The following is a 111,345-nucleotide window of genomic DNA, read 5'->3' as shown; positions in this document are numbered from 1 at the left end:
GAGGACCACCGGTCCCCCATCGTCACCGTCCAACTCTGGATCAAGGTCGGCTCAAGCTACGAACCGCCCGGCCAGTCGGGCCTGTCCCACGCCCTCGAACACATGGTGTACAAGGGCAGCAGCAAAGCCTGCGCCGGAGAGTTCGCGGCGATTCTGGATAAACTTGGCGCCCGTGAAAACGCTTTGACGGACACTGACTACACAACCTTTTACCAGACTCTGCCTTCCGCCCGGACAGGCGTCGCTTTCGAAATACTGGCCGACCTGATGAGCACCGCCGAGCTGGATGCACAGGACTTCGCACCGGAACTCAAGGTCATTCAGGAAGAGCGGAGGATGCACGTTGATGATGAAATCACCGCGTCAGCTCACGAACGACTGAACAGCATCGCCTACCCGACCAGCGGCTACCGCACCTCGACGATTGGCTGGATGCACGACCTGCAACGAATGAACGCCGTTCAATTGCAGCAGTGGTATCAGGCCTGGTATGCGCCGGGGAATGCCACGCTGGTGGTCGTTGGCGATGTTGCGCCTGAGCGGATCAAGGCGCTGGCACAGCAGTACTTCGGCCACCTGCAGCGGCGTGCGACACCCATGACTCCCGCCCCCATTGAGTTGGCTAATGCCGGCGAGCGGTCATTGACCCTGCATGCACCGATATCGTCCCCGCGCCTCATCATGAGTTTCAACACACCCAGCCTGGCCACAGCTGAAAATCGCCGGAGCGCTCATGCCTTGCGCCTGCTCAATACGTTACTGGCCGGGTCCAACAGCGCGCGGATCAAACAGCAACTGCAACTGAGCGAGGCGATGTTTACCGAAGTCCAGGCAGAGTACGACGCCTTCAATCGTGGCGATTCGTTGCTCACCATCAGCACACAGCTCAACCCGGACAAGCTCAACGACCCTGACGAAGCCCTCGCCCGTGTCTGGCAAGTGATCGATTCACTGAAAAGCAAGGCACCGGAACCGGCAGAACTGGAGCGCGCGAAAAACATCCTGATCGCCGACACGGTCTATGCACAGGACGACCTGGAAGCGCAGGCCAGTGCCCTTGGCTTGCTGGAAAGCATCGGCCTCGACTGGCGGTTGGCCGATCAGGATACGGATGAGCTGAGCCAGGTCACCCCCAAGGACATTCAACACGCCGCAATCACTTACCTGACGCGTGAGCGCCTGAGTACCGCGAAGATTTTGCCGGAGAAAAACAATGGATAAGCTCAAAGGCCTCATCAACGGATTGATCATGGCGGGCATGCTGTTGAGTACTCAGGCCCATGCCGCTGCAACCACGGCACCCCAGAAGCCAGGGCTGCAATCACTCAATGAACCACAGACTCCGGCTATCCACCGCACGCTGTCGATCAAGGGCTACAAAACTCTCGGTGAAACGAAGATCCTGTTCATCCGCACCCCTGGCCTGCCGATGTTTGATGCCTTGGTGAGCTTTGCTGCCGGCAGTGCCCACACCCCCCATCAACCCGGCCTGGCAGCGGTGACCTTAAGCCTTTTGAATGAGGGCGTGGCTGGCAAGGACGTCAATGCCATACAGGCGACGTTCGATAATCTGGGTGCAAGGATGGACATGGGTATCGGTAAGGACCGGACCTGGTTTTCCCTGCGCAGCCTGAGTGACGAAACACGGCGCACTCCAGCCCTGGAACTGTTTGCCCAGGTACTCGGCAAGCCGCTGTTGCCGGAGGCATCCCTGCCTGCGGTGAAATCCCAACTGCAGTACTTTCTGGACCTCGAGGATCAGTCCCATGCCGCTCAAGCCCGAGAAGCCAATCTCGGCCAGATGTTCCTCGACCACGGCTACGCTCAGTCCCTCTACGGAACCCGGGCCGGGCTTGCCTCCATCACCCGCACTCAGGCGCAAGACTTTCATCGCGAGGCTTATGCCGCAGGCAATGCCCAGATCACACTGGTCGGCGACCTCACCGAGGAAGAAGCCCAGCGCATCGGTGCGCAGATATCCGCAGCCTTGCCCCTGGGGCCGGCCACTGCCGCTATCCAGCCAGTGACAAGTCCAACGGCCCCGGGTCTACTGCGCGTTGAGCGACCATCGGCCCAGGCTTACCTGCGCCTTGCCCAGCCAAGTGTCCTGCGCAGCAGTCCGGACTACGACGCGCTGCAGATGGCCATGCGGGTTTTCACCAACCGACTGAGCAATGAACTCCGTCAACGCCGAGGCCTGACCTACCACGTTGAAGCCGATCTCTCAGCCCTTCAGGCACAAGGGTTGCTGACCATTAAATTGCAGACCCCACCGGAGCAGGTCGATGCCGTGCTGGCCCATATCAAGACGATGTTCAGCGACTTCCTCGCCCAAGGGCCGACCCAAGAGGAGCTTGACGACAGCCAGCAGCAACTGGCCGGTAGCGCACCGTTGAAAAGCGCTACCAATGCGCAGATTCTGAGCCAGTTGTACGCCATCAGTGCCAACAATCTGCCGCTGGACCTCGACTTCTCCACGCAAGCCGCCTTGAAGCTGAGCCTCGCATCCATCAAAACCGCGCTCAACCGGCATTACCACGCCGACCAATGGCGCGTTGTCATTCTGGGGCCGAAGGCAGATCAACAACCGCTACCCGCTCCAACCGAAAGCGCAACCAACGCCATGTGTCGCGCACCTGACGAGATTGTGGCAAGTTAGTTACCCCCCGAGGACGCGGTCGCGGCACTGTCCCGCCGCGCCTTCGGGCAGCCCCATGAGCACTTTCTCCGAGAATCGCTGTGCACCCGCACCCCGCAATGGCCCAATCACCGTTCACCCCAGCCTTCGGCCTCGGCAATCCGCACTTGCAAACCTTGTGGGGGCCGCTGTGGCGTAAAACCGTGCACATCGGCCGCGAACGCGAACGCCTGTGGCTTGAAGATGGCGACTTTCTCGATCTGGACTGGCACGGTCCGCACAGCGCCGACGCGCCTTTGGTGCTGGTACTGCACGGGCTTACCGGGTCCTCGAATTCACCTTATGTCGCTGGCCTGCAAAAAGCCCTGGGTCACCGGGGCTGGGCCAGCGTCGCGCTGAACTGGCGCGGTTGCTCGGGCGAACCCAATCTGCTGCCACGCAGTTACCATTCCGGTGCCAGTGAAGACCTGGCCGAAGCGATCAAACACTTGCGGGCCAAACGACCTCTCGCCCCCCTGTATGCGGTGGGTTACTCCCTGGGGGGCAATGTCCTGCTCAAGCACCTGGGCGAAACCGGCAGCGACAGCGGCGTGACGGCTGCCGTGGCGGTATCGGTGCCGTTCCGCCTGGACCAGTGCGCCGACCGCATCGGCCAGGGTTTCTCCAAGGTTTACCAGGCACATTTCATGCGCGAGATGGTCGCCTACATCAAGAACAAACAGCGACAGTTCCAGCACGACGGGCGCGAGGATGGACTGGCCGCATTGGCTGCGCTCGGCTCGCTGGAAAACATGCGTACGTTCTGGGATTTCGATGGCCGGGTTACCGCACCGCTGAACGGTTTTGTCGATGCCGAGGACTATTATCGCCGCGCCTCGAGCCGCTACTTCCTCGGCGAGATTCGTACACCGACCTTGATGATTCAGGCCGCCGACGATCCCTTCGTGTTTCCCCACAGCCTGCCGCACGCCGATGAGTTGTCCGCATCCACGCAATTCGAGCTGCAAGCCAAGGGCGGGCATGTCGGCTTCGTCGACGGCACGCTCAGGCAACCGGGTTACTACCTTGAACGGCGCATCCCCGCGTGGCTGGCCGCCGCAGGGCGCGCTTGAATCATGGACGCTGAACAGGGCGAGTCAATCCACTTCTGGCAAACCCCGCCCCTGGCCGGGGTCGAGTTATTGTCCGCCCGCTACATCGATCATCGTTTCGCCCCGCATGTGCATGACGGCTATGTGATCGGCATGATCATGGCCGGCGCCCAGCGTTATCGCTATCGCGGTGCCGAACACCTCGCGGGCAGCGGCACGCTGGTGCTGATCAACCCCGATGAATTGCACACCGGCCACAAAGGCACCGAGGATGGCTGGCTTTACCGGGCGTTTTATCCGGACAGCGGGCAGATAACCTCGCTGCTGGCCGAACTCGAACTGCCGACCCACCACCTGCCGTCCTTCGGCGCCACACTGTATCGCGACCAGGATCTGGTGAACGGCTTCTGCCAACTCCATCGCTTGCTGGAAAGCCCTGCCACCGCCTTGCAGCAACAAACAGTCTGGCGCGAACTGGTGCTGTCGCTGTTGCAGCGTCACGCGGCGGTGCCCGAGGCCGGTAAACCCGGCAAGGAACACCGGGCCGTGAGCCTGGCCAAGGAATTGCTGCACGCGCAACTGGCAGCGCCGCCCTCACTGGAGACGCTGGCGGCGGCGGTCAACCTCTCGCCCTTCCATTTCGCCCGGGTATTCCGCCGGGCCACCGGCATGCCGCCGCACACCTGGCTGATGCAACAGCGCATCGCCCGGGCGCGGACATTGCTGCAGAGTGGCTGTCTGCCGCTGGAAGTCGCCATGCAACTGGGGTTTGCCGACCAGAGCCACCTGAGTCGGCAGTTCAAGCAGGTGTATGGGGTTGGACCGGGGGCGTATCGCACAGCTCGGCTTTAAAACAAAAAGATCGCAGCCTTCGGCAGCTCCTACATGGTACGAGTACATCTGTAGGAGCTGCCGAAGGCTGCGATCTTTTGATCTTGCTTTTGCCTCACTCGCCCGTGGCAATTCCCCGCGCAGGCTCGTTGATCCACTCACTCCACGACCCGGCATACAACGAACCCAACGGATAACCGGCCAGACACAACGCAAACAGGTTGTGGCACGCCGTCACGCCGGAACCGCAGTACGCCACCAGATCCTTCGGCGAACGATCGCCCAGTTTTGCGGCAAAGCGCTGCTTGAGCTGATCGGCTGGCAGAAAACGCCCGTCACTGCCCAGGTTGTCGGTAAACGCCGCACATTGAGCGCCAGGAATGTGCCCGGCAATCGGATCGATCGGCTCCACTTCACCCTTGAAACGCGGCAGTGCGCGGGCATCGAGCAGGGTCAGTTCCGGCCGGGAGAGGCGCTTTTGCAATTGCTCGGCACTGATCAGCAACGCCGTGTCAGGACTGCCCGTGAAGGAACCACGAGTGATCGCCGGCGCATCCAGGCTCAGCGGCAAACCGGCCGCGTGCCAGGCCTTGAGACCACCATCGAGGACAAATACACCGTCGCGTTTGCCCAACCACGCCAGCAACCACCAGGCCCGCGCCGCATAGGCCCCCGGACCGTCGTCGTACAGAACCACTTCACTATCGGCGTTGATGCCCCAGGCCTGCAGGCGCTCGATCAGCTGCGCCGGCTCGGGCAGCGGATGGCGCCCGGTCACGCCCTTGACCACCGCGCCGCTCAGATCTCGCTCGAGGTCGGCGTAGCTCGAACCGGCGATGTGCCCTTCGGCATAGCTGCGCTGACCGTAATCCGGGTCTTCAAGGGCAAAACGACAATCCAGAATCACCAGCCCCGGCTGGTTCTTTTTCAGGTCCAGTACTTGCGGGCTGATCAGTTGCGCAATGGGCATAACGGGCTCCTGTGATTTTTATCAGACGTCGATCCTACGACACTTCCTCGAGCGCCTGGGCCAGGGGCACGTAAAACTCTTCGAACAAGGCCTTGACCGCATCGCGGGACTGATCCGTGACGAACCCGGCTTCCAGCACCAGCACCTGATAAACCCCGCGTTTAATGGCCTGTTCGCTCAAGTGGCTGGAGTTCTCCCGCGTGGTGCACAGGAAGCGCACCCAGGACGTGAGGATGATCCAGGCATTGAGGGTCAGGGATTCGATCTGCACCTTGTCCATTTGCAAAATGCCAGCGGCGACAAAACCTTCATAGATCGCCCCACCCTGGATCAGACAGCGCTGGGAAAAACGTCGATAGCGGTCGGCCAGCTCGGGGTCGCTGTCGAGCAAATGTTCGAGATCGCGATGCAGAAAACGGTAGCGCCACATCGCCGACAGCAGCTCCTTGAGGTAGAAGCGTTTGTCTTCCACCGTGGCGGCACGGCCCTGGGGCGGGCGCAGGAAGCTGTCCACCAGGCTTTCGTACTCGCTGAACAGCACGGCGATGATCGCCTGCTTGTTAGGGAAGTGGTAGTACAGGTTGCCCGGGGAAATTTCCATATGGGCAGCAATGTGGTTGGTACTGATGCTGCGCTCGCCCTGCTGGTTGAACAGCTCCAGGCTGTTCTGCACGATGCGCTCGCTGGTTTTGATCCGTGGGGCCATGGCTTGAGCTTTAATTCAGAGTGCGTTGACGGGCATCTTAGATCTATCCGCGAGCGGATAAAACAAAGCTGTTCCAGGATGTCATTTGACTTTTTAGAGCATAGACTCTAAAAAGTGCCTTATTAAAACAAATCTGGAGCCGACCATGACTGCTGATATTTCCTACCTGCAAAACCTACAGCAGCCGCTGGAAGAGCTTCAGGCCCTGTTCGACGCTCAGCGTGCCGCCTACGCCGCCAACCCGATGCCGCCCGCCGCGCAGCGCCAGCAATGGCTCAAGGCCCTGAAGGATTTATTGAACAGCGAACGCCAGGCCTTGATCGATGCGATCAGCCAGGACTTCAGCCATCGCAGCGCCGATGAAACCCTGGTCGCCGAACTGATGCCCAGCCTGCACGGCATCCATTACGCCAGCAAACACCTCAAGGGCTGGATGCGAGCTTCGCGGCGCAAGGTCGGTGTTGCTTTCCAGCCCGCCTCTGCCAAAGTCGTTTACCAACCGCTGGGCGTGGTCGGGGTCATCGTGCCGTGGAACTACCCGCTGTACCTGGCCGTCGGTCCGTTGGTCGGCGCGCTGTCGGCGGGCAACCGGGTGATGCTCAAGCTCAGTGAGTCGACCCCCGCGACCGGTCTGCTGATGAAACAACTGCTGGCGCGCATCTTCCCCGAAGACCTTGTGTGCGTGGTCCTTGGCGAGGCAGACATTGGCGTGGCGTTTTCACGTCTGCCGTTCGATCACCTGCTGTTCACCGGCGCCACCAGCATCGGTAAACACGTGATGCGCGCCGCTGCGGAAAACCTGACCCCGGTGACCCTTGAGCTGGGCGGCAAGTCCCCGGCCATCGTTTCCCACGATGTCCCGCTCAAGGACGCCGCCGAGCGCATCGCCTTCGGTAAAACCCTGAACGCCGGCCAGACCTGCGTGGCCCCGGACTATGTGCTGGTTCCGGAGGATCGCGTGGGAGGTTTCGTCGAAGCCTATCGTTCTGCCGTCCGCGGGTTTTATCCGACGCTGGCCGACAACCCGGACTACACCGCGATCATCAATGAGCGACAACTGGCGCGCCTCAACGGCTATATCAGCGACGCCACCAGCAAGGGTGCGCTGCTGATGCCGCTGTTCGACCAGGGCCAGGGCCGCCGCATGAGCCATAGCCTGCTGCTCAATGTCACCGACGAGATGACGGTGATGCAGGACGAAATCTTCGGGCCGCTGCTGCCGATCGTGCCGTACAAGGATCTGGACCAGGCGTTTGCCTACATCAATCAACGCCCGCGCCCACTGGCGCTGTACTACTTCGGCTACGACAAGCGCGAACAACAGCGCGTGCTGCACGAAACCCACTCCGGCGGCGTGTGCCTGAACGACACGCTGCTGCACGTCGCCCAGGACGACATGCCGTTCGGCGGCATCGGTGCCTCGGGCATGGGTCACTACCATGGCCATGAAGGCTTCCTGACCTTCAGCAAGGCCAAGGGTGTCTTGATCAAACAGCGGTTCAACGCGGCGAAACTGATTTACCCGCCGTATGGCAAATCGATCCAGAAGCTGATCCAGAAGCTGTTCATCCGCTAACGATCATCACCGCCGGGAAATAACAAGAATGAATCCCAGTCTGTCCGATACACCCGCGCTGTCACGGCGCGGGTTGCTTAAATTCAGTCTCGGCGCCAGCGCCTTTCTCGCCACTGCCGGGTTGGGCGCCAGCCTCAGCGGCTGTTCGGCGAGCGTCCCTGCCAGTGGCTTCGTCACGCTGCGCAGCGGCGACCTCCTGTTCTTGCGAGCGTTGATTCCGGTCATGCTCGATGGCGCCGTGACCTCCGAACGGATGCCCGAGGCTGTCGAAGGCACGCTTAAAAGCCTGGATTACAACCTCGCGCATCTGTCGCCGGAAATGCTCAAACTGACCCGGCAACTGTTCGATGTGCTGGGCATGGCCGTCACCCGCGGACCGTTGACCGGAATCTGGGGCAGCTGGGAAAACGCCAGCGCCGACGATATCCGGCACTTCCTCGATCGTTGGGAAAACAGCTCGTTGAGCCTGTTGCGCATGGGCCACAGCTCTTTGCTGCAACTGGTGATGATGGCCTGGTACGGCCGCAAGGAATCGTGGGCGCATTGCGGGTATCCCGGGCCGCCCACTGTCTGAGACCGAGTCGCCCCCTTCGCGGGCAAGCCCGCTCCCACATTGACCGCGTGCCCCTGTGGGAGCGGGCTTGCTCGCGAAGGCGTCAGTCCTTATCACCACAGCACCTGAACCACAATAAAAAGAGAACCCGAAGATGCCCGTACCCGATCCGTTTCGCGAAGGCATGGCCCGAGGCTGGAAAACCTACAACGGCTCACAACTGACCCAGGACCTGACACTCGAAGCAGACGTGGCGATCATCGGCAGCGGTGCCGGCGGCGGCACCACCGCCGAAATCCTCAGCGCGGCCGGTTACAAAGTGCTGCTGATCGAGGAAGGCCCGCTCAAGACCAGCAGCGACTTCAAGCTGCTTGAAGACCAGGCCTACAGCAGCCTCTATCAGGAAGGCATCGGCCGCATGAGCAAGGATGGCGCAATCACCATCCTCCAGGGCCGGGCGGTGGGCGGCACCACGCTGATCAACTGGACCTCCAGTTTCCGCACCCCGGAGCCGACCCTGGAACACTGGGCCAAAGAGCACAACGTCAAGGGTCACAGCCCGGCGGACATGGCGCCGTGGTTCGAGAAAATGGAGCAGCGCCTGGGCGTCGCGCCGTGGATGGTGCCACCCAACGCCAACAACGATGTGATCCGCAAGGGCTGCCAGGAACTGGGTTACAGCTGGCATGTCATCCCGCGTAACGTTCGCGGCTGCTGGAACCTCGGCTACTGCGGCATGGGCTGCCCGACCAATGCCAAGCAATCGATGATGGTCACCACCATTCCGGCGACCCTGGAAAAAGGCGGCGAACTGCTTTACCTGGCCCGCGCCGAAAAACTCATGATCAGCGGCGACAAGATCACCGGCCTGCACTGTTCGGCGATGGATGAACGCTGCGTCGCACCGACCGGGCGCACCATCACGGTCAAGGCGCGGCATTTCGTGCTGGCCGGTGGCGGCATCAACAGCCCGGCCTTGCTGATGCGTTCCGGGGCACCCGACCCGCACAAGCGCCTGGGCAAACGTACGTTCCTGCACCCGGTGAACATGTCCGCCGCGTTGTTCGACGAAGTCGTCAACCCGTTCTACGGCGCGCCGCAGTCGATCTATTCCGACCATTTCCAGTGGCAGGACGGCACCACGGGCAAGATGTCCTTCAAACTGGAGGTTCCGCCATTGCATCCGGCGCTGGCCGCCACCTTGCTGGGCGGTTTCGGTCAGGAGAATTCGCAACACATGGCCAATCTGCCCCATACCCACGCCATGCTGGCGTTGCTGCGGGACGGCTTTCACCCGGACAGCCCCGGTGGCAGCGTCGAATTGCGCAGCGACGACACGCCGGTGCTGGATTACCAGCTTTCACCGTACGCCTGGGATGGCTTGCGCCGGGCATTCCACAGCATGGCCGAGATCCAGTTTGCCGGTGGCGCCAGGGCCGTGATGCCGATGCACGCCGACGCCCGTTACGTGAAGACCCTTGCCGAAGCCCGTACGCTGATCGATGGCCTGAGCCTGGAGTTGTACCGCACGCGCCTGGGCAGTGCCCATGTGATGGGCGGCTGCGCCATGGGTGAAGACCCGACAAACGCAGTGACCGACAGCCTTGGCCGGCACCATCAGTTGGCCAATCTGTCGATCCACGACGGCTCGCTGTTCCCCACCAGCATTGGCGCCAATCCGCAATTGTCGGTCTACGGACTGACGGCACAACTGGCGACTTCCCTGGCCGAGCGTTTAAAAAACCCATGAAAATGACGATTATTCCCATCGTCTATAGTGCTTTCTTACCCAACAGGCGACTTGGCCGACCGAGAAGGCTGCGATACCATCCGACTCCCCAACGGATTCCCGCCAGGACGACGCGATGAACCGAGTGTTGTACCCAGGTACCTTCGACCCTATTACCAAGGGCCATGGCGATCTGGTCGAACGCGCCTCGCGCCTGTTCGATCACGTGATCATCGCCGTCGCCGCCAGCCCGAAGAAAAACCCGCTGTTTCCACTGGAACAACGGGTGGAACTGGCGCGCGAGGTCACTAAACATCTGCCGAACGTAGAAGTCGTCGGTTTCTCGACGCTGCTGGCGCATTTCGCCAAAGAGCAGAATGCCAACGTGTTCCTGCGTGGTTTGCGCGCGGTGTCGGACTTCGAATACGAATTCCAGCTGGCCAACATGAACCGCCAACTGGCGCCGGATGTGGAAAGCCTGTTCCTGACCCCGTCCGAGCGGTATTCGTTCATCTCCTCGACGCTGGTCCGTGAAATTGCGGCCTTGGGTGGCGATATCACCAAGTTCGTACACCCTGCGGTGGCGGACGCCCTGACCGAGCGCTTCAAGAAATAACCCCGCAATACTGTAGGAGCGAGCCTGCTCGCGATGGACGTAAACGTTGACGCGTAAAACCGGATAGACCGCGGTGTCAGATGGTTTTTCGCGAGCGGGCTCGCTCCCACAGCGCCAATGCGGCACAATTGTACGCATTGGTTTATTGCGCCCGGGCCTGCCGCCCCGGCTGGAGTTAGCATGTCCCTGATCATCACCGACGATTGCATCAACTGCGACGTCTGCGAACCCGAGTGCCCGAACGCCGCCATTTCCCAGGGCGAAGAGATCTACGTGATCGACCCGAACCTGTGCACCCAGTGTGTCGGCCACTACGACGAACCGCAGTGCCAGCAGGTCTGCCCGGTGGATTGCATTCCACTGGACGAAGCCCATCCGGAGACTGAAGAACAGTTGATGGAGAAGTACCGCAAGATTACCGGCAAGGCTTGACGCCCCAAAAGATCGCAGCCTTCGGCAGCTCCTACATGCCCCTGTAGGAGCTGCCGAAGGCTGCGATCTTTTGACTTTCAGCTCTGACAGCGCGGGCAAAAAACGCTGGCACGCTGCCCCAGCTTCACTTCCCGCAGCCCCGTGCCACAGACCTTGCAGTGTTCGCCGCCACGGCCGTACACGAACAGTTCCTGCTGGAAATAACCAGGCTGACCGTCACCACCGATAAAGTCCCGCAGCGTAGTACCGCCGCGCTCAATGGCAGCCGCCAGGATGCGCTTGATCTCGATGGCCAGTTTCAAATACCGCGCACGGGAAATGCTCTTGGCTTCGCGGCGCGGGTCGATTCCAGCGGCGAACAACGCTTCGGTCGCATAGATATTGCCGACGCCCACCACCACCGCGTTATCCATGATGAACGGCTTGACCGCCATCGAACGGCCACGGGACTGCTGGAACAGGCGTTCGCCGTCGAACAGGTCGGTCAGCGGTTCCGGCCCCAGGCGAATCAGCAATTCGTGATTGAACGGATCGAGGCTCCAGAGCATGGCGCCAAAGCGCCGCGGATCGGTGTAACGCAGGGCCAGGCCCGACTCCAGTTCGATGTCCACATGCTCATGCTTGGCCGCCGGCAACCCGGCCTCCACCAGACGCAAGTTGCCTGACATGCCCAAATGGCTGATCAAGGTGCCGACTTCGGCGTTGATCAGCAGGTACTTGGCGCGCCGCTCCACCAATACGATACGCTGGCCGGACAGGCGCACATCGAGGTCCTCCGGGATCGGCCAGCGCAGACGGCGATCACGCACGATCACCCGGCTGACGCGCTGGCCTTCCAGGTACGGCGCGATGCCGCGACGGGTGGTTTCGACTTCTGGCAATTCAGGCATGGTGCTCTCGGATCAGGCGCATGGCCTGGAAAGGTCCGACACTCAGCGATGAGTGCCGAGGTCGCGGATTGTCTGCTTGAGGGTCTCGAAGTCGTAGTCCGAGAGACCGACATAATCGAGCACCAGCGGCGCGATGCTGTTCCACTCGTGATCTTCGGCCTGATTGCCCAGCACCCGATGCGACGCGCAAATGTGCTCGGCCATTTTCAGGATCGCCAACAGGTTCTTCAACGAACTGTTGCGCGAAGTCTCATCGCTGAACACTGCCAACGCATTGTGGTGATTGGCGATCGCCGCGCTCACGTGTTCCGGCAGACGCCAGGACTTGGCGGTGTAATAACCGACCACCGAGTGATTGGTATTGAACACCTGATTCTCCGTGTCCACCACCCGGCATTCGGCGCTGGCGTTGGCATAGGCCTGCTCCAGAACCCCCATGTAGTCGGGGAAACGCTGGAGCATCAAGGGCACGCCGCAGTCGTGGAACAGGCCCAGGGCATAGGCTTCGTCGCCATTTTCAACGCCGATGCGCTTGGCCAGGGTCAGGCAGGTCATGGCCACGTCCTGAGCGGTGTCCCAGAAACGGTTCAGGGTGACAATGGTGTCGTCATTCATCTCGCCCTTGATCGACTGCGCATTGATCAGGTTGATGACCGAGCGGCTGCCCAGCAGATTGACCGCGCGCTGGATCGAGGCAATCTTGTTGCTCAGCCCGTAGTACGGCGAATTGACGATCTTCAGCAGGGAACCGGAAAGACCCGGATCCTGGGATATCAGCTTGGCAATGACTTCCAGATCCGGGTCGGGCATGTACTGCTCCATCTGCAAATCCACCATGATCTGCGGCTGGGCCGGTACGCTGATGCCCTGCAGGGCGTGTTGGATCTGTTCGGAAGTCAGCTCTTGGGACATAGGTACACACTCTGGGTCAGACGGCGATTCTAACCTTTATGAAGTTGGATCCGACATACCAAATCGCACTCTGTGGCGAGGGGGCTTGCCCCCGTTCGGTTGCGCAGCAGCCGCCAAGCAGGCGAATGGGATGTGTCTGATATACCGTAGTTGCAGATTTCAGGGCCGCTTCGCGACCCAACGGGGGCAAGCCCCCTCGCCACATGTCCACTTGCAGGCCAATCCGGGGGCTCAACACGCTATACTCCCGCTCTTTTTTCCGGAGCGACGACATGTCCCTGCCTAGCCTGCGCCTCAAAGCCAACGCCGACCGTCGTCTGCGCAACGGTCACTTGTGGGTCTACAGCAACGAAATCGATGTAGCCGCTACGCCTTTGCACGGTTTCAAGGCCGGCGACCAGGCGATCCTCGAAGCCGCCGGCGGCAAGCCGCTGGGCATCGTTGCCATGAGCCCGAACAACCTGATCTGCGCCCGTGTGCTGTCGCGCGACATCAAGCTGCCGCTGGACAAATCGCTGCTGGTGCACCGCCTGAACGTGGCCCTGTCCCTGCGCGAGCGCCTGTTCGACAAGCCGTTCTATCGCCTGGTCTACGGCGACTCCGACCTGCTGCCAGGCCTGGTGGTTGACCGTTTCGGCGACATCCTGGTGGTGCAGATCGCCTCGGCGACCATGGAAGCCCATAAAGACGACGTGATCGCGGCACTGACCCAAGTGCTCAAGCCGAGCGGCATCCTGTTCAAGAACGACTCCGCCGCCCGTGACGCCGAAGGCCTCACCCGCTACGTCGAAACCGTGTTCGGCCTGGTGCCGGAGTGGGTCGCACTGGAAGAGAACGGCGTGAAATTCGAAGCGCCGGTCATCCAGGGCCAGAAAACCGGCTGGTTCTACGACCACCGCATGAACCGCGCCCGCCTGGCGCCGTACGCCAAAGGCAAACGCGTGCTGGACCTGTACAGCTACATCGGCGGCTGGGGCGTGCAGGCTGCCGCGTTCGGCGCCAGCGAAGTGTTCTGCGTCGACGCTTCGGCCTTCGCCCTCGACGGCGTTGAGCGCAACGCCGCGCTGAACGGCTTCGCCGACAAGATGACCTGCATCGAAGGCGACGTGTTCGAAGCCCTCAAAGAACTGAAGGCCAGCGAAGAACGCTTCGACGTGATCGTGGCCGACCCGCCGGCGTTCATCAAACGCAAGAAAGACATGAAAAACGGCGAAGGCGCCTACCGTCGCCTGAACGAGCAAGCCATGCGCCTGCTCACCAAGGACGGCATCCTGGTCAGCGCATCGTGCTCGATGCACCTGCCGGAAGACGACCTGCAGAACATCCTGCTCACCAGCGCCCGCCACCTGGACCGCAATATCCAGATGCTGGAACGCGGCGGCCAGGGGCCAGATCATCCGGTGCACCCGGCGATTGCGGAAACCCGTTACATCAAGAGCATTACCTGCCGGTTGCTGCCAAACAGCTAAAACGCAAACCAATGTAGGAGCGAGCTTGCTCGCGATGGTCGTCAACGATAACGAGGGGAACCTGATACCCCGCGGCGTCTTTGAATTCATCGCGAGCAGGCTCGCTCCTACAGGTGCAGGACACATCCTGATCCACTGCCGACGCGACAACTTCCCACACCACGCCTACCGTTTTCTCTTCCCATCACCGAAGAGGACAACGGAATGTCCAACACGCCGAAAGCCCATCGATTACGCACAGGTCGGCACTCGCAATCCGGTCGCATCTATCACCTGACCGCTGTCACCCATGAACGACAACCATTCTTCCAGGATTGGCGCACTGGCCGCTTTTTGGTGCATGAGTTCAGAAGGGCTCAGGAAGCCGGCCATGCCACGTCTATAGCCTGGGTAGTCATGCCGGATCACTTCCACTGGCTGATTGAATTGCACAACGGTGATTTACCGAAACTGGTGCAAGCCACCAAATCTCGCTGCACACGCCTCATCAATCAGCAACGGGATCTACATGCTCCTGTATGGCAAAAGGGCTACTTCGACCGAGCCCTGCGTCGCGAGGAAGATCTGAAAGCCATCGCCCGATACATCATCGCCAACCCCCTACGCGCAGGCCTCGTCGACCATATCGGCGGCTACCCACTCTGGGACGCCATCTGGCTCTGACGCACAAATACTGTAGGAGCGAGCCTGCTCGCGATGGTCGTCAACGATAACGCGGGGAACCTGGTACCCCGCGGCGTCCTCAGGTTTATCGCGAGCAGGCTCGCTCCTACAGGAAATGGGAGTGCCCGCACGTCTTGTGAATGCTACCTCCAGGTTTGCAGGCATTCCCTCCAGCCGCCAGCCGTGTAGAATCGCGAACATTCATCGCCAGTCATCCCCGGCGGGTTTATGAGCTCAAGCTGAAGCGCGCGGCGATCCCGCAAAGTTATCGGCAACTTCCGGACACGCGGCCATTTCTGAGTGTTCCAGACGTCAATAGAAGCTCACTTCCCTTTTGATACCTGATTAGCCGCCCGGAGTGCTTCATGCCTGATTACCGCTCGAAAACATCCACCCACGGCCGCAACATGGCCGGCGCCCGCGCACTGTGGCGCGCCACGGGGATGAAAGATGACGACTTCAAGAAGCCGATCATCGCCATTGCCAACTCGTTCACCCAGTTCGTACCGGGCCACGTGCACCTCAAGGACCTGGGGCAACTGGTCGCCCGCGAAATCGAACGCGCTGGTGGCGTGGCAAAAGAATTCAACACCATCGCGGTCGATGACGGCATCGCCATGGGCCACGACGGCATGCTGTATTCGCTGCCGAGCCGCGAGATCATCGCCGACTCCGTCGAGTACATGGTCAACGCCCACTGCGCCGACGCGATCGTGTGCATTTCCAACTGCGACAAGATCACCCCCGGCATGCTGATGGCGTCCCTGCGCCTGAACATCCCGGTGATCTTCGTCTCCGGCGGTCCGATGGAAGCCGGCAAGACCAAACTCGCCTCCCACGGCCTCGACCTGGTCGACGCCATGGTGATCGCCGCCGACTCCAGCGCTTCTGACGAGAAAGTCGCTGAGTACGAGCGCAGCGCCTGCCCGACCTGCGGTTCGTGCTCCGGCATGTTCACCGCCAACTCGATGAACTGCCTGGTTGAAGCACTGGGCCTGGCCTTGCCGGGCAACGGTTCGACCCTGGCCACCCACAGCGACCGCGAGCAGCTGTTCCTGCAGGCTGGCCGCACCATCGTCGAGCTGTGCAAGCGTTACTACGGCGAGAACGACGAGTCGGTGTTGCCGCGCAACATCGCCAACTTCCAGGCCTTCGAAAACGCCATGACCCTGGACATCGCCATGGGCGGTTCCACCAACACCATCCTGCACTTGCTGGCCGCTGCCCAGGAAGCCGAGATCGATTTCGACCTGCGCGACATCGACCGCCTGTCCCGTCACGTGCCGCAACTGTGCAAGGTCGCGCCGAACATCCAGAAGTACCACATGGAAGACGTGCACCGCGCCGGTGGCATCTTCAGCATCCTCGGCTCGCTGGCCCGTGGCGGCCTGCTGCACACCCAGCTGCCGACCGTGCACAGCCGCAGCATGGAAGAAGCCATCGCCAAGTGGGATATCACCCAGACCGACGACGAAGCGGTGCACCACTTCTTCAAGGCCGGTCCGGCGGGCATCCCGACGCAAACCGCGTTCAGCCAGTCGACCCGTTGGGAAACCCTGGACGACGACCGTGAAAACGGCTGCATCCGCAGTGTCGAGCACGCTTACTCGAAAGAAGGCGGCCTGGCCGTGCTCTACGGCAACATCGCCCTGGACGGCTGCGTGGTGAAAACCGCTGGCGTCGACGAGTCGATCCACGTCTTCGAAGGCAACGCGAAGATCTTCGAAAGCCAGGACAGCGCCGTGCGTGGCATCCTCGCCGACGAAGTGAAGGAAGGTGACATCGTCATCATTCGCTACGAAGGTCCGAAAGGCGGCCCGGGCATGCAGGAAATGCTCTACCCGACCTCGTACCTGAAATCCAAAGGCCTTGGCAAAGCCTGCGCCCTGCTCACCGACGGCCGTTTCTCCGGCGGCACCTCGGGCCTGTCCATCGGCCACGCTTCGCCTGAAGCGGCTGCCGGCGGCGCGATCGGCCTGGTGCAGGACGGCGACAAGGTGCTGATCGACATTCCGAACCGCTCGATCAACCTGTTGGTCAGCGACTCCGAGTTGACCGCGCGCCGGGTCGAGCAGGACAAGAAAGGCTGGAAACCGGTGGAAGTGCGTCCACGTAAAGTAACCACTGCCCTGAAGGCCTACGCCCTGCTGGCCACCAGTGCCGACAAGGGTGCTGTGCGTAACAAGGCGATGCTTGACGGGCTTTGATACTTAATCGCTGAACAAAAAATACCCCGCCAAGTGCGGGGTATTTTGTTTCCACCAATCCCCTGTAGGAGCTGCCGAAGGCTGCGATCTTTTGATCCTGTTTTTTACAATCAACGTCAAAAGATCGCAGCCTTCGGCAGCTCCTACAAAAGGGGCCGGCGTTAATCCTGCGGGTCGAGGTTATCCAGCGCCTGGTTCACCGCCAGTTCGCCCAGCATGATGACCTGCGCAATCCCCAGCATCGTGCTGCGTTGAGAGCCTTCCAGCAGTCCAGCGAAGTCGCTGGCCATGACATTGGCCGAGGCGAGGGATTCGCAGGCGTGGGCCAACAGGGTTTCGGTGTCGAGGCCCGGTACGATGACGAATGTTTGGCTGGGTTTGCGCGGGGTGGCGTTGATGCGGGTGGACAGGTTGTCGGAGTTTGGTGGATCGGGAGTAATTTTTAGCATTGATGAATCTCCTGGAGGCAGAGAGCCATCACCTTCGCTACCAAACGAAAGGTGGCAGCCATACGCAGGTTGGTAGACCGGTCCAGGGAGCCGGCGCGCTCGAAAGCGCCCTACGCATGACCACCATAAAAGCAGAGACGAAAAAACCTGCCAAAGGTGTTGTCATGCGCCTGGAAAATCCGGGCTACCAAACCCGATCGCTGATGGGCAGCGACGCGCAGAAGATAGAACCCGCCAATCAGGCGCACAAGCCGGCGGATTCTGGCGTAGTCGTAGTCCCTTACGCAAGAATGCGTAGGTTGCGACTGTCAGGAGATGTCGATCAGACAAAGGCTTTCATTGCACCGACTGGCCTCATCGCGAGCAAGCTCGCTCCCACAGGGGATCTTCGGTGTTCACACAGTCTGTGTTTCACCCGAGATCTTTGTGGGAGCGAGCTTGCTCGCGATGGAGGCGACTCGGTCTTATTGAATCTCTTCAGGCTTCACGACCACCCAGTTCTTGTCGGCAGTCACCGTCAACCCTTCCTTGGCCTGGGCCGCGGCGTTCTTGGCCATCATGCCCTGGATCTGGGTCATGTACTTGTCCTTGCGGTTGACCCACAGGTGGATGCCGCCCTTGGCCACGTCAACACTGTGGAACAGCATGTAGCCGTCGCTGCTCGGGGTATCGCCGCCCACCAGTACCGGTTTTTTCCACTGATCGATGTAGGTCAGGATCGCCGCCTGTTTGCCGGCCATCCAGGTTGCCGGGGTCCACAGGTACGGGGTCAGTTCGAGGCCGAGGTTGGCCTTCTCGTCATATTTGCCGTCAGTGATCTGCTTGCGCGCGGTGGTCAGTTCGCCCGTCTTCGGGTCCTTGAGCAACAGCGACACGCCGATCACGTTCTGCGGCTTGACGTTGTAGCCATACTTCGGATCAGCCGCGACCATGCGCACCAGTTCTTCGGAGGCGGCGGTCATCACGTAGACCTCGATGCCGTTCTCCATCAGTTTGTTGTACAGCTCTTGCTGGCCGGTGAAGATTTTCGGCGGGTTGACGTCGAGTTTCTTGACCACGTCGCCTTCGTAATAAGTCGCCGGCACCGGCTTGCCGGACGCCATCATCTCGTCGACATAGCCCTTGAGTTCCTTGAGGGTAAAGCCGGAGAAGACCTGGGCGACCCATGGATAGCAAACCATGTCGTCGAGTTCGCAGAGGCGGTAGTAGTAGCTGAACAGGCTTTCCTTGTGGTCGGCGCTGTCCTTGAACGGAATCAGTTTCAGGGAGGGATCGAGCTTGTCGCGGGTGATCAGGCCCTTGTTCTCCATGAACGGCAGCAACGACTCTTCGAGGTCGTAGCGGTAACTGGTGTTGTCCATGTCGAACACCGCGTAGTTACCCTTGTTGGCGTTGGCGGCGATCATCGCGTCCAGCGCCTTGGCCTGATCGGCTGGCCAGTGTTTCAGATCCGTTGCGAAAACCTGGCCGGCAAGGCCCAGGCAAAGTGCTGCAGCGAGTAATTTCGGTGCGAACTTCATTGGCGTTTCTCCCTGAATGTGAAAGAGATCGACGCTAACAAATAAGTGTGACAGTCCTCATCTGTCAGCGACCGCCCACGTCCCTTTCGCGCCAGCTGCATTTCTGACAGCGACATCCGCTTATTCCAAAAACGACGGATATCATACGTTTTTGATATTAATTCATTAGTTTTCAAGCTGTTAGGCTTGCCGGTTCGCGGTTGCCCAAGGGTGCAACCGGCACAAGTCTTATCGGAGTCTTCATGAATCTGCCGCTGATCCTCAATCTGCTGGTGTTCCTCGCCCTGCTCTTCGGCCTGGCGCAAACCCGCCACACGACATGGAGCCTGGCGAAAAAAGTCCTGCTCGCGCTGGTGCTGGGCGTGGCGTTCGGTGTGGCGTTGCACACGGTCTACGGTGCCGGCAACCCGGTACTGAAAACCTCGATCGGCTGGTTCGATCTGGTGGGTAACGGCTATGTGCAGTTGCTGCAAATGATCGTGATCCCGCTGGTGTTCGCCTCGATCCTCAGCGCCGTGGCTCGTCTGCACAACGCCTCGTCGTTGGGCAAGATCAGCTTCCTGACCATTGGCACGCTGCTGTTCACCACGGCCATCGCCGCGCTGATCGGCATCGGCCTGACCAACCTGTTCGGCCTGACTGCCGAAGGCCTGGTGGCCGGCACCCAGGAAATGGCGCGCCTGCAAACCATCCAGACCGATTACGCCGGCAAGGTCGCCGACCTGAATGTGCCGCAGCTGCTGCTGTCGTTCATCCCGCAAAACCCCTTCGCCGACCTGGCGCGGGCCAAGCCGACGTCGATCATCAGCGTGGTGATTTTCGCTGCGTTCCTGGGTGTCGCGGCGCTGCAATTGCTCAAGGATGATGCCGAGAAAGGTCAGAAAGTGATCAACGCCATCGACACCCTGCAAGCCTGGGTAATGCGTCTGGTGCGCCTGGTGATGAAGCTGACCCCGTACGGCGTGCTGGCGCTGATGACCAAAGTGGTCGCCGGTTCCAACCTGCAAGACATCATCAAGCTCGGCAGTTTCGTGGTGGTGTCCTACATCGGCCTGGGCCTGATGTTCGTGGTACATGGCGTGCTGGTGTCGGCCGCCGGGATCAATCCCCTGCGGTTCTTCCGCAAGATCTGGCCGGTGCTGACGTTTGCCTTCACCAGCCGTTCCAGCGCAGCGACGATTCCGTTGAGCATCGAAGCGCAGACCAGCCGCCTGGGCATCCCCCAGTCCATCGCCAGTTTCGCCGCTTCGTTCGGCGCGACCATTGGCCAGAACGGTTGTGCCGGTCTGTACCCGGCGATGTTGGCGGTGATGGTGGCGCCGACCGTGGGCATCAACCCGCTGGACCCGCTGTGGATCGCGACGCTGGTGGCGATTGTGACGCTGAGCTCGGCCGGTGTGGCCGGTGTCGGTGGTGGCGCGACCTTTGCTGCGTTGATCGTGCTGCCGGCGATGGGTTTGCCGGTGTCACTGGTGGCGTTGCTGATTTCGGTCGAGCCGCTGATTGATATGGGGCGTACGGCGCTGAACGTGAGTGGTTCGATGACGGCCGGGGCGATCACCAGTCAGGTGATGCAGCAGACGGACAAGGCGCTGCTGGATGCGGATGAGCATTCGGCGTTGGCGCACGCTTGAGTAGCGTCTGATAGACCGCTATCGCGAGCAAGCTCGCTCCCACAGGGATCTGTGGTGCTCACACAATTTGTGATTCACCTCAAAACACTGTGGGAGCGAGCTTGCTCGCGATGCTTTTAGGCTTTTTCCCAAACCTCAAATGTGTACGCCGGCTTGTCATCTTCAGGCAGATTCAATTTCTCCCATACCAGCTTCCATTGACTCGATTCGAACTCTGGGAACCACGCATCCCCTTCTGGGCTCAACGCAACACTGGTCAGATACAGTCGATCAGCATGTGACAACCCTTGCGCATACAACTGCGCGCCACCAATCAGCATAACTTCATCGACACATTGCTCACGAGCCCACTCTTCAGCTCGAACTACCGCAGCTTCCAGCGACGGATAAACCTCCGCACCTTCCAATTGCAGTTCCGCTTGACGGCTGACAACGATGTTCAGACGACCCGGCAACGGGCGACCTAAGGAATCCCAAGTCTTGCGCCCCATGATGATCGGCTTGCCAAGCGTTGTTTCTTTGAAGTATTTGAAATCCCCCGGCAGGTGCCAGGGCATGCTGTTATTCACGCCAATCACTCGATTTTCACCGAGAGCTGCGATCAGACTTAGAGTAAGAGTTTTTTTCATGCTGGCGAGGATACCAGAGGCTCAACATCTCGCAACGTGCCCCCCGACCAGCGCCACAGCGGTTATGCTCACAGCTCATTTAAGCGACGGGATGCCGCGTGACTGAACTCAATACCCTCTGGCTGACAGAAACCATCCGCCTGCGCGAAGAACACGCAGGCCCGCTGGAAGACCTGGAAGCCAACCGACTGGCCCGCAGCGCCGGCGGCGATTTGCCGGCGCGCATTCAACGCCGCGCCCTGTGGCTGGCTGAACGCGATGGCCTGACTGCAGCCCTCAAACACTGGCTGCAAGGCTCGCGGCTGGCGCTGATCGTAATGGCCGTGCTGGCGGTGATCAGCGGCGCCGGCCTGGCCTTCGCGGCGATGGGCGACGGCCTGCACCCGGTGAATGTGTTCTGGGCCCTGGGCAGCCTGCTCGGGCTCAATCTGATCTTGCTGCTGAGTTGGGCCCTGGGACTGGTATTTGCTGGCGAACACGGCGCCAGCCTCGGACGCCTGTGGCTTTGGCTCAGTGAAAAACTCGCTCGTGACGCCAAGGCCGCGCAGTTGGCCCCCGCCCTGCTCCTGTTACTGCAACGGCAGAAACTCAATCGCTGGGCCATCGGCGTGCTGGTCAACAGCCTGTGGTTGTTGGCGATGCTCAGCGCGCTGGTGATCCTGCTGATGTTGATGGCGACCCGGCGCTACGGCTTCGTCTGGGAAACCACAATCCTCGGTGCCGACACCTTTATCGCCGTCACTCAGGCGCTGGGTGCGTTACCGGCCCTGCTTGGCTTCAGTGTGCCGACCGTGGAGATGATCCGCGCCAGTGGCGATGCCGCACTGAGCATCGAAAGCGCTCGCCAGGCCTGGGCCGCCTGGCTGGTGGGCGTACTGCTGGTCTACGGCGTTTTGCCGCGCCTGCTGCTCGTGCTGTTTTGCCTGTGGCGCTGGAAGACAGGGCAAACGGCGCTGCGCCTGGATTTGAACCTGCCCGGCTACGCGCAACTGCGCGAACGCTTGATGCCCACCAGCGAACGCCTCGGCGTCAGCGATGCGGCACCGGCGCAATTGCATCGCGTGGAAAGCGGTGTCACCGAGCAGCAAAGCGACGGCGCGCTGTTGGTCGCCATCGAACTGGATGACCAACGCCCGTGGCCACCGCCATTGCCGAAAAACGTCCGTAACGCGGGCATCCTCGACAGTCGCGAATCGAGGCACAAACTCCTCGAACAACTGAGCCGCTTTCCCCCGGCACGCCTGGCCATCGCCTGCGACCCACGGCGCTCGCCGGATCGCGGCAGCCTGGCCTTGATTGCCGAACTGGCCCGCAGCGCCAGCGCCACCCGCGTGTGGTTGTTGCAAGCACCGCCCGGTGAAGCGCTGGACGCCGAACGCCTGGGCGATTGGCACGTGGCGCTGCAACAGCTTGAGTTGCCGTTTGCCGATTGTGCACCGATGAACTGGCTGGAGACGGGGCATGACTGACACCAGGAAGCAGCCTCTGAAACTCGCTGTGGTCGGTCACACCAACGTCGGTAAAACCTCGTTGTTGCGTACCCTGACCCGCGACGTCGGTTTCGGTGAAGTGTCCCATCGTCCCAGTACCACGCGGCACGTCGAAGGCGCCCGCCTTTCGGTGGACGGCGAGCCACTGCTCGACCTCTACGACACCCCTGGCCTGGAAGATGCCATCGCCCTGCTCGATTACCTCGAACGCCTGGAACGTCCGGGTGAACGCCTCGACGGTCCGGCACGCCTGGCGCGTTTCCTTGAGGGCAGCGAAGCCCGGCAACGCTTCGAACAGGAAGCCAAGGTGCTGCGCCAGTTGCTGGCGTCGGATGCCGGTCTCTATGTGATCGACGCCCGTGAGCCGGTGCTGGCCAAGTATCGCGACGAGCTGGAAGTGTTGGCCAGTTGCGGCAAACCCTTGCTGCCGGTGCTGAATTTCGTCAGCAGCGCCAACCACCGCGAACCGGCCTGGCGTGAAGCGCTGGCGCGGCTGGGCTTGCATGCCCTGGTGCGTTTCGACAGTGTCGCGCCGCCGGAAGACGGCGAACGTCGACTCTATGAAAGTCTCGCCCTGCTGCTGGAAACGGCCCGTCCGCAACTCGAGCGCCTGATCGCCGATCAGCAGGCCCAGCGCCTGGCTCGCCAGCAAAGCGCGGAGCGACTGATTGCCGAATTGCTGATCGATTGCGCGGCTTGCCGGCGCAGCGTGGTCAGTGAAGCCGAGCAAGAACAACAGGCGATCAGCGAATTGCGCAAAGCCGTACGCCAGCGCGAGCAGCGCTGCGTCGAGGCCCTGCTCAAGCTCTACGCCTTCCGCCCACAGGATGCCGCGGCCAGTGATTTGCCGCTGCTCGACGGCCGTTGGGGCGATGACCTGTTCAACCCGGAAACCCTCAAGCAACTGGGTGTGCGCGTCGGTGGTGGAATTGCCGCAGGCGCCGCTGCCGGGGCCGGGGTCGATTTGCTGGTGGGCGGGATTACGCTCGGCGCCGCTGCACTGGCTGGTGCCATTGCCGGTGGCGCCCTGCAAACCGCGCGCAGTTATGGCAGCCGCTTGCTGGGCAAGATCAAGGGCCAGCGCGAACTGACGGTGGATGACAACGTGCTGCGTCTGTTGGCGCTGCGCCAGCGGCAATTGCTGCAGGCGCTGAACGCCCGCGGGCATGCGGCGATGGACAGCATCCAGGTGGCCACGCCTCAGGAAAAGAGCTGGCGCGAAGGCAAGCTGCCCGAGGCGTTGAGCAAGGCGCGGGCGCATCCGCAGTGGTCGTCGCTCAATCCTCATGCCAAATTGAATCAGGCCGAGCGGCAGGAGCAGGTTGAGGTGTTGGCGCAGCAGTTGTGAACCTGCTGATCGTCAGCGCCAGTTGAACTGCAGATAAGCAGTGCTGAGCTGTGAGACGCGCTGCTGATCCACCGCATCCTGGTCACCGTCGTTATCCATATCGAAGTGGATCAGCCAATCCATCTTCCCGTCGTTGTTGGTGTCATAGGCAGAGGCGGTGTAAACGATAGTTTGATCCGACGGTTTGCCGACGCCTTCATGAAAGTGCAGGCGCACGGTGTCTGGCGAAGCATCATTGGCGAAGTCTTCGGTGAATATCTTCAGATAGCGATTCCAGGTATCGCCGCGGTTGAACCAGTTGAGCTGCAAGTAGGCGTTTGCAAACGACTTGAGCAACCGCTCGTCCTTGGTGTTTTCCTTACCGTCGTTGTTCACATCACCGACCTGGAAATCAACCTCGCCATCAGCCGTGATATCCAGCGCATAGGCTTTATGGATGAGCCTGTCTTCTGCCCCGCTACTCTCCTCGAAAAAATGCAGGAGGACGGTGTCGGCCTTGCCGTTCGCGCTGCGGTCCTGGGCAGTCACTTTCAAATAACGCATGGTGGAGTTTCTCATTGAAGAAGGGCCGATCAAGCTAGCCCGTCTCGTCGGAACTCTCTGCGCGAACAGTTTCTTTTGCTTGTAGGGCGTTTCAGCATGCCTCGAGAGACAAGACTCCGATGGCTTTGTGCTTCAACACCTCCAGATCAATCACCGGTACATGCATCTCCTTGGCCTGTTCATCCCACTGGCGCATGCGCAAACTGACGTTGCACAACGGGTCCTGCTCGAAGGCATCGGCTTCGGCTTCGGTCATCACACCGCCCTGATATTCCAGGGTCCGGCGACTGGCCTCGCTCAGGCGTTCGTAGTACCCAGGTTCCCTGAGTGTCAGATAACGCTTGGCCTGGACGTGGTACTCGACCAACCGGGCCATGCGTTCGCTGAAGCCGGCATTGCGCAAATAATCGGCGCCCAGCCGTTCGTGGCTGACCACGCCGTAGCCGCCCATGTTCTCGGCACCCTCGGCGCAGATGTGCCCGATATCGTGGAAGAACGCCGCCAGCACGACTTCGTCGTCGAAGCCTTCGGCCATCGCGCATTGGGCGGCCTGGGACATGTGCTCGATCTGCGACACCGGCTCGCCGATGTAATCGCTGTCGCCAAAGCGTTCGTAGAGGGCGAAGACCTTGGCGACGGTTTGTTCATGGCTGTGCATCAGAAGTCTCCCGATCAGTGAGATTTGTGGTGAATGGTAGACCGCTTTCGCGAGCAAGCCCGCTCCCACATTGGAACGCATTTCCCTGTGGGAGCGGGCTTGCCCGCGAAGAGGCCCTTTCAGCCGATAAAGATCTTACTTGGCCGCCACTTTCTCGGACTTGCCATCATAACGCTTGCGCCATTCGGTCAGGATCTCGTCGCGGTTCTTCGAAGCCCAGGCGAAGTCGTTCTTGATCAGGCGCTGCTCGTAGTCGGCTGGCAGTTCGGTTTGCGGCTTGGCGATGCCAGGCTGGGCGAGCACGGCGAAGTTTTCTTTGTACAACTCCATCGCCTCAGGGCTGGCGGAGAAGTCAGCCAGTTTCTTCGCGGCTTCCTCGTGGGCAGTGCCCTTGATCACGGCAGTCGCTTCGATTTCCCAGCCCAGGCCTTCCTTCGGCAGGATGATGTCCAGCGGCGCGCCCTGGCGTTTCAGTTGAACAGCCGGGTATTCGAAGGAAATACCGATCGGGAATTCACCCGCGGCCGCCAGTTTGCAAGGCTTGGAACCGGAGTGAACGTACTGGCCGATGTTCTGGTGCAGGCCGTCCATGTAGGCCCAGCCCTGCTTCTCGCCGAAGGTTTGCAGCCAGGCGCTGACGTCGAGGAAGCCGGTGCCGGACGATGCCGGGTTCGGCATGACGATCTTGCCTTTGTACTCAGGCTTGGTCAGGTCTTGCCAGCTCACGGGTTTGGTCAGGCCCTGCTTTTCGGCTTCGACGGTGTTGAAGCAAATGGTCGCGGCCCAGACATCCATGCCGACCCAGGCTGGCGGGTTGGCGGCGTCACGGTAGTTCGCGCCGATCTTGCCCAGGTCCTTCGGTGCATAGCTTTGCAGCATGCCCTGCTGGTCGAGGATCGCCAGGCTGGAAGCCGCCAGGCCCCACACGGCGTCCGCCTGCGGGCGTTCTTTTTCGGCCAGCAGTTTGGCGGTGATGATGCCGGTGGAATCGCGCACCCATTTGATTTCGACGTCCGGGTTGGCCTTTTCGAAGGCTTCTTTATAGGTTTTCAGCTGTTCGGCTTCGAGGGCGGTGTACACCGTCAACTCGGTTTTCGCCGCAAAGGCGTTCAGGCTGAAAGCGGTGAGGACAGCGGCGGCCAGGGCCATAGGCTTGAACATGATCTTTTCCTGTATTTGAGTTGAGGGTGTGAATCAGTGACCGGGCGCGGTCTGCCGCCAGGCTTGGGAGCGGCGCAGCAAACCGCGCGAGGCCCAGGCCAGCAGCAGGGACACGCCCGCCGAGGTGAACAGAATCAGGGTCGACATCGCCGCCGCGCCGCCGACGTTGCCGGCGTCGTCCATGTTCAGCACCGCTACCGCCGCGAGGATGGTGTCGGGGCTGTAGAGGAAGATCGCCGCCGAGACGGTGGTCATGGCCGAGACGAACAGGTAGCGCACGATGTCCAGCAAAGCCGGCAGGCAAATCGGCACGGTGACGCGCAAGTAGTGGCGGTACAGCGGCGCCTTGAGCGACAGCGCGGCGGCTTCGAACTCGGCATCGAGTTGACGCAATGCGGTGGTGGCGGTCATTTGCGCGGTGGTCAAATAGTGCGCAATGGTGCAGACGATCAGCAGGGTCATGGTCCCGTACAGCACATGCAGCGGGTTGCCGGTGAGGTTGAAGAAGAAGACGTAACCCAACCCCAACACCAGGCCCGGCACCGCCATCGGTACGAAACTGAGCATGCGCAAGGTCAGGTTCAGGCCACGCTGCCCCCTGGTTTTTTCCATCAGGTAGGTGCCGGTGAAAATCAGCAGGCTGCCGATCAACGCCGTGCCCAAAGCCATCTTCAAGCTGTTGCCGTAGGCCAGCCAGCCACCGCCGGCGGTTTCATTGAACTGGTAGTGGTTGAGCGACAGCGACAGGTTGTACGGCCAGAACTTCACCAGGGACGAGAACACCGCCATGCCGAATACCAGCAGCAATGCCGCGCTGATCAACAGGACGATGGCCAGGTAGCACGCGTCGCGCAGTTTCGATGGCGCAGGCTTGAACACCTGGGCACGACCACTCATGGAGTCGCCGTGACGGCGACGCAACCAGGCGTCGACGCCAAAGCTGAACAGCGCCGGCAGCAACAACACCATGCCGATCAGGGCACCGCGGCCGAATTGCTGTTGGCCGACCACGGCTTTATAGGCTTCCAGCGCCAGCACCTGGTAATCGCCGCCGACCACCACCGGAACACCGAAATCGGTGATGGTCAGGGTGAACACCAGGCAGAACGCCGCGAAAACCGCCTGACGGGTCGCCGGCCAGGTGATGCTGCGGAACGCTTTCGCCGGACTGGCGCCCATGCTTGAAGCCGCATCGAACAGTCGCGCATCCGCCAGGGACAAGGCCGACAGAAGAATCATCAAGGCGTGGGGGAAGGTGTAGATCACCTCACCCTGAACAATGCCCCAGAAGCCGTAGATGTTGTCCGAGAGCTGGCCACGCAGCATGCCCTGGTTGCCAAACAGGTAAACCAACGCAATCCCGGGCAGCATCGACGGCGCCATCAATGGCAGCAGGGAAATGCCACGCCAGATGCCTTTACCTGCAATCAGGGTGCGTTGCAGCGCGTAGGCAAACAGATAAGCCAGGGGTACGACAATCGCCGCGACGCTGAGGGAAACCTTCAGACTGTTGCCGAGCAACCAGTGGAAGTTCTCGCTGGTCACCAGCTCTTTCGCTGCAACCCAACCACCACCCTGCCCGGCTTCAGCGCTGAAACCACGCCAGAAGATCGCCAGCAGCGGCATCAATACGGCAACGCCCAACAGCACCAGCAGGAGCACTTTGCCGCCGACCACGAACAGCCGGTCACCGATCTCGGCACGGGAAGTCTGCCGAACCTGCTTGTGTGGCAGCGGCAGCGCGATGTTCGCGCTCATCAGGCAAACACCTGCAGGCTGCGCGGCGGCAATGCGACCATGATCTGCCGGGCGCCAAGGCGCGGCATGGCTTCCGGTGCCAGCTCCGCCAACAGCGCATGGCCCGGCAAATGATCGAGTTCGAAGCTCATGCGGCAGCGGTTGCCGAGGAAGGTGATCTCACACACCTTGGCCGGGAACAGGTTTTCCTCGTGCACCAGCGGATTGACGTTGATCGCTTCCGGACGGCAGAACAAACGGCCCGACGCGGTCTTGGCACCGCCATCGGCCAGACGCATGCTCATCCCGCCGACCTGGGCATGGCTATCGCTGCTGCGCTGGAACGGCAACCAGTTGCCCTGGCCGACGAACTCCGCCACGAACGGCGTGGCCGGGCGGTTGTAGATTTCCTGGGGCGTGGCGTACTGCTCGACCTTGCCGTTGTTCATCACGGCGATACGGTCGGCCATCAACATGGCCTCGTCCTGATTGTGGGTCACCATCAGGGTGGTGATGCCGAGGTTGCGTTGCAGCTGCCGCAGTTCGGTACACAGATGCTCGCGCACCCGGGCGTCGAGGGCCGACATCGGCTCGTCGAGCAGCAACAGCGAAGGTGCCGGGGCCAGAGCGCGAGCCAGTGCAACCCGCTGCTGCTGGCCACCGGACAACTGACCGGGATATTTTTTCTCGCTGCCGCTCAGGCCGACCAGTTCCAGCATCTGACCGACACGCTGGCGAATCTGGTCGCGACCATTGCCGGCGAGGCCGTAGGCAATGTTCGCTTCGACGGTGAGATTGGGGAACAACGCGTAAGACTGGAACAGAATGCCGTAGTCCCGCGCCTGGGGAGCCAGGTAGGAAACGTCGCGATCCCCCAGGTACAACTCGCCGCTGTCCTGCTTTTCCAGGCCGGCGATGCAGCGCAGCAGGGTGGTCTTGCCACAGCCCGACGGCCCCAGCAGACACACCAGCTCACCGGCCGCCACGTCGAGTGAAACGTTATCCAGTGCGGTGAAAGCGCCGAAACGTTTCTGTACGCCGCGCACCTTCATCGGGGCGCCAGGGTTGGTCAGGGCAGTAGCGATCGAGTTGTTCATGGACGGACCTCATCTGGCAGATGAAGGCCATCCTAGGGTTGTAATGAGTCCGTCATGTGGCAGTAAGGCAAAAACTGCCAATAGTGGTATTCAAGGATTTTGGGTTAAGTTTTAAGTCGCCTGATCAGCCGCCATCGCGAGCAAGCTCGCTCCCACAGGGATTTTGGGTGTTCACACAATTTGTGTTTCACCTCAAACCTACTGTGGGAGCGAGCTCGCTCGCGATGAGGCCGGTACAGACACCCCAGAATTCAGGCCGGGGACATTTCCTGCGCCAACCCGAGAAACGCCGCCGGCAACCGCGCGCCCTTGCGTTCCTTGAGGCAATACAGGTATTCGGGAATCTGCGGTGCATTCTCGATGGTCAGCACCCGCAGTTGCGGATCATGGGGTACTTCCTGGCGGGCGATGATGCTGATGCCGATGTTGCGCAGCACTGCTTCGCGGATCGATTCGCGGCTGCCGATCTCCAGCAACGGCCCGAAACTCACTCCGGCGCTGGCCAGCAACTCCTCGGTCAAGCGTCGGGTGGTCGAGCCCGGTTCGCGCATCAGCAGGGTATGCCCGGCCAGGGCGCCGAGTGGTACGTGATCGTGAACCGCCAGTGGATGATTGCGATGCACCGCCAGCACCAGCGGATCGCTGCCGAGCACCCGGCGAATCAGCCGAGCGTCATCGAGCAGCTGCGACGACGCCGCGACATCGACCCGGTAATCTTCCAGCGCTTCGAGCACTTGCTGGGAATTGCCGATTTCCACCGACACCTCCACCTGCGGTAAGCGCTCGCGAAAGGTTTTCACCAGGTCGAGGATGTAATACGGCGCTGTGGCGGCAATACGCAATGTGCCCTGGACCTGGCCGCAGTTGCGCAGGAAAAACTCGATGTCGGCTTCCTGCTGCATCAGCACCTTGACCATCGGCAACAGCCGCGCGCCCTCCTCGCTGACGCTGAGACGCCGACCGCCACGGTAGAACAGCTCGACCGCATACTGACTTTCGAGGTTGCGGATCTGCGTCGTCACCGTCGGCTGGCTCAGGCCAAGCTTTTTGGCAGCCTGGGTAATACTGCCCAGGCGGGCCACCATGTAAAACGCCTTCAGCTCGGCACTCAGCACAACCGCCCCTCATTCTTTACTTGCGCAGCAGGCGCAAACCGTTGAACACCACCAGCAAACTCACGCCCATGTCGGCGAACACTGCCATCCACATGGTAGCGACCCCGGCGAAGGTTACCCCAAGAAAGATCGCCTTGATGACCAACGCCAGGGCGATGTTCTGTTTGAGGATGCTCGACGTCTGCCGCGACAGGCGAATGAATGCCGGGATCTTGCGCAGATCATCGTCCATCAGGGCGACATCGGCGGTTTCGATCGCGGTATCGGTGCCAGCGGCGGCCATGGCGAAACCGATCTCGGAACGCGCCAGCGCAGGCGCGTCGTTGATGCCGTCGCCGACCATGCCGACCCGGTGCCCCTGGGCATAAAGGGCCTCGATAGACTGCAATTTGTCCCCCGGCAACAGGTCGCCCCTGGCTTCGTCGATGCCAACCTGCGCGGCAATGGCCTGCGCGGTGTGGGCGTTGTCGCCGGTGAGCATCAGGGTTTTGATGCCCAGGTCATGCAGTTGCTCGATGGCTTCGCGACTGGACGCCTTTACCGTATCGGCGACAGCGAACAGTGCCAAGGGACCGGACGAATCAAGCAGCAGCACCACCGACTTGCCCTGCTTTTCCAGGGCAAACAGTTTCTCTTCCAGTGCTGGCGAGCACAGGCCCAGATCCTCCACCAGACGATGGTTGCCCAAATGGTAGAGCTGGCCGTTGATCTCGCCGCGCACACCGCGCCCGCCCAGGGCTTCGAAGTTATCCACAATCAGCGTCGTGCTTTGGTTATCCACAGCCGCTTTGGCGATGGCCAGGGAAACCGGGTGATCCGAGCGCCCGGCCAAGGCGGCGGCAATGGCTGGCGCCGATGCATCGGCGGTCGGGTCCAGCGACAGGTAATCGGTCTGCACCGGCTTGCCGTGGGTGATGGTGCCGGTCTTGTCCAGGGCCAGGTAGTCGAGCTTGTAACCGCCCTCCAGATAGACGCCGCCCTTGACCAGAATCCCTTTGCGCGCCGCTGCCGCGAGGCCGCTGACGATGGTCACCGGCGTGGAAATCACCAGCGCACACGGGCACGCCACCACCAGCAGCACCAGCGCCCGATAGATCCAGTCGAACCACAACGCGTCCATGAACAGCGGCGGGATAACCGCCACTGCCAGCGCAAGAACAAACACCGCCGGGGTGTAGATTTTCGAAAATTGATCGACGAATCGTTGGGTCGGCGCCCGCGCGCCCTGCGCCTGTTCAACGGCGTGGATGATACGTGCCAGAGTCGAATTGCCCGCGACGGCAGTGACCGCGTACTCAAGGGAACCGGCCTGATTGATGGTGCCGGCGAACACTTTGTCGCCGACAGTTTTCTCCACCGGCAGGCTTTCCCCGGTAATGGGCGCCTGGTCGATGGTCGAACGCCCGGACAGGACCTCGCCGTCCAGACCAATGCGCTCGCCGGGACGAACACGCACCCGTGCGCCGATTTCGATGATTTTGACATCCTGCTCGACCCAACTGCCGTCGGCCTGCAACACCGTCGCCTGCTCCGGCGCCATCTGCATCAGCCCGCCGATGGCATTGCGCGCGCGATCCAGGGAGCGAGCCTCGATCAGCTCGGCCACGGTGAACAGGAACATCACCATCGCCGCTTCCGGCCATTGACCGATCAGGACGGCGCCGGTGACGGCAATGCTCATCAGTGCGTTGATGTTCAGATTGAGGTTCTTGAGCGCGATCCAGCCCTTTTTATAGGTGCCGAGACCGCCGCTGAGGATAGACACCAGCGCAATGACCGCGACCACCCAATCAGGCGCGGTCGCGGTGAAGTGGATGACTTCCGCCAACAATGCGCCCACGCCGGACAACGCCAATGGCCACCAGTGTTTCCTGTCGGGTTTCGCTGCCGGTGTTTCAGCCCCCTGCTCCAGCGGTTCGGCGTGCATGCCCAGGGACTTGATCGCCTCGATGATTGGCTCGGTGCCAGGCAAATCGTGGGTCACGCCGAGTACCCGGTTGATCAGATTGAACTCCAGCTGCTGTACGCCTGTCAGCTTGCTTAGCTTGTTCTGGATCAGCGTCTGTTCGGTCGGGCAGTCCATCGCCTCGATGCGAAAGCTGCTCAGACGGGCACCCGCCGTCGGCGATTCGCTCAGCGTGACCCGCGCAGGCGCTGCCGTTCTTGATGAACAGCAAGCGTCGCCGTGACCGCCATGGTCATGCTTGGGCAAGGGTCGAAGCTTAACGCCGATTTCATGTTCGGCCACAGGTTTGTGGGTATGCTGAGAATCGCTCATTGGTTGCGTCCATAAGAGTGCCTGTTGCCCAGTAAAGACCCTGTAGCCACTACAGGGTCAAGCACCCATTTTGGAGTTATGGAGATTGTCGTCATGAAAATTGGAGAATTGGCGAAACTCACGGACTGCGCCGTAGAGACGATCCGCTACTACGAGCGCGAGAACCTTCTGCCGGAACCGGCCCGCAGTGACGGCAACTATCGCGTCTACACCCAGGCCCACGCCGAGCGCCTGACCTTCATCCGCAACTGTCGCACCCTCGACATGACCCTCGAGGAAATCCGCAGCCTGCTGGCATTTCGCGACAGTCCGCAGGACCAATGCGAAAGCGTCAACGCACTGATCGACGAGCACATCCACCACGTCAAGGCGCGGATCGACGGCCTGCTGGCCTTGCAGGCACAACTGCTCGACCTGCGCCAACGCTGCGGCGAGAGGCCGGGTATCGATCAATGCGGGATTTTGCAGCGGCTGGAAGTGAGCGGCGGGGTTGTGGCGACGGAGGCTGAGCATTCCCATGTCGGCCGTAGTCACGGCCACTAACACGATCCCCCTGCAGGAGCTGCCGCAGGCTGCGATCTTTTGATCTTGATTGTAAAAGATCAAAAGATCGCAGCCTGCGGCAGCTCCTACAGGGGATGCGTGAGTTTTAGACCGCCATCGGTGCGGTCATTGGCGCGTGGTGCTCGTAGCCTTCCAGCGAGAAGTCGCCCGGCTCGACCAGTTCCAGCCATTCCGGCTGATACATACCTGTCTTGGCAAACTCCGGCACACGGTCGGAAATCACCAGTTTCGGCATCGGGAACGGTTCACGCTTGAGCTGTTCGTTGAGCATTTCCAGGTGATTTTCGTAGACGTGCGCATCACCGATGAAATAGGTGAACCAGCGTGGCGTGTAACCCGTCAGCCGACCGATCAGGCTCAGCAGCGCAGCACCTTCGGTGAGGTTGAACGGCGTGCCCAGGCCCAGGTCGTTGGAGCGGATGTAGAGGGTCAAGGAGATCTCTTTGGTCTCGACATTCGGGTGGAACTGGTACAGCAGGTGGCACGGTGGCAAGGCCATTTCATCGAGCTGGGCGCAGTTCCAGCCGTGGAACAGGATGCGACGGCTGCCCGGGTCATTGATGATGGTGTCGACGCACTGGCGAACCTGGTCGATGGCCTTGTACAGCACCACGTAGGCCTGGCCGTTTTCCTCGCCTTCGGCAATCTGGCGATAACCTTGCTTGAGGGTCTGCTCGATGGCGGCCGGGTTGCTGAGCGGAATCTGCTTGTACGCTGGCCATTTGCGCCATTGCACGCCGTAGATTTCGCCAAGGTCGTCTTCGCCCTGGCGGAACGGGTTGGCCAGCCACTGGGCGTTTTCATTGGCGTTCTGGTCCCAGACCTTGCAGCCCAGGGCACGGAATTCGGCAGCGTTGTTCACGCCACGCAGGAATCCGCACATTTCGCCGATGGCCGATTTGAAGGCCATCTTGCGCGTGGTGATCGCCGGGAAACCTTCCTGCAGGTCATAACGCAGCATCGCACCGGGAAAGCTGATGGTGTTCACGCCGGTACGGTTGGCCTGCTTGGTGCCGTTCTTGATGACGTGGGCGACCAGTTCGAGATATTGCTTCATGAATTACCTGTGTCCTTGAACCCGCAGCCATCGCTGCGGGGTTCGAATTTTATACGGCTGCCGCTGGAGTCGCCGGGGCGCGGTGATACGCCAGCCAGATCAGGACCAGACCGCCGACGATCATCGGCAGGCACAGCACCTGACCCATGGTCAGCCAGTTCCAGGCCAGATAGCCCAATTGCGCGTCCGGCACACGGACGAACTCGACGATGAAACGGAAGATGCCGTAGAACAGCGCGAACATCCCGGAGACCGCCATGGTCGGCCGCGGCTTGCGCGAGAACAGCCAGAGGATCAGGAACAGTGCCACGCCTTCGAGGGCGAACTGGTACAGCTGCGACGGATGACGCGCCAGTTGCGACGGATCGGTCGGAAATACCATCGCCCACGGCACATCGGTTGCCTTGCCCCACAGCTCGGCATTGATGAAGTTGCCGATACGCCCGGCCCCCAGGCCAATCGGTACCATCGGCGCAACGAAGTCCATCAGCTGGAAGAACGACTTGTTGTTCTTCTTTCCGAACCACAGCGCCGCCAGCATCACACCGATGAAACCGCCGTGGAACGACATGCCGCCCTTCCACACTTCGAAAATCAGCGTCGGGTTGGCCAGATAGGCGCTCAGATCGTAGAACAGCACATAACCCAGGCGCCCGCCGACGATCACCCCCATCGACATCCAGAACACCATGTCGGAGAGCTTTTCCTTGGTCCAGGTCGGGTCGAAGCGGTTCAACCGGCGGGAGGCCAGCAGCCAGGCGCCGCCGATGCCGATCAGGTACATCAGGCCGTACCAGTGGATTTTCAGCGGACCGATGGCCAGGGCCACCGGGTCGATCTGCGGGTAAGGCAGCATTGCGACTCCTCGTTAGAGTTCAAATCTTAAAAATTCCCGGGCGACGCTGCCACCTCAGGATTAAGCCAGGATTGCGCTGCCCGTCAGAGCAGATGCTTCAGACTAGAAAGTTCAAGCCGACGCAGAACAGCAAAGCGGCAAACAGCCTTTTCAGCAACCTCGGCGACAACCTGTGGGCCAGTCGCGCGCCCAAACGGGCGAACACCATGCTGGTCAGGGCAATGCCCAGCAGCGCCGGCAAATAAACAAAACCGAGACTATGGGCCGGAAGCAACGGATCATGCCAGCCCAGAATCATGAAACTTAATGCACTGGCCAGGGCAATCGGCAGCCCGCAGGCCGATGAAGTGGCCACGGCTTGCTGCATCGGTACGCTGCGCCAGGTCAGGAATGGCACGGTCAACGAACCACCGCCAATGCCGAAAATCGCCGAGGCCCAGCCAATCACGCTGCCGGCAACGGTCAGACCGAGTTTGCCCGGCACGGTTCGGCTCGCCTTGGGTTTGACCTCCAGTGCCAGTTGAGCGGCGATCACCAGGGCAAATACACCAATGAGTTTCTGCAGGTTGGGGCCGGAAATCGCTTCTGCCGTCAAGGCGCCGAACCCGGCACCGATCAGAATGCCGACGGTCATCCACATGAAGATCGGCCAACGCACGGCGCCACGGCGGTGATGTTCGCGTACCGCGTTGACCGAGGTAAAGATGATCGTCGCCAGGGACGTCCCCACCGCCAGGTGCGTGAGGATCGACGGATCGAACCCTTGGGCCTTGAAGCTGAACACCAGCACCGGGACGATGATGATCCCGCCACCCACGCCAAACAGCCCGGCAAGCACACCTGCACAGGCGCCGAGCGCCAGATAGAGCAGAAATTCCATGGTTGTCCCGCCCGTATCCCCAAAACCGGAGCGGCATGGTAACGGATGCATGGCCTCAAGCTCCACTGTGCAAGGCGATGGATCGATGAGCGATGTCTGCGTAGAGTGAGCAAAAAACACACAAGGACTCCCTTATGTGCCTGATTGTTTTTGCCTGGCGACCGGGTCATGCCCAGCCGCTGGTCGTGGCGGCCAATCGCGATGAATTCTACGCCCGCCCCAGCCTGCCGCTGGCGCCATGGCCCGAAGCGCCGCACGTGTATGCGGGGCGCGACCTCGAGGCCGGTGGCACCTGGCTCGGTGTCGGTGCCAACGGACGTTTTGCGGCGCTGACCAACATCCGCGACCCCCACCGACCGCCAGGGCGCAAGTCTCGTGGGGAGCTGGTCGCGCGATTTCTCACCGGGGAACTGACAATTGACGACTATTTAGCCGACGTTGTCGACCGTTCGCTGGAGTATGGCGGCTTCAACCTGCTGGTCGGCAATCCCCATGAGCTCTGGCACTTCAATCAACGGGAATCGGAAGCCGTCATGCTGGCCCCGGGGGTCTACGGGTTATCCAATGCCGGGCTGGATACGCCATGGCCGAAACTGCTCAAGGCCAGGGCGGCGTTGAGCGAGGTGCTGGATGATCCGCAGCCTCAGGCACTGCTGGCGTTATTGAGCGATGCGCAGACCGCGCCGTTTGCCGAGTTGCCGGACACCGGAGTGGGGCTGGCAACCGAGACGCTGCTGTCGAGTGTGTTCATTGCCAGTCAGAGTTATGGGACGCGGGCGAGTACGGCGTTGATTGTGCAGGCGGATGGCACGCGGCATATCGTCGAACGCAGTTTCGGGCCGTATGGCGGGCATCTTGGGGAAGTGGAGATCAAGATCTGAAAGATCGCAGCCTGCGGCAGCTCCTACAGGTGTGCATCAATCCCTGTAGGAGCTGCCGAAGGCTGCGATCTTTTCAGAGCGGCGCCTTGATCGCCGCCGGATTGATCATCCGCGCCAACCCGAGGTTCTTCAGCGCCAGCTGCAGCGAGCTGTGGATAACCTGCGGGTTGTCGATGGTCATCAGCTCGGCCAGTAACTCCTTGGCCTTGCTCAGGTTGATCTGGCGCAGCATCCACTTAACCTTCGGCAAGTTGGTGGCGTTCATCGACAGACTGTCGAAACCCATCGCCATCAACAGCACGGCCGCCGCCGGGTCACCGGCCATTTCACCGCAGATGCTCACCGGCTTGCCTTCGGCATGGGCGTCACGCACTACGTTCTGCAATGCCTGAAGCACCGCCGGGTGCAGGTAGTCGTAAAGATCGGCGACCCGCGGGTTGTTGCGGTCCACGGCCAGCAGGTATTGGGTCAGGTCGTTGGAACCGACCGACAGGAAATCGACTTGCCGCGCCAGTTCCTTGGTCTGGTACACCGCCGCCGGGATCTCGATCATCACGCCAATCGGCGGCATCGGCACATCACAGCCTTCGTCGCGCACTTCGCCCCAGGCGCGGTGGATCAGGTGCAGCGCTTCTTCCAGTTCATGAATACCGGAGATCATCGGCAGCAGAATGCGCAGGTTGTTCAAGCCTTCGCTGGCCTTGAGCATGGCACGGGTCTGCACCAGGAAGATTTCCGGGTGGTCGAGGGTGACGCGAATGCCGCGCCAGCCGAGGAACGGGTTGTCTTCCTTGATCGGGAAGTACGACAGTGACTTGTCGCCACCGATGTCCAGGGTGCGCATGGTCACCGGTTGCGGGTGGAACGCGGCCAGTTGTTCGCGGTAGATCGCCAGTTGTTCCTTTTCGCTGGGGAACCGCTGGTTGATCATGAACGGCACTTCGGTGCGGTACAGGCCCACGCCTTCGGCACCGCGCTTCTGCGCCCGCGCCACGTCCGCCAGCAGGCCGGTGTTGACCCACAGCGGCATGCGGTGGCCATCGACCGTGATACACGGCAGATCGCGCAGCGCATCCAGCCCGAGGGCCAGTTGCTTCTCTTCCTCGACCACTTCGGCGAACTGCTTGCGCAGCACGTCACTCGGGTTGGTGTAGACCTCGCCGTGGTAGCCGTCGACGATCATCTGGATGCCGTCGACCTTGGAGTACGGCAGGTCGACCAGGCCCATCACGGTCGGGATGCCCATGGCGCGGGCGAGGATGGCGACGTGGGAGTTACCGGAACCGAGCACCGACACCAGGCCGGCCAGCTTGCCTTCCGGCACCTCGCCAAGCATCGCCGGCGTCAGTTCTTCGCTGACCAGGATGGTGTTGTCGGGGTAGACCAGGGTTTGCTGGCGCTCTTCCTGCAAATAAGCCAGCAAGCGCCGGCCGAGGTCCTTGACGTCCGAGGCGCGCTCACGCAGGTAGGCGTCGTCCATCAATTCGAAACGGTTGACGTGATCGGTGACCACCTGGCGCAACGCGCCCTGGGCCCACTGACCGGTCTTGATCACGGTAGTGACTTCGCTGCCCAGCGCGGCATCGTCGAGCATCATCAGGTAGACGTCGAACAGGGCCCGCTCTTCCGGGCGCAACTGCGTGGCAAGCTTGGCCGACAACGCGCGCATGTCGGCACGCACACCTTCGATGGCGGTCTTGAACAGCCCGAGTTCGGCTTCGATGTCGGTGATGGTCTTGTCCGGCACCACGTCCAGATCGGCCGGTGGCAGCATGACCACCGCCGTACCCACTGCCGCACCCGGCGAGCCCGGTACGCCGACGAACTTGGCTTCCTGGATGCCTTTGCCCTGACGACCGAGGCCACGGATCGAACCGGTGGCTTCGGCGTGGGCGATAACGCCGGCGAGCTGCGCGCTCATGGTCACGAGGAAGGCTTCTTCACCTTCATCGAACTGACGACGTTCTTTTTGCTGAATGACCAACACGCCGACAACGCGGCGGTGGTGAATGATCGGCGCCCCGAGGAATGAGGCGAAGCGCTCTTCACCGGTCTCGGCGAAGTAGCGGTAGCGCGGGTGGTCCGCAGCGTTTTCGAGGTTCAGGGGTTCTTCGCGCGTACCGACCAGGCCAACCAGACCTTCGTTGGGTGCCATGCTGACTTTGCCGATCGAGCGCTTGTTCAAGCCCTCGGTGGCCATCAGCACGAAGCGGTTGGTCTCGGGGTCAAGCAGGTAGACCGAGCAGACCTGGCTGCCCATGGCCTCTTTGACGCGCAACACAATAATCCCCAACGCCGCCTTGAGATCCTTGGCGGAGTTAACTTCCTGGACGATCTTGCGCAGCGTATTGAGCATGGCTCGGGGTCGAACTCCGTCGTCAGTCGCGCGCTAAAAGGCGCGGGGCAAGCTCTTTGAGAGCGCGTCGATACACCTCGCGCTTGAATGTCACCACCTGGCCCAACGGATACCAATAGCTGACCCAGCGCCAGCCATCGAATTCCGGTTTACCGGTCAAATCCATCCGCACCCGTTGCTCGTTGGAGATCAGGCGCAGGAGAAACCATTTCTGTTTCTGGCCGATGCACAGCGGTTGGCTGTGGGTACGTACCAGACGTTGCGGCAAACGATAGCGCAACCAGCCCCGGGTGCAGGCGAGAATTTCAACATCTTCGCGCTCCAGGCCTACTTCTTCGTTCAGCTCGCGGTACAAGGCGTCTTCCGGCGTCTCTTCGGGGTTGATTCCCCCCTGCGGAAACTGCCAGGCATCTTGATTGATTCGGCGAGCCCATAGCACCTGGCCGGCGTCATTCGTCAGAATGATCCCGACATTGGGGCGAAAACCATCGGGGTCGATCACGGCAACAACCTCGCAAACGCATGTCGCCGCATTGTTCCACAAAGGTTGTTAAGGCGGCAACGAAGGTTCCTACCTTATGTGCACTCTTGTGAAAAGACCGTATCCTTGTCGCCTTTTTACTGACTTTTCAGCGGGTAACTGCAATGCGCCTGGCTTTATTCGATTTGGACAACACCCTTCTGGGCGGTGACAGCGATCACGCTTGGGGCGATTACCTGTGCGAGCGCGGTTTTCTCGACGCCGTCGCCTACAAGGCACGCAACGATGAGTTCTACCAGGATTACCTGGCCGGCAAACTGGATAACGCTGCTTACCTGAACTTCTGCCTGGAAGTCCTCGGGCGCACCGAAATGGCCACGCTGGATCAGTGGCACAGTGATTACATGCGCGACTGCATCGAACCGATCATGCTGCCCAAGGCCATTGAACTGCTGGCCAAGCACCGCGACGCCGGCGACAAACTGGTGATCATCACCGCCACCAACCGCTTCGTCACCGGGCCGATTGCCAAGCGCCTGGGCGTCGAAACCCTGATCGCCACCGAATGCGAAATGGTCGACGGCCGCTACACCGGACGCAGCACCGATGTGCCGTGCTTCCGCGAAGGCAAGGTGACGCGATTGAATCGTTGGCTGGAAGAAACCGGGTTTACGCTGGAAGACAGCTACTTCTATAGCGACTCGATGAATGATTTGCCGTTGCTGGAGCAGGTGGCGAATCCGGTGGCGGTTGATCCGGACCCGAATCTGCGGGCCGAGGCTGAGAAGCGGGGTTGGCCGGTGATTTCGTTGCGCGACTGAAGATCAAAAGATCGCAGCCTGCGGCAGCTCCTACAGGTGTACACATTCCCTCTGTAGGAGCTGCCGAAGGCTGCGATCTTTTCGGGTTAAACCGGCTTCGCTCCCATCAACCCCGCAATGGCGACAAAACAGACAAAACTGAACAACGCCAGGGCAAAGGTGAACTTCCCCACGCCACCCGGCGCCTTGCGCAGCTTGTTCAGCCGCACCAGCAGCCAGAACCACGCCAGTGCCGCTAAGGTGTACAGCACACTGGAGGCCAGCAACCAGGTCTGACCCAACGGCCAGCCCACCAGGTGCACCATCCACCAGCCGGTAAACGGCATGCTCAGCAGCGCCAGCCCCATCAACAGCCAGACAAATACACGTGGCCGTTGCAGAGTGCGGCTTCCCGCCGTTGCATCACCCTTGCGCCGCGCAAGCAAAACCCAGACGCCCAGACCCAGCGCACAAGCCAGCAATACAACGGTTGCCACCATGTGCGCCGCTTTCAGGGCAGTTAACGTTTCCATTGTTCGATTTCCTTATGACCTGCCCAACAGCGTAGCCCCTCAGCCAAGAAACAGCTGGTAGGCCGGGTTGTCGCTTTCGTCCCAGTACGGGTAACCGATTTCTTCCAGCGCCGCCGGCACCAGGTGGCGCTCGTCGTGCGGCACTTGCAGGCCCGCGACGACCCGGCCATCCGCCGCGCCATGGTTGCGGTAGTGGAACATCGAGATGTTCCAGCGCCCGCCGAGCTTGTTGAGGAAGTTGAACAGCGCCCCCGGACGCTCCGGGAATTCGAACCGCAGGATCACTTCGTCGACCACATGCGCCGCACGCCCGCCGACCATGTGGCGGATGTGCAACTTGGCCAGTTCATTGTCGGTCAGGTCCAGCACCGGGAAGCCCTGCTCGCTCAGGCTGGCGATCAGGGCGCTGCGCGGGTCGTTTTCCGGGTGGGTCTGCACACCGACAAAGATGTGCGCCTCGCTGCCGGTGTTGTAGCGGTAGTTGAACTCGGTGATCTGGCGCTTGCCGATTGCTTCGCAGAACGCCTTGAAGCTGCCCGGTTTCTCGGGAATGGTCACGGCGATGATCGCTTCGCGGCCCTCGCCCAGCTCCGCACGCTCGGCGACATGGCGCAGGCGGTCGAAGTTGACGTTGGCCCCGGAGTCGATGGCGACGAAGGTCTGGCCGCTGACGCCGCGCTGCTCGACATACTTCTTGATCCCGGCCACGCCCAAGGCGCCGGCAGGTTCGGTGATCGAGCGGGTATCGTCGTAGATATCCTTGATGGCAGCACAGATTTCATCGGTGCTGACGGTGATCACTTCATCGACATGATCCTTGCAGATGTCAAAGGTGTGCTGACCGATCTGAGCCACCGCAACACCGTCGGCGAAGATGCCCACGGTCGGCAGCACCACACGCTCGCCCGCCGCCATGGCGGCTTGCAGGCAATTGGAGTCATCCGGCTCGACGCCGATGATCTTGATGTCCGGGCGCAGGTACTTCACGTACGCCGCAATGCCGGCAATCAGGCCGCCACCGCCCACCGGGACGAAAATCGCATCCAGTGGCTGCGGGTGCTGGCGCAGAATTTCCATCGCCACGGTGCCCTGCCCGGCAATGGTGTGGGGATCGTCGTACGGGTGAATGTAGACGTAGCCTTTTTCATCGACCAGTTTCAGCGAGTAGGCCAGGGCTTCCGGGAACGAGTCGCCGTGCAGCACCACTTTACCGCCGCGCGAGCGCACGCCTTCGACCTTGATCTCCGGGGTGGTCTTGGGCATGACGATGGTCGCTTTCACACCCAGCACCTTCGCCGCCAGGGCCAGGCCTTGCGCATGATTGCCCGCCGAAGCCGTCACTACGCCGCGGGAGCGCTCTTCGTCGCTCAACTGGGTCAACTTGTTGTAGGCGCCGCGAATCTTGAAGGAGAACACCGGCTGCAAGTCTTCGCGCTTGAGCCAAATGCTGTTGCCCAGCCGCTCGGAAAGCTGACGGGCAGACTGCAAGGGGGTTTCTACGGCAACGTCATAAACGCGCGAGGTGAGGATCTTTTTGACGTACTGTTCAAGCATCGGAAAGCATCACTGAGCGGGTTGGGCGGGACCAAGGAGTCTAACCCGGCTTTCGGCCGCACGACCACCTGTTGTAGGAGCGAGCTTGCTCGCGAAAAACGCAATGGCACCGCTGAACATCTATTTTCACGCGTTATCGTTCACGACCATCGCGAGCAAGCTCGCTCCTACAGGGAACGGTCACGAAACGCCAATCGGGCAATGACCTTCCCCGCCCCGAAGCCTATAATGCCGGCCTTTCGTTCCCTCCTCGGCACTCCGGAGCCCGCATGAACCAGGATCAACTCAAACAGGCAGTGGCCCAGGCCGCCGTCGACTTCATCCTTCCGAAACTCGACGACAAGAGCATCGTCGGGGTCGGCACCGGCTCCACCGCCAACTGCTTCATCGATGCCCTGGCCCAGCACAAGGGCGCATTCGATGGCGCCGTCGCCAGTTCCGAAGCCACCGCCGCGCGCCTCAAGGGCCACGGGATTCCGGTGTACGAACTGAACACCGTCAGCGACCTGGAGTTCTATGTCGACGGCGCCGATGAAAGCGACGAGCACCTGAACCTGATCAAGGGTGGCGGCGCCGCCCTGACCCGCGAGAAGATCGTCGCGGCCGTGGCCAAGACGTTCATCTGCATCGCCGATGCCAGCAAGCTGGTACCGGTCCTCGGTACTTTCCCGCTGCCGGTGGAAGTCATCCCGATGGCCCGCAGCCATGTGGCCCGCGAACTGGTGAAGCTCGGTGGCGACCCGGTCTACCGCGAAGGCGTGCTGACCGACAACGGCAACATCATTCTCGACGTGTTCAACATGCAGATCACCAACCCGGTGGAGCTGGAAACACAGATCAACGCGATCGTCGGCGTGGTCACCAATGGTTTGTTCGCGGCGCGTCCGGCGGATCTGTTGCTGCTGGGTACCAGCGAAGGCGTAAAAACCCTGCGCGCCCAATAAGCCAACCTGCCCACCTGATTTGTGGGCAGATGAAATACCTGTGGGAGCGAGCCTGCTCGCGAAAGCGGTCTGTCAATCAACATAGATGTTGAATGTGCTGGCCTCATCGCGAGCAGGCTCGCTCCCACATTGATTTTTGGTGCTTGTCAGTTTTGTGTTGGTTTCTTGAACACATAAAACAGGTTCGGCTCGCTGACGAGGTACAGCGTACCGTCGTCGTCCACGGCGATCCCCTCCGCTTGCGGCACGGTTTTCTGCAGGCCCTGGCGCCCCTTGCCCAACGACATTGTGCTCAGCGGACGCCCGCTCACATCCAGCTCCAGAATCAACCGCGACTCATCCGACAGCGCCAGCAAATGTCCGCTGCGCTCGTCGTATTGCAGGCTCGACAAATCCCGCACGAACATCCCGGCATCACGCTTGGGGTCGTTGATCACGTGTATCGAGTAGGACTCTTCAGGATTGAAGCGCGGGAAACCGTGCACCTCGTAGATCAGCATCGGGTTGCGCTCCTTGGCGACAAACAGGCGCTTGCCCACAGAATCGTAAGCCAGGCCCTCGAAACCCTTGTTGCCGCCCATGTGGACGCCAATGGTCATCTGCTCGGCGTCTGCCGCATCGACGAAAGTGGTGTCCTGCTCCAGACGAATCTTGATCAGCCGCTGCTGGCTTTCATCAGTGACCACATAGATGTCCTCACTGATGAATTCCACCGCCTCCGGATCGCCGAAACCGACCAGCGCCACACGGCGCAAAATCCTGCCGTCGAGGGACAACTCGATCAGCTCGCTGTGCTTGTTGGTGACGGTGAACAGGCTTTTGCGCACCGGGTCGTAGGTCAACGCTGAAACGTTGTCCGCCAGGCCATCGATCACCTGCGCTTCGGTCACGACCCGGTATTGATCAAGGCCCATGGACTGTGAGCTCACCGGCTGCCACAGCGTATGCAGATTGAACCAGGCACGCTCGAACAGACGCAGGTATTGGCCGAGCGCAACCACGGCGATCAGCGAGATCGCCGACAGGATCAGAATCAGGGATTTGGGGCGGGCAAATCGACGCATTCGGGCGGGCTCTGGGTCAAAACAGGCGGATGAAATATCACGCCCGTCTGAACTGAAGCTTAATGGCCGCGGGCCTTTTACGTATACGCAATCAACGTAGGAGCTGCCGCAGGCTGCGATCTTTAGCGATCTGGTGGACGCCAAAGTCAAAAGATCGCAGCCTGCGGCAGCTCCTACACGGAGGCATTACCTCTGTTTTTCGAAGCGATAAAACAGGTTCGGCTCACTCACCATGTACAGCGTGCCCGCTTCATCCATGGTCACGCCTTCGGCACGCGGAATGGTGTTTTTCAGGCCGTTGAAGCCACGCAGCAGGGTGATGAAACTGACCTGCTCGCCCTTCTTGTCCAGCTCCAGCAACAGGTGCGAGTCGGCGGACAGCGCCAGCATGTGGCCGGTCCGCGGGTCGATGGCCAGCGCCGACAGGTTACGCATGTCCAGTGCATGACTGGCCAGCTTCAGCTTGTCGCCGGTCAGGAACTTGCCGTCACCCTTCCAGGCAAACAATGCCGGCGGGCGCTCTTCACCCAGCACCAGTTGCTGATTGCGCGGGTCCCAGGTAACAGCCTCAAAGGCTTTGTTCTGGTCTTTGGAAGGTCCGAGGTCGTATTTCGGGAAGTCGGCGATGTTCAGTTCGCGGGTGTCGGCATCGACCTTGACGATAGCGATCAGATGCTCGCGCTCATCGACAATGGCCAGTCGGCCGTCGCCCAGCACGGTGACGCCCTCAGGGTTGCTCCAGCCGACCAATGGCATTTTGCGCAGCACATCGCCCTGCAGGTTCAACTCGACCAGGAACGGGTTCTTGCCCATGACCGAAAACAGGGTCTTGGTCTGAGGGTCATAGGCCACGTCCGATGCCTCGTCCTTCTCCATGCCCGGCAACGGCTTGGCATCGATCACCGCCCGATAGTCCGGCAGCCAGATACTGGCCTGACGCTCGGCCGGGCTTTTGAATTGCTCTTTCACCCAGAGCACGCCCCGCGCATCCCAGTGCATGGCAAATGCAACGCCGTAGGCGACAACGGCCACCAACAAAAGCCAGGTGTGCCAACGCAGGGCGAAGCGTGAGCGGCGGGCAGGATTAAGCGTGGATAGCGGAGGAGTGGCCATTGGGGAATGCGTTCCAGAAATTCAGGCTAGGGGTAATAGCACAGTTTGGGGCCGGCTCAGAGGCCGAAAGCCCTGAAATTATCCAGACAGGATGTGAAAAAAACGGGAAATGACAGAGTGAGACATTACAGGCCACGGAGAAACCAATGTGGGAGCGAGCCTGCTCGCGATGGGGGCGTGTCATCCAACAAAGATATTGAATGACACACCGCTTTCGCGAGCAGGCTCGCTCCCACAGGGTTTGGCGGTGTCTGGACTAGCGAACGCTGCTGCTGAAGCGGCTGGCGCCCGGCAGTTCCAGGACGATCTCGTCACCGACATTCAGCGGACCGACGCCCACTGGCGTGCCGGTGAGGATCACATCCCCGGCCTGCAACGAGAAGCAGCCGGCCATGTGCTGGATCATCGGCACGATCGGGTTGAGCATTGCGCTGCTGTTGCCGTCCTGGCGCACTTCGCCGTTGATGGTCAGGCGGATGCCGATGTCGCTCAGGTCGGCAAAGGTGCTGCCGGACACGAACGGAGCAATCACCGCCGCACCGTCGAAGGACTTGGCGATTTCCCACGGCAGCCCCTTGGATTTCAGCTCCGCCTGCTTGTCGCGCAGGGTCAGGTCCAGGGCCGGGGCGAAACCGGAGATGGCGTCGAGCACTTCTTCACGGCTCGGCCTGGTCGACAACGGCTTGCCGATCAACACCGCGATTTCCGCCTCGTAGTGCACCGAGCCGCGCTCGGTGGGAATGCTGAAACCGCCTTCCAGCGGCACCACGCAACTGCCCGGCTTGATGAACAGCAGTGGCTCGGTCGGCACCGGGTTATCCAGCTCCTTGGCGTGTTCGGCGTAGTTGCGGCCGATGCACACCACTTTCCCCAACGGGAAATGAATACGCGTACCGTCGACATACTGGTGCTGATAGCTCATTTACCGTCTCCTGCCTTCAAGGGTGCTTAAGGTTTGCAGCTCAATCCGCGAAGATCTTGCCCGGGTTCATGATGCCGTTCGGGTCGAACACTGCCTTGACCGCTTTCATGTACTCGATCTCGACCGGCGAACGGCTGTAGGTCAGGTAATCCCGCTTGGTCATGCCCACGCCATGCTCCGCGGAGATCGAACCGTTGTACTTCTCGACGGTTTCGAACACCCACTTGTTCACGGTGGCGCACTTGGCGAAGAACTCGTCCTTGCTCAGGTTATCCGGCTTGAGGATGTTCAAGTGCAGGTTGCCGTCGCCGATGTGGCCGAACCAGACGATTTCGAAATCCGGATAGTGTTCGCCGACGATCGCGTCGATTTCCTTCAGAAACGCCGGGACTTTCGATACGGTGACTGAGATGTCGTTCTTGTACGGCGTCCAGTGGGAAATGGTTTCGGAAATGTACTCGCGCAGCTTCCACAGGTTCTGCAGCTGGGTTTCGCTCTGGCTCATCACGCCGTCCAGCACCCAGCCCTGCTCAACGCAGTGCTCGAAGGTTTCCAGGGCGTGGTTGGCCACTTCTTCGGTGGTCGCTTCGAATTCCAGCAGCGCGTAGAACGGGCAGTCGGACTCGAACGGCGCCGGCACGTCGCCACGGGCCATGACCTTGGCCAGGGCCTTGTCGGAGAAGAATTCGAAGGCGGTCAGGTCGAGCTTGCTCTGGAACGCGTGCAGCACCGGCATGATCGAGTCGAAATCGGCGGTGCCGAGGACCATCGCGGTCAGGTTTTTCGGCGCGCGATCGAGGCGCATGGTCGCTTCGACCACGAACCCGAGTGTGCCTTCGGCCCCGATGAACAGCTGGCGCATGTCGTAGCCAGTGGCGTTCTTGATCAGGTCGCGGTTCAGTTCCAGCACATCGCCCTTGCCGGTGACGACTTTCATGCCGGCAACCCAGTTACGGGTCATGCCGTAGCGAATCACCTTGATCCCGCCGGCATTGGTGCCGATATTGCCGCCAATCTGGCTCGATCCTGCCGAAGCGAAGTCCACCGGGTAGTACAGGCCGTTTTCTTCGGCCACGTTCTGCAGGTGCTCGGTGACCACGCCCGGCTGACAAACGGCGGTGCGGTCAGTGAGGTTCACGTCGAGGATCTGGTTCATGTAATCGAACGACACGACCACTTCGCCATTGGCCGCTACCGCTGCGGCGGAAAGGCCGGTGCGACCGCCGGACGGCACCAGCGCCACCTTGTGTTTGTTGGCCCACAGGACAATGGCCTGGACCTGCTCGGTGGTCTTGGGGAACACGATGGCGGTCGGGGCCGGGGCGAAATGCTTGGTCCAATCCTTACCGTAAGCATTCAGGGAGTCGGCATCGGTCAGCACCTTGCCAGGCTCAACCAGGGTCTTCAGCTCTTCAATCAGGGCAGGATTGGTCATCGACAGAACTCTCGAACAATTCATGGTCATCCTGAGAACGCTTCACGTCGCAGGAATGAGTGTTTAGCGGGGCGCATATGCTAGCATACCGACCCCGCAGCATAGTGCCCAACGGCTATTCTGCGGCACGGCTTTCTTGCCGTCCGGGTCAGCTCTGGGCTGCTCCCTTCCCTGCCAATTTTCTCCGGGATACAGGTTTACGCAGATGAGCAAGACTTCTCTCGATAAGAGCAAGATCAAGTTCCTTCTTCTCGAAGGCGTCCACCAATCGGCTGTCGACGTCCTCAAGGCGGCGGGCTACACCAGCATCGAGTACCTCACGGGTTCTCTGCCGGAAGCCCAGCTCAAGGAAAAGATCGCTGATGCTCACTTCATCGGCATTCGCTCGCGCACTCAACTGACCGAAGAGATCTTCGATCACGCGAAGAAGCTGGTTGCGGTCGGCTGTTTCTGCATCGGCACCAACCAGGTCGACCTGGACGCTGCCCGCGAACGCGGTATCGCGGTGTTCAACGCGCCCTACTCCAACACCCGTTCCGTAGCGGAGCTGGTGCTGGCCGAAGCGATCCTGCTGCTGCGCGGCATCCCTGAGAAGAACGCTTCCTGCCACCGTGGCGGCTGGATCAAGAGCGCGGCCAACTCCTTCGAGATCCGTGGCAAGAAGCTGGGCATCGTCGGTTACGGCTCGATCGGTACTCAACTGTCGGTCCTGGCGGAAGGCCTGGGCATGCAGGTGTACTTCTACGACACCATCACCAAGCTGCCATTGGGTAACGCCACTCAGGTAGGCAACCTGCACGAGCTGCTGGCGATGTCCGACATCGTTTCGCTGCACGTACCGGAAACCGCCGCCACCCAGTGGATGATGGGCGAGAAAGAAATCCGCGCCATCAAGAAAGGCGGCATCCTGATCAACGCCGCCCGCGGCACCGTGGTCGAACTGGACCACCTGGCGGCTGCCATCAAGGACAAACACCTGATCGGCGCGGCCATCGACGTATTCCCGGTGGAGCCACGCTCCAACGACGAAGAGTTCGAAAGCCCGCTGCGTGGCCTGGACAACGTGATCCTGACCCCGCACATCGGTGGTTCTACCGCTGAAGCCCAGGCCAACATCGGTCTGGAAGTCGCGGAAAAACTGGTCAAGTACAGCGACAACGGTACTTCGGTATCGTCCGTGAACTTCCCGGAAGTGGCCCTGCCGGCTCACCCTGGCAAGCACCGCCTGCTGCACATCCACGAAAACATTCCGGGCGTACTCAGCGAGATCAACAAAGTCTTCGCCGAAAACGGCATCAACATCTCCGGTCAGTTCCTGCAGACCAACGAGAAGGTTGGCTACGTAGTGATCGACGTCGACGCCGAGTACTCGGACCTGGCGCAAGAGAAGCTGCAACACGTCAAAGGCACCATCCGTAGCCGGGTGTTGTTCTAAAAGCAGCTACAAGCGGCAAGCTTCAAGCGGCAAGTTGAGTTCGTTTTCGCTTTGACTTGAAGCTTATAGCTTGCAGCTTGCAACTATAAAAAAGGGAGCCCCAGCGAAGCGGGCTCCCTTTTTTATTTCACATTGACGGTGATCTTCTCGGAAACGATCGGCGGATCGAACGGCATGTGGTTGCTATCGCCCAGCTCAAGCTGCAGGGTGTGTTTGCCCGGCGTGAGCGTTACTTCAGCCTGGGTCTGCGCGGCGCCGAAATGCTGGTGGTTGGCATCTTTGGGGATCGGCGCCCCGGCGGCCGGCAACTCATCGACGTCGATCAGCAAATGGTGATGACCGGTGTTCTTGGTGGTATCGCCCGCCGGTGCCAAGGCAATATTTTCAACAGCGAACTTGACGACGACCGTCTGTGGAACATTCGCGCCATCCTTGGGAGACACGATGGACACTTCGGCGCCTTTCGGAGCCGGCGTTGCAGCACTGGCCAGCACCGAAACACCCATCAACAGGCCCGCCAAAGCAGCACGTGACATAAAGGTTTTCATTCTCTTCTCCAGTTTTTTCGTAAAATCCGCGTGACCATGACAACTTCATGGCCATTCGTTGTCGAAGGCACTCGACAACCATAGCAAAGCGAGCCTGAATCAGAGGGTCGCGATAATAAATTCAAAGGAGTGACCATGCGCTTTCTGCCTGGCCTGATCTGCCTGCTACCCCTTCTGAGCCCTTTGGCTCATGCCGAACTGATTGATGACGTCAACGACCGGGGCGAGTTGCGCATAGCCGTTGAAGCCAACACTCCCCCCTTCAACTTCAAGGATGGCGACAAGCTCACCGGCTTCGAAGTCGAACTGGGCCAACTGCTGGCAAGTGAACTCGATGTCCGGGCCGACTTTGTCGTCACCGACGGCAGCGATCTGCTGACCGGCGTCGAAAGCGGAAAATACGACATCGCTATCAACCACATAGCAGTGACCCCGGATCTCAGGGATCGTTTCGATTTCAGCGAACCTTACGTTCAAGCCCGTGCGCAATTGATCGCGCAGAAAGAAGAGCCGCGCTCCATTCTGCTGGTGCAGTCGTTGACAGAACAGAAGCCTGAAACCAACCCGGCCGTGAGCCTGGCGATTCCGTTTCAGAAAGGAAATCCGGCGTTCCATGCCAGCCTGGAAAACGCCTTGCAGCGAATCAAGGATGATGGGCGACTGCAAGCGCTGGAGCAGAAGTGGTTGGGGGCGGATGCGGGTGTGGCACCCAAACCCTGAAATCACTGGGCAACCTTGTGGGAGCGAGCCTGCTCGCGAAAGCGATATGTCAGTCAATATCAATGTCGACTGACACTACGTCTTCGCGAGCAGGCTCGCTCCCACAGTGGATTTGTGGTGATTGTCAGTCGTGTGCGGTCAGGGCTACTGCTGCCTCAGCCAGCTGCAACTCACTGAACACCTGCACCCCGTGGCGCTTGAGCAGCGCCGCCGTCACGCCCTCGCCCCTGACCTTCACACCGCTGAACGTCCCGTCATAGGTCAGCAGATTGCCGCAGGATGGGCTGCTGGCCTTGAGGATGGCAATGCGGATGCCGTGTTTTTGCACCAGTTCCAGCGCCTGATACGCCCCCGACAAAAACTGCGCACTGACGTCCTCGCCCTCGGTAGTGATCACCGCGGCCTGGCCATCGAGGACTTGCGCGCCCTGCCCGCCTGGAATTTCCGCGGCCGCCCGAGGCGTCGGCAATCCGCCGGCGACTTCCGGGCACAACGCCACGACCCGACCTTCGTCGAGCCATTGCTGAAGCTGATCGAACGGCCCGCTGGCCCCGCCGTCGTAACGAACGCGGTGGCCCAACAGGCAGCGGCTGACGAGAATTTTCTGCATGATCAGAACGGCTCGTTGCCGCGCCGCCGGAACCAGCCCGTCAGCGACAGGCGATCCCGCGTCGCGGGCAGCACTTCGTGGGGAACCTCTCCGGAGAGAAACACCACCAGGCAGCCGCCGGTAGGCTGCACGTCATAAACGCGATCGTTGTCGAGGTACATGCGCAACTGGCCGCCGTGTTCGGGAAGCCAGCCGTCATTGAGGTAAACCACCGCCGAAACCATGCGCCGGTCGTCATCGCGAAAGCGATCGACATGCTTGAGGTAGAACGCCCCGGGCGGGTACATCGCAAAATGGCTTTCGAAATCCTCCAGGCCGAGAAACAGACCGCGATTGATCGCCTCGCGCAGGCTGTCCATCAAACTCAGATAGCTGTCGCAAGCCTCGGCCTGGCCGGGGTCGATCCACTGGATATGGTCGCCACGAATCCCTTCGCGGATTTCCGAAAACGGTCCACGGCCCACGGCGGCCGGAGCCAGTTCACCCTCGGCAGCACGTTTGCGACACTCGGCCGCCAGCGCTCGGGTCAAGTCCTGAGGCAGGAAAATATTCTGCTGCGACCAGCCGTGCTCGGCCAGGTCGTCGACGATTCGTAACAGCAGCGGGTGATCAGAGGATATTTGCATGGCGCGCATAGTATTCCTGTGCCCGAAAATCCGACAGAGCCGCGCAGCGGGTTGATACGAATTCTCGACAAGTACGGATGCCACACGGAGAATAGTCGCCTGCTGACTGGAGTCCCTATGCGCCGTTTGCTTTTATCACTGTTGATGTTCTGCGTTTTGCCCGCCTGGGCAGACGGCCACGACCAGTTGTACAAGGTCGCCGGCTGGCCGGAACAACGCGCGCATTTCAACGACGCCCTCTCGGCTGCCCAGCAACGCTACCAGGGCAGCCTGCCTCCGGCTGTGTATCAGGCTCTGGTCAATAACAGCAATCAGCGATTTTCCGCCCAGGCCGTGGACCAGCGCGCCGAAGCGCAATTGCGCAAGAACCTCGCCGATCCAAAACCTGCACTGACGTTTTTCCAGTCGCCTCTGGGCAAGAAGATCGTCGCTGCCGAGTTGCTGGCGACCCGTCGCGACCAACTGGCAAAAAATGCCAAGGGCTTGCCAAAGATGCAGGCCAGCGACAGCCGCCTGCTGATCATCGGCCATCTGGCACAAGCGCTGCCTGCTCGCGAGGCCGGCGCGGAAGTCAGTCTGGCGATTGCCGGTGTGGCCGCCGACAGCCTGAGTTCGATGATCCCGGGATTGCTCGGTGCCGGTCAGGCCCAGGGCATGCTCAACGGCCAGCGCCAACGCCTGATGGACCAGATTGGCAGCGACCTGAACAACACACTGCTGTATGTCTATCGCGACCTGTCGGACGACGAGCTGGAAGAGTTCGCGACCTTTGCCGAATCGACGCAAGGCCAGGCTTACTATCAGGCGGCACTGGCAGCGATTCGCGCGGGGTTGGCGGTGGGGCAGAGCAATTCGAACCTGACGCAGTGAAAAGATCGCTCTGTAGGAGCTGCCGAAGGCTGCGATCTTTTGATCTTGCTTACCGATTCTGACGACTCATCCGCTTGGTCAAAAACCCTAGATACTCTTGCCGCATCACCAGTGTTTCATTCGCCAGATGATGCCGCGCCTCAGGCAACATCAGGACCTGCGGCCTATCAAACTTGCCCCGCAACACTTCAAGGTTATGCTCCCAATCCACGGTCATGTCCGCCTGCCCCTGCACGATCAGCGGCCGCCTGGTGCTGACCGGCGCCGCTTCAACGCGTTTGATCCAGCGTGCCAGCGCGCCCACCCAGGCTGTCGGCAGACGCAGCGGCTGCAATGGATCGGCCTGCAGGAACGGCAAAAAGGCCGGGTCGTTGGAGTTCTCGCTGAAGCGCCGGGCGATGGCTTTGACGAACGGCCTGAGCAAGTAATAGCTCAGATGCGACCAACCCCACGCTCGCGGCCGCACCAACGGTGCCAACAGGATCACCTGACCCTGGGCCGGGCTGCTCGCCCCCGCATTCAACACATGATCGATCACGATCGCCCCACCGGTACTTTGCCCGCACAGGTGCCACGGTTGCGGCAATTCGAGGGATTGCGCCTCGCTGAACAACCCTTGCAGCGTGTCCTGGTATTCGGCGAAATCCTTGATGCTCGCCCGTTCGCCACTGGACAAGCCATGCCCCGGCAGGTCGCAGGCAATCACCGCAAAGCCCTGATCCAACGCCCATTCGATCACATGCCGGTAGAGCCCGGTGTGGTCGTAGAAACCGTGGATGACAAACAGCGTCGCCTTCGCCCGCTCGGGCCACCAGAACTGGCTGACCAGCTCATAACCATCGACCTCGAAACGCCCAAGACCGCTGCGCACCTGACGCGGTGAAAAATCCAGTCCGTAGAACTGCTGGTAGGCCTTTGCCTGCGCCGACAACGGCTGCCCGGACGCCAATGGCAGCAAGCTTGCACGTAGAAGATCAGGGTTGAAAGTGGCCGGCATGGACGATTCCAGAGCGTGAAACGGACTTTATAGGCCTGCGATATTCATCTGTCGCGGCAAGCATGGCAAGCTAGCCGACCTTCGAGGACTGAACCGATGCGCCCGCCCTTTCGCGCCACCCTGTTTGCCAGCCTGCTCGCCGTGGTGTGTGCCGGCGTACTGTGGGCGGCCTACGACTGGTTCCAGGGGCGTTACCTGCGGGCGTTCAGCGAGCACACGGCAATGTTTTCGGGGGATCCGCTGCGCCTTCCCGATGACCTCGCTGGTCCTGGCGCTATCCGCCTGGTGCATTTCTGGGACCCGGCCTGCCCGTGCAACGTCGGCAATCAACAACACCTGACCGAACTGGTCGAGCGCTATGTCCCCCATGGCGTGGAATTCTATGCCGTGCAAAAAGCCGGTAGCCATGGCCAGTTACCGGGCACCTTGAGCCGCCTGAAAACCATCGACGTCCTGCCCGGTTCCGAACAGATCCCCGCCAGCCCGGCCGTGGCGATCTGGGACCGCAGCGGCAAACTGGCCTACTTCGGCCCTTACAGCGAAGGCCTGACCTGCAATTCCAGCAACAGCTTTATCGAACCCATCCTGCAAGCGCTCGATGAAGGTCGTGCGGTGAGTGCCACGCACACACTGGCGGTGGGGTGTTACTGCCCATGGCCTGTCGATCCGGTGAAACAGGGAAAGACGCGGTAATACGAATCCCTCCTACGGGCGATGCACCAAGCCGGCGCGTCGTGTTACACAGTGGCACCTGGAATCACAATAACAACAAGGAGTCCCCATGAAACGCAGCTTGACCGCTCTCGCGCTGTTGATCGTCGTGCTGGTCGCCGGAGCCGGCTGGTATCTCTACAGCAAGCAGCCGTCACGCCAGGGCATGGTGGAACTGCAACACCTGCAAGGTTCAGTCACCGTGCGCTACGACGAGCGCGGCGTTCCGCATATCCGCGCCGACAACGAAACCGACCTATACCGCGCACTTGGCTACGTGCATGCCCAGGACCGCTTGTTCCAGATGGAAGTCCTGCGTCGTCTGGCTCGTGGCGAACTGGCCGAGGTGCTCGGACCGAAGCTGCTCGACACCGACAAACTGATGCGCAGCCTGCGCATTCGCGAACGCGCCGAAACCTACTTCGCCAATCTCGACAAACAGTCACCCTCTTTCGTCGCCATGCAGGCCTATCTGGATGGCATCAACCAGTATCAGGACAGCCACGCCAAACCCGTGGAGTTCGATGTGCTGGGCATTCCAAAACGCCCGTTCACCGCCCAGGACACCATCAGCATCGCCGGTTACATGGCCTACAGTTTTGCGGCGGCATTTCGTACCGAACCCTTGCTGACATTCGTGCGCGATCAACTGGGTCCCGACTACCTGAGTGTTTTCGATCTCGACTGGCAGCCCAAAGGCGTGCTCAACGGGACCGCACCGTCCTTGGCCAGTGCCGACTGGAAAGACCTCAACGCCCTCGCCCGCCTGAGCGAACAGGCCTTGGCCGACAACGGTCTGCCCCAGTTCGAGGGCAGTAACGCCTGGGTCGTCGCGGGCAGCCGGACCCAAAGCGGCAAGCCACTGCTGGCGGGGGATCCGCATATTCGTTTCTCCGCGCCGTCGGTGTGGTACGAAGCACAACTCTCGGCGCCGGGCTTCGAACTCTACGGCCACTATCAAGCCTTGATGCCGTTCGCCTCCCTGGGCATGAACAACGACTTCGGCTGGAGCATCACCATGTTCCAGAACGACGACCTCGACCTGATCGCCGAGAAGGTCAACCCGGACAATCCCAATCAAGTCTGGTATCGCGGCAAGTGGGTGGACATGGTCACCAGCGAACAGAAGATTGCGGTCAAGGGCCAGGAAACGGTGACGCTGGTACTGCGCCAGTCGCCCCACGGCCCGATCGTCAACGATGCCTTGGGCAGCGGCGTCGGCAAGACACCGATTGCCATGTGGTGGGCGTTTCTCGAAAGCCAGAACCCGATTCTGGACGGTTTCTACCAGCTCAACCGTGCCGACACCCTGGTCAAGGCCCGCAGTGCCGCGGCAAAAATCCAGGCACCGGGCCTGAACGTCGTATGGGCCAATGCCAAAGGTGACATCGGCTGGTGGGCAGCGGCGCAACTGCCGAAACGTCCGGCGGGTGTACGCCCATGGTTCATCCTCGACGGCAGCACCGCCGAGGCCGACAAGGATGGCTTCTACCCGTTCAGCGCCAACCCTCAGGAAGAAAACCCGGCGCGGGGCTACATCGTCTCGGCCAACTTCCAGCCAGTGTCGCCGACCGGCATGGAGATTCCCGGCTATTACAACCTTGCCGATCGTGGCCAGCAGCTCAATCGCCAGCTCAGCGACAAAGCCGTGAAATGGGACCTGGAAAACAGCCAGAAACTGCAGCTGGGCACCACCACCGCCTACGGCCCGCGCTTGTTGGCGCCGCTGCTGCCGGTGTTGCGCGAAGTGGTGAGCGACCCCGCCGAACTCAAACTGGTGGAGCAACTGGCCCAGTGGAAAGGCGACTACCCGCTCGATTCCACCAGCGCCACGCTGTTCAACCAGTTGCTGTTCAACCTGGCTGACGCGACGATGCACGATGAACTGGGTAACGACTTTTTCGAAACACTGCTCTCGACCCGGGTGATCGACGCCGCGCTCCCCCGCCTGGCTGCCAGCGCCGATTCACCGTGGTGGGACAACCGCAGCACCCTCGGCAAGGAAACCCGCGCCGACACGGTGAAAGTCGCCTGGCAAGCTAGCCTCGCCCACCTCAAGAGCACCCTCGGCGCAGACGCCTCGCAATGGCAGTGGGGTAGCGCGCACACCTTGACCCATGGTCATCCGCTGGGGCAGCAAAAGCCGCTGGACCTGGTCTTCAACGTCGGCCCCTTCGCCGCACCCGGAAGCCATGAAGTGCCGAACAACCTCTCTGCGAAGATTGGACCGGCACCCTGGCCCGTTACCTACGGCCCTTCGACCCGGCGCCTGATCGACTTCGCCGACCCGGCCCACAGCCTGACCGTCAACCCGGTTGGCCAGAGCGGCGTAGTGTTCGACAGTCATTATGATGATCAGGCCGAGGCCTACATCGAGGGAATGTACTTCCAGGCGCATCTCAATGATGAAGAGGTCACGGCCAATACGCGCAGTACGTTGAAGCTGTTGCCGGCGCGGGCGGCTCAGTAATTTTGCATTGGCTGGACCGGCCCCTTCGCGAGCAAGCCCGCTCCCACAGGGATCTGTGTCGAACACAAATTTTGTGAACACCAGAGCAACCTGTGGGAGCGGGCTTGCCCGCGAAGGGGCCCGCAAGAGCAATGCAAATTCATGGTTCAAACCATCGCCGCAAAATTCAACCTGAACTGCTGCGGCGTCACCCCCAATCTGCGATTGAACACACTGCGCATGTGCTGGGCATCGCGAAATCCGCATTGATAGGCCACAGTCTTGAGCGGCGCACGAGTGCTTTCGAGCATCACCCGCGCCGCATCGACCCGTGCGCGTTCGACGAACTCGGCCGGGGTGATTTTCGCTTCCCTGGCAAACACCCGGGAAAAATTGCGCGCGCTCATGTTGGCGGCATTGGCCAGGTCAGCGATGGCTAAATCGCCCGTCAGGTTGGCCAGCACGTAATGCTGGACCATCGCCACCGCCGAGCCCGGTTCGGCGTGGGGCGTGAGGAACGGGCTGAACTGCGACTGCCCGCCTGAACGCTGGGTGAACACCACCAGCCGCTTGGCGACATTCAGTGCCACTTCCGGTCCGTGATCCCGACCCAATAGATACAACGACAGATCGATCCCCGCTGTAACCCCGGCCGAGGTGAACAGGTCGCCGTCCTCAACGTACAGTCGATCCGCTTCCACGCGGGACGAGGGGCACAGCGCCGCCAGATCCGATGCGTCCTGCCAATGCGTGGTGACCGTGCGCCCCTCCAGCAACCCGGCGCGGGCGAGCATGAAGGCACCGTTGCAGATCGAGCCAAACCGTTGCGCCCGCCCGCAGGCCCCGCGCAGCCAGGTGTCGAACGCCATACCGAAACTCATGAACGGCAATTGCGGCCCGCCAGCCACCAATAACAAGTCGTACGCCTCGATCGCTTCGCTGAAATGCCGATGGGCATTGAGTACCAAACCGTTGGAGCACGCCATCATCCCGTGCTCGACGCCGATCGCCTCCAGCCGATAGTGATCCTGCGGGGCAAGGAATCGATTGGCCTCGGAAAACACATCCATGGGGCCGGTGACATCCAGCGACTGGACGCCGGCGAAGACCACGATGGCGATGGTTTTACTCATGACGTGAATCGCCTCCTTTGGATCTGATTGCACCTTCCCTCTGTAGGAGCGAGCCTGCTCGCGATGAAATCAAAGACGCCGCGGGGTATCAGGTTCCCCGCGTTATCGTTGACGACCATCGCGAGCAAGCTCGCTCCTACAAGGTCTGCATGCACCCTAGCCAAACCAGGCGCAACAAGCGAGGTTGGCGCGATATGCATGCTCATTGGCCGGGATCGCAACCATGGCGCGATTGTCCGGTTTCGGGGGGCGGAACAGACTGAAACCCTCAGCGCCACCCAGGCGTTCACGACGAGGAAAACTCCATGAGCACCACCATCGCCGGCATCAGGATCCCCGACAGCGCGCTGGCCAAGGCCACCACCGAATACATCCGTGACATCGAATCGGACCTGCTCTACCACCACTCGCGCCGGGTCTTTCTGTTCGGCGCCCTGAGCGGTGAGCGCAAGCAATTGGCCTACAACCCGGAGTTGCTATACGTCGGCGCGATGTTCCATGACCTGGGCCTGGTGGAGGGGCACCGCAGCGACATCGAGCGCTTCGAAGTCGATGGCGCCAATGCGGCAGCCGCATTTCTAAGGCCTTACGGGCTGAGCGACGACGATATCGAACAGGTCTGGCTATCGATTGCCCTGCACACCACACCGGGCGTTCCTCAGCACTTGCGGCCCACCGTGGCACTGGTAACGGCGGGTGTCGAGATGGACGTGCTGGGCATGGACTACGCGGCGTTCTCCACCGTGCAGCGTGAAGCGGTGGTGCATGCGCATCCACGGGGCGAGGGGTTCAAGGAGTGCATCATCTGCGCGTTTGCCGATGGCTTGCGTCATCGTCCGCAGACTACGTTCGGGAATGTGAAGACGGATGTGCTGGTGGATCAGGAGCCGGGATTCAAGCCGATGAACTTCGTCGAGGTCATTCGCCAATCTCCTTGGATTTCCTGACCGCCAAAGAACCTGTGGGAGCGAGCTTGCTCGCGATGGCGGCATCACAGTCAACATCGATGTTGAATGTCAGTCCGCTATCGCGAGCAAGCTCGCTCCCACAGGGGGTCGGGTTGGCCACAAAGTTGTGGTCAACCCGGCATCAGGCTCAAGCCGCTTCCGGTGCCTGCGCGCGACGCACGTCCGGTTGTTTCCACGAGTCGGCGGCCGCCTCTTCGATCGCTTGCTGGATCGCACGCTTGCGGCTTTCTTCGGCGCGACGACTGAAGAACCAGACCAGGAAGGTCACGATGGACACCGCCAGCAGGATCAGGCTGGCCACGGCGTTGATCTCGGGCTTCACGCCCAGACGTACCGCCGAGAACACTTCCATCGGCAGGGTCGTGGACCCCGGGCCCGACACAAAGCTCGCCAGCACCAGGTCATCCAGCGACAGGGCGAACGACATCATGCCGCCGGCCGCCAGCGACGGCGCGATCATCGGGATGGTGATCAGGAAGAACACCTTCCACGGTTTCGCGCCCAGGTCCATGGCTGCTTCTTCGATGGACAGGTCCAGCTCGCGCAAGCGCGCCGAAACCACCACCGCCACATAGGCCGCACAGAACGTGGTGTGGGCGATCCAGATGGTGACGATGCCGCGTTCCTGTGGCCAGCCGATCATCTGCGCCATGGCCACGAACAGCAGCAACAGCGACAGACCGGTGATCACCTCAGGCATCACCAGCGGCGCGGTCACCAGGCCACCGAACAGGGTGCGGCCCTTGAAGCGCGTAATACGCGTCAGGACGAACGCCGCCAGGGTACCCAGCGCCACCGCCGCCACCGCCGTGTAGCAGGCGATTTCCAGCGAGCGCACCACCGACCCCATCAGTTGCGAGTTGTCGAGCAGGCCGACGTACCACTTGATCGACCAGCCGCCCCACACCGTCACCAGTTTCGAGGCGTTGAACGAGTAGATCACCAGGATCAGCATCGGCAGGTAGATGAACAACAGACCCAGTACCAGCATCAGGCTGGAGAAACGGAAGCGCTTCATTCTTTACCCTCCATTTCCTTGGCCTGACTGCGGTTGAACAGGATGATCGGCACAATCAGGATCGCCAGCATCACCACCGCCAGGGCAGACGCCACCGGCCAGTCACGGTTGTTGAAGAACTCTTGCCAGAGCACTTTACCGATCATCAGGGTTTCCGGGCCGCCGAGCAGTTCCGGGATCACGAACTCGCCCACCACCGGGATGAACACCAGCATGCAGCCGGCGATAATGCCGTTTTTCGACAGCGGCACGGTGATTTTCCAGAAGCTGTTGAAGGTGCTCGAACCCAGATCGGATGCGGCTTCCAGCAGGCTCTGGTCGTGCTTCACCAGGTTGGCGTACAGCGGCAGGATCATGAACGGCAGGTAGGAATAAACCACACCGATGTAGACCGCCAGGTTGGTGTTGAGGATCTGCAGCGGCTCGTTGATCCAGCCCATGCTCATCAGGAAACCGTTGAGCAGGCCGTTGTTGCTGAGGATGCCCATCCACGCATACACGCGGATCAGGATCGCGGTCCAGGTCGGCATCATGATCAGCAGCACCAGCACCGTCTGCACTTCCTTGCGGGCAACGGAGATGCCGTAGGCCATCGGGTAGCCGATCAGCAGGCAGAGGATGGTGCTGAACAGCGCCATCTTCAACGAGCCGAGATAAGCGGCGATGTACAGCTCGTCACCGGCCAGCATCGCGTAGTTGCCCAGGTTAAGCAGCAACTGCAGCTTCTGCTCGGCGTAGCTGTAGATTTCGGTGTAGGGAGGAATGGCCACGTCCGCTTCGGCGAAGCTGATCTTCAAGACGATGAAGAACGGCAACATGAAGAACAGGAACAGCCAGATGAAGGGAACCCCGATGACCATCTGACGGCCACCGGGAATTATTCGATTGAGTCGACGCTTGAATTTGCGCATGTTCATGAGCGGAGCACCACGCCGCTGTCGTCTTCCCAGTACACGTAGACCTGATCACCCCAGGTCGGACGCTGCCCGCGACGTTCGGCGTTGGCCACGAACGACTGCACCAGCTTGCCGCTTGGCAGTTCGACGTAGAACACCGAGTGCCCGCCCAGATAGGCGATATCGTGCACCTTGCCGCTGGACCAGTTGTACTGGCAGGTCGGCATGTCGGCGGTTACCAGCAGTTTTTCCGGACGAATCGCGTAGGTGACCGACTTGTCCTGCACCGAAGTGCTGATACCGTGGCCGACGTAGATCTGACGATCCAGGTCTTTGCAGGTAATGATCGCGTGGCCTTCGGCGTCGTCGATCACTTCGCCTTCGAAGATGTTCACGTTACCGATAAATTCGCAGACCAGGCGGCTGGTCGGGGTTTCGTAGATGTCGATCGGGCTGCCGATCTGGGCGATCCAGCCCAGGTGCATGATCGCGATGCGCTCGGCCATGGTCATGGCCTCTTCCTGGTCGTGGGTCACCATGACGCAGGTTACGCCGACGCGCTCGATGATCTCCACCAGCTCCAGCTGCATTTGCGAACGCAGCTTCTTGTCCAGGGCGCCCATCGGTTCGTCGAGCAGCAGCAGCTTCGGACGCTTGGCCAGGGAACGGGCCAAGGCCACACGCTGACGCTGACCACCGGACAACTGATGCGGCTTGCGCTTGGCGTACTGGCTCATCTGCACCAGCTTGAGCATGTCGGCCACCCGCGCATCGACTTCGGCGGCAGGCAGTTTGTCCTGCTTGAGGCCGAAGGCGATGTTCTGCGCCACGGTCATGTGCGGGAACAAGGCGTAGGACTGGAACATCATGTTGATCGGCCGCTCGTAGGGCGGCATGTCGGTGATGTCTACGCCATCGAGGAAAATGCGCCCCTCCGTGGGCCGTTCGAAACCTGCGAGCATGCGCAGCAATGTGGACTTGCCCGATCCCGAGCCGCCGAGCAGGGCGAAGATCTCGCCTTTCTTGATTTCCAGGGACACGTCGTCCACGGCAATCGTCTCGTCGAACTTCTTCGTGACCCGGTCGATTTTGACCAGCACCTGTTTAGGTTGCTGGTCGCCCTCGAGGGCTTTCTTATAGGCGCCGGAGGCAACTGCCATTTACGAAACTCCCAAAAAAAAGAGTGCAGTTCGCTCAAGTTGAGCCAACTTTGGATAGTTTGAGCCTTGAAGCTATTTACCCGTCTTGACCTTGGTCCAGCTGCGGGTCATCAAACGTTGAATGTTCGGTGGTAACTCGACCGACACGTAGGTCTTGTCGAGGACTGCTTGCGGTGGATAAACCGCTTCGTCGGTGCGAATGGACTGTTCCATCAGTTTGTCCGACCCGGGATTAGGGTTGGCGTAGCCGACGTAATCACTGACCTGGGCGATGACCTCAGGCTTCAGCAAATAGTTGATGAAGGCGTGAGCCTGCTTGACGTTGGCTGAGTCCTTCGGAATCGCCAGCATGTCAAACCAGAGTGCGCCGCCTTCTTTCGGGATCGAGTAGGCGATGTTCACGCCTTTCTTGGCTTCTTCGGCGCGGTTCTTGGCCTGGAAGATGTCGCCGGAGAAACCGATCGCCACGCAGATATCGCCGTTGGCCAGATCCGCGATGTACTTGGAGGAGTGGAAGTAGGTCACGTAAGGGCGCACGGCAAGCAACTTGGCGGTGGCCTTTTCGTAATCCTTGGGATCAGTGCTGTTAGCGTTCAGGCCCATGTAGTTGAGCACTGTCGGCATCATTTCATCGGCGGAATCGAGGAACGCGACGCCACAACTTTGCAGTTTCTTGATGTTCTCCGGCTCGAACAGCACGCCCCACGAATCAATCGTATCGACGCCCAGCACGGCCTTGACCTTGTCGACGTTGTAACCGATGCCGTTGGTGCCCCACAGGTACGGCACGGCGTACAGGTTGCCCGGATCGTTCTGCTCCAGGCGCTTGAGCAACACCGGGTCGAGGTTCGAATAGTTCGGCAGCTGCGACTTGTCGAGCTTCTGGAATGCCCCGGCCTTGATCTGTTTGCCGAGGAAGTGGTTCGACGGCACGACCACGTCGTAGCCGGTACGCCCGGCCAGCAACTTGCCTTCCAGGGTTTCGTTGGAGTCGAAGACGTCGTAGACAGGTTTGATCCCGGTCTCTTTCTGGAAGTCGGCCAGGGTGGTCTCGCCGATGTAGTCCGACCAGTTATAAATATGCACGGTACCGGCGGCCTGGACACTGACGGCAATCGTCAGCCCGGCGCCGACCAGCATGGCATTGCGCAACAAAGAAAAAATAGGCACGTGGAGGTCCTCTGAAATTAGTTGGGCCCAAGCTGCCCCGCGTTACATGACAACCGTGGTTGCCCGGCAACAAAACCGGCGCGCAACTTACCCTCGAAAAACCGTTCCAGCAAAACTTTTATGCAGATACCTGTAGGAGCGAGCCTGCTCGCGATGGTCGTCAACGATGACGCTGGGTGCCTGACACCCAGCGGTGCTCTCAGGTTCATCGCGAGCGGGCTCGCTCCTACAGGGGTTTTACTTATTTACCCGATTTGATCTTGGTCCAGCTGCGAGTCATGATCCGCTGGGTCGCGGCCGGCAAGTCGGCAATCGCGTACAGCTTGGCCAGCACGTCCGCCGGCGGGTAAACGCCCGGGTCGCTGGTGATGTCTTTGTCGACCAGCGCAGTTGCAGCCGCGTTACCGTTCGGGAAACGCACGGCGTTGGTGATTTCAGCCATGATTTCCGGCTTCTGCAGGAAGGTCATGAACTTGTAGGCGCCTTCGACGTTTTCGGCATCTTTAGGGATGGCGACCATGTCGTAGAAGCTGCCGGCACCTTCTTTCGGAATGTTGTAGCTGACTTTCACCTTGTCACCGGCTTCGGCAGCGCGGGATTTGGCCTGGTAAATGTCACCCGAGTAACCCACGGCCACGCAGATGTTGCCGTTGGCGAGGTCGGAGATGTACTTGGACGAGTGGAAGTAGGCGATCGAAGGACGGACCTTCATGATCAGCGCTTCAGCCTTGTCGATGTCTTCTTTCTTCTGGCTGTCGGTTGGCAGGCCCAGGTAGTGCAGCGCCACCGGAATCATCTCGGTTGGCGAGTCCAGCAGGCTGATACCGCACGCTTTCAGCTTGGCGGCGTTTTCAGGCTTGAAGATCAGGTCCCAGGAATCGACCGGTGCGTCGGCACCCAGTGCTGCCTTGACCTTCTCGGCGTTGAAACCGATACCGATCGAACCCCACATGTACGGGAAGGCGTGCTCGTTGCCCGGGTCGCTCACGGAAACGGCCTTGAGCAGGTCGGTGTTCAGGTTCTTCCAGTTAGGCAACTTGGACTTGTCCAGCTTCTGGTAAACGCCAGCCTTGATCTGCTTGGCCAGGAAGTTGTTCGACGGTACGACGATGTCGTAGCCGGACTTGCCTGCCAGCAACTTGGCTTCCAGGGTTTCGTTGCTGTCGAAGACGTCATAGACAACCTTGATGCCCGACTCGTCTTCAAACTTCTTGACGGTGTCCGGTGCGATGTAGTCGGACCAGTTGTACACGTGCAGTACTTTGTCATCGGCCTGAACCGCGCCCGCCATCAACCCCATCACGGACATGGCAAGCAGAGTCTTGCCAGCGAGCTTTTTACCTAGTGCCTTCATGCGTAATGCTCCAAATTTTTCTTTTTTGAACCACTTGTTCAGCGACCGAACCCGGGCAACTGGAACCGCGGCTAGTCTGGCAAGATCCACATCGGTCTTTCAAGGAAACGGCCACGCTTTCTGACAGTTCTGAGCGAAAGTTCCTACTTCATATGCAGAACTTCGGACTTCCGCTCAGAGCCTAGCACTTAGCCCTGCAATGCACTCAGGGTCAGGTCAAGACACTTGCGAGCCTTGGTCACCAGCTCATCGATTTCCGCCGGTGTAATCACCAGTGGTGGAGCGATGATCATGGTGTCGCCGACGGCGCGCATGATCAGGCCGTTGTCGAAGCAGAACTGGCGGCAGATCATGCCGACGCCCTTGCCCTCGTAACGCTTGCGCGTGGCCTTGTCCTGGACCAGTTCGATGGCCCCCAACAAACCGACCCCGCGAACTTCACCCACCAGCGGGTGATCGTTCAGTTCCCGCAGACGCTTTTGCAAATACGGTGCCGTTTCTGCATGGACGCGCTCGATAATTTTCTCATCGCGCATGATGCGGATGTTTTCCAGCGCCACCGCAGCCGCCACCGGGTGACCGGAGTAAGTGAAGCCGTGGTTGAAATCGCCGCCTTCGTTCAGGACTTCCACCACTTCGTCACGCACGATCAGGCCGCCCATCGGGATGTAGCCCGAGGTCAGGCCCTTGGCGATGGTCATCATGTCGGGCTTGAGGCCGTAGAAATCGCTGCCGAACCACTCGCCGGTACGACCGAAACCGCAAATCACTTCGTCAGCCACGAACAGGATGTCGTACTTGGCGAGGATTTCCTTGATGCGCGGCCAGTAGGTATCTGGCGGAATGATCACGCCACCGGCGCCCTGGATCGGCTCGGCAATAAAGGCACCGACGTTGTCGACACCGACTTCCAGAATCTTCTCTTCCAGCTGATTGGCCGCCCACACACCGAATTCTTCCGGGGTCATGTCGCCGCCTTCGGCGAACCAGTACGGCTGGGCAATGTGGACGATGCCCGGGATCGGCAAGTCGCCCTGTTCATGCATGTACGTCATGCCACCCAGGCTCGCGCCGGCCACGGTGGAACCGTGATAGCCGTTCTTGCGGCTGATGATGACTTTCTTGTTAGGCTGGCCCTTGATTGACCAATAGTGACGGACCATGCGCAGCATGGTGTCGTTGCCTTCAGAGCCGGAACCGGTGAAGAACACATGGTTCATGCCTTGCGGCGCGATGTCGGCGATGGCCTTGGCCAGTTCCAGTACCGGCGGGTGCGCCGTCTGGAAGAACAGGTTGTAGTAAGGCAGCTCGCGCATCTGTTTGCTGGCGGCATCGGCCAGTTCATCGCGACCATAACCAATCGCGACACACCACAGGCCGGCCATGCCGTCGAGGATCTTGTTGCCTTCGCTGTCCCAGAGGTAAACGCCCTTGGCATTGGTGATGATCCGCGGGCCTTTCTCTTTCAGCTGCTTGAAGTCGCTGAACGGGGCCAGGTGGTGATCGTTGCTCAGGGTTTGCCATTCACGGGTTTGCGGGTTGTTGCTGGTCATGTGAATCTCCTAAAAAAAATCAGGTGAAGGCGCCGCCAGACAGCGACGGCGCCCGGCGTATCAGACGGCAAAGAGCAGGAATTCCCTTTCCCACGAACTGATCACGCGCTTGAAGTTTTCATGCTCGGCCCGCTTGACCGCGACGTAGCCAGTGATGAAATTCTTGCCAAGGTAACGCTCGATGGTCGCGCTGTTTTCCATGCGTTCCAGCGCATCTTCGATGGTCAGCGGCAGGCGCAGGTTGCGGCGTTCATAGCCACGCCCTACCACCGGCGCACTCGGGTTCAGGCCTTCGACCATGCCGATGTACCCGCAGAGCAGGCTCGCGGCAATCGCCAGGTACGGGTTGGCATCTGCGCCCGGCAGGCGGTTTTCCACCCGACGGTTATTTGGCCCGGCATCCGGAACCCGCAGGCCCACGGTGCGGTTCTCTTCGCCCCACTCCACGTTCACTGGCGCCGAGGTATCGGGCAGGAAGCGGCGGAACGAGTTGACGTTCGGAGCGAACAGCGGCAACAGCTCGGGAATGAGTTTCTGCAAGCCACCGATGTGGTGCAGGAACAACTGGCTCATGGTCCCGTCTTCATTGGAGAAAATGTTCTTGCCGGTCTCGATGTCGATGATGCTCTGGTGCAAGTGCATGGCACTGCCCGGCTCACCGGTCATCGGCTTGGCCATGAAGGTCGCGGCCACGTCGTGCTTGAGCGCGGCTTCGCGCATGGTGCGTTTGAACACCAGGATCTGGTCGGCCAGGGACAGGGCATCGCCGTGACGGAAGTTGATTTCCATCTGCGCCGTGCCGTCCTCGTGGATCAGCGTGTCGAGGTCCAGATCCTGCAGTTCGCACCAGTCGTAGACGTCTTCGAACAGCGGATCGAATTCGTTCGCTGCTTCAATGGAGAACGACTGGCGACCGATTTCCGGGCGACCGGAGCGGCCGATCGGCGGCTGCAGCGGGTAGTCCGGGTCGTCACTGCGCTTGGTCAGGTAAAACTCCATTTCCGGCGCCACGATGGGCTGCCAGCCTTTGTCGGAATAGAGTTTCAGGACTTTCTTGAGCACGTTGCGCGGCGACAGCTCGATCGGGTTGCCTTGCTTGTCGTAGGTATCGTGGATAACGATGGCGGTCGGCTCGATGGCCCACGGCACCAGGTATACCGCACTCTGGTCGGGACGGCAGATCATGTCGATGTCGGCCGGATCGAGCAGTTCGTAATAGATGTCGTCTTCGACGTAATCGCCGGTCACGGTCTGCAGCAGAACGCTTTCTGGCAGGCGCATGCCTTTTTCGGCGATGAATTTGTTGGTCGGCGAAATCTTGCCCCGGGTAATCCCGGTCAAGTCGGCGATCATGCATTCGACTTCTGTGATCTTGTGGTTTTTCAACCAATCGGTGAGCTGGTCGAGGTTGTTACTCATAAATGCCTCTAGGCTTGAGTTGTCTGACCCTTTTAAGGTCAGGCGTTGTTTGACGCATCGGCGTCGCGTTGTAGAGCGTTTGCGCGGCAGATTAACGTGTTTGCCAACACTGCCGCAGAGGCCGGGCGTGCAGAATCACGAGCGATGCCCCGAACGATGGTCAGGCCGCTATTGTGAATCGGTTCTATATTGAATGGAGTAACCGTAATGGGGGTGCCATCGCGACCGTCCAGAATATCGGACGGGGACGGTTGAACCGTCGCGGATGGGAGGATCACCGCAAGCGCCGAGACCACGGAACGGACGGCCGTGTCATCACTGATGTGATAAACATGCCGACCGAGCTGTCTTGAGCAGTCGGTGACGCCGATTATCGGCAGGCGAGACATGAAGCACCCCGGTATTATTGCTGTTATGGGTTTGATTCGAGCTTAGCCTTGTTCATTTTTTTACACAACACCCCCGTAAAAAATACAACACGGCCCGCTCAAGCTCGCGGCCACCGCTACGTCCAGCGGAGTAAAATCGCCCCAAAGTGCCTCAAAAAAGCCATACGAGCGCTTTTTTAGGGCAAAAAAGGCCTCGCTTGACTTCGGCATGCCGTTCGGGTTGACTGGAATCCGAAAAGATCAATGATTGATATTTTTAACAACAAAGGTGTTGCATCATGTCGGTACCCCCGCGTGCCGTTCAGCTTAACGAAGCGAACGCGTTCCTTAAGGAACATCCTGAGGTTCTGTACGTTGACCTTCTGATTGCGGATATGAATGGTGTGGTGCGCGGCAAGCGCATCGAACGCACCAGCCTCCACAAGGTTTACGAGAAAGGCATCAACCTGCCGGCCTCTCTATTTGCTCTGGATATCAACGGCTCGACGGTGGAAAGCACCGGCCTGGGCCTGGACATCGGTGATGCTGACCGAATCTGCTATCCAATCCCCGATACCCTGTGCAACGAGCCATGGCAGAAGCGCCCGACCGCGCAACTGTTGATGACCATGCACGAACTCGAAGGCGAACCCTTCTTCGCCGACCCGCGTGAAGTGCTGGCCAATGTGGTGCGCAAGTTCGACGAAATGGGCCTGACCATCTGCGCCGCGTTCGAACTGGAGTTCTACCTGATCGACCAGGAGAACGTGAACGGTCGTCCGCAACCACCTCGCTCGCCGGTTTCCGGCAAACGTCCGCACTCGACCCAGGTCTACCTGATCGACGACCTCGACGAATACGTCGACTGCCTCCAGGACATTCTGGAAGGTGCCAAAGAGCAAGGCATTCCGGCCGACGCCATCGTCAAGGAAAGTGCCCCGGCGCAGTTCGAAGTGAACCTGCACCACGTGGCCGATCCGATCAAGGCCTGCGACTACGCGGTCCTGCTCAAGCGCCTGATCAAGAACATCGCCTACGACCATGAAATGGACACCACCTTCATGGCCAAGCCTTACCCAGGCCAGGCGGGTAATGGTCTGCATGTCCACATCTCGATTCTCGACAAAGACGGCAAGAACATTTTTGCCAGTGAGGATCCCGAGCAGAACGCCGCACTGCGTCACGCGATCGGCGGTGTGCTCGAGACCCTACCGGCGCAGATGGCTTTCCTCTGCCCGAACGTCAACTCCTACCGTCGTTTCGGCGCACAGTTCTACGTGCCGAACTCACCGTGCTGGGGCCTGGACAACCGTACCGTAGCGATTCGCGTGCCTACCGGCTCTGCAGATGCCGTGCGCATCGAACACCGCGTGGCCGGCGCCGATGCCAACCCGTACCTGCTGATGGCTTCGGTCCTTGCAGGCGTGCACCACGGTCTGGTCAACAAGGTCGAGCCTGGCGCTCCGGTCGAAGGCAACAGCTACGAGCAAAACGAGCAAAGCCTGCCGAACAACCTGCGTGATGCGCTGCGCGAGCTGGACGACAGCGAAGTCATGGCCAAGTACATCGATCCGAAATACATCGATATCTTCGTGGCCTGTAAAGAGAGCGAGCTGGAGGAGTTCGAACACTCCATCTCCGACCTCGAGTACAACTGGTACCTGCATACCGTTTAATCGGGTGCAGTAAAAGACGCCGTCGGCTTCACAGCCTGCGGCGTTTTTTTATGGCCGCCTGCGGCGGATCGCGAGCAGGCTCGCTCCCACAGGGGATCTCCTGAGCACACAAAATCCGGATTCGACACTCACCACTGTGGGAGCGAGCCTGCTCGCGATGGCGTCTCGGAAGACAACACACAACCCGACTCGTACAATGCCCCCTGCCCCGCAGGAGACTCCAATGACACGCGTAGCCACCCCCCGCAAACCCCGCGCACGCAGCCAGGCCCGGATCGATTCGATACTCGATGCGGCCCGCACGCTGTTGGCCGCCGAGGGCGTGGCCAGTCTGTCGATCTACAGTGTCGCCGAGCGTGCGGAGATTCCGCCCTCCTCGGTCTACCATTTCTTCGCCAGCGTGCCGGCGTTGCTCGAAGCCTTGACCGCCGACGTCCATGCGGCCTTCCGCGCGTGCCTGCAAGCACCCATCGATCATCACGCCCTCGGCAGCTGGCGCGATCTGTCGCGGCTGGTGGAACAACGCATGCTCGACATCTACGCAGAGGACGCCGCCGCCCGCCAACTCATTCTGGCCCAGCACGGCCTGACCGAAGTCACTCAGGCCGACCGCCAGCACGACCTCGAACTGGGCGAGCTGATGCACAAACTGTTCGATCACCACTTCGAGCTGCCGACGCTGCCGGGTGATGTCGATGTGTTCGCCCTGGCCATGGAGCTTGGCGACCGGGTGTATGCGCGCTCGGTGCAGCAGCACGGGCAGATTACGCCGCGCATGGCCGAGGAAGGGATGCGGGTGTTTGATGCTTATGTGGGGCTTTATCTGCCGCCATACCTGCCCAAGCGCGGCATTCCATCCTGATTTCTTGATTGGCCTTACTGGCCTCTTCGCGAGCAGGCTCGCTCCCACATTTGAAATGCATTCCCCTGTGGGAGCGAGCCTGCTCGCGAAGGCCGCACCACCGATCCCGGTGAATGACACGCACAAAAAAACCCCGAAGGGCTCAAACCCTTCGGGGTTGTTGTTTACACATGTGGCTTACAACTTGGCGATCGACACCTCGGTGGATTTCACAAACGCGATCACTTCACTGCCCACCGCCAGTTCCAGCTCTTTCACCGAGCGCGTGGTGATCACCGAAGTGACGATGCCGGAAGCGGTCTGCACGTCGATTTCCGACAGCACGTCGCCGAGGACGATTTCCTTGATGGAGCCTTTGAACTGGTTGCGAACGTTGATGGCCTTGATGGTCATGATGTTGATTCCTGTCGTTGGGTAAGACTTGAGTTATTGAGCCCAGCGCAATTGCGTAGGCAAGGGTGAAACAGGTTCCGGCTCCGGTGGCTGGCCGGGCAGCGCCAGCACACGATTGAGGACTTCGGTTTCCAGCGCCGCCAGTCGGTGGGAGCCGCGCACTCGAGGGCGCGGCAGTTCCACGTGCAGGTCGAGGCCGACTTCACCGTCTTCGATCAGGATCACCCGATCGGCAATCGCCACCGCTTCACTGACGTCGTGGGTTACCAACAACACCGTGAAGCCGTGCTGCTGCCAGAGCCGTTCGATCAGTTGCTGCATTTCAATTCGGGTCAGGGCATCCAGCGCACCCAAGGGTTCGTCGAGCAACAGCAGGCGCGGCTGATGAATCAACGCACGGGCCAACGCCACGCGTTGCTTCTGTCCACCGGACAACGCTGCCGGCCACTCGTTGGCGCGGTCGGCCAGGCCCACCGCGTCCAAGGCTTCAAGCGCTTGCGGCCGCCAGTTACCCTTGAGGCCCAGACCGACGTTGTCGATGATCTTTTTCCACGGCAGCAGTCGCGCTTCCTGGAACATCAGCCGCGTGTCTTCCCGCGCGTCACTCAATGGCGCGGCACCGGCGAGCAATTCACCACCGGTGGGCCGGTCAAGGCCGGCGAGCAATCGCAGCAAGGTACTTTTGCCGCAACCGCTACGACCCACCACGGCGACAAACTGGCCCGCCGGAATGTGCAGGTCGATCTCACGCAGCACCTGCCGCGCGCCAAAGGTTTTTTGCAGCTTGCGCACCGCCAGCGGAATGCCGCGCAGCAGGCGTGGAGGTTGTTCCGCGATCATGCCGCACCTCCCTTGGCAACCTGATACGCCGGGTGCCAGCGCAGCCACACACGCTCAAGTCCACGGGCCGCGAGGTCAGCCAGTTTGCCGAGCACCGCGTACAGCAGAATCGCCAGCACCACCACGTCGGTCTGCAAGAACTCCCGGGCATTCATCGCCAGATAACCGATACCGGAACTGGCGGAGATGGTTTCCGCGACGATCAACGTCAGCCACATGAAGCCCAGGGCGAAGCGCACGCCAACCAGAATCGAAGGCAGCGCCCCCGGCAGGATCACCTGCCAGAACAGGCTGAAGCCGGTCAGGCCATAGCTGCGCGCCATCTCCACCAGCGCCGGGTCGACGTTGCGGATGCCGTGATAGGTGTTGAGGTAAATCGGGAACAGCGTGCCCAGCGCCACCAGGAAAATCTTTGCCGACTCATCAATGCCGAACCACAGGATCACCAGCGGAATCAGCGCCAGGTGCGGCACGTTGCGGATCATCTGCACCGAACTGTCGAGCAGGCGTTCGCCCCACTTCGACAGGCCGGTGATAAAGCCGAGCGTCAGGCCGATGCCACCACCGATGGTGAAGCCCAGCGCGGCACGCCAGCCACTGATCGCCAGGTGCGTCCAGATTTCGCCGCTGCGCACCAGGCTGACACCGGCCTCGATCACGGCAACCGGCGCCGGCAGAATCCGTGTCGACAACCAGCCCGCCGACACACTCAACTGCCACACCGCCAGCAACAACACCGGCAACGCCCAGGGCGCGAGACTGTGGATGATTTTCTTCATGACCGCGCCTCAGCTCTGGGACGCGGCTTTGGGCAGAATGTCGTTGGCGACCATCTCGCCGAACGGACTGACGTAGCCAGCACTTTTCGGCAGTTCAGGACGCTCGACATCGAGGTGCGGAAACAGCAGTTCGGCGACTCGGTACGACTCTTCCAGGTGTGGATAACCGGAGAAAATAAAGGTGTCGATGCCGAGGTCCGCGTACTCCTTCACGCGGGCGGCCACGGTCGGGCCATCGCCCACCAGCGCCGTACCGGCACCGCCACGCACCAGGCCGACACCGGCCCACAGGTTCGGGCTGACTTCCAGTTTGTCGCGGCTGCCGCCATGCAATGCGGCCATGCGTTGCTGACCGACCGAATCGAAGCGCGCCAGCGACGCCTGGGCACGGGCGATGGTGTCGTCGTCGAGATGGGAGATCAGTCGATCCGCGGCTTTCCAGGCCTCTTCGTTGGTTTCACGCACGATCACGTGCAAACGGATGCCGAAGCGCACGGTGCGTCCGAGCTTCGCGGCCTTGGCACGGACCTGTTCGATTTTTTCCGCCACGGCGGCCGGCGGCTCGCCCCAGGTCAGGACCATTTCCACCTGTTCGGCAGCCAGGTCTTGCGCGGCATCCGAAGAACCGCCGAAGTACAGCGGCGGGCGCGGCTGCTGGATCGGTGGATAGAGCAATTTCGCGCCCTTCACGCTGATGTGCTGGCCGTCGTAATCAACGGTTTCACCTTCCAGCACGCGGCGCCAGATACGGGTGAACTCCACGGAAGCCTGGTAGCGCTCTTCGTGGCTGAGGAACAGACCGTCGCCGGCCAACTCTTCCGGATCACCGCCGGTCACCAGGTTGAACAGCGCACGACCGCCGGACAGACGATCCAGGGTCGCGGCCTGACGCGCCGCCACCGTCGGGGAAATGATCCCGGGGCGCAGGGCAACCAGAAACTTCAAGCGCTGGGTCACCGGAATCAGCGACGCCGCCACCAACCAGGAGTCTTCGCAGGAGCGGCCGGTGGGAATCAGCACGCCGCCGAAACCCAGTCGGTCCGCCGCTTGCGCGACTTGTTGCAGGTAGCCGTGGTCAACGGCGCGTGCGCCTTCGGCGGTGCCAAGGTAATGGCCGTCGCCGTGGGTAGGCAGGAACCAGAAGATATTGAGGCTCATGGAGTGGTCTCCTTGGGGGATCGAATTATTGGGCTTTCGCAACGGCTGCCGGCGGCGTCCAGATCACGTCCTTGATGCTCAATTGCTTTGGAATCAACTTGAGCTGGTAGAAGGTGTCGGCGATTTTCTGCTGCGCCGCGACCACTTCCGGGGTCAGGAACAACGCGCCGTAGCCCTGGCGTTTCACCGAAGTGCGAGTGATGTCTGCCGACAGGCCGAGCAGTGGCGAGACTTGCTGGGTCACGTCTTCAGGATTGGCCCTGGACCAGTCGCCGACCGCGCGCACTTCTTCCACCAGGGTCTTGATCACCTCGGGATTTTTTTGCGCGTAGGGTTTGGTCGCCAGGTAGAACTGATGGTTGTCGACGATGCCCTGGCCATCGCGCAGGGTGCGCGCTTGCAATTGTTGTTCGGCGGCGGCCTGGTACGGGTCCCAGATGACCCAGGCGTCGACACTGCCACGCTCGAACGCAGCGCGGGCATCGGCCGGCGGCAGGAAGACGGTCTGGATGTCGGTGTATTTGAGGCCGGCGTCTTCCAGTGCACGCACCAGCAGGTAGTGCACGTTGGAGCCCTTGTTGAGCACGACCTTCTTGCCCTTGAGCTCTGCCACCGACTTGATAGGCGAGTCCTTCGGCACCAGGATCGCCTCACTGTGCGGCGCTGGCGGTTCGTAGGCGACGTAAAGCAGATCGGCGCCGGCCGCTTGGGCGAACACGGGAGGGGTTTCGCCGGTTACGCCGAAGTCGATGGAGCCGACGTTCAAGCCTTCAAGCAGTTGCGGGCCACCGGGGAATTCAGTCCATTGCACGTCCACGCCTTGGGCGGCGAGGCGTTTTTCCAGGGTGCCCTTGGCTTTGAGCAGCACCAGGGTGCCGTACTTCTGATAGCCGATTCGTAACGTCTCGGCCTGGGCTTGAGTAATGGCGCCGAAGGTGACAGCCGCAGCAAACAGAGCGACCAGACCACGACGCAAAATGACAGGGCGCATGGCGCTCTCCTTTTTGCAGTTGGGTTTAGGCTGCACCTGCTTGCCCGTTGGCGGGCGAGTAAGGCCAGTACTTCAATTTTCGGGTGGGGCTAATGTTCAGTGGAGCTCATATGCTCCAGCGAGCACTCAACAAACGTTCATTCAACAGGTTCGGATCGAGCGGCTTGGGCCGTCGTGCCATGGCGCTGAGAAACAGCTCCAGCGATTCGTCAAGGCGCTGTTCCAGCTCAGGCGCCAACTGCGCCAGGGCGCTGCCTTCGCCGTAAGCGATCTGGCTGTCGACGGCGAAAATCCCGTGGAGCATTTCCTGGGCTTTCAACGCCGACAGCACCGGCTTGAGCGCGTAGTCCACCGCCAGCATGTGGGCGATGCTGCCGCCGGTTGCCATCGGCAACACCACCTTGTGGCTCAGGGCGCGTTCGGGCAGCAGATCCAGCACGGTTTTCAATGCGCCGGAGAACGAAGCCTTGTACACCGGCGTAGCGATCAGCAGGCCATCGGCGTTTTCAATCTGTTGCAGCAGGTCAATGACCTTCGGGCTGTCGAAGCGTGCATGCAGCAAGTCTTCGGCCGGGAAGTCCCGTACCTGATAACTCACCACCTCCACGCCCTGTTCTTGCAACCAACTCCTGGAGCGGTCCAGCAGCACCCCGGAACGGGAGCGTTGACTGGGACTGCCTCCGAGTGAGACGACCAACATTCAGACGATTCCTTGAGCGGTGTTGGCGATTCGCGGTTTGCGATCTCGCTTCGATGGAGTGACCTTAACAGCTGATTTATATATCCATAAATCATATTTATTCATTTGGTTATGCATTATAGAGATATACAAATCCACTTCATTCGGGCAAAAAAAAAGGCCGTCGAAACGGCCTGAAATCCCCTGCTCTGTGGGTGTCTTGAAAAGATCGCAGCCTGCGGCAGCTTCTACAGGGATTCGCGTACCGTTGTAGGAGCTGCCGAAGGCTGCGATCTTTTGATTTTCAACGGTTCGGCTGCGGCGTCAGGCGCAGGTAAGGCTTGACCGCCCGATAGCCCTTGGGAAAACGCTGTTTGATTTCCTCTTCATCCTTGAGCGACGGCACGATCACCACTTCATCACCGTCCTGCCAGTTGGCCGGCGTGGCCACCTTGTAGTTGTCAGTGAGTTGCAGCGAGTCGATCACCCGCAGGATTTCATTGAAATTGCGCCCGGTGCTCGCCGGATAGGTAATCGTCAGCCGAACCTTTTTGTTCGGATCGATCACGAACAGTGAACGCACGGTCAGGGTGTCGTTGGCGTTGGGATGGATCAGGTCGTAGAGGTCCGAGACCTTGCGGTCGGCGTCATCCAGGATCGGAAAGTTGACCACTGTACTTTGCGTCTCGTTGATGTCCTCGATCCATCTGTGATGCGACTCCACAGGGTCCACGGACAGTGCGATCGCCTTGACACCGCGTGCCGCGAACTCATCCTTGAGCCTGGCGGTGAAACCCAGCTCGGTGGTGCATACCGGCGTGAAATCCGCCGGATGGGAAAACAGCACGCCCCAGCTATCGCCCAGCCACTGATGGAAACGGATGATGCCGGCGCTGGAGTTCTGTTCGAAATCGGGGGCGATATCGCCAAGTCTGAGACCCATGGTGCTGCTCCTTGTGAGTGCTTGATGGGTTCAACTGTGCCTGTGTTTTTTATCTATTAAAAAGAATAAATATCGATTTATTTAGATCATTAAGAAATATTAAAGATCTGTTCACTGGACGTGCACGCACAACCCGTCGAACATCGGTCACGAGGTTCGAGAAGGCCTTGAGTTGCTGTAAAGAGGGGACTTCAGGACGGGATTACGGGGGTGAACCCGTCCTGAACATGTAAAAGCCCCGCCCGGTGCAATACCGGGCGGGGCTTTTTTGCATCGGTTACGCGAACGCTATTACAACAGCGGGATCGAGTAGCTGACGATCAAGCGGTTTTCGTCCTGCGAACGGGTGTTCGGCAGATCGGTGCGCCAGGTAGCGTTTTTCCACGCCAGGCCCAGGTTCTTCAACGGACCTTCCTGCACCACGTAGGCAACACTCAGGTCACGCTCCCACTCGGAAGCACCGTTGGCCGCCTGGCCACCCTTGGCGTTGACGGTATCGATGTTGTCGCCGTGCAGGTACACCAGACCCGCGGTCAGGCCAGGCACACCGACCTTGGCGAAGTCGAACGAGTAACGTGCTTGCCAGGTTTTCTCGCCGGCACGGCCGAACTTCTGGATTTGCGAATCGGTGATGGTGTAGTTCGACGAACCGTCACCCTGGTTCAGCCAAGGGAAGTCGCTGCTGCCGTTGCTGACCTGGTAACCGCCACCGAAGGTATGACCGGCAACCGAATACAGGAACAGGCCGCTGTACAGGTTGTTGTCGACCTTGCCTTTACCGTTTGGCGCGTTGTAATTGCCAGTGGTGTAGTACAGCGGGTCGTGACCGTTGGCACCATCATCAGAGCTGTTGAAATAACGGAAATCCGACTTCAATACGCCCGGGCCGATTGCCCAGTTGTGAACCAGACCCAGGAAGTGCTGCTTGTAGAACTCTTCCAGTTTGCCGTAGTAGTACTGGGCCGTCAGGTCCTTGGTGATCTTGTAGTCGCCACCGGCATAGATGAACTTGTTGCTGTCGCGGAACTTGGTACCGCGAGTGTTCGCACCGGAAATCGACATTTGATCGTTGTTGCTGGAGTTACGGCCTTTAACGGCTTCGATCTGACCACCGACCAGCGAGAGGTCCTTGATCTCGGCGGAAGTGATCTGGCCACCCTGCCAGGTTTGCGGCAGCAGGCGACCATCGTTGGTCACGATCACCGGGTTTTTCGGCTGCAGGGTGCCCAGCTTCAACTCAGTCTGGGAAACCTTGGCTTTGGCGGTGAGGCCCAGGCTGGAGAAATCATCTACCGCCTCGCCATTGGATTTGCTCGGGAAAACCGTGCCGCCGTAAGAGGTCGCCGTGGCGCCGTTGGTACCGCCGCCCGAATCCAGCTTGACGCCCAACAGGCCGATCGCATCGATACCGAAACCGACGGTGCCTTGGGTGTAACCGGAGATGAAACGCAGATCGAAGCCTTGGCCCCACTCCTCGTTTTTGTTGGGACCGGTACCGTCGCGGTAGTCGGTGTTGATATAGAAGTTACGCAGCCCCAACGTTGCCTTGCTGTCTTCAATGAAACCCGCGGCGTTTGCCTGCTGGGCCAATACCCCGACGGCCACAGCCATGGCCAAGGTGGATTTGTTCATGTTTCGCTCCTCTCGTTTCTAGTTCTGATGTTCCTGGTCCCGAATCGATTGCCCGGGATCCTGAATGCATAAATTCGCGGCAAACCGTCTAGGCCGGTCGTTTGGCGGGCCGCAGGATACATGGCCTTAAAGCCAAAAAGAATGTCTTTGGTTTTTTTAATATCACTGTGGAATATGACTTCCCACGGCAGATCCGAGGTATCGGCGGTAAGGCCGATTCCTGAAACTGATCAATTGTCGAGGGATGAAACTGCCAAATCCGAGCTCAGGGAAGAGTGTCGGACAGGCGCACTTTAAGCGGGATGAATAAAAACTAAAAAGAATAATAAATAATCAATAAAGATCATTATGGAATATAAAAATCAGCTCAAAAAAAACCCCGCCAACCGGCGAGGCTTTTTCACAAGGCTTGTTACAGGAAGCTGTAGGTGTAGTTGAAGATCAGGCGAGTCTGGTCAACGTCAGGGTTGTTGGAGACTTCACTGCCACGGTAGACGCCATTACGCAGCGTTACGCCGAAACCTTTGAGAGCACCCTGCTGGATGGTGTAGTCGATCCGCATGTCGCGCTCCCACTCGGAGCCGTCAGGGCCGCTGCCGTTGGTCGCCTTGATGTCATCGCCGTGCAGGTAGGCGATCGACGTTTTCAGGCCCGGCACGCCCAGTGCTGCGAAGTCATAGGAGTACTGGCCGAAAGTGGTGTTTTCACCGGCACGAACAAATCCGTTGATCATGGAGTCGGTGAACAGGTAGAAGCTGGCGCCGCCGTTCCCTTCCGGACGGCCATTGCCATCGACCACGTTGCCCTGGTTCAGGTAGACAAAACCACCGTCATCGCTGACGCGCTGATGACCGAGCAGGAAGGCGTTGCCACCCAGGGTGTAGGTGAACATGGCGCTCCAGGTCTTGTTATCGACCTCGCCCGGGTTCTTGGCGAAACCGTTGTTGTTGTTGAAACGGAAACCCGGATCACCGTTCTTGCCATCGGAGCTGCTGTCGAAGTAGCGAATATCCGTCTTGAAGGACTGGTTGGCGCTGATCGGTAGCACGTGGATCAAGCCCAGGAAATCCTGCTTGTAGTAGTCCTTCAGATTCGAGTGGTAGTACTGCAGGGTCAGATCCTTGGTGACCTTCCAGTCAGCACCACCGTAGTAGAACTTGTTGCTGCCCTCTGTACCGCCAGCCACGGCCAGGCCGGTGGAGTTCGAAGAGGCGCGACCTGCCGAATGCTCCAACTGACCTGCGTTGAAGGTCACGTTGTCGATTTCTTTCGAAGTGATGGTGCCGCCGTCAAAGGTCTGTGGCAGCAGACGGCTGTCGTTCGCGACCAGGATCGGCAAGTTGGGTGCCAGAGCGCCACCCAGGTGGGCTTCGGTCTTCGAGAAGCGCGCCTTGACGTTAGCGGCTGCACGGCTCCATTCGGACACGGCCGAACCATCGCTGTCGCTTGGGAAGAAGGTGTTGTTGTCTGGGTGGTGACCCTTGCCGCCGTCCAGGTGGATACCCAGCAGTGCCTGGGCGTCGATACCGAAACCGACGGTGCCTTGGGTGAAACCGGACAGATAATCGAATTTCAGGCCTTCTGCGGACTCTCTCTGATCCGCACCGCCTTCACGGTTATCGTTGTTGTAATACATGGTCCGGGAACTGATGGACGCCTTGCTGTCTTCCAGGAAACCTGCGGCGCCTGCCTGCTGCGCCAAAACCCCAACGGCCACGGCCAAAGCCAAGGTGGACTTGTTCATTGTGAAGCTCCTCTCGATTCTAATTCTTGTATTCCTGGTCTCGAGTCGTCGCCCGAAATCCTAAGATGCGCGATTAGCGCCAGACCGTGACCCACAAGTCAATCGTAACTATGTGTGTCTACGACCATAGTCTAACCCCCGGTTTTTTGGTCCCTGCAAGGTCATGAATTCGTCATGAACCTGAAAAGAATTACCCGATTCTTTTCTAATACCATTTAGGAATTTAGCTCCCAGTTCCCCGCCGCCCCCTGAATATAGGGTTTGGCTCATAAGCTAATTCCTAATCGGTATTTATATTTACTTTTTTAGATCGTTTAGTTTTTGACGCAATTCGGAAACAAATCCTTTACCGAAAGGCGGCCCCATGACGACCAAACGCGCACTATCCGGATCAATTGTTACAGTCTGTGTATCGCTCGCACTTTCCTTCACCGCTCAGGCGGCGAACCTCACCGTCGGTTATCAAACTGGAATCGACCCCAGCAAAGCCCCCCAGGCAGAGGGTCTTTATGAAAAAACCATCGGCCAGCCCATCGACTGGCGGCGCTTCAACAGCGGCCCGGAAGTGGTCACGGCGATTGCCTCGGGCGATGTGCAAATCGGCAATCTCGGCTCCAGTCCACTGGCCGCTGCCGCCTCGCGCAACCTGCCGATTGTCGCGTTCATCGTCTCGGCCCAGATCAATGCCGCCGAAGCGCTGGTGGTGCGTAACGGCAGCGGGATCGAAAAACCGCAAGATCTGATCGGAAAGACCATCGCCACGCCGTTCGTTTCAACCTCCCACTACAGCCTGCTCGGTGCGCTGAAGCACTGGGGCCTGGACGGTTCGAAAGTCAAAGTGGTGAACCTGCAGCCAGCAGAAATCGCCGCCGCCTGGAAGCGCGGCGATATTGACGGCGCGTTTGTCTGGTCGCCCGCACTGGGAGAAATTCGCAAGACTGGCAAGACCCTGACCGACGCTGCGCAGGTAGGCCAATGGGGCGCGCCAACCTTTGAGGTCTGGGTAGCGCGCAAGGATTACGCAGAGAAGCACCCAGAGGTGGTGGCCAAATTCGCCAAGGTCACCCTCGACTCCTTTGCTGATTACGCCGCGCATAAAGCCAGCTGGACGGTCGACTCGGAGCCCGTTCAGAAAATCGCCAAACTGACCGGTGCCAACGCCGCCGATGTGCCGGAGCTATTGGCCGGCTCTGCCTTCCCGGATGCCAAGGCGCAACAGGGCAGCGCGCTGCTGGACGGCGGCACGGCCAAGGCCATTGGCGAGACGGCGAAATTCCTGAAGGAGCAAGGGAAGGTGGAGACGGTGCTGCCGGACTACTCGCCATATGTCAGCGCGAAGTTTGTCCAGGAGTAACACAAGGTTCTTGTAGGAGCTGCCGCAGGCTGCGATCTTTTGATCCTGAAAAGCAAAATCAAAAGATCGCAGCCTGCGGCAGCTCCTACAATCTCAAAGGGCTTTTTCGAAGATCTTCGAATTACGCTGATAGTTGTACAGCGACGCCCGCGCCGACGGCAGCCGGTCGACACTGCTGGGTTCGAAGCCACGCTCACGGAACCAGTGCGCGGTGCGGGTGGTGAGGACGAACAAGGTTTTCAATCCCTGCGCCCGCGCGCGGGTTTCAATACGCTCCAGCAGCTCATCACCGCGACCGCCATGGCGGTACTCCGGATTCACCGCCAGACACGCGAGTTCACCCGCGTCCGAATCGGCGATCTGATACAGCGCCGCACAGGCGATGATCATGCCTTCGCGTTCGACCACACTGAACTGCTCGATTTCGCGCTCCAGCACCTCGCGGGAACGGCGCACCAGGATGCCCTGCTCTTCCAGCGGACTGATCAAATCCAGCAAACCACCGACGTCTTCAATGGCCGCTTCGCGTACCACTTCAAACTGTTCCTGGGCCACAAGGGTGCCGCCACCGTCGCGAGTGAACAGCTCGGTCAGCAACGCACCGTCTTCGGCGTAACTGACGATATGGCTGCGGGCCACGCCGCCACGGCACGCCTCGGCAGCGGCATCGAGCAACTCTGCCTGATAGTTACTGCCCAACCGTTGCAGATGCGCCGGCACTTGCTGCGGACGCAGTTCGCGCACCAGGCGCCCGTGTTCGTCGATCAGGCCCAGGTCGGCACCGAACAGCAGCAGCTTGTCCGCGCCCAGGTCGATGGCCGCGCGGGTGGCGACGTCTTCGCAGGCCAGGTTGAAAATCTCGCCGGTCGGCGAATAGCCAAGCGGCGACAGCAGCACGATGGAGCGCTCGTCCAGCAGTCGGTTGATGCCCTTGCGGTCGACCCGGCGCACTTCGCCGGTGTGGTGATAGTCGACGCCTTCAAGCACGCCGATCGGCCGCGCCGTCACCAGGTTGCCGCTGGCCACCCGCAGGCGCGAGCCCTGCATGGGCGAAGAAGCCATGTCCATCGACAGGCGAGCCTCAATGGCAATGCGCAACTGGCCGACCGCATCGATCACGCACTCCAGGGTCGCGGCATCGGTGATACGCATGCCGTGATGGTAATGCGGGGTCAGGCCACGGGCCGCGAGGCGCGCTTCGATTTGCGGCCGGGAGCCGTGGACCAGCACCAGGCGCACGCCCAGGCTGTGCAACAGCACCAGGTCGTGGACGATATTGCCGAAGTTCGGGTGTTCAACGCCGTCTCCGGGCAGCATGACGACAAAGGTGCAATCGCGGTGGGCGTTGATGTAAGGCGAAGCGTGACGAAGCCAATTGACGTATTCGGGCATGAACCTGGGCCTGTAATAAATAGCAGCCGAAAAAAGGGCGAAACTGAAAACGCACAGCGGGCTGATGGTTATCGTCGGAACAGGCTTGGCGACACGCGCGCTCTCCTCATGAATACGGGTTGGGAAACTGGCAATTTAATCGCGCCCCCTGTAGGAGCTGCCGAAGGCTGCGATCTTTTGTTCTTGATTCTAAAACCAAAGATCAAAAGATCGCAGCCTTCGGCAGCTCCTACAAGGGTTGCGTGGCCGGTGTCAGGCAATAGTGTTCAATCAGCTGCCTTAATAGATGCACCGTAGGCTGCAAACGTGACATTTCGAGGTATTCCCCCGGCTGATGGGCGCAAGCGATATCACCCGGGCCAAGCACCAGCGTTTCACAGCCAAGGCGCTGAAGATAAGGTGCTTCGGTGCCGAACGCCACTGCTTCGGCACTGTGACCGGTGAGCTTTTCAGCAAGGCGCACCAGCTCGGCGTCCTCGGCCTCTTCGAACGACGGCACGTCGGGGAACAACGGCGCGTAATCGATCTTGACCTGATGCCGCTCGGCAACCGGCTTGAGCTTCTGCAGGATCTCGGCGCGCAGGACCTTGGGGTCCATGCCGGGCAACGGCCGCAAATCGAACTCCAGCGAACACTGGCCGCAGATGCGGTTGGGATTGTCGCCGCCATGGATGCAGCCAAAGTTCATCGTTGGCGTCGGCACGCCAAACTGTGGATTACGGAATTCGCGCTGCCACAACAAGCGCAGGCCACGCAGTTCGCCGATGGCATCGTGCATGGCCTCCAGGGCGCTGTGGCCCAGGCGCGGGTCGGAAGAGTGGCCGCTCTGCCCGAGGATGTCGATGCGCTCCATCATGATGCCTTTGTGCATGCGGATCGGCTTGAGCCCGGTCGGCTCGCCGATCACCGCCGCCCGCCCCAGCGGCCGCCCCGCTTCGGCCAGCGCGCGGGCGCCTGACATCGAGCTTTCTTCATCGCAGGTGGCGAGAATCAGCAACGGCTGTTTGAACGGCTGATCGAGCAGCGGGATGACCGCCTCGATCGCCAGGGCGAAAAAGCCCTTCATGTCGCAACTGCCCAGGCCGACCCACCGACCGTCGACTTCCGTCAGCTTCAGCGGGTCGGTTTGCCACAGCGCACCGTCGAACGGCACGGTGTCGCTGTGCCCGGCCAGCACCAGGCCGCCGGGGCCGGAACCGAAACTGGCCAGCAGGTTGAACTTGCCGGGGTTGACCTGCTGGATCTCGCAGGTAAAACCCAGCTCACCGAGCCACGTCGCCAGCAGATCGATGACCGGGCGGTTGCTTTGATCGAGTCTGGGTTGGGTGCAACTGACAGACGGCGCGGCGATCAGCGCAGCGAACTGTTCTTTCATCGACGGCAATGGCATCGCTGACTCCCGGCACCCGAATTGAGGTTCATCATAGAACCAACCGATGACAGGAATAAACCGTCTCGGCGCGTACTAACCTTGAGTCCTGTACACTGCACGACCTTGGCAGCCACACATTCCCCCGGCTGCGCTCCCGATCCTGGATTTTCCGGCCATGCAGAAAGAAACCGAAATCAAACTCCGCGTCAGCCGCGAAACCCTCGCCGCCCTGCGCGAGCACCCTTTACTGAAAAAACGCAACAAATGTGGCTGGGAACGCCGTGAGTTGATGAATCAGTACTTCGACACCCCAGAGCGCGACCTGGCCCAGGCCAAAGTCGCCCTGCGCCTGCGCAAGGATGGCGAAGAAGTGATCCAGACCCTCAAGACCCGCGGCCAGAGCGTCGCCGGCCTGTCGGTGCGTAACGAGTACGACTGGAACCTGCCCAAAGCCAAGCTCGACCTGAAGAAACTCGACGGCGAATGCTGGCCCGAGGAACTGGCCACACTGGACAAGAAAACCCTGAAGCCGATCTTCACCACCGACTTCGTCCGCGAACGCGCGGAAATCGCCTGGGGCCGTGGCAAGACCAAAGTGGTCATCGAAGCTGCCCTGGACCTTGGCCACGTAGTGGTCGGCAAGCAGAAAGAAGAAATCTGCGAGCTGGAGCTGGAGCTGCGCGAAGGCGAGCCGGCCGCATTGCTGGAGCTGGCTGCCGAGCTGGCCGAGAAACTGGCGCTGATGCCCTGCGATATCAGCAAGGCCGAGCGTGGTTATCGCCTGTACGACGCCCACAGCTATTCTTTGAGCCTGCCGGCGCCGCAGATCAAGGCCGAAACACCGCTGGACGACGCGTTCGCCGCGTTGAGCTGGCACCTGCTCGGCAGCAGCCAGCGCCTGGCCGAGCAATATCGCTTCAACGGTCACTGGCGCCTGCTGCAGGACTGGGTCGAGTGCCTGGCCGAAATGCGCGCGCTGATCAGCAGCCTGGGTCAAGCCGCACCCCGTCAGTCCACTCACGATCTGCGCATCGCCCTTGATGCCTTGCTGGAAGACTGGCGTCCGCTGGTCCAGGCCGGCCTGGACGATGAAGACGTGCGCAAAGCCGCGCCCGAGCAGTTCCTTGAAGAGCTCGAAGACCCGCGCTGGGGCCTGTTCTCCCTGACCACCTCACGCTGGCTGCTGGCCCGCACCTGGGCTGCCGACCGCAACACCCGTGGCAATCGCCAGGGCGCTGCGCAACTGGGCAGCTGGTTGCCACGCCTGCTGGGCGAAGAAGCCAACTCGCTGCAATTGCAACGCTATCAGCAACAACCAGAAGACCTGGCCGAGCAACTGCCGCGCATCGAACGCATCCAGGTCTGGCTGCACCATGCGCGTAACGTGCTGGAGATCCCGGAAATGGATCGCCTGTACGGTGAGCTGAACAAACTGGCGCAACTGGCCAACGAATCGATCACCGACGAAGTCCTGGATGCGCGCAAGCAGCAGGCGATTGCGGTGTATCAGAACCGTGCCTGGAAAATGCTGTTGCGTCTGTAACACCGTCATCGCGAGCAAGCTCGCTCCCACAAGGGTTGTGGTGTACGCATTTCCCCTGTGGGAGCGAGCTTGCTCGCGATGAGGCCAGCAGACTCACCACAAAATTCAGACCGGCAAACTGGTAGTCGACTTGATCTCCGACAACGCCACGATCGAGTTGACCTCCTGAATCCCCGGCACCATCGACAGCTTCTCGAAGAAGAAGCGCTCGTACGCCTCGATGTCCGCCGTGACAATCCGCAGCAGAAAATCCACCGCCCCCATCAGCACATAACATTCCAGCACCTCCGGAAAGCCGCGAATCGCCTCGGTGAATTCGGTGAAGTTCGAACGCCCGTGGGCATTGAGTTTCACCTCCGCGAAGATCTGCGTGTTCAGGCCGATTTTCTTGCGGTCGAGCAAGGTCACCTGGCCGCGAATGATGCCCTCCTCCTTCATCCGCTGGATCCGCCGCCAGCAAGGCGATTGCGAAAGACCTATCTGCTCGGCGATCTGCGCGCTGGAGAGCGAAGCATCCTCTTGCAGCAAGGCGAGGATCTTGCGGTCGTAGCTGTCCAGTTCGCTCTGCATAAAAAAACCTTTAATCTCTCAATATGTGAATTGATCAAGTCTGCATTCCTGCCATTTTGCCAATCATAGAGAAGAAATACCCGGCACAGGATGTAAATATTTCTCCAGAAATCCTGGAGCCTGACCATGCCGTATCTCGAAGCCGTGAACACCCCACCTGCCCGCGCCGATGTCTGGAACGTCAGCAATGCCCATTGCCGTGTTCACTATCAAATGCTGGCCGAGGCCGAACCGGACCTGCTGTGCCGCGCCCTCAATCTGTTCGCCTTGCAATTGCTCACGCCGGAACAGGTCAACGTGCAGCGCCAGGACGACTGGTTGACCATCGGGATCGTCATCGACGGTTTGAGCTGGCACCGCGCGCAAGTGATCGCGGAAAAACTTCGTAACCTGATCTGCGTCTGCTCGGTTGAGCTGCAGGAAGCTGACTCTGCCTGGGCCGAAACGGTACAGGCGGCGGGCTGAAAAACGCCGAAACGGCTTCGTCGGGTAGTGGCCCAGCGGTCAGCCGGGCCACGGCTATCCTTTGCGCACTGTCGTTCAAAAGGAGCCCGCATGTCCGTACAACTCGCCTTTCAGGACCGCTGGCTGGATCTCAATGATGTGCTGCGCGAACTGGTCGCGCAGGGCTTTATCAGCCAGGATTCGGCCGAACACGCGCTCAATGCCCGTCGCCGCAACGCCACTCATGGCCAAATGCATCCGCTGGAGTTCATCGCCAGCCAACAATTGGGCGACCTCAGCCGCCCCGGCAAACTGCTGGACCTTGAAAGCCTGACCCTGTGGCTGTCCCGGCAGGCCGGACAGCCTTATCTGCGCATCGATCCGTTGAAAATCAACGTCGCGGCCGTGACCCCGCTGATGTCCTACGCCTTCGCCCAGCGTCACAAGATCCTCGCGGTAGCGATCGACCGTGATGCGGTAACCGTGGCCAGCGCCCAGCCTTATGTCAGCGGCTGGGAGGCTGACCTGACCCACGTGCTCAAATTGCCGATCAAGCGCGTGGTGGCCAACCCGGTGGACATCCAGCGCTTCAGCGTCGAATTTTTCCGTCTGGCCAAATCGGTCACCGGGGCCAACAGCGCCGACCCGCACGTCAGCACCCTCGGCAATTTCGAACAGTTGCTCAACCTTGGCGCCAGCGACCAGGAGCCGGACGCCAACGACGCACACATCGTCAACATCGTCGACTGGCTGTTCCAGTATGCGTTCCAGCAACGCGCCAGCGACATCCACATCGAGCCCCGTCGCGAGCAAGGCACGGTGCGCTTTCGCATCGACGGCGTGCTGCACAACGTCTACCAGTTCCCGCCCCAGGTCACCATGGCCATCGTCAGTCGCCTGAAAACCCTGGGGCGCATGAACGTCGCGGAGAAACGCAAACCCCAGGACGGCCGGGTGAAAACCAAGACCCCGGACGGCGGCGAAGTTGAACTGCGCTTGTCGACACTGCCCACCGCCTTCGGCGAAAAAATGGTCATGCGGATCTTCGACCCGGACGTCCTGCTCAAGGACTTCGACCAGCTCGGTTTCTCCAGCGACGACCTGCGCCGCTGGCAGGACATGACCCGCCAGCCCCACGGCATCATCCTCGTCACCGGGCCGACGGGGTCGGGCAAGACCACCACCCTCTACACCACCCTGAAAAAACTGGCGACGCCGGAGGTCAACCTCTGCACCATCGAAGACCCGATTGAAATGGTCGAGCCGGCCTTCAACCAGATGCAGGTCCAGCACAACATCGACCTGACCTTCGCCGCCGGCGTGCGTGCGCTGATGCGACAAGACCCGGACATCATCATGATCGGCGAGATCCGCGACCTCGAAACCGCGGAGATGGCGATCCAGGCGGCGCTCACCGGGCACCTGGTGCTGTCGACCCTGCACACCAACGATGCGCCAGGCGCCATCAGCCGCCTGCTGGAACTCGGCGTGCCGCATTACCTGATCAAGGCCACGGTGCTTGGCGTCATGGCCCAGCGACTGGTGCGAACCCTGTGCCCGCACTGCAAGGCGCCACTGACGCTGGGCGAAGACGACTGGCAAACCCTGACCCGCCCCTGGCAGGCCCCGCTGCCAGGCAATGCCCAGCGTGCCATCGGTTGCGTGGAATGCCGCGACACCGGTTATCGCGGCCGTGCCGGGGTCTACGAAATCATGCAACTCAGCGATGGCATCAAGGCGTTGATCAGTCCCGATACCGATCTGCTGGCCGTGCGACGCCAGGCATTCAAGGAAGGCATGCGCAGCCTGCGACTGTCAGGAGCGCAAAAGGTCGCCGCCGGGCTGACGACCATCGAGGAGGTTCTGCGCGTAACGCCCCAGAGCGAGCAGAACTGAGCCCTGCTGTTCTTATCCGCCATCGGCACCGCTACACTCCAACGATTGCTACTCCACAGATCCACACATCAACAAGGAATCGTTATGCAGATCGGTAGTGTGCTTTTGCTTTTTGTCGGCCTGGTGGTCGCCATTCTGTTCATGGGCTTCAAGGTCGTGCCCCAGGGTTTTGAATGGACCGTCGAGCGTTTCGGGCGCTACACCAACACGCTCAAGCCGGGGCTGAACGTCATCGTTCCGGTGATGGACCGCATCGGGCGCAAGATGAATGTGATGGAAAGCGTGCTGGATATTCCGCCGCAGGAAGTCATCACCGCCGACAACGCCACGGTGCAAATCGACGCCGTGTGCTTCTTCCAGGTGGTCAACACGGCCCAGGCTGCCTACGAGGTGAACAACCTCGAGCACGCCATCCGCAACCTGTTGCAAACCAACATCCGCACGGTGCTCGGCTCGATGGAGCTCGACGCCATGCTCAGCCAGCGGGACGGCATCAACGAAAAGCTGCTGCGCACCGTCGATGAAGCGACCGCGCCGTGGGGCATCAAGATCACCCGGATCGAGATCAAGGACATCAGCCCACCCGCCGACCTGATGGCGGCGATGTCGGGGCAGATGAAAGCCGAACGGATCAAGCGTGCACAGATCCTCGAGGCCGAAGGCCTGCGTGCCGCAGCGATCCTGACCGCCGAAGGCAAGAAGCAGGCGCAGATTCTCGAAGCCGAAGGCAGCCGGCAGGCCGCCTTCCTGGAGTCCGAAGCCCGGGAGCGGCAAGCCGCGGCAGAAGCCCAGGCCACCAAGGTGGTGTCCGAAGCGATCGCCAGCGGTAACGTGCAAGCGGTCAACTACTTCGTGGCGCAGAAGTACATCGACGCGCTGGGCAAGTTGGCTTCTGCCAACAACAGCAAAGTGATCCTGATGCCGCTGGAGGCCAGTTCGATGATCGGCGCGGTGGGTGGCATTGGCGAAATCGTCAAAGCCACTTTCGATAACAAGAAAGCCTGAGGCGCGCCATGTGGGCATTTTTGCAGCATCTTTCGTTCTGGGACTGGTTGGCGCTGGGCACGGTGCTGTTGATTCTTGAAGTGTTCGGCGCCGGCGGCTACCTGCTGTGGATCGGTATGGCAGCGGCTGCCGTGGGCGTCTTGACCTTCTTCCTGCCGGGCCTGTCGTGGGAATGGCAGTTTCTGTTGTTTGGCCTGCTGTCGATCGCCACCGCCTTGTACTGGTGGCGGCGCCAGCGCACGGCGACTCGCCTGAGCGATCAGCCGCACCTGAACCTGCGTGGCCAGGAGCTGATCGGCAAGACCTTCGTGGTGCATGAAGCAATTGTCGACGGTCGCGGCAAAATCAAGGTGGCCGATGGCGTGTGGATGGCCCGCGGGCCGGACGTTGCCATTGGCAGCCGCGTGCGGGTGGTCGGCCAGCAAGGCGCGATCCTGTTGGTCGAAGCGGCGGAATAGGCAGCCACGGAACTCGATTGGGGGTTGGCAATCCAACCGCGTAGTCAACCCAGTGGAGTCACCCTGTCATGCGTTTCAAACTTGCTGTCGCTACCGTCGCGCTGTTGTCCCTGCCTGTCGGTTCGGCGATGGCCGATACTTTTTGGCGTAACGTTCTTACGTCCGGTGCAACCACCGGTTCGAGCTATCTGACATCCAAGGATCACAAACTGGTCGTCGCGGCCCAGGACGATGCCAGCAGCTTCGTCGCCAGCGACGGCAGCATCCGCGGTCCGTACCTGGAAGCGGCCATGCAGAAAGTCCGCGCCGACAACCCGGGGCTGCAAGCCACGGACATGGAGTTGGCGAATGCGATCCTGGCGAAGAATGCCGTGGCGTCTGAATAAGCGTTGCGAATGAAAAATGCCGCTCACATGAGCGGCATTTTTTTGCCCGGCGAACACAATTCCCACTTTCACTGATGCCCCTGTGGGAGCGAGCCTGCTCGCGAATGCGGTGGATCAGTAAAAACTTCATTGACTGTCACACCGCATTCGCGAGCAGGCTCGCTCCCACAGGGGTTATGTATTGCCTGGGAGGTCAGCGGTAGTCGTCGACCGGCACACACGCACAAAACAGGTTCCGATCCCCATACACATTGTCCACCCGATTCACCACCGGCCAGTATTTGTGCGCCTTGGTATGCGCGTCCGGCGTGACGGCTTGCTCGATACTGTACGGCCGCGCCCACACGCCGGTGATATCGGCCAACGTATGCGGCGCACCTTTCAACGGGTTTTCTTCCGCCGGCCAATTACCGTTCTGCACCTCGTTGATTTCCGCGCGGATGCTCAGCATCGCTCCGATGAACCTGTCCAGCTCCGCCTTCGATTCGCTTTCGGTCGGTTCGACCATCAGCGTCCCCGGCACCGGGAACGACATGGTCGGGGCATGGAAGCCGTAGTCCATCAGGCGCTTGGCGACGTCCTCTTCGGTGATGCCGGTCAACGCCTTGAGCGGTCGCAGGTCGAGGATGCATTCGTGGGCAACCCGCTCATTACGCCCGGTGTAGAGCACCGGAAAGGCACCGGACAAATGCCGTGCCAGGTAATTCGCAGCCAGGATCGCCACTTCGCTGGCGTCCGCCAGTTGCGGCCCCATCATGGCGATGTACATCCAGCTGATCGGCAGAATGCTTGCGCTGCCCCAGGGCGCCGCGCTGACGGCGCCATTTTGCGGCTGCGGCCCGTCGATCGGCACCACCGGATGGTTGGCCACAAACGGCGCCAGATGTGCCCGAACACCAATCGGCCCCATGCCCGGACCGCCGCCACCATGGGGAATGCAGAAGGTCTTGTGCAGGTTCATGTGCGAGACATCGGCGCCAATATCCGCCGGCCGCGCCAGCCCGACCTGGGCGTTGAGGTTGGCACCGTCCATGTACACCTGGCCGCCGTGATGGTGGATCACTTCGCAAATTTCGCTGATGCCTTCCTCATACACGCCATGGGTCGAAGGATAGGTCGCCATCAGGCAGGCGAGTTTGTCGGCGGCCTGCGCGGCTTTCTCCTTGAGGTCATCCAGGTCGACGTTGCCCGCCTCGTCACACTCGACGATCACCACGCGCATCCCGGCCATTTGCGCCGACGCGGGATTGGTGCCGTGCGCCGACGAAGGAATCAGACAGATATCGCGGCCGCCCTGTTGCCGGCTCTCATGATATTTGCGGATCGCCAGCAGCCCGGCGTATTCGCCTTGGGCACCGGAGTTGGGCTGCATGCAGATGGCATCGAAACCGGTGATCGCGCACAACCAGCGCTCCAGCTCCTCGATCATCAGCCCGTACCCGGCGGCCTGCTCTTTCGGCACGAACGGGTGCAGGTTGGCGAACTGCGGCCAGGTGATCGGGATCATCTCGCTGGTGGCGTTGAGCTTCATGGTGCAGGAGCCCAGCGGGATCATCGATTGATTGAGCGCCAGGTCCTTGTTTTCCAGTTGCTTGAGGTAGCGCAGCATCTCGGTTTCGCTGTGATGGGCGCTGAACACCGGATGACGCAGATAAGGTGAAGTTCGCACTAACCCTTGGGGAATTCCGCCAGGCAGGACTTCGGCATCCAGGTCCTCGATACTGAGCCCGTGATCGGCCCCCAGAAACACGTCGAACAGCCTCTCCACGGTGGTTTCGTCGCAGGCTTCGTCTAGGCTCAAGCCCAGTTGGCCGCGCCCGAGAATGCGCAGGTTGATTTGCGCGGCCCGGGCACTTTCGATGATCGCGGTCTGGGTTCCGCCGACTTCCAGCGTCAGAGTGTCGAAGAAGTGCCGGTTGACCCGAGTGATGCCCTTGCGCTCTAGCCCGGCGGCCAGGATGCAGGTCAGCCGGTGAACCCGCTGGGCGATCCGCTTGAGTCCTTCCGGGCCGTGGTAGACCGCATAGAAACTGGCGATATTGGCCAGCAGCACCTGGGCCGTGCAGATGTTGGAGTTGGCCTTCTCCCGGCGGATGTGTTGCTCGCGGGTTTGCAGGGCCATGCGCAGGGCGGTGTTGCCTCGCGCATCTTTGGAAACACCGATGATCCGCCCGGGAATCGCCCGTTTGTACTCATCGCGGCTGGCAAAAAATGCCGCGTGCGGCCCGCCGTAGCCCATGGGCACACCAAACCGCTGGGACGAGCCAAACACCACATCGGCGCCCAGTTCACCCGGCGGGGTCAGCAACAACAGGCTCAGCAAATCCGTGGCGACACAGGCCAGGGCCTGTTGCGCGTGCAGGTGATCGATCAGCGGCCGCAGGTCGTGGATCTCGCCGTGGGTGTCAGGGTATTGCAGCAGCGCGCCGAACACCTGGTGCTGCTTCAAGTTATCCACAGCGTCGACGATCAGCTCGAAGCCGAAACCTTCGGCGCGGGTCTGCACCACGGAAATGGTTTGCGGGTGGCAGTTTTCGTCGACAAAGAACAGATTGCTTTTGGACTTGGCGACCCGCTTGGCCAGCGCCATGGCTTCCGCCGCGGCGGTGGCCTCATCCAGCAGCGAGGCGTTGGCCAGTTCCAGGCCAGTCAGATCGATGGTCAGTTGCTGGAAGTTCAGCAGTGCTTCGAGCCGCCCTTGGGCGATCTCCGGTTGATAGGGTGTGTACGCGGTGTACCAGCCGGGATTTTCCAGCACGTTACGCAGAATGACCGCCGGTGTGAGGGTACCGTGGTAGCCCATGCCGATCAGGCTGGTCCAGACCTGGTTCTGCTCCGCATAACCACGCAGCTTGGCCAGGGCGGCCTCTTCATCGAGGGCCGGGGGCAGGTCCAGCGCCCGGTTGAGGCGGATGCCCGGCGGCACCGTTTGCTCGATCAATTCGACCCGGCTGCCCAGGCCAAGGCTGTCGAGCATCGCCTGTTGCTCGGCGGCATCGGGCCCGAGGTGGCGGCGCAGAAAGGCATTGGGGTCGCGTAACTGGCTCAGGGACGGCAACTGGGACATGACGGGCTCTCTCTTGACTGGCGCTCAGCGTCGATGCAACACGGTCAAACCAGCATAGCAGTCGATCTCCCGGTGGATGGCGTGGCGCGCTCGAGCAATCCGGATCATCATGTCCGCCGCCTACCCAATATCCGCTGATCGGTGACTGTATCCATGAGCCAACTGCCTTTCCTGCCGTTTTCCAAACCCACCATCGATGAAGCCACGATCGCCGCTGTCGGTGACGTATTGCGCTCGGGCTGGATCACCAGCGGCCCCAAGGTCCAGGCCTTCGAAGCGCAACTTTCGGAGTATTTTGGCGGGCGCCCGGTACGCACCTTCAATTCCGGCACCTGCACCATGGAAATCGCCTTGCGTATTGCCGGGGTCGGGCCGGGCGATGAAGTGATCACCACGCCGATTTCCTGGGTGGCCACCGCCAACGTCATCCTGGAAGTCGGCGCCACCCCGGTGTTTGCCGACATCGACCCGGTGACGCGCAATATCGATCTGGATCAACTGGAAGCGGCGATCACTCCGCGCACCAAGGCCATCATTCCGGTGTACCTCGCCGGATTGCCCGTGGACATGACGCGTCTGTACGCACTGGCGAAGAAGCACAACCTGCGGATCGTCGAGGATGCGGCCCAGGCATTGGGCTCCAGCTGGAACGGCCAGCGCATTGGCTCGACCGGTGATTTCGTGTCCTTCAGTTTCCAGGCGAACAAAAACGTCACCTCCTCCGAAGGCGGTTGCCTGGTGCTGAATACGCCCGAAGAAGTACGACTGGCAGAGAAATACCGGCTACAGGGCGTTACCCGCAACGGCTTCGATGGCCTGGACGTCGACGTGCTGGGTGGCAAGTTCAACATGACCGACGTCGCCGCAGCCATTGGCCTGGGGCAATTTGCTCATATCGAAGCCATCACCGCTCATCGCCGTGAGCTGGCCCGGCATTATTTCGCCTGCTTTGGCGCGGATTTCGAAGCGCAGTACGGCGCGCAACTGCCTCCGGCGGATTTCAGCCAAAGCAACTGGCATTTGTTCCAGCTGGTATTGCCGGAACGCACGGATGGCAAACCGCCACGGGCGACTTTCATGGAGCAGATGCAGGCTTTGGGTGTCGGGATCGGCTATCACTACCCGCCGATTCACCTGTTGAGCCTGTACCGCGAGCGCGGACTCAAGGAAGGCATGTTCCCGGTCGCCGAACGGGTCGGTCGGCTGATTGTCTCGCTGCCGATGTTCACCGCGATGAGCAAAGCCGATGTCGAGCGTTCGGTGGCGGCGGTGAAAGCCGTCTTGCGGTCTTGACTCGGCCTTTGTAGGAGCTGCCGCAGGCTGCGATCTTTTGACTTTGATTTTAAAAACAACATCAAAAGATCGCAGCCTGCGGCAGCTCCTACAGGGGGCGAGCATTACTCGCCGATGGCGGCCTTGTAGCCGGCGGCATCCAGCAGTTTTTCCAGATCGGCCGGGTTGCTTGGCTTGAGCTTGAAAATCCACGCGCCGTACGGATCGGAATTGAGCAGCTCAGGCTCAGCACTCAGCGCTTCGTTGACGGCGATCACTTCACCGGCAATCGGGGAGTAGATATCGGAAGCGGCTTTAACCGATTCAACGACACCCGCCTGATCTTCAGCGGCAAACACGTTGCCGACTTCGGTCAGTTCGACGAACACCACATCACCCAGCGCTTCCTGCGCGTGATCGCTGATGCCCACGGTGACGGTGCCATCGGCTTCCAGACGTGCCCATTCGTGACTTTCGGCAAAACGCAGGTCGGCAGGGATATTGCTCATGTTCTGTGTCCTCAGGAAATTGTCAGCGGTCGTTAACCGCTGGAAAAGATTAGATCAAGGTTTTGCCGTGGCGTACGAAGGTCGGTTTGACCACCCGGACCGGGTACCACTTGCCACGAATTTCCACTTCAGCGCGGTCGGCAGTTGCCATCGGCACGCGCGCCAGTGCTATCGACTTGCTAAGCGTAGGAGAGAAACTACCACTGGTGATCTCCCCTTCGCCAACATCAGCGATGCGCACGACCTGATGAGCGCGTAAAACACCGCGTTCCTCAAGGACCAGACCGACCAGTTTGTGCTGTACACCAGCAGCTTGCTCGGCTTCCAGGGCCTTGCGCCCGATGAACTGCCGGGTGGCAGGCTCCCAGGCGATGGTCCAGGCCATATTGGAGGCCAGGGGTGAAACATCCTGCTGGATATCCTGACCGTAAAGGTTCATGCCGGCTTCGACCCGCAAGGTATCCCGCGCGCCAAGACCGATGGGAGAAATCCCGGCACCGACCAGATCGTTGAAGAACCCGGGCGCCTGATCCGCCGGCAGAATGATTTCCAGGCCGTCTTCGCCGGTATAACCGGTGCGCGCGATGAACCAGTCACCATCGGCCAGGCCTTCGAAGGGCTTGAGGAGCTGGATCAGGTTGCCGCGGGACTGGTTGACCAGCTCGGCAATCTTTTGCCGGGCGTGAGGCCCCTGGATGGCCAGCATCGCCAACTCGGAACGCTCGCGAAGCCGCACGTCGAAACCGTCGAGATGCGCTTGCATCCAGGCCATGTCCTGATCGCGGGTGGAGGCGTTGACCACCAGGCGATAGCCCTCGTCGAGACGGTAGACGATCATGTCGTCGACGATGCCGCCCTGCTCGTTGAGCATGGTGCTGTACAACGCACGGCCGGGGCTGTGCAGGCGTTCGACATCATTGGCCAGCAAATGCTGAAGCCAGGCTTTGGCCTGGGAGCCGCCGACGTCGATAACGGTCATGTGGGATACATCGAAGACACCGCAATCGCGGCGCACCTGATGGTGTTCCTCGACCTGCGATCCATAATGCAGAGGCATGTCCCAACCGCCAAAATCGACCATCTTTGCGCCGAGCGCGAGATGAAGGTCATACAGAGGCGTACGCTGTCCCATGGGTTTCTCCTTCCGGGCGTGGCGAAGGTGCGGGCAAGTGCTGCACGGACTGAATGCCTTGAAACAAAAGGCCTTTAGCCGATTTCAGCTACCTGGTCTGTCAGACGGACCGCACCGAATGCCGCGCATTGTAGCCGCAAGGTGTAGGACTGACACCTAGCTGTTTCGATGCGCTGAGCGCCGGATCAATCCGATGACCGGCAGCAGCCCGACCAGCACCAGGGTCAACGCTGGCAAAGATGCCCTCGCCCATTCTCCTTCACTGGTCATTTCAAAGATCCGCACCGCCAGCGTGTCCCAGCCAAACGGGCGCATCAGCAGGGTCGCGGGCATTTCCTTGAGCACGTCGACGAACACCAGCAGCGCCGCGCTCAAGGTGCCGGGCAACAACAACGGTAGATACACTTTGAAAAACAGTCGCGGCCCACTGACGCCAAGACTACGTGCCGCTTCGGGCAAAGATGGCCGTATACGCGCCAGGCTGCTTTCCAGTGGCCCGTAGGCCACCGCAATGAAGCGCACCAGATAGGCTAGCAACAATGCTGACAGACTGCCCAGCAGCAGCGGCTTGCCCGCGCCACCGAGCCAGCTCGAGAGCGGGATCACCAGCTCGCGATCCAGGTAACTGAACGCCAGCATGATCGACACCGCCAGCACCGAACCCGGCAAGGCGTAACCCAGGTTAGCCAGACTGACCCCGGAACGAATGACCCGGGTGGGCGCCAGGCGTCGGGCAAACGCCAGCAACAAGGCGACACTGACGGTGATCAACGCCGCCATCGCCCCCAGGTACAAGCTATGGACGATCAACCCGGTGTAGCGCTCATCGAGATCGAAGCGCCCGCGCTGCCAGAACCACACCGCCAATTGCAGCATCGGGATAACAAAAGCGCAGGCAAACACCAGGCCGCACCACGTCGTGGCCGCCAGTGCCTTGAAGCCCCGCAGGTGATACAGCGCCTTGACCCGTGGCCGCTCGTTGCCCGCCCGGTTGGCCCCGCGGGCACGCCGTTCGCCGTAGAGCACGAGCATCACCACCAGCAGCAACAAGCTGGCCAGTTGCGCGGCGGAAGACAGGCTGAAAAAACCGTACCAGGTCTTGTAGATGGCCGTGGTGAAGGTATCGAAGTTGAACACCGACACGGCGCCGAAATCCGCCAGGGTTTCCATCAGCGCCAATGCCACGCCCGCACCGATGGCCGGCCGCGCCATGGGCAATGCCACGCGCCAGAACGCTTGCCAGGGCGATTGCCCAAGGACCCGCGCCGCTTCCATCAGGCCTTTGCCCTGGGCAAGGAAGGCCGTGCGGGCCAGTAGATAAACATAGGGATAGAAAACCAGCACCAGCACCACAATCACCCCGCCCGTGGAGCGCACGCGCGGCAACCGCAGACCGCTGCCGAACCATTCGCGCAGCAGGGTTTGCACGGGCCCGGCAAAATCCAGCAGGCCGACGAAGACGAAGGCCAGCACATAGGCCGGGATCGCGAAGGGCAGCATCAGCGCCCAGTCCAGCCATCGCCGCCCGGGGAATTCGCAAAGGCTGGTCAGCCAGGCAAGGCTGACACCCAGCAGGGTGACGCCCACACCAACGCCGAGCACCAGCGTCAGTGTGTTGCCCAGCAAGCGCGGCATCTGCGTGTCCCACAGGTGGGACCAGATTTGAACGTCGATGGTCTGCCAGGAAAGCAGCAGGACGCTCAGGGGCAACAGGACCAGCGCAGCGATGGCGAAGACGACGGGATACCAGCGGCGTTGGGCGGGGTGGGCCAAGGAAAAGCTCTCTGGATAAATCAACGAAATGTACGTGAAAAGCGAAAAGATCGCAGCCTTCGGCAGCGCCTACAGGTTGGTGATCACCCTGTAGGCGCTGCCGAAGGCTGCGATCTTTTGCTCTTTAAACCAGCAGGTGTCAGTTCCAGCCAGCCTTGTCCATCAGGCGAATCGCCTCAGCCTGGCGCTTGCCGGCAATTTCCACAGGCAAGGTATCGGCGATGAACTTGCCCCATGCGGCGACTTCAGCCGATGGCTGCACGGCCGGGTTTGCCGGGAACTCCTGGTTCACGTCGGCAAAGATCTTCTGCGCTTCAGGCGTGGTCATCCACTCCACCAGGGCCTTGGCCGCTTCCGGGTGTGGCGCGTGTTGGGTCAGGCCGATACCCGACAGGTTGATGTGTACGCCACGGTCGGCCTGGTTCGGCCAGAACAGTTTCACCGGCAGATCCGGCTTCTGCTTGTGCAGGCGGCCGTAGTAGTAGGTGTTGACGATACCGACATCGCACTGGCCGGCATTGATCGCTTCGAGCACGGCAGTGTCGTCGGAGAACACGTCAGTGGACAGGTTCTTGACCCAGCCCTTGAGGATCTCCTCGGTCTTGTCGGCGCCGTGCACTTCGATCATGGTCGCGGTCAGGGACTGGTTGTAGACCTTCTTCGCCGTACGCAGGCACAGGCGGCCATCCCATTGCTTGTCGGCCAGTGCTTCGTAGGTGGTCAGTTCGCCCGGCTTCACGCGGTCAGTGGAGTAGGCAATGGTCCGCGCCCGCAGGCTCAGGCCGGTCCATGCATGGGAGGCGGCCCGGTACTGCAGCGGAATGTTGGCGTCGATGGTTTTCGAGGTGAACGGCTGGAGGATGCCCATCTGCTCGGCTTGCCAGAGGTTGCCGGCATCGACGGTCAGCAGCAGGTCGGCCGGCGTATTCGCGCCCTCGGCCTTGAGCCGCTGCATCAGTGGCGCTTCCTTGTCGGTGATGAACTTCACCTTCACGCCGGTCTTGGCGGTGTAGGCATCGAATACTGGCTTGATCAACTCGTCGATACGCGAGGAGTAGACCACCACCTCGTCAGCGGCCTGGGCGGCGGTACTGCCAATCAGGGTCAGGGCCAGTGCAGTCAGTAGACGCTTCGGTGCCAACATGGGAGCGGTCTCTCGATTGAAAAATGAGGTCAAATGATAAGGACTCACATTTAGCTTCTCAATCGAAGCTGGCTGCGGAGGAGTTACCGGATGTTGCACAAGCAGAAATTGAGGGCGAATGTGCCGCCGTCTTCGCGAGCAGGCTCGCTCCCACATTTGAAATGCATTCCAAGGTGGGAGCGAGCCTGCTCGCGAAGAGGCCATCAGCCTCAATAGAGAACTCAGGGCTTGGCCAGCGCCGGCAAATCCCCGGTCAGCCCCAGCGCTTCACGCACGAACAAGGCCTTGGCCTCGGGCATCTTCTCAACCATTTTCAACCCGGTATTACGCAACCAGCGCACCGGCAACGGATCCGCCTGGAACAAGCGCTCGAAGCCTTCCATCGCCGCCATCAGCGCCAGGTTGTGGGGCATGCGCCGACGCTCGTAACGGCTGAGGACTTTCTCATCCGCCAGGCGTTCGCCACGGGTTGCCGCTTGCAGCAACACTTCGGCCAGCACGGCGGCATCGAGGAATCCAAGGTTCACACCCTGCCCGGCCAATGGGTGAATGGTATGGGCCGCGTCGCCGATCAACGCCAGGCCTTCCGCCACATAACGCTTGGCATGCCGCTGTCGCAGGGGCACACACAGGCGCGGGTCGGCGCCGAGCACTTCACCGAGTCGCCCCTCGAAGGCTCGCTCCAGTGCCTTGCAGAAACCCGGGTCATCCATCGCCATCAAGCGTTCGGCTTCGCCGGGTGTGGTCGACCAGACGATCGAGCACCAATCCTGTTCGCCGTCACGCTCCAGCGGCAGAAACGCCAACGGACCGTTGTCGGTGAAGCGCTGCCAGGCCGTCATCTGGTGCGGCTTGGCGCAACGCACGCTGGTGACGATGGCATGGTGCAGATAATCCCATTCGCGGGTCGCGACCCCGGCCAGGCGCCGCACGGCCGAGTTGGCGCCATCCGCTGCGATCACCAGCGGCGCGCGCAGGGTGCGGCCATCGGCCAGGGTCAGCAGCCAGTCATCGCCGGAGCGGCGCATCTGTTCCAGCCGTGCATTGGCCAGCAACCCCAGGTCACAGTCGTGCAGGCGCTCGAGCAAGGCATCCTGGACCACTCGGTTTTCGACGATGTGCCCCAGCACCTCGGCATGCACGCTGGCCGCCGAGAAGTGGATTTGCCCGGTGCCGCTGCCATCCCAGACCTGCATGTCGGTGTAGGGGCTGCTGCGCCGCCCGGCGATGCCGTCCCAGACACCAAGGCGTTCGAGAATCCGCTGGCTGGCAGCCGACAAGGCGCTCACGCGCGGCTCAAACGCGGCCTGGGCATTGAAGGGTTTGACACTCATGGGGCTGCCGTCCAGCAGCAGGACTTCCAGCCCGCTGTTCTGCAACGCCAGCGCCAGGGCGCTGCCGACCATTCCGGCCCCGACAATCAGCAGATCTGCGCGCATTTCCATGCTTTAAGCCTGTCTCTCTTGCGGCTTGAGCCGCACGTAAAGGGTTTTTCCGATCCGCGCCACCAGGTGGCCGACGCCGTCATGAATGTCGACCTGCAAGTGCAGCAGGTTTTTTATCAATCGTGCCTTGCCAAACCGGCGCATCAGCCAGCTACGCATCCGGTCGCGTCCCCAGCCCCATTGCCTGTCGGGCAAACCAGCGTTTGGCCGGAGGCAGCAGGTCGAGGCCGAGCAAGCCGATATTGCGACCCAGGGACACCAGCGGCTGGGTACTGCCGAACAGGCGCGTAACCTGATCGGAGAAGCCCACGGTGAGGTCCTGGTCTAGACGCTGATGTTCGCGATAGGCCTGCAAGGTGGCAAAGTCGCCCAGGGGCTTTTCGCTGGCGAGCAAGGCATCGGCCAGAGCCTGGGCATCGCGCAGGGACAGGTTGAACCCCTGGCCGGCAATCGGATGCAGGCTGTGCGCCGCGTTGCCGAGAATCGCCAGATGCGGGCGCACCTGTTCCTCGGCCTCGACCAGTGTCAGCGGATACAGGTGACGTGCACCGACCTGTTTCAACGTACCGAGGCGGTAACCGAAGACGCCCTGCAACTCACTGAGGAAACTGCGCTCATCGAGGGCCGCCAGGCGTTGCGCGTCCATGCCCAGACGGGTCCAGACCAATGCGCAGCGGTTTTCCGGCAGCGGCAGCAACGCCATCGGGCCTTCGTCGGTGAAACGCTCGAAGGCCATGCCGTTGTGGGCCTCGCTCGGGGTGATGTTGGCGATCAGCGCGCTCTGGTTATACGGACGCTTGCGAATGCCGATCCCCAGTTGCTCGCGCAGGCCGGAGCGGCCGCCATCGGCGAGCACCGCGAGGTCGCACTCAAGGGTGGTTTCATCATTGAGGGTCAGGCGATAGCCATCGGTCAACGGCTCCATGCGGGTGACTTCCGCCGGGCAGCGCCAGCTGATCACGTCCTTGTCCAGGCCTTGCCACAGGCATTGGCCGAGCCAGGCGTTTTCAACGACATAACCCAGTGCTGGAACACCCTCTTCCATCGCCGACAACCGCGCCGTCGAGAATCGACCACGGTCGGAAACATGAATCTGCTTGATCGGTTCGGCGCGGCGAGAGACTTCCTGCCAGACGCCCAGGCGTTGGTAAATCTGCCGCGAGCCAAAGGACAGCGCCGAAGAACGAGCGTCGTAACTCGGTTGATACGTATCCCCCGGGGCGAACGGCTCGATCAGCACGATCTTCCAGCCTCGGGCCTTGGCCCCGGCCTGCAAGGCCAGCGCCAGACTCGCACCGACCAGCCCGCCACCGATGATTGCCAGGTTGACTCGACTCATGCCGCTTGTGTCCGTGCTTGCGCCATCAGGGCCTCGATTTCGCTGACGGTTTTCGGCACGCCGCCCGTCAATATTTCACAGCCGGTTCTGGTGACCACTACGTCGTCCTCGATGCGCACGCCAATGCCGCGCCATTTCTTCGCCACGCTCTGGTTGTCCGGAGCAATGTAGATCCCCGGCTCCACGGTCAACGCCATGCCGACCTCCAGTACGCGCCACTCGCCGCCGACCTTGTATTCGCCGACATCGTGCACATCCATGCCCAGCCAATGACCGGCGCGGTGCATGTAAAACGCCTTGTAGGCTTCGCTGGCGATCAATTCGTCAACGTCGCCCCGCAGCAGACCCAGCTTGACCAGCCCGGCCGTGATGACCCGGACCGTGGCCTCGTGCGCCTGGTTCCAGTGTTTGTTCGGGGCGATTTCGGCGAAGGCGGCTTCCTGGGAAGCCAGCACCAATTCGTAAATCGCTTTCTGTTCCGCTGAATACTTGCCGCTGACCGGAAAGGTCCGGGTGATGTCGCTGGCGTAGCAGTCGATCTCGCACCCGGCGTCGATCAGCACCAGGTCACCGTCCTTGAGCAGCGCGTCATTCTGCTGGTAATGCAGGATGCAACTATTGCGCCCCGCCGCGACGATCGACCCGTAGGCCGGCATCTTCGCCCCGCCCTTGCGGAATTCGTAATCGAGCTCGGCTTCCAGGCTGAATTCGTGCAACCCGGCGCGACAGGCCTGCATTGCCCGTACGTGCGCCTGGGCGGAAATCCGCGCCGCCTCGCGCATCACTTTCACTTCTGCCGCCGATTTATACAGGCGCATGTCATGCAGCAGATGATCCAGGGCAACGAATTCGTTCGGCGGCTGGGCACCGAGGTTGGCCTTGGAGCGGATCACGTTGATCCATTCCATCAGGTGGCGGTCGAATTCGGGGTTGCTGCCCATGGCCGAGTACACCCGGTCACGGCCCTCGATCAGGCCCGGCAGGATGTCGTCGATATCGGTGATGGGAAAGGCGTCGTCGGCGCCGAAGTCGCGAATCGCGCCCTCCTGCCCGGCACGCAAGCCATCCCACAATTCGCGCTCGGCGTTGCGCTCGCGGCAGAACAGGATGTATTCGCCATGCACACGCCCCGGCATCAGCACCAATACCGCCTGAGGTTCAGGGAAGCCGCTGAGGTACTGGAAGTCGCTGTCCTGGCGATAGACGTGCTCGACGTCGCGGTTACGAATGGCCACCGCGGCGGCGGGCAGGATGGCGATGCTGTTGGGTTCCATCTGCGCCATCAGGGCCTTGCGGCGACGGCTGTATTCCGATTTCGGGATGTGGATCATGGGCAGATGGCGTTCCCTGGCAAACGATTAGTGCAGCGACGGTTTGGCGGCGGCCGGCACGTCTTTCTTGGTCTCGGAGAACAGCAGCAGCGGCGCGACGCGCAGGTACTCCATGACTTCCATATAGTCGTTTTCGCCGTCGTCGGACTCTTCCAGGGCATCTTGCACCTGGGAAATGGCCGCCAGATCCTGCAGCACTTCGGTGGCCTCGGTGCTCAGGGCGCTGCTGTCACGGCAGTTCAGGCCAAAGCCGCTGAGGAAACCCTGGCACCATTGGCCCAGTGCCGCGGCACGCTCGGTGAGCGGAGCTTCGTCGGACGGCAGCAGCAGAACGACGGTCACGTCATCGCCGGTGAGTTCGCCTTTTACCATCTCCTGCAGGCCGATCAGGGCGTTGCGAACGTTGTCCTGCGGCTCGCTTTCGAGCAGTTCGGCGGCGTCGATCAGCCAGCCTTCGGCGTCGAAACCGGCGCCGGCGCAGCTGCGGCCGAGCAACAGGCCGTGCAGTTCGGCAGGCGAGACGTTGTGGCCGCTGGAAGTCAGCAGGGTGGCGAAGCCTTGGTACGGGGAATTCTGAATGGTCATGGGCAGCTAGGCGCCAGACGGCGCTATGTCTAGAATGAAGGCCTTGTATCCTACATCGACTCATCTGTAGGAGCGAGCTTGCTCGCGATGAACCCGAGAACGCCGCGGGTTGTCAGGGACCCAGCGTTATCGTTGGCGACCATCGCGAGCAAGCTCGCTCCTACAGTCCAACACCCATCAGACAGTGAAGACAATGGAAGACACCGACCTGCAAGCGCTGATGGCCAGACTCGAACTGCTGATTACCCGAGTCGAGCAACTTAAGAGTCAAAACGGACTCTTACTAGCTCAGGAAAAGACCTGGCGCGAGGAACGCGCGCATCTCATTGAAAAAAACGAAATCGCCCGGCGTAAGGTCGAGTCGATGATTTCGCGCCTCAAGGCCCTGGAGCAAGACTCATGAGTTCAAGCAATAGCGTCACCGTGCAGATTCTCGACAAAGAGTATTCGATCATCTGCCCTCAGGAAGAGCGCAGTAACCTGGTCAGCGCCGCCCGTTATCTGGACGGCAAGATGCGCGAGATCCGCAGCAGCGGCAAAGTCATCGGCGCCGACCGTATCGCCGTGATGGCTGCGCTGAACATCACCCACGACCTGCTGCACAAGGAAGATCGCCCGGACGTCCAGGTCAGCGGCTCGACCCGTGAGCAGGTTCGCGACCTGCTCGATCGCGTCGATCTGGTCCTCGCGACCGATCCGGACGTCACCAAAGGCTGATTCGCGTCGCCGCTTGCGGTATACTGCCATCACTCCCTGGGGTGTTTGCCAGTTGGCGATGTCCCTGAGCCGATTTGCTATACCCTGGAGGTTGCACGTTGGGCTGGTGTGCATGTCCGCTAGACGGAAAGCCTTAAAGCCTACTGCATCTTCCACCTTGAACTTTCGGGTTCAAGGGCTAAGTCGACAGCGACACATTCGGGGAGCCTGATTCCAGTCCAATGCCGGTTTAAATACCGGCATTGGCGTTTTTATAGATCCGCTATTTACAGTTACGCTTCACGTACCTGACCAGCGAAGCCCGAATCCATGACCGAACCTGCGCTGCTTCCCCGCCCGCAACTTCGACGCCTGCTGCGCAAGGCCCGTCGCGCACTGACACCCAGTCAGCAGCGCCAGGCCGCTCGCGGGCTGTACAAGCAATTGGCCCAGCAACCGCTGTTCCGCCGCGCACGACACATCTCCCTCTATCTGCCGACCGACGGTGAAATTGATCCGCGCCTGTTGCTGCGTGCCGCACAGCGCCGGGGCAAGGCCACCTATCTGCCGGTGCTGAGTGCCTGGCCGCGAACCAAAATGGTGTTCCAGCGCATCCGGCCAGGGGAAAAACTCAAACCCAACCGCTTCCGCATTCTCGAACCACGGGCCAACCTCGCCCGGCAGCGCAGGATCTGGGCGCTGGACCTGGTGTTGTTGCCATTGGTGGGGTTTGACGACGTTGGCGGACGCTTGGGGATGGGCGGCGGTTTCTATGATCGGAGCCTGGCTTACCTGGCGCGCCGCAATGACTGGCGCAAGCCGACGCTGTTGGGGCTGGCCCATGAGTGTCAAAAGGTGGAGCGATTGGCTCAGGCGAGCTGGGATGTGCCGCTGCAGGGCACGGTGACAGACAAGGCCTGGTATTACGCAGGCTAGGCGCCACTTCGATCAGCGACGCCGGGACAACAGGATCAGCGTTTGAAGGCTGTCGACTGTTGCTGCAATTGGGCGAGTTCGACCGGCGCATCGGTCTTGCTGGCCCACAGGCTTTGGGCATAGCCGGTGGTCACGACGCCAAGGCCAAACAAAATGACCAAAATCCATAGTAAATCCGGTTTGCGTTTCATCGATTGCCCCCCAAAGGCAGATCTACACGATGACAGCAGCGGTTTCCGTTTGTAGGCCGTGCAGCAGCGTCAAGCTTTAAAGGCCGGCATTTTGCGACAACGTGAACCGCTGCGCAAATGCTGACGTCAACCGACTGTCGGTTTGTCATAAAATTGCCGAAAAGCGGCTCAATCACCACGCAAGGAGCAAAAGACATGGCCTATTGGCTGATGAAATCCGAGCCCGACGAACTCTCGATCAAGGGGCTGGAAAAGCTCGGCAAAGCGCGCTGGGACGGGGTTCGCAACTACCAGGCACGCAATTTCCTGCGGGCCATGGCGGTGGGGGATGAGTTCTTTTTCTATCATTCCAGCTGCCCGGAGCCGGGCATCGCCGGCATCGGCAAGATTGTCGAAGCCGCGTATCCGGACCCGACGGCGCTGGAATCTGAAAGTCATTACTACGACCCGAAGGCAACGGCGGAGAAAAACGCCTGGAGCGCGATCGATGTCGCCCATGTCGAGACGTTTGCCCGGGTGCTGAAGCTGGATTACCTGAAGCAGCAGACGGCGCTGGCCGAGATGCCACTGGTGCAGAAAGGTTCGCGGCTGTCGGTGATGCCGGTGACGCCGGAGCAGTGGGCGGTGGTGATTGCACTCAAGCCTTAAGATTTGCGGTGTCGATCAGAATGCCATCGCGAGCAGGCTCGCTCCCACAGTGGATCTGCATACACTGAAGATCTCCTGTGGGAGCGAGCCTGCTCGCGATGAGGCCCGCAAGAGCAGCGAAAGACTTACTGGATGATCAGGTTGTTAAACAAAAGATCCTCAACCACCGGCTTGCCGGTTTCGTCGCTCATCACCTGCTGGGTCTGTTTCAGGGCTTCCTGACGCAGCTTTTCCTTGGCCTCGACATTGTTCATGGTCTCGGTGGTCTGCTGGGCGAACAGCGCGACCAATTGATTGCGGATCAAGGGTTCATTGGCTTTCACCTCCTTGGCAGCCTCGTCACCGGTCACCCGCAACGCCACATCGGCCTTGTAGACTTTCAGTTTCGGCGTGCCGTCCAGGCCGTAATTCCCCACGAACGGTGGGCTCAGGGTGATGTAACTGACCTTCGGAGCAGTACCTTCTTTGGCTTCTTCGGCCATCGCTGCCACAGGCAGGGACAGGGCCAGCAACAACATGATCCACGCTTTCACAATTCACTCCTTATCCGGTTTGCGGCCTAGCATAACGACCCGCCATGCAAGCACAAGCTTATGGCTGACTATCAGGGCCGGGCATGCTCGTTGACCCTTCGACCCACACACCTACACTTATCGGCCATCACTCCCAAAGGAATAGCCCTGATGAAAGCCGTGCTGTGCAAAGCCTTCGGCCCTGCCGAATCGCTGGTGCTGGAAGACGTCGCCAGTCCTGTCGCGAAGAAGAATGAAATCCTGCTGGACGTGCACGCCGCCGGGGTCAATTTCCCCGACACGCTGATCATCGAGGGCAAGTACCAGTTCAAACCGCCCTTCCCGTTTTCCCCGGGTGGCGAAGCAGCCGGCGTGGTCCGGGAAGTCGGCGAGAAGGTCAGCCACCTGAAAGTCGGTGACCGGGTCATGGCCCTGACCGGCTGGGGCAGCTTTGCCGAACAGGTCGCCGTGCCAGGCTACAACGTGTTGCCGATTCCGCCATCCATGGACTTCAACACCGCCGCCGCCTTCAGCATGACCTACGGCACCTCGATGCACGCCCTCAAGCAGCGCGGCAACCTGCAACCGGGCGAAACCCTGCTGGTGCTGGGAGCCTCTGGCGGTGTCGGCCTGGCGGCAGTGGAAATCGGCAAAGCCATGGGCGCCCGGGTGATTGCCGCGGCCAGCAGCGCGGAAAAGCTCGCCGTGGCCAAGGCCGCCGGCGCCGATGAACTGATCAACTACAGCGAAACCAGCCTCAAGGACGAAATCAAGCGCCTGACCGACGGCCAGGGCGCCGACGTGATCTACGACCCGGTGGGCGGCGACCTGTTCGACCAGGCCATCCGCGCCATCGCCTGGAACGGTCGCCTGCTGGTGGTCGGCTTCGCCAGCGGGCGCATCCCCGAACTGCCGGTCAACCTGGCGCTGCTCAAAGGCGCGGCGGTGCTCGGCGTATTCTGGGGCTCCTTCGCCCAACGCCAACCGCAGGATAACGCGGCGAACTTCCAGCAACTGTTTGGCTGGTTTGCCGAAGGCAAGCTGAAGCCGCTGGTGTCGCAGGTGTATCCACTGGGCAATGCGGCGCAGGCGATCAATGATCTTGGCCAGCGTAAAGCAGTCGGGAAAGTGGTGGTGCAGGTTCGCTGAGACTGTTACTGCGGAGTGAATCGATTGCAGATTCATTCCGCAAATAAAGCGCAACAAGATCAAGCTTTGAACCGACTACTCAACGACTGGGGAAGTGCGTTCAAGTACGTGCCATCAGGATTCTTCTGGCAAACACCGATTGCTCGCGGAAAGGCACCGCCCAGAACCGTACTCCATCGCATGGACTGCTCATGCGTGAATTCCTGCGCCGGTATCATTGAAACCAGATCCAAGGCAATGAGTGTTTCGGTGAACAACGGCATTTCCCTCAATGCCTTTCCTGGGTGTTGAATTCGAAATTTTGCAACTTCTTCATTCAACTGACTGCAACGCAGCCGACCGACTTTCTTCTTGTAGGCTTGATACAAGTCCATATCGAGCGTTCGAACGAAAACGCTTTCGTAGCGTACGGTTTCAGGATTGCCCTCGAGAGGCCAAGGCTTGAACCGCCATAGCATCATCGCCCTCCTGACTGACTCACCGAATTTTGGGTTCGTAGCGTCCTCAATCTCCACGTCGCTGACCGAACCATTATTGCTGACGGTATAAGAAACCTTGGCCAAAACCTTCCTTTGACCATCGAAATGCTCAATTGGAAAATCCGCATGCGGGGCATAGTCCGGCTCAAGCTTGAAATCAGCAAAAATAATCGCGGGAGCCAAAAGCAACAGAAGCGCTAATACAGATTTCATTGGATCATCCATCCTGACGTGATCGACCTCACGGGCCACCTCACAGGACTTTAAAGACCCGCTGAAACCACCAAAATCAGCGTGTTCTGTCATTCACGAAAGAACTTTCTCAAAACTCCGCCCTACAAACACTCCGAAAAGCCGCAGGAAGCCGCAGGAAGCCGCAAAAGTAACCATTCCTACAACGCCCTTCACTTACATCTGAGCGACATGTTCATAAAGGAACACGCGATATCCAACATTTCCGCTGTTTTGCCGATGAGAACCAGTGCTATTTTCGGTAACGAAACTGTAACATTCGTATCCGCAGTCAAAACAAGAAATTTGGAGCTCTTGAATGTTTGCTTTCTTTCGTCCTGCCGCACATCAGGCTCCATTGCCTGAAGAAAAAATAGACAGCACCTACCGACGCCTGCGCTGGCAGATTTTCGCCGGCATCTTCATTGGCTATGCCGGTTACTACCTGCTGCGCAAGAACTTCTCCCTGGCCATGCCGTATCTGATCGACGAGGGTTACTCCCGCGGCCAGCTGGGCCTGGCGATGTCCGCCATCGCGATTGCCTACGGCCTGTCGAAGTTCCTCATGGGCCTGGTGTCCGACCGCTCCAACCCGCGTTTCTTCCTGCCGTTCGGCCTGTTGGTGTCGGCCGGGGTGATGTTCATTTTCGGTTTCGCGCCCTGGGCGACTTCCAGCGTGACCATGATGTTCATTCTGCTGTTCATCAATGGCTGGGCGCAGGGCATGGGTTGGCCGCCGAGTGGCCGGACCATGGTGCACTGGTGGTCGCAGAAGGAACGTGGCGGCGTGGTGTCCGTGTGGAACGTGGCGCACAACGTCGGCGGCGGCCTGATCGGCCCGCTGTTCCTGATCGGCATGGGCCTGTTCAATGACTGGCATGCGGCGTTCTACGTGCCGGCAGCGGTGGCACTGGCGGTAGCGGTATTTGCCTTTGTGACCATGCGCGACACCCCGCAATCGGTTGGCCTGCCGCCGATCGAGCAGTACAAGAACGACTACCCGGAAGGCTACGATGCCAGCCACGAAGAGGAATTCAGCGCCAAGGAAATCTTCGTCAAATACGTGCTGCGCAACAAAATGCTCTGGTACATCGCCCTGGCCAACGTCTTTGTCTATCTGCTGCGCTACGGCGTGCTGGACTGGGCACCGACCTACCTCAAGGAAGCCAAGGGCTTCACCGTGGATAAAACCTCGTGGGCGTATTTCTTCTACGAGTGGGCAGGTATCCCGGGCACCCTGCTGTGCGGCTGGATGTCGGACAAGATCTTCCGTGGCAACCGCGGCCTGACCGGCATGGTGTTCATGGCGCTGGTGACGGTCGCGACGCTGGTTTATTGGCTCAACCCGGCCGGCAACCCGATGATCGACATGATCGCGCTGCTTTCCATCGGCTTTCTGATCTACGGACCGGTGATGCTGATCGGCCTGCAGGCGCTGGAGCTGGCTCCGAAGAAAGCGGCCGGTACGGCGGCGGGCTTCACCGGCCTGTTCGGTTACCTGGGCGGTTCGGTCGCGGCCAGTGCAGCGATGGGCTACACCGTGGACCATTTCGGTTGGGACGGTGGTTTCGTTCTGCTGGTGGGCGCCTGCCTGCTGGCGATGGCCTTCCTCGCCCCGACGCTACGACACAAACAAGTCGCCAGTCAGGGCCGCGAAGCACTCGCTTGATCGGCCTTTGATTTACAGCGCTTGAGCCGCGCCTCCAGATTCCGGTCTGGCATGGCGTGGCTACGCAGGGCGTGCGCGGTCTGCTCGACATAATCGCGAGTGCTGCCGTAACGCCCACAAGCGTTTTCGAACACATGGCTCAGCACATGGTCCGGCAGGTTGCCGGCATAGCTGGGCAGATGTCGCTCCAGCACAAAACCCAAGGCCTGAACCTGGCTGCCATCTTCGAGTCGGCAGTTGAGCCAGTGCGGGCGGTAGGAAGGAAATGGCATCTCGCGCTGCCAAAGTGCGTACAGCGAGGCTTCGAGTTGCTCTTCGGGCAAGCGATAGGCAAATCCGCTGCAAGAGCCACCGCGATCCAGGCCGAACACCAGGCCGGGCATTTCCGGGGTGCCGCGATGTTCGTGGGACCACAGGTACAACCCGCGATGATAGCCATGCACCCGGCCGCGAACCCGTTCAACCGCCGTGCATTCAGGCCGCCAGATCAGCGAGCCGTAGGCAAACAGCCACACTGGCCCACCCTTGTGACGGGCCATGGTGGACTGCATCGAGCTGAGCAATTGTTCGTGAGTGAGCTGCGGCCCCAGATCGAGCCGCGGAGGGTAAGCCAGATTCAAAAAAGCAGATTCGATGGCGCTCATGGCGAATAGCGTTCAGCTCCCCGCGGGTGAAGAATTACTTAATAGAACGCACGGCTGTAACAATAAGGCACATAAGTTTTAAGGCAATT

Annotated in this window: 104 protein-coding genes, 1 other RNA gene and 1 pseudogene (1 of these 106 running past the window's edge); 42 read left to right on the top strand and 64 right to left on the bottom strand. The window is 60.6% G+C overall.

The annotated features are described in order from the left end of the window. From AC3WJW_RS08445 to AC3WJW_RS08430, 4 genes are all read left to right on the top strand, one after another. Nucleotides 1-1,221, top strand: the 3' portion of a protein-coding gene (locus tag AC3WJW_RS08445) for a M16 family metallopeptidase (protein ID WP_493725719.1). It extends 126 nt beyond the left edge of the window; only the last 1,221 of its 1,347 coding nucleotides appear in the window; the start codon falls outside the window, past its left edge; it ends in the stop codon at nt 1,219-1,221. Further along, on the top strand, nt 1,214-2,659 hold the full coding sequence (locus AC3WJW_RS08440) for a M16 family metallopeptidase (RefSeq protein WP_493725718.1): 1,446 nt from the start codon (nt 1,214-1,216) through the stop codon (nt 2,657-2,659). The genes AC3WJW_RS08445 and AC3WJW_RS08440 overlap by 8 nt, the downstream gene beginning before the upstream one ends. A 98-nt stretch (nt 2,660-2,757) precedes the next feature. Beyond that, nucleotides 2,758-3,750 carry a hydrolase gene (locus AC3WJW_RS08435; protein ID WP_493725717.1) on the top strand — a complete coding sequence of 331 codons (993 nt, stop codon included), beginning with the start codon at nt 2,758-2,760 and terminating at the stop codon, nt 3,748-3,750. 3 nt (nt 3,751-3,753) lie between these two features. Further along, complete coding sequence (locus tag AC3WJW_RS08430) at nt 3,754-4,581, top strand: AraC family ligand binding domain-containing protein (protein ID WP_493725716.1); 828 nt, start codon at nt 3,754-3,756, stop codon at nt 4,579-4,581. A gap of 94 nt (nt 4,582-4,675) precedes the next feature. Here AC3WJW_RS08430 and AC3WJW_RS08425 read toward each other — a convergent pair whose 3' ends face one another. Together AC3WJW_RS08425 and AC3WJW_RS08420 are read right to left on the bottom strand one after the other, a co-directional pair. Then, nucleotides 4,676-5,530, bottom strand: a complete 855-nt coding sequence (locus AC3WJW_RS08425) for a sulfurtransferase (RefSeq protein ID WP_493725715.1) — start codon at nt 5,528-5,530, stop codon at nt 4,676-4,678. Nucleotides 5,531-5,564: 34 nt separating this feature from the next. After that, nucleotides 5,565-6,236, bottom strand: a complete 672-nt coding sequence (locus AC3WJW_RS08420; RefSeq protein ID WP_095964222.1) for a TetR/AcrR family transcriptional regulator — start codon at nt 6,234-6,236, stop codon at nt 5,565-5,567. Nucleotides 6,237-6,381: 145 nt separating this feature from the next. On the opposite strand from AC3WJW_RS08420, the gene AC3WJW_RS08415 reads away from it, so the two are divergent. The 5 genes from AC3WJW_RS08415 (at nt 6,382) to AC3WJW_RS08395 (ending at nt 11,142) form a co-directional block, all read left to right on the top strand. Then, entirely contained in the window at nt 6,382-7,812 is a 1,431-nt protein-coding gene (locus AC3WJW_RS08415; protein ID WP_493725714.1) for a coniferyl aldehyde dehydrogenase, read from the top strand. 28 nt (nt 7,813-7,840) lie between these two features. Continuing rightward, the gene (locus AC3WJW_RS08410; RefSeq protein WP_493725713.1) at nt 7,841-8,386 is read left to right on the top strand and encodes a twin-arginine translocation pathway signal protein; all 546 of its coding nucleotides are present in this window, start codon (nt 7,841-7,843) and stop codon (nt 8,384-8,386) included. A gap of 133 nt (nt 8,387-8,519) precedes the next feature. Then, a complete protein-coding gene (locus tag AC3WJW_RS08405) occupies nt 8,520-10,115 on the top strand; it encodes a GMC family oxidoreductase (RefSeq protein ID WP_493725712.1) in 1,596 nt (531 codons plus the stop codon). 115 nt (nt 10,116-10,230) lie between these two features. Then, nucleotides 10,231-10,710, top strand: a complete 480-nt coding sequence (gene coaD, locus AC3WJW_RS08400; protein ID WP_007975368.1) for a pantetheine-phosphate adenylyltransferase — start codon at nt 10,231-10,233, stop codon at nt 10,708-10,710. A gap of 180 nt (nt 10,711-10,890) precedes the next feature. Beyond that, nucleotides 10,891-11,142, top strand: a complete 252-nt coding sequence (locus tag AC3WJW_RS08395; RefSeq protein ID WP_003195146.1) for a YfhL family 4Fe-4S dicluster ferredoxin — start codon at nt 10,891-10,893, stop codon at nt 11,140-11,142. A gap of 77 nt (nt 11,143-11,219) precedes the next feature. Here AC3WJW_RS08395 and mutM read toward each other — a convergent pair whose 3' ends face one another. Next, a complete protein-coding gene (gene mutM / locus AC3WJW_RS08390; protein ID WP_493725711.1) occupies nt 11,220-12,032 on the bottom strand; it encodes a bifunctional DNA-formamidopyrimidine glycosylase/DNA-(apurinic or apyrimidinic site) lyase in 813 nt (270 codons plus the stop codon). A gap of 42 nt (nt 12,033-12,074) precedes the next feature. Continuing rightward, entirely contained in the window at nt 12,075-12,944 is an 870-nt protein-coding gene (locus AC3WJW_RS08385; RefSeq protein WP_218481150.1) for an HDOD domain-containing protein, read from the bottom strand. A 272-nt stretch (nt 12,945-13,216) separates the two neighbouring features. On the opposite strand from AC3WJW_RS08385, the gene AC3WJW_RS08380 reads away from it, so the two are divergent. The 3 genes from AC3WJW_RS08380 to ilvD all read left to right on the top strand — a co-directional run bounded on the left by AC3WJW_RS08380 (nt 13,217) and on the right by ilvD (nt 17,283). Further along, complete coding sequence (locus tag AC3WJW_RS08380; protein WP_102673476.1) at nt 13,217-14,413, top strand: class I SAM-dependent rRNA methyltransferase; 1,197 nt, start codon at nt 13,217-13,219, stop codon at nt 14,411-14,413. Nucleotides 14,414-14,617: 204 nt separating this feature from the next. Further along, nucleotides 14,618-15,076, top strand: coding sequence for an REP-associated tyrosine transposase (locus tag AC3WJW_RS08375; protein WP_493725710.1), 459 nt, complete (start codon nt 14,618-14,620; stop codon nt 15,074-15,076). Nucleotides 15,077-15,441: 365 nt separating this feature from the next. Continuing rightward, entirely contained in the window at nt 15,442-17,283 is a 1,842-nt protein-coding gene (gene ilvD, locus AC3WJW_RS08370; RefSeq protein WP_493725709.1) for a dihydroxy-acid dehydratase, read from the top strand. 161 nt (nt 17,284-17,444) lie between these two features. Here the strand turns inward: ilvD and AC3WJW_RS08365 are convergent, their stop codons facing one another. Together AC3WJW_RS08365 and AC3WJW_RS08360 are read right to left on the bottom strand one after the other, a co-directional pair. Then, nucleotides 17,445-17,732, bottom strand: a complete 288-nt coding sequence (locus tag AC3WJW_RS08365) for a DUF6124 family protein (protein WP_493725708.1) — start codon at nt 17,730-17,732, stop codon at nt 17,445-17,447. 464 nt (nt 17,733-18,196) lie between these two features. Continuing rightward, complete coding sequence (locus tag AC3WJW_RS08360) at nt 18,197-19,252, bottom strand: HAD family hydrolase (protein ID WP_493725707.1); 1,056 nt, start codon at nt 19,250-19,252, stop codon at nt 18,197-18,199. Between the two features lie 242 nt (nt 19,253-19,494). On the opposite strand from AC3WJW_RS08360, the gene AC3WJW_RS08355 reads away from it, so the two are divergent. After that, nucleotides 19,495-20,886, top strand: a complete 1,392-nt coding sequence (locus AC3WJW_RS08355; protein WP_218473245.1) for an L-cystine transporter — start codon at nt 19,495-19,497, stop codon at nt 20,884-20,886. 116 nt (nt 20,887-21,002) lie between these two features. Here the strand turns inward: AC3WJW_RS08355 and AC3WJW_RS08350 are convergent, their stop codons facing one another. After that, nucleotides 21,003-21,515, bottom strand: coding sequence for a dihydrofolate reductase (locus AC3WJW_RS08350; RefSeq protein WP_493725706.1), 513 nt, complete (start codon nt 21,513-21,515; stop codon nt 21,003-21,005). Between the two features lie 98 nt (nt 21,516-21,613). On the opposite strand from AC3WJW_RS08350, the gene AC3WJW_RS08345 reads away from it, so the two are divergent. Continuing rightward, on the top strand, nt 21,614-22,984 hold the full coding sequence (locus AC3WJW_RS08345) for a DUF2868 domain-containing protein (protein ID WP_493725705.1): 1,371 nt from the start codon (nt 21,614-21,616) through the stop codon (nt 22,982-22,984). Continuing rightward, nucleotides 22,977-24,353 (top strand): GTPase/DUF3482 domain-containing protein, encoded by a 1,377-nt coding sequence (locus AC3WJW_RS08340; RefSeq protein WP_493725704.1) that lies wholly within the window; start codon nt 22,977-22,979, stop codon nt 24,351-24,353. Before AC3WJW_RS08345 ends, AC3WJW_RS08340 begins: the two co-directional genes overlap by 8 nt. Before the next feature lie 12 nt (nt 24,354-24,365). On the opposite strand, the gene AC3WJW_RS08335 is transcribed toward AC3WJW_RS08340, so the two are convergent. From AC3WJW_RS08335 to AC3WJW_RS08305, 7 genes are all read right to left on the bottom strand, one after another. Continuing rightward, nucleotides 24,366-24,896, bottom strand: a complete 531-nt coding sequence (locus AC3WJW_RS08335) for a hypothetical protein (RefSeq protein WP_493725703.1) — start codon at nt 24,894-24,896, stop codon at nt 24,366-24,368. Between the two features lie 91 nt (nt 24,897-24,987). After that, nucleotides 24,988-25,554, bottom strand: a complete 567-nt coding sequence (locus tag AC3WJW_RS08330) for a phosphonate degradation HD-domain oxygenase (protein WP_493725702.1) — start codon at nt 25,552-25,554, stop codon at nt 24,988-24,990. Nucleotides 25,555-25,689: 135 nt separating this feature from the next. Beyond that, a complete protein-coding gene (locus AC3WJW_RS08325) occupies nt 25,690-26,715 on the bottom strand; it encodes a putative 2-aminoethylphosphonate ABC transporter substrate-binding protein (protein ID WP_428609781.1) in 1,026 nt (341 codons plus the stop codon). Nucleotides 26,716-26,748: 33 nt separating this feature from the next. Then, nucleotides 26,749-28,473, bottom strand: coding sequence for a putative 2-aminoethylphosphonate ABC transporter permease subunit (locus AC3WJW_RS08320; RefSeq protein ID WP_493725701.1), 1,725 nt, complete (start codon nt 28,471-28,473; stop codon nt 26,749-26,751). After that, nucleotides 28,473-29,549 (bottom strand): putative 2-aminoethylphosphonate ABC transporter ATP-binding protein, encoded by a 1,077-nt coding sequence (locus tag AC3WJW_RS08315; protein ID WP_493725700.1) that lies wholly within the window; start codon nt 29,547-29,549, stop codon nt 28,473-28,475. Before AC3WJW_RS08315 ends, AC3WJW_RS08320 begins: the two co-directional genes overlap by 1 nt. A gap of 251 nt (nt 29,550-29,800) precedes the next feature. Next, nucleotides 29,801-30,664, bottom strand: a complete 864-nt coding sequence (locus AC3WJW_RS08310; protein WP_493725699.1) for a LysR family transcriptional regulator — start codon at nt 30,662-30,664, stop codon at nt 29,801-29,803. A 16-nt stretch (nt 30,665-30,680) separates the two neighbouring features. Further along, on the bottom strand, nt 30,681-32,942 hold the full coding sequence (locus AC3WJW_RS08305; RefSeq protein ID WP_493725698.1) for a heavy metal translocating P-type ATPase: 2,262 nt from the start codon (nt 32,940-32,942) through the stop codon (nt 30,681-30,683). A 93-nt stretch (nt 32,943-33,035) separates the two neighbouring features. Here AC3WJW_RS08305 and cadR point away from each other — a divergent pair, with 93 nt between their 5' ends. Continuing rightward, on the top strand, nt 33,036-33,485 hold the full coding sequence (gene cadR, locus AC3WJW_RS08300) for a Cd(II)/Pb(II)-responsive transcriptional regulator (protein ID WP_217836640.1): 450 nt from the start codon (nt 33,036-33,038) through the stop codon (nt 33,483-33,485). A 106-nt stretch (nt 33,486-33,591) separates the two neighbouring features. Here the strand turns inward: cadR and AC3WJW_RS08295 are convergent, their stop codons facing one another. The 3 genes from AC3WJW_RS08295 to AC3WJW_RS08285 form a co-directional block, all read right to left on the bottom strand. After that, on the bottom strand, nt 33,592-34,563 hold the full coding sequence (locus tag AC3WJW_RS08295; protein ID WP_493725697.1) for a thymidylate synthase: 972 nt from the start codon (nt 34,561-34,563) through the stop codon (nt 33,592-33,594). A 49-nt stretch (nt 34,564-34,612) separates the two neighbouring features. Next, complete coding sequence (lgt, locus tag AC3WJW_RS08290; protein WP_493725696.1) at nt 34,613-35,419, bottom strand: prolipoprotein diacylglyceryl transferase; 807 nt, start codon at nt 35,417-35,419, stop codon at nt 34,613-34,615. Nucleotides 35,420-35,516: 97 nt separating this feature from the next. Next, nucleotides 35,517-36,299, bottom strand: coding sequence for a sulfite exporter TauE/SafE family protein (locus AC3WJW_RS08285; protein ID WP_033048041.1), 783 nt, complete (start codon nt 36,297-36,299; stop codon nt 35,517-35,519). A 134-nt stretch (nt 36,300-36,433) separates the two neighbouring features. Here AC3WJW_RS08285 and AC3WJW_RS08280 point away from each other — a divergent pair, with 134 nt between their 5' ends. Continuing rightward, nucleotides 36,434-37,180, top strand: coding sequence for an NRDE family protein (locus AC3WJW_RS08280; protein WP_493725695.1), 747 nt, complete (start codon nt 36,434-36,436; stop codon nt 37,178-37,180). A gap of 73 nt (nt 37,181-37,253) precedes the next feature. On the opposite strand, the gene ptsP is transcribed toward AC3WJW_RS08280, so the two are convergent. Both ptsP and AC3WJW_RS08270 read right to left on the bottom strand, forming a co-directional pair. Continuing rightward, nucleotides 37,254-39,536 (bottom strand): phosphoenolpyruvate--protein phosphotransferase, encoded by a 2,283-nt coding sequence (gene ptsP / locus AC3WJW_RS08275; protein WP_493725694.1) that lies wholly within the window; start codon nt 39,534-39,536, stop codon nt 37,254-37,256. Between the two features lie 22 nt (nt 39,537-39,558). Beyond that, entirely contained in the window at nt 39,559-40,038 is a 480-nt protein-coding gene (locus AC3WJW_RS08270; RefSeq protein ID WP_003229203.1) for an RNA pyrophosphohydrolase, read from the bottom strand. A 143-nt stretch (nt 40,039-40,181) separates the two neighbouring features. Here AC3WJW_RS08270 and AC3WJW_RS08265 point away from each other — a divergent pair, with 143 nt between their 5' ends. After that, nucleotides 40,182-40,838, top strand: a complete 657-nt coding sequence (locus AC3WJW_RS08265) for a histidinol-phosphatase (protein WP_493725693.1) — start codon at nt 40,182-40,184, stop codon at nt 40,836-40,838. Nucleotides 40,839-40,924: 86 nt separating this feature from the next. Here AC3WJW_RS08265 and AC3WJW_RS08260 read toward each other — a convergent pair whose 3' ends face one another. After that, complete coding sequence (locus AC3WJW_RS08260) at nt 40,925-41,350, bottom strand: DUF2269 domain-containing protein (RefSeq protein ID WP_493725692.1); 426 nt, start codon at nt 41,348-41,350, stop codon at nt 40,925-40,927. A 39-nt stretch (nt 41,351-41,389) separates the two neighbouring features. Then, complete coding sequence (gene ilvA, locus AC3WJW_RS08255) at nt 41,390-42,904, bottom strand: threonine ammonia-lyase, biosynthetic (protein WP_493725691.1); 1,515 nt, start codon at nt 42,902-42,904, stop codon at nt 41,390-41,392. A 269-nt stretch (nt 42,905-43,173) separates the two neighbouring features. Here ilvA and rpiA point away from each other — a divergent pair, with 269 nt between their 5' ends. Further along, entirely contained in the window at nt 43,174-43,848 is a 675-nt protein-coding gene (rpiA, locus tag AC3WJW_RS08250) for a ribose-5-phosphate isomerase RpiA (RefSeq protein WP_007976402.1), read from the top strand. Nucleotides 43,849-43,994: 146 nt separating this feature from the next. Here rpiA and AC3WJW_RS08245 read toward each other — a convergent pair whose 3' ends face one another. The 4 genes from AC3WJW_RS08245 to AC3WJW_RS08230 form a co-directional block, all read right to left on the bottom strand. Next, complete coding sequence (locus AC3WJW_RS08245; protein ID WP_493725690.1) at nt 43,995-44,912, bottom strand: SdiA-regulated domain-containing protein; 918 nt, start codon at nt 44,910-44,912, stop codon at nt 43,995-43,997. Nucleotides 44,913-45,098: 186 nt separating this feature from the next. Further along, the gene (locus tag AC3WJW_RS08240; RefSeq protein ID WP_493725689.1) at nt 45,099-46,025 is read right to left on the bottom strand and encodes an SdiA-regulated domain-containing protein; all 927 of its coding nucleotides are present in this window, start codon (nt 46,023-46,025) and stop codon (nt 45,099-45,101) included. A 256-nt stretch (nt 46,026-46,281) separates the two neighbouring features. Beyond that, nucleotides 46,282-46,947 carry a fumarylacetoacetate hydrolase family protein gene (locus tag AC3WJW_RS08235; RefSeq protein ID WP_493725688.1) on the bottom strand — a complete coding sequence of 222 codons (666 nt, stop codon included), beginning with the start codon at nt 46,945-46,947 and terminating at the stop codon, nt 46,282-46,284. A gap of 40 nt (nt 46,948-46,987) precedes the next feature. After that, on the bottom strand, nt 46,988-48,382 hold the full coding sequence (locus AC3WJW_RS08230) for an FAD-binding oxidoreductase (protein WP_493725687.1): 1,395 nt from the start codon (nt 48,380-48,382) through the stop codon (nt 46,988-46,990). A 205-nt stretch (nt 48,383-48,587) separates the two neighbouring features. Between AC3WJW_RS08230 and serA the strand changes: the two genes are divergently transcribed. Further along, the gene (serA, locus tag AC3WJW_RS08225; protein ID WP_007976393.1) at nt 48,588-49,817 is read left to right on the top strand and encodes a phosphoglycerate dehydrogenase; all 1,230 of its coding nucleotides are present in this window, start codon (nt 48,588-48,590) and stop codon (nt 49,815-49,817) included. Nucleotides 49,818-49,939: 122 nt separating this feature from the next. On the opposite strand, the gene AC3WJW_RS08220 is transcribed toward serA, so the two are convergent. After that, a complete protein-coding gene (locus AC3WJW_RS08220) occupies nt 49,940-50,365 on the bottom strand; it encodes a DUF4399 domain-containing protein (protein WP_102673493.1) in 426 nt (141 codons plus the stop codon). A 135-nt stretch (nt 50,366-50,500) separates the two neighbouring features. Here AC3WJW_RS08220 and AC3WJW_RS08215 point away from each other — a divergent pair, with 135 nt between their 5' ends. After that, complete coding sequence (locus AC3WJW_RS08215; RefSeq protein ID WP_493725686.1) at nt 50,501-51,085, top strand: transporter substrate-binding domain-containing protein; 585 nt, start codon at nt 50,501-50,503, stop codon at nt 51,083-51,085. Between the two features lie 124 nt (nt 51,086-51,209). Here AC3WJW_RS08215 and AC3WJW_RS08210 read toward each other — a convergent pair whose 3' ends face one another. Next, a complete protein-coding gene (locus tag AC3WJW_RS08210; protein WP_493725685.1) occupies nt 51,210-51,695 on the bottom strand; it encodes a 2-thiouracil desulfurase family protein in 486 nt (161 codons plus the stop codon). Between the two features lie 2 nt (nt 51,696-51,697). Next, entirely contained in the window at nt 51,698-52,330 is a 633-nt protein-coding gene (locus AC3WJW_RS08205; protein ID WP_493725684.1) for a 2OG-Fe(II) oxygenase, read from the bottom strand. Between the two features lie 108 nt (nt 52,331-52,438). Here AC3WJW_RS08205 and AC3WJW_RS08200 point away from each other — a divergent pair, with 108 nt between their 5' ends. Beyond that, nucleotides 52,439-53,191, top strand: a complete 753-nt coding sequence (locus tag AC3WJW_RS08200; protein ID WP_102699611.1) for a DUF2059 domain-containing protein — start codon at nt 52,439-52,441, stop codon at nt 53,189-53,191. A 49-nt stretch (nt 53,192-53,240) separates the two neighbouring features. On the opposite strand, the gene bipL is transcribed toward AC3WJW_RS08200, so the two are convergent. Beyond that, nucleotides 53,241-54,188, bottom strand: coding sequence for a phospholipase BipL (gene bipL / locus AC3WJW_RS08195; RefSeq protein WP_493725683.1), 948 nt, complete (start codon nt 54,186-54,188; stop codon nt 53,241-53,243). 96 nt (nt 54,189-54,284) lie between these two features. Between bipL and AC3WJW_RS08190 the strand changes: the two genes are divergently transcribed. Both AC3WJW_RS08190 and AC3WJW_RS08185 read left to right on the top strand, forming a co-directional pair. Continuing rightward, nucleotides 54,285-54,881 carry a DUF6436 domain-containing protein gene (locus tag AC3WJW_RS08190; RefSeq protein ID WP_493725682.1) on the top strand — a complete coding sequence of 199 codons (597 nt, stop codon included), beginning with the start codon at nt 54,285-54,287 and terminating at the stop codon, nt 54,879-54,881. Between the two features lie 88 nt (nt 54,882-54,969). Continuing rightward, nucleotides 54,970-57,369 (top strand): penicillin acylase family protein, encoded by a 2,400-nt coding sequence (locus AC3WJW_RS08185; protein WP_493725681.1) that lies wholly within the window; start codon nt 54,970-54,972, stop codon nt 57,367-57,369. Nucleotides 57,370-57,515: 146 nt separating this feature from the next. Here the strand turns inward: AC3WJW_RS08185 and AC3WJW_RS08180 are convergent, their stop codons facing one another. After that, nucleotides 57,516-58,481 carry a GlxA family transcriptional regulator gene (locus tag AC3WJW_RS08180; RefSeq protein WP_493725680.1) on the bottom strand — a complete coding sequence of 322 codons (966 nt, stop codon included), beginning with the start codon at nt 58,479-58,481 and terminating at the stop codon, nt 57,516-57,518. A 305-nt stretch (nt 58,482-58,786) separates the two neighbouring features. On the opposite strand from AC3WJW_RS08180, the gene AC3WJW_RS08175 reads away from it, so the two are divergent. After that, nucleotides 58,787-59,428: an HD domain-containing protein gene (locus AC3WJW_RS08175; protein ID WP_493725679.1), complete on the top strand. Its 642-nt coding sequence runs from the start codon at nt 58,787-58,789 to the stop codon at nt 59,426-59,428. A gap of 148 nt (nt 59,429-59,576) precedes the next feature. Here the strand turns inward: AC3WJW_RS08175 and AC3WJW_RS08170 are convergent, their stop codons facing one another. The 8 genes from AC3WJW_RS08170 to AC3WJW_RS08135 all read right to left on the bottom strand — a co-directional run bounded on the left by AC3WJW_RS08170 (nt 59,577) and on the right by AC3WJW_RS08135 (nt 68,408). Then, nucleotides 59,577-60,467 carry an ABC transporter permease subunit gene (locus AC3WJW_RS08170; RefSeq protein WP_007993121.1) on the bottom strand — a complete coding sequence of 297 codons (891 nt, stop codon included), beginning with the start codon at nt 60,465-60,467 and terminating at the stop codon, nt 59,577-59,579. Continuing rightward, nucleotides 60,464-61,345, bottom strand: coding sequence for an ABC transporter permease subunit (locus tag AC3WJW_RS08165; protein WP_240629020.1), 882 nt, complete (start codon nt 61,343-61,345; stop codon nt 60,464-60,466). The genes AC3WJW_RS08170 and AC3WJW_RS08165 overlap by 4 nt, the downstream gene beginning before the upstream one ends. Before the next feature lie 35 nt (nt 61,346-61,380). Then, nucleotides 61,381-62,523 carry an ABC transporter ATP-binding protein gene (locus tag AC3WJW_RS08160; protein WP_095964263.1) on the bottom strand — a complete coding sequence of 381 codons (1,143 nt, stop codon included), beginning with the start codon at nt 62,521-62,523 and terminating at the stop codon, nt 61,381-61,383. A 72-nt stretch (nt 62,524-62,595) separates the two neighbouring features. Then, nucleotides 62,596-63,693: a polyamine ABC transporter substrate-binding protein gene (locus AC3WJW_RS08155; RefSeq protein ID WP_493725678.1), complete on the bottom strand. Its 1,098-nt coding sequence runs from the start codon at nt 63,691-63,693 to the stop codon at nt 62,596-62,598. Nucleotides 63,694-63,934: 241 nt separating this feature from the next. Continuing rightward, nucleotides 63,935-65,047 (bottom strand): polyamine ABC transporter substrate-binding protein, encoded by a 1,113-nt coding sequence (locus tag AC3WJW_RS08150; protein ID WP_007976361.1) that lies wholly within the window; start codon nt 65,045-65,047, stop codon nt 63,935-63,937. Between the two features lie 188 nt (nt 65,048-65,235). Then, nucleotides 65,236-66,600, bottom strand: a complete 1,365-nt coding sequence (locus AC3WJW_RS08145) for an aspartate aminotransferase family protein (protein ID WP_007976359.1) — start codon at nt 66,598-66,600, stop codon at nt 65,236-65,238. Between the two features lie 60 nt (nt 66,601-66,660). Next, the gene (locus AC3WJW_RS08140; protein WP_493725677.1) at nt 66,661-68,019 is read right to left on the bottom strand and encodes a glutamine synthetase family protein; all 1,359 of its coding nucleotides are present in this window, start codon (nt 68,017-68,019) and stop codon (nt 66,661-66,663) included. Nucleotides 68,020-68,057: 38 nt separating this feature from the next. Next, on the bottom strand, nt 68,058-68,408 hold the full coding sequence (locus tag AC3WJW_RS08135; protein WP_218500964.1) for a gamma-glutamyl-gamma-aminobutyrate hydrolase family protein: 351 nt from the start codon (nt 68,406-68,408) through the stop codon (nt 68,058-68,060). A gap of 278 nt (nt 68,409-68,686) precedes the next feature. Between AC3WJW_RS08135 and AC3WJW_RS08130 the strand changes: the two genes are divergently transcribed. Next, the gene (locus tag AC3WJW_RS08130; RefSeq protein WP_007976355.1) at nt 68,687-70,063 is read left to right on the top strand and encodes a glutamine synthetase family protein; all 1,377 of its coding nucleotides are present in this window, start codon (nt 68,687-68,689) and stop codon (nt 70,061-70,063) included. A gap of 223 nt (nt 70,064-70,286) precedes the next feature. Next, nucleotides 70,287-70,925: a TetR/AcrR family transcriptional regulator gene (locus AC3WJW_RS08125; RefSeq protein WP_218500965.1), complete on the top strand. Its 639-nt coding sequence runs from the start codon at nt 70,287-70,289 to the stop codon at nt 70,923-70,925. A gap of 177 nt (nt 70,926-71,102) precedes the next feature. On the opposite strand, the gene AC3WJW_RS08120 is transcribed toward AC3WJW_RS08125, so the two are convergent. The 9 genes from AC3WJW_RS08120 to AC3WJW_RS08080 form a co-directional block, all read right to left on the bottom strand. Then, nucleotides 71,103-71,318 carry a TOBE domain-containing protein gene (locus AC3WJW_RS08120; protein WP_007967989.1) on the bottom strand — a complete coding sequence of 72 codons (216 nt, stop codon included), beginning with the start codon at nt 71,316-71,318 and terminating at the stop codon, nt 71,103-71,105. 33 nt (nt 71,319-71,351) lie between these two features. Continuing rightward, nucleotides 71,352-72,158 (bottom strand): aliphatic sulfonates ABC transporter ATP-binding protein, encoded by an 807-nt coding sequence (ssuB, locus tag AC3WJW_RS08115; protein WP_116579683.1) that lies wholly within the window; start codon nt 72,156-72,158, stop codon nt 71,352-71,354. Further along, nucleotides 72,155-72,937 carry an aliphatic sulfonate ABC transporter permease SsuC gene (gene ssuC, locus AC3WJW_RS08110; RefSeq protein ID WP_007976348.1) on the bottom strand — a complete coding sequence of 261 codons (783 nt, stop codon included), beginning with the start codon at nt 72,935-72,937 and terminating at the stop codon, nt 72,155-72,157. The genes ssuB and ssuC overlap by 4 nt, the downstream gene beginning before the upstream one ends. A 9-nt stretch (nt 72,938-72,946) precedes the next feature. Further along, nucleotides 72,947-74,095 carry an FMNH2-dependent alkanesulfonate monooxygenase gene (ssuD, locus tag AC3WJW_RS08105; protein WP_493725676.1) on the bottom strand — a complete coding sequence of 383 codons (1,149 nt, stop codon included), beginning with the start codon at nt 74,093-74,095 and terminating at the stop codon, nt 72,947-72,949. 25 nt (nt 74,096-74,120) lie between these two features. Continuing rightward, a complete protein-coding gene (locus tag AC3WJW_RS08100) occupies nt 74,121-75,086 on the bottom strand; it encodes a sulfonate ABC transporter substrate-binding protein (protein WP_007976344.1) in 966 nt (321 codons plus the stop codon). Nucleotides 75,087-75,192: 106 nt separating this feature from the next. Further along, nucleotides 75,193-75,786, bottom strand: a complete 594-nt coding sequence (gene ssuE, locus AC3WJW_RS08095; protein WP_493725675.1) for an NADPH-dependent FMN reductase — start codon at nt 75,784-75,786, stop codon at nt 75,193-75,195. 283 nt (nt 75,787-76,069) lie between these two features. Next, complete coding sequence (locus AC3WJW_RS08090; RefSeq protein WP_015097285.1) at nt 76,070-76,708, bottom strand: peroxiredoxin; 639 nt, start codon at nt 76,706-76,708, stop codon at nt 76,070-76,072. A gap of 291 nt (nt 76,709-76,999) precedes the next feature. Continuing rightward, the gene (locus tag AC3WJW_RS08085) at nt 77,000-78,340 is read right to left on the bottom strand and encodes an OprD family porin (RefSeq protein WP_007976339.1); all 1,341 of its coding nucleotides are present in this window, start codon (nt 78,338-78,340) and stop codon (nt 77,000-77,002) included. Nucleotides 78,341-78,752: 412 nt separating this feature from the next. Further along, entirely contained in the window at nt 78,753-80,084 is a 1,332-nt protein-coding gene (locus AC3WJW_RS08080) for an OprD family porin (RefSeq protein ID WP_493725674.1), read from the bottom strand. Nucleotides 80,085-80,448: 364 nt separating this feature from the next. Here AC3WJW_RS08080 and tauA point away from each other — a divergent pair, with 364 nt between their 5' ends. Further along, nucleotides 80,449-81,438, top strand: a complete 990-nt coding sequence (tauA, locus tag AC3WJW_RS08075; protein WP_493725673.1) for a taurine ABC transporter substrate-binding protein — start codon at nt 80,449-80,451, stop codon at nt 81,436-81,438. Between the two features lie 93 nt (nt 81,439-81,531). Here tauA and argA read toward each other — a convergent pair whose 3' ends face one another. Then, nucleotides 81,532-82,830: an amino-acid N-acetyltransferase gene (gene argA / locus AC3WJW_RS08070; RefSeq protein ID WP_007978929.1), complete on the bottom strand. Its 1,299-nt coding sequence runs from the start codon at nt 82,828-82,830 to the stop codon at nt 81,532-81,534. Between the two features lie 229 nt (nt 82,831-83,059). After that, the gene (argE, locus tag AC3WJW_RS08065; RefSeq protein ID WP_493725672.1) at nt 83,060-84,220 is read right to left on the bottom strand and encodes an acetylornithine deacetylase; all 1,161 of its coding nucleotides are present in this window, start codon (nt 84,218-84,220) and stop codon (nt 83,060-83,062) included. Nucleotides 84,221-84,377: 157 nt separating this feature from the next. On the opposite strand from argE, the gene AC3WJW_RS08060 reads away from it, so the two are divergent. Then, the gene (locus tag AC3WJW_RS08060) at nt 84,378-85,745 is read left to right on the top strand and encodes a CYTH domain-containing protein (protein WP_493725671.1); all 1,368 of its coding nucleotides are present in this window, start codon (nt 84,378-84,380) and stop codon (nt 85,743-85,745) included. A 105-nt stretch (nt 85,746-85,850) separates the two neighbouring features. Here the strand turns inward: AC3WJW_RS08060 and AC3WJW_RS08055 are convergent, their stop codons facing one another. After that, the gene (locus tag AC3WJW_RS08055; RefSeq protein WP_493725670.1) at nt 85,851-86,315 is read right to left on the bottom strand and encodes an Lrp/AsnC family transcriptional regulator; all 465 of its coding nucleotides are present in this window, start codon (nt 86,313-86,315) and stop codon (nt 85,851-85,853) included. Between the two features lie 126 nt (nt 86,316-86,441). On the opposite strand from AC3WJW_RS08055, the gene AC3WJW_RS08050 reads away from it, so the two are divergent. The 5 genes from AC3WJW_RS08050 (at nt 86,442) to AC3WJW_RS08030 (ending at nt 90,504) form a co-directional block, all read left to right on the top strand. Next, a complete protein-coding gene (locus AC3WJW_RS08050; protein WP_493725669.1) occupies nt 86,442-86,780 on the top strand; it encodes an ACT-like domain-containing protein in 339 nt (112 codons plus the stop codon). A 90-nt stretch (nt 86,781-86,870) separates the two neighbouring features. After that, nucleotides 86,871-88,655, top strand: coding sequence for a type IV pilus assembly ATPase TfpB (gene tfpB, locus AC3WJW_RS08045; protein ID WP_493725668.1), 1,785 nt, complete (start codon nt 86,871-86,873; stop codon nt 88,653-88,655). A gap of 84 nt (nt 88,656-88,739) precedes the next feature. After that, nucleotides 88,740-89,660, top strand: a complete 921-nt coding sequence (locus AC3WJW_RS08040) for an SPFH domain-containing protein (RefSeq protein ID WP_007978923.1) — start codon at nt 88,740-88,742, stop codon at nt 89,658-89,660. Nucleotides 89,661-89,668: 8 nt separating this feature from the next. Then, on the top strand, nt 89,669-90,118 hold the full coding sequence (locus AC3WJW_RS08035; protein ID WP_493725667.1) for an NfeD family protein: 450 nt from the start codon (nt 89,669-89,671) through the stop codon (nt 90,116-90,118). 68 nt (nt 90,119-90,186) lie between these two features. Continuing rightward, entirely contained in the window at nt 90,187-90,504 is a 318-nt protein-coding gene (locus AC3WJW_RS08030; RefSeq protein ID WP_007978921.1) for a DUF2388 domain-containing protein, read from the top strand. A 193-nt stretch (nt 90,505-90,697) separates the two neighbouring features. On the opposite strand, the gene gcvP is transcribed toward AC3WJW_RS08030, so the two are convergent. After that, entirely contained in the window at nt 90,698-93,571 is a 2,874-nt protein-coding gene (gcvP, locus tag AC3WJW_RS08025; protein ID WP_493725666.1) for an aminomethyl-transferring glycine dehydrogenase, read from the bottom strand. Between the two features lie 153 nt (nt 93,572-93,724). Between gcvP and AC3WJW_RS08020 the strand changes: the two genes are divergently transcribed. Then, complete coding sequence (locus AC3WJW_RS08020) at nt 93,725-94,864, top strand: DegT/DnrJ/EryC1/StrS family aminotransferase (protein ID WP_493725665.1); 1,140 nt, start codon at nt 93,725-93,727, stop codon at nt 94,862-94,864. 104 nt (nt 94,865-94,968) lie between these two features. On the opposite strand, the gene gcvH is transcribed toward AC3WJW_RS08020, so the two are convergent. The 9 genes and pseudogenes from gcvH to AC3WJW_RS07975 form a co-directional block, all read right to left on the bottom strand. After that, complete coding sequence (gene gcvH, locus AC3WJW_RS08015) at nt 94,969-95,352, bottom strand: glycine cleavage system protein GcvH (RefSeq protein ID WP_493725664.1); 384 nt, start codon at nt 95,350-95,352, stop codon at nt 94,969-94,971. A 49-nt stretch (nt 95,353-95,401) separates the two neighbouring features. Beyond that, nucleotides 95,402-96,484 carry a glycine cleavage system aminomethyltransferase GcvT gene (gene gcvT / locus AC3WJW_RS08010; protein ID WP_493725663.1) on the bottom strand — a complete coding sequence of 361 codons (1,083 nt, stop codon included), beginning with the start codon at nt 96,482-96,484 and terminating at the stop codon, nt 95,402-95,404. A gap of 156 nt (nt 96,485-96,640) precedes the next feature. Continuing rightward, nucleotides 96,641-98,257 (bottom strand): ABC transporter permease, encoded by a 1,617-nt coding sequence (locus AC3WJW_RS08005; RefSeq protein ID WP_493725662.1) that lies wholly within the window; start codon nt 98,255-98,257, stop codon nt 96,641-96,643. 139 nt (nt 98,258-98,396) lie between these two features. Continuing rightward, nucleotides 98,397-99,401 (bottom strand): extracellular solute-binding protein, encoded by a 1,005-nt coding sequence (locus AC3WJW_RS08000; protein WP_116579700.1) that lies wholly within the window; start codon nt 99,399-99,401, stop codon nt 98,397-98,399. 221 nt (nt 99,402-99,622) lie between these two features. After that, nucleotides 99,623-100,840 (bottom strand): 2-octaprenyl-3-methyl-6-methoxy-1,4-benzoquinol hydroxylase, encoded by a 1,218-nt coding sequence (locus tag AC3WJW_RS07995; protein WP_493725785.1) that lies wholly within the window; start codon nt 100,838-100,840, stop codon nt 99,623-99,625. A 9-nt stretch (nt 100,841-100,849) separates the two neighbouring features. Further along, nucleotides 100,850-100,960 (bottom strand): annotated as a pseudogene (locus AC3WJW_RS07990) (tetrameric acyl-CoA thioesterase); the annotation flags it as partial. A 37-nt stretch (nt 100,961-100,997) separates the two neighbouring features. Continuing rightward, nucleotides 100,998-102,185 (bottom strand): 2-octaprenyl-6-methoxyphenyl hydroxylase, encoded by a 1,188-nt coding sequence (gene ubiH, locus AC3WJW_RS07985; protein WP_493725661.1) that lies wholly within the window; start codon nt 102,183-102,185, stop codon nt 100,998-101,000. Beyond that, nucleotides 102,182-103,516: a Xaa-Pro aminopeptidase gene (gene pepP / locus AC3WJW_RS07980; protein WP_429395022.1), complete on the bottom strand. Its 1,335-nt coding sequence runs from the start codon at nt 103,514-103,516 to the stop codon at nt 102,182-102,184. The genes ubiH and pepP overlap by 4 nt, the downstream gene beginning before the upstream one ends. Nucleotides 103,517-103,543: 27 nt before the next feature. Next, on the bottom strand, nt 103,544-104,101 hold the full coding sequence (locus AC3WJW_RS07975) for a YecA/YgfB family protein (RefSeq protein WP_429517507.1): 558 nt from the start codon (nt 104,099-104,101) through the stop codon (nt 103,544-103,546). A 193-nt stretch (nt 104,102-104,294) separates the two neighbouring features. Here AC3WJW_RS07975 and AC3WJW_RS07970 point away from each other — a divergent pair, with 193 nt between their 5' ends. From AC3WJW_RS07970 to AC3WJW_RS07955, 4 genes are all read left to right on the top strand, one after another. Beyond that, nucleotides 104,295-104,504: a TIGR02449 family protein gene (locus AC3WJW_RS07970; protein ID WP_007982902.1), complete on the top strand. Its 210-nt coding sequence runs from the start codon at nt 104,295-104,297 to the stop codon at nt 104,502-104,504. Beyond that, complete coding sequence (locus AC3WJW_RS07965) at nt 104,501-104,818, top strand: cell division protein ZapA (protein ID WP_007978902.1); 318 nt, start codon at nt 104,501-104,503, stop codon at nt 104,816-104,818. Before AC3WJW_RS07970 ends, AC3WJW_RS07965 begins: the two co-directional genes overlap by 4 nt. 30 nt (nt 104,819-104,848) lie before the next feature. Continuing rightward, nucleotides 104,849-105,027: non-coding RNA, 6S RNA (gene ssrS, locus AC3WJW_RS07960), on the top strand. 100 nt (nt 105,028-105,127) lie between these two features. Then, entirely contained in the window at nt 105,128-105,733 is a 606-nt protein-coding gene (locus AC3WJW_RS07955; RefSeq protein ID WP_493725660.1) for a 5-formyltetrahydrofolate cyclo-ligase, read from the top strand. Nucleotides 105,734-105,768: 35 nt separating this feature from the next. Here the strand turns inward: AC3WJW_RS07955 and AC3WJW_RS07950 are convergent, their stop codons facing one another. Then, nucleotides 105,769-105,924 carry a hypothetical protein gene (locus AC3WJW_RS07950; protein WP_007978897.1) on the bottom strand — a complete coding sequence of 52 codons (156 nt, stop codon included), beginning with the start codon at nt 105,922-105,924 and terminating at the stop codon, nt 105,769-105,771. A 195-nt stretch (nt 105,925-106,119) separates the two neighbouring features. On the opposite strand from AC3WJW_RS07950, the gene AC3WJW_RS07945 reads away from it, so the two are divergent. Next, nucleotides 106,120-106,572: an EVE domain-containing protein gene (locus AC3WJW_RS07945; protein ID WP_493725659.1), complete on the top strand. Its 453-nt coding sequence runs from the start codon at nt 106,120-106,122 to the stop codon at nt 106,570-106,572. A 125-nt stretch (nt 106,573-106,697) separates the two neighbouring features. On the opposite strand, the gene AC3WJW_RS07940 is transcribed toward AC3WJW_RS07945, so the two are convergent. After that, nucleotides 106,698-107,105 (bottom strand): flagellar basal body-associated protein FliL, encoded by a 408-nt coding sequence (locus AC3WJW_RS07940; RefSeq protein ID WP_493725658.1) that lies wholly within the window; start codon nt 107,103-107,105, stop codon nt 106,698-106,700. A 150-nt stretch (nt 107,106-107,255) separates the two neighbouring features. On the opposite strand from AC3WJW_RS07940, the gene AC3WJW_RS07935 reads away from it, so the two are divergent. Continuing rightward, nucleotides 107,256-108,233 carry an NADPH:quinone oxidoreductase family protein gene (locus AC3WJW_RS07935; protein ID WP_007978892.1) on the top strand — a complete coding sequence of 326 codons (978 nt, stop codon included), beginning with the start codon at nt 107,256-107,258 and terminating at the stop codon, nt 108,231-108,233. A gap of 59 nt (nt 108,234-108,292) precedes the next feature. On the opposite strand, the gene AC3WJW_RS07930 is transcribed toward AC3WJW_RS07935, so the two are convergent. Next, nucleotides 108,293-109,018, bottom strand: coding sequence for an energy transducer TonB (locus AC3WJW_RS07930; RefSeq protein WP_493725657.1), 726 nt, complete (start codon nt 109,016-109,018; stop codon nt 108,293-108,295). Between the two features lie 244 nt (nt 109,019-109,262). Between AC3WJW_RS07930 and glpT the strand changes: the two genes are divergently transcribed. Further along, nucleotides 109,263-110,612, top strand: coding sequence for a glycerol-3-phosphate transporter (gene glpT, locus AC3WJW_RS07925; RefSeq protein ID WP_015097309.1), 1,350 nt, complete (start codon nt 109,263-109,265; stop codon nt 110,610-110,612). Here the strand turns inward: glpT and AC3WJW_RS07920 are convergent. Continuing rightward, nucleotides 110,588-111,256, bottom strand: coding sequence for a gamma-glutamylcyclotransferase (locus AC3WJW_RS07920; RefSeq protein ID WP_493725656.1), 669 nt, complete (start codon nt 111,254-111,256; stop codon nt 110,588-110,590). The two genes, glpT and AC3WJW_RS07920, sit on opposite strands and share 25 nt — an antisense overlap. Nucleotides 111,257-111,345: the final 89 nt, after the last annotated feature.

Source organism: Pseudomonas sp. GW821-FHT07G06, assembly GCF_058986625.1.
The sequence above is the reverse complement of the archived record's forward strand: the minus strand, read 5'-3'. Positions and strand labels throughout refer to the sequence as shown.

What these genes read in the sequence shown, in the direction of transcription:
- AC3WJW_RS07945 (WP_493725659.1), top strand. Translation starts at nt 106,120, where the DNA reads ATGGCCTATTGGCTGATGAAATCCGAGCCCGACGAACTCTCGATCAAG.
- AC3WJW_RS08060 (WP_493725671.1), top strand. Translation starts at nt 84,378, where the DNA reads ATGCAGAAAGAAACCGAAATCAAACTCCGCGTCAGCCGCGAAACCCTC.
- AC3WJW_RS08285 (WP_033048041.1), bottom strand. Translation starts at nt 36,299, where the DNA reads ATGGAATTTCTGCTCTATCTGGCGCTCGGCGCCTGTGCAGGTGTGCTT.
- ubiH (WP_493725661.1), bottom strand. Translation starts at nt 102,185, where the DNA reads ATGAGTCGAGTCAACCTGGCAATCATCGGTGGCGGGCTGGTCGGTGCG.
- AC3WJW_RS08380 (WP_102673476.1), top strand. Translation starts at nt 13,217, where the DNA reads ATGTCCCTGCCTAGCCTGCGCCTCAAAGCCAACGCCGACCGTCGTCTG.
- AC3WJW_RS08135 (WP_218500964.1), bottom strand. Translation starts at nt 68,408, where the DNA reads ATGTCTCGCCTGCCGATAATCGGCGTCACCGACTGCTCAAGACAGCTC.
- AC3WJW_RS08085 (WP_007976339.1), bottom strand. Translation starts at nt 78,340, where the DNA reads ATGAACAAATCCACCTTGGCCATGGCTGTGGCCGTCGGGGTATTGGCC.
- AC3WJW_RS07970 (WP_007982902.1), top strand. Translation starts at nt 104,295, where the DNA reads ATGGAAGACACCGACCTGCAAGCGCTGATGGCCAGACTCGAACTGCTG.
- AC3WJW_RS08265 (WP_493725693.1), top strand. Translation starts at nt 40,182, where the DNA reads ATGCGCCTGGCTTTATTCGATTTGGACAACACCCTTCTGGGCGGTGAC.
- AC3WJW_RS08185 (WP_493725681.1), top strand. Translation starts at nt 54,970, where the DNA reads ATGAAACGCAGCTTGACCGCTCTCGCGCTGTTGATCGTCGTGCTGGTC.
- AC3WJW_RS08180 (WP_493725680.1), bottom strand. Translation starts at nt 58,481, where the DNA reads ATGAGTAAAACCATCGCCATCGTGGTCTTCGCCGGCGTCCAGTCGCTG.
- AC3WJW_RS08335 (WP_493725703.1), bottom strand. Translation starts at nt 24,896, where the DNA reads ATGCGTTATTTGAAAGTGACTGCCCAGGACCGCAGCGCGAACGGCAAG.
- AC3WJW_RS08365 (WP_493725708.1), bottom strand. Translation starts at nt 17,732, where the DNA reads ATGCTAAAAATTACTCCCGATCCACCAAACTCCGACAACCTGTCCACC.
- AC3WJW_RS08230 (WP_493725687.1), bottom strand. Translation starts at nt 48,382, where the DNA reads ATGACCAATCCTGCCCTGATTGAAGAGCTGAAGACCCTGGTTGAGCCT.
- AC3WJW_RS08040 (WP_007978923.1), top strand. Translation starts at nt 88,740, where the DNA reads ATGCAGATCGGTAGTGTGCTTTTGCTTTTTGTCGGCCTGGTGGTCGCC.
- ilvD (WP_493725709.1), top strand. Translation starts at nt 15,442, where the DNA reads ATGCCTGATTACCGCTCGAAAACATCCACCCACGGCCGCAACATGGCC.
- ilvA (WP_493725691.1), bottom strand. Translation starts at nt 42,904, where the DNA reads ATGCTTGAACAGTACGTCAAAAAGATCCTCACCTCGCGCGTTTATGAC.
- cadR (WP_217836640.1), top strand. Translation starts at nt 33,036, where the DNA reads ATGAAAATTGGAGAATTGGCGAAACTCACGGACTGCGCCGTAGAGACG.
- argA (WP_007978929.1), bottom strand. Translation starts at nt 82,830, where the DNA reads ATGCCCGAATACGTCAATTGGCTTCGTCACGCTTCGCCTTACATCAAC.
- AC3WJW_RS08130 (WP_007976355.1), top strand. Translation starts at nt 68,687, where the DNA reads ATGTCGGTACCCCCGCGTGCCGTTCAGCTTAACGAAGCGAACGCGTTC.
- AC3WJW_RS08305 (WP_493725698.1), bottom strand. Translation starts at nt 32,942, where the DNA reads ATGAGCGATTCTCAGCATACCCACAAACCTGTGGCCGAACATGAAATC.
- AC3WJW_RS08160 (WP_095964263.1), bottom strand. Translation starts at nt 62,523, where the DNA reads ATGGCAGTTGCCTCCGGCGCCTATAAGAAAGCCCTCGAGGGCGACCAG.
- ssuD (WP_493725676.1), bottom strand. Translation starts at nt 74,095, where the DNA reads ATGAGCCTCAATATCTTCTGGTTCCTGCCTACCCACGGCGACGGCCAT.
- AC3WJW_RS08315 (WP_493725700.1), bottom strand. Translation starts at nt 29,549, where the DNA reads ATGAACAACTCGATCGCTACTGCCCTGACCAACCCTGGCGCCCCGATG.
- AC3WJW_RS07995 (WP_493725785.1), bottom strand. Translation starts at nt 100,840, where the DNA reads ATGCGCGCAGATCTGCTGATTGTCGGGGCCGGAATGGTCGGCAGCGCC.
- AC3WJW_RS08240 (WP_493725689.1), bottom strand. Translation starts at nt 46,025, where the DNA reads ATGGCCACTCCTCCGCTATCCACGCTTAATCCTGCCCGCCGCTCACGC.
- pepP (WP_429395022.1), bottom strand. Translation starts at nt 103,516, where the DNA reads ATGATCCACATCCCGAAATCGGAATACAGCCGTCGCCGCAAGGCCCTG.
- AC3WJW_RS08280 (WP_493725695.1), top strand. Translation starts at nt 36,434, where the DNA reads ATGTGCCTGATTGTTTTTGCCTGGCGACCGGGTCATGCCCAGCCGCTG.
- bipL (WP_493725683.1), bottom strand. Translation starts at nt 54,188, where the DNA reads ATGCCGGCCACTTTCAACCCTGATCTTCTACGTGCAAGCTTGCTGCCA.
- AC3WJW_RS08425 (WP_493725715.1), bottom strand. Translation starts at nt 5,530, where the DNA reads ATGCCCATTGCGCAACTGATCAGCCCGCAAGTACTGGACCTGAAAAAG.
- AC3WJW_RS08420 (WP_095964222.1), bottom strand. Translation starts at nt 6,236, where the DNA reads ATGGCCCCACGGATCAAAACCAGCGAGCGCATCGTGCAGAACAGCCTG.
- AC3WJW_RS08125 (WP_218500965.1), top strand. Translation starts at nt 70,287, where the DNA reads ATGACACGCGTAGCCACCCCCCGCAAACCCCGCGCACGCAGCCAGGCC.
- AC3WJW_RS08405 (WP_493725712.1), top strand. Translation starts at nt 8,520, where the DNA reads ATGCCCGTACCCGATCCGTTTCGCGAAGGCATGGCCCGAGGCTGGAAA.
- AC3WJW_RS08140 (WP_493725677.1), bottom strand. Translation starts at nt 68,019, where the DNA reads ATGAGTAACAACCTCGACCAGCTCACCGATTGGTTGAAAAACCACAAG.
- gcvP (WP_493725666.1), bottom strand. Translation starts at nt 93,571, where the DNA reads ATGTCCCAGTTGCCGTCCCTGAGCCAGTTACGCGACCCCAATGCCTTT.
- AC3WJW_RS08260 (WP_493725692.1), bottom strand. Translation starts at nt 41,350, where the DNA reads ATGGAAACGTTAACTGCCCTGAAAGCGGCGCACATGGTGGCAACCGTT.
- AC3WJW_RS08200 (WP_102699611.1), top strand. Translation starts at nt 52,439, where the DNA reads ATGCGCCGTTTGCTTTTATCACTGTTGATGTTCTGCGTTTTGCCCGCC.
- AC3WJW_RS07965 (WP_007978902.1), top strand. Translation starts at nt 104,501, where the DNA reads ATGAGTTCAAGCAATAGCGTCACCGTGCAGATTCTCGACAAAGAGTAT.
- AC3WJW_RS08360 (WP_493725707.1), bottom strand. Translation starts at nt 19,252, where the DNA reads ATGAAGTTCGCACCGAAATTACTCGCTGCAGCACTTTGCCTGGGCCTT.
- lgt (WP_493725696.1), bottom strand. Translation starts at nt 35,419, where the DNA reads ATGCTGCCTTACCCGCAGATCGACCCGGTGGCCCTGGCCATCGGTCCG.
- ssuB (WP_116579683.1), bottom strand. Translation starts at nt 72,158, where the DNA reads ATGATCGCGGAACAACCTCCACGCCTGCTGCGCGGCATTCCGCTGGCG.
- AC3WJW_RS08355 (WP_218473245.1), top strand. Translation starts at nt 19,495, where the DNA reads ATGAATCTGCCGCTGATCCTCAATCTGCTGGTGTTCCTCGCCCTGCTC.
- AC3WJW_RS08150 (WP_007976361.1), bottom strand. Translation starts at nt 65,047, where the DNA reads ATGAAGGCACTAGGTAAAAAGCTCGCTGGCAAGACTCTGCTTGCCATG.
- AC3WJW_RS08215 (WP_493725686.1), top strand. Translation starts at nt 50,501, where the DNA reads ATGCGCTTTCTGCCTGGCCTGATCTGCCTGCTACCCCTTCTGAGCCCT.
- AC3WJW_RS08050 (WP_493725669.1), top strand. Translation starts at nt 86,442, where the DNA reads ATGCCGTATCTCGAAGCCGTGAACACCCCACCTGCCCGCGCCGATGTC.
- coaD (WP_007975368.1), top strand. Translation starts at nt 10,231, where the DNA reads ATGAACCGAGTGTTGTACCCAGGTACCTTCGACCCTATTACCAAGGGC.
- rpiA (WP_007976402.1), top strand. Translation starts at nt 43,174, where the DNA reads ATGAACCAGGATCAACTCAAACAGGCAGTGGCCCAGGCCGCCGTCGAC.
- AC3WJW_RS08175 (WP_493725679.1), top strand. Translation starts at nt 58,787, where the DNA reads ATGAGCACCACCATCGCCGGCATCAGGATCCCCGACAGCGCGCTGGCC.
- AC3WJW_RS07975 (WP_429517507.1), bottom strand. Translation starts at nt 104,101, where the DNA reads ATGACCATTCAGAATTCCCCGTACCAAGGCTTCGCCACCCTGCTGACT.
- AC3WJW_RS08245 (WP_493725690.1), bottom strand. Translation starts at nt 44,912, where the DNA reads ATGCGTCGATTTGCCCGCCCCAAATCCCTGATTCTGATCCTGTCGGCG.
- AC3WJW_RS08030 (WP_007978921.1), top strand. Translation starts at nt 90,187, where the DNA reads ATGCGTTTCAAACTTGCTGTCGCTACCGTCGCGCTGTTGTCCCTGCCT.
- tfpB (WP_493725668.1), top strand. Translation starts at nt 86,871, where the DNA reads ATGTCCGTACAACTCGCCTTTCAGGACCGCTGGCTGGATCTCAATGAT.
- AC3WJW_RS08090 (WP_015097285.1), bottom strand. Translation starts at nt 76,708, where the DNA reads ATGGGTCTCAGACTTGGCGATATCGCCCCCGATTTCGAACAGAACTCC.
- ssuE (WP_493725675.1), bottom strand. Translation starts at nt 75,786, where the DNA reads ATGTTGGTCGTCTCACTCGGAGGCAGTCCCAGTCAACGCTCCCGTTCC.
- AC3WJW_RS08430 (WP_493725716.1), top strand. Translation starts at nt 3,754, where the DNA reads ATGGACGCTGAACAGGGCGAGTCAATCCACTTCTGGCAAACCCCGCCC.
- AC3WJW_RS08235 (WP_493725688.1), bottom strand. Translation starts at nt 46,947, where the DNA reads ATGAGCTATCAGCACCAGTATGTCGACGGTACGCGTATTCATTTCCCG.
- argE (WP_493725672.1), bottom strand. Translation starts at nt 84,220, where the DNA reads ATGCCATTGCCGTCGATGAAAGAACAGTTCGCTGCGCTGATCGCCGCG.
- AC3WJW_RS07920 (WP_493725656.1), bottom strand. Translation starts at nt 111,256, where the DNA reads ATGAGCGCCATCGAATCTGCTTTTTTGAATCTGGCTTACCCTCCGCGG.
- AC3WJW_RS08190 (WP_493725682.1), top strand. Translation starts at nt 54,285, where the DNA reads ATGCGCCCGCCCTTTCGCGCCACCCTGTTTGCCAGCCTGCTCGCCGTG.
- AC3WJW_RS08080 (WP_493725674.1), bottom strand. Translation starts at nt 80,084, where the DNA reads ATGAACAAGTCCACCTTGGCTTTGGCCGTGGCCGTTGGGGTTTTGGCG.
- AC3WJW_RS07935 (WP_007978892.1), top strand. Translation starts at nt 107,256, where the DNA reads ATGAAAGCCGTGCTGTGCAAAGCCTTCGGCCCTGCCGAATCGCTGGTG.
- AC3WJW_RS08020 (WP_493725665.1), top strand. Translation starts at nt 93,725, where the DNA reads ATGAGCCAACTGCCTTTCCTGCCGTTTTCCAAACCCACCATCGATGAA.
- AC3WJW_RS07950 (WP_007978897.1), bottom strand. Translation starts at nt 105,924, where the DNA reads ATGAAACGCAAACCGGATTTACTATGGATTTTGGTCATTTTGTTTGGC.
- serA (WP_007976393.1), top strand. Translation starts at nt 48,588, where the DNA reads ATGAGCAAGACTTCTCTCGATAAGAGCAAGATCAAGTTCCTTCTTCTC.
- AC3WJW_RS08000 (WP_116579700.1), bottom strand. Translation starts at nt 99,401, where the DNA reads ATGTTGGCACCGAAGCGTCTACTGACTGCACTGGCCCTGACCCTGATT.
- AC3WJW_RS08055 (WP_493725670.1), bottom strand. Translation starts at nt 86,315, where the DNA reads ATGCAGAGCGAACTGGACAGCTACGACCGCAAGATCCTCGCCTTGCTG.
- AC3WJW_RS08385 (WP_218481150.1), bottom strand. Translation starts at nt 12,944, where the DNA reads ATGTCCCAAGAGCTGACTTCCGAACAGATCCAACACGCCCTGCAGGGC.
- AC3WJW_RS08350 (WP_493725706.1), bottom strand. Translation starts at nt 21,515, where the DNA reads ATGAAAAAAACTCTTACTCTAAGTCTGATCGCAGCTCTCGGTGAAAAT.
- ptsP (WP_493725694.1), bottom strand. Translation starts at nt 39,536, where the DNA reads ATGCTCAATACGCTGCGCAAGATCGTCCAGGAAGTTAACTCCGCCAAG.
- AC3WJW_RS08120 (WP_007967989.1), bottom strand. Translation starts at nt 71,318, where the DNA reads ATGACCATCAAGGCCATCAACGTTCGCAACCAGTTCAAAGGCTCCATC.
- AC3WJW_RS07955 (WP_493725660.1), top strand. Translation starts at nt 105,128, where the DNA reads ATGACCGAACCTGCGCTGCTTCCCCGCCCGCAACTTCGACGCCTGCTG.
- AC3WJW_RS08145 (WP_007976359.1), bottom strand. Translation starts at nt 66,600, where the DNA reads ATGACCAGCAACAACCCGCAAACCCGTGAATGGCAAACCCTGAGCAAC.
- AC3WJW_RS08375 (WP_493725710.1), top strand. Translation starts at nt 14,618, where the DNA reads ATGTCCAACACGCCGAAAGCCCATCGATTACGCACAGGTCGGCACTCG.
- AC3WJW_RS08220 (WP_102673493.1), bottom strand. Translation starts at nt 50,365, where the DNA reads ATGAAAACCTTTATGTCACGTGCTGCTTTGGCGGGCCTGTTGATGGGT.
- tauA (WP_493725673.1), top strand. Translation starts at nt 80,449, where the DNA reads ATGACGACCAAACGCGCACTATCCGGATCAATTGTTACAGTCTGTGTA.
- ssuC (WP_007976348.1), bottom strand. Translation starts at nt 72,937, where the DNA reads ATGAAGAAAATCATCCACAGTCTCGCGCCCTGGGCGTTGCCGGTGTTG.
- AC3WJW_RS08330 (WP_493725702.1), bottom strand. Translation starts at nt 25,554, where the DNA reads ATGCACAGCCATGAACAAACCGTCGCCAAGGTCTTCGCCCTCTACGAA.
- glpT (WP_015097309.1), top strand. Translation starts at nt 109,263, where the DNA reads ATGTTTGCTTTCTTTCGTCCTGCCGCACATCAGGCTCCATTGCCTGAA.
- AC3WJW_RS08320 (WP_493725701.1), bottom strand. Translation starts at nt 28,473, where the DNA reads ATGAGCGCGAACATCGCGCTGCCGCTGCCACACAAGCAGGTTCGGCAG.
- gcvT (WP_493725663.1), bottom strand. Translation starts at nt 96,484, where the DNA reads ATGGGACAGCGTACGCCTCTGTATGACCTTCATCTCGCGCTCGGCGCA.
- AC3WJW_RS08295 (WP_493725697.1), bottom strand. Translation starts at nt 34,563, where the DNA reads ATGAAGCAATATCTCGAACTGGTCGCCCACGTCATCAAGAACGGCACC.
- AC3WJW_RS08415 (WP_493725714.1), top strand. Translation starts at nt 6,382, where the DNA reads ATGACTGCTGATATTTCCTACCTGCAAAACCTACAGCAGCCGCTGGAA.
- AC3WJW_RS08100 (WP_007976344.1), bottom strand. Translation starts at nt 75,086, where the DNA reads ATGCGCCCTGTCATTTTGCGTCGTGGTCTGGTCGCTCTGTTTGCTGCG.
- AC3WJW_RS08435 (WP_493725717.1), top strand. Translation starts at nt 2,758, where the DNA reads ATGGCCCAATCACCGTTCACCCCAGCCTTCGGCCTCGGCAATCCGCAC.
- AC3WJW_RS08205 (WP_493725684.1), bottom strand. Translation starts at nt 52,330, where the DNA reads ATGCGCGCCATGCAAATATCCTCTGATCACCCGCTGCTGTTACGAATC.
- AC3WJW_RS08440 (WP_493725718.1), top strand. Translation starts at nt 1,214, where the DNA reads ATGGATAAGCTCAAAGGCCTCATCAACGGATTGATCATGGCGGGCATG.
- AC3WJW_RS08170 (WP_007993121.1), bottom strand. Translation starts at nt 60,467, where the DNA reads ATGAAGCGCTTCCGTTTCTCCAGCCTGATGCTGGTACTGGGTCTGTTG.
- AC3WJW_RS08325 (WP_428609781.1), bottom strand. Translation starts at nt 26,715, where the DNA reads ATGTTCAAGCCTATGGCCCTGGCCGCCGCTGTCCTCACCGCTTTCAGC.
- AC3WJW_RS08035 (WP_493725667.1), top strand. Translation starts at nt 89,669, where the DNA reads ATGTGGGCATTTTTGCAGCATCTTTCGTTCTGGGACTGGTTGGCGCTG.
- AC3WJW_RS08410 (WP_493725713.1), top strand. Translation starts at nt 7,841, where the DNA reads ATGAATCCCAGTCTGTCCGATACACCCGCGCTGTCACGGCGCGGGTTG.
- AC3WJW_RS08340 (WP_493725704.1), top strand. Translation starts at nt 22,977, where the DNA reads ATGACTGACACCAGGAAGCAGCCTCTGAAACTCGCTGTGGTCGGTCAC.
- AC3WJW_RS07930 (WP_493725657.1), bottom strand. Translation starts at nt 109,018, where the DNA reads ATGACAGAACACGCTGATTTTGGTGGTTTCAGCGGGTCTTTAAAGTCC.
- mutM (WP_493725711.1), bottom strand. Translation starts at nt 12,032, where the DNA reads ATGCCTGAATTGCCAGAAGTCGAAACCACCCGTCGCGGCATCGCGCCG.
- AC3WJW_RS08395 (WP_003195146.1), top strand. Translation starts at nt 10,891, where the DNA reads ATGTCCCTGATCATCACCGACGATTGCATCAACTGCGACGTCTGCGAA.
- AC3WJW_RS08210 (WP_493725685.1), bottom strand. Translation starts at nt 51,695, where the DNA reads ATGCAGAAAATTCTCGTCAGCCGCTGCCTGTTGGGCCACCGCGTTCGT.
- gcvH (WP_493725664.1), bottom strand. Translation starts at nt 95,352, where the DNA reads ATGAGCAATATCCCTGCCGACCTGCGTTTTGCCGAAAGTCACGAATGG.